Source organism: Limnohabitans sp. Rim28, assembly GCF_000293865.2.
Lineage (GTDB): Bacteria > Pseudomonadota > Gammaproteobacteria > Burkholderiales > Burkholderiaceae_C > Limnohabitans_A.
This window is the reverse complement of the sequence record NZ_ALKN02000003.1, coordinates 55,549-165,213: the sequence shown is the minus strand read 5'-3', so window position 1 is coordinate 165,213 and position 109,665 is coordinate 55,549. Positions and strand designations below refer to the sequence as shown.

Here is a 109,665-nt window from a genome sequence, read left to right as displayed (position 1 = left end):
ACCGCGCCCACCAAGGCCGCAGTGAAGAAAGCCACCGGCATCGCCACAAACAGGTAGGCGTCAAACACGCCCGGCCAATGCTCGCGAAACAGCGCCTGCACCACATAGGTGGCATAGGCGCCGATCATCATCAACTCGCCATGCGCCATGTTGATGACGCCCATCAGGCCATAGGTGATGGCCAGGCCCAGCGCCACCAACAACAAGATCGAGCCCAAGCTCAGCCCAGTAAACATGGCCCCCAAGCGCTCGCCCCAGCGCAGGCTGTCCTGCACTTGGGTCAAAGCCGACTGGATTTGTTTTTTGACCGCAGGGTCTTGCTCTTGGGTCAGTTGTTGGTTCAGCAGCAGCAGGGTCTCGGGTTGTTTGCTGCCCGCCAACTCGCGGGCGGCCAGCAATCGGTCATTCGCAGCCTCGCCGCTCAGCAGGGCCGCTGCGCGGGCTTGGCGCACCAAGTTTTGCACTGTGGGGTCTTTCTCAACCGCCAACGCTTTCTCAAGCAAGGGGGCGCGGCTGGCATCGGGTTCTTTGAGCAGGGCCAAGGCCGCTTGCCTGCGCAGCTTCACATCGGGGCTGAACAACTTCAGGGCCGCCAGGGCCGTGTCGATCTCGCCACGCAGGCGGTTGTTCAGCATCACATCTTCGGCATCTGCCGGTAGAGGAACGGCTTGTCCAGTGACGGGGTCCAGACCTTGCCCGTCGCGCACCACGATCACTTGATCGCCGGCGATCTTGACCACGTCATCGGCCAAGGCTTGCAAATAGGCGGCGGTTTTTTCGCTGCCTTGGGCCACCGCTTGGGCGATGGCCGCCACGCGGGCATCGCTGTCGCCCACGGCCATCCGTTTGGCGTCGTCCATCGTCAGGGCTTGCGCGGCCGACAGACCCCACAAGGCGCTGGCGATCAACGCCGCTTTCAACATCCATCTTTTCATCGTGCTCTTCTCTGAGTCTGACCCAGCTTGGCTGTCAGATTCAACGCCCACAAACGCGTCAGTCGGGGAAAAGCCACCGACCTCCCTGAAATTCATGTTTGTCGGCGCTTCAGCGCCGACAAACATTCACGCGGTCAAACCATCACTTCTTGGCAGGCTCGTCAGGCTTCTTGTCGTTGCCCGGGATGTAAGGGCTCCAAGGCTTGGCTTTGACGGGGCCGGGTGTCTTCCACACCACATTGAACTGGCCGTCTGCCTTGATCTCGCCGATGAACACCGACTTGTGCAGGTGGTGGTTTTTCTCGTCCATCTTGCTCACGATGCCGCTGGGCGCCTTGAAGGTTTGGCCTGCCATCGCGGCGATCACTTTGTCGGTGTCGGTCGACTTGGCTTTTTCCACCGCTTGCTTCCACATGTTGATGCCGATGTAAGTGGCTTCCATCGGATCGTTGGTGAGGGGCTTGTCTTTGTGGCCGGCAATGTTTTTGGCCTTGGCATAAGCCGCCCACTTTTTGGTGAACTCGTCGTTGGCCGGGTTCTTGATGCTCATGAAGTAGTTCCATGCCGCCAAGTGACCGACCAGGGGCTTGGTGTCCACGCCGCGCAGCTCTTCTTCACCCACCGAGAAAGCCACCACAGGCACGTCTTTGGCCTTCAGGCCCGCGTTGCCCAGTTCTTTGTAGAAAGGCACGTTCGAGTCGCCGTTGATGGTGGACACCACAGCGGTCTTGCCACCGGCACTGAACTTCTTGATGTCGGCCACGATGGTTTGGTAATCGCTGTGACCAAACGGGGTGTATTTTTCGTCGATGTCGCTGTCTTTCACGCCCTTGCTTTTCAGGTAAGCGCGCAAGATTTTGTTGGTGGTGCGGGGGTACACATAGTCGGTGCCCAGCAAGACCCAGCGCTTGGCGCCGCCACCGTCTTTGCTCATCAAATAATCCACCGCAGGAATCGCTTGCTGGTTGGGCGCAGCGCCGGTGTAAAACACGTTTTTGGACAGCTCTTCACCTTCGTACTGCACGGGGTAGAACAGCAAGCCGTTCATTTCTTCGACCACCGGCAACACCGATTTGCGCGACACCGAAGTCCAGCAACCGAAGATGACCGAGACTTTGTCTTGACCGAGCAGTTGCTTGGTTTTTTCAGCGAACAAAGGCCAGTTGGAGGCCGGGTCCACGATCACGGGCTCGAGCTTTTTGCCCAGCACACCGCCCTTGGCGTTGATCTCGTCGATGGCCATGAGCACCGTGTCTTTGAGCACCGTCTCGGAAATCGCCATGGTGCCCGACAAGCTGTGCAGCACGCCGACTTTGATGGTGTTGCCGGCTTGGGCCTGGACATGTTGTGCAAAGGTCAGGCTGCCCGCTGCGATAGCGGCTGCAGTTGCAAGGGCTTTGAGGTTGCCACGTCGATTCATCATGAGATCACTCCAATCAGGAAAGAAGGTTGTTCAAACACGCACCGAAAAACAGCGCTCTCCTCCCTCTGCAATCACCGTGCCAACCCTAGGGAGAACCCTGAAAACCACATTTCTCCAAGGGAATTTTTCAAAGCCCCTATAAAAGGCACGTAATTTGCTTGATCCAAGCCATTCAATGCACCAAGACGTTCACCACGCACCAATATGGAACTGACCCCTCGCGAAAAAGACAAGCTCCTGATCTTCACTGCCGCCCTGCTGGCCGAGCGGCGCAAGGCCAGAGGACTGAAGCTCAACTACCCCGAAGCCATCGCCCTGATCAGCGCTGCCGTGATGGAAGGCGCACGCGACGGCAAAACCGTGGCCCAGCTGATGAGCGAGGGCCGCACGGTGTTGACCCGTGCCGATGTGATGGACGGCATCGCCGAGATGATCCCCGACATCCAGATCGAAGCCACCTTTCCCGATGGCACCAAATTGGTGACCGTGCACCAACCCATTGTTTGAACCGAGAGAGCCAGAACATGAAAACCTTTGCATCCTCTGTCAGCACCGCACTGGCGCTCACCTGCCTGCACACCCCCGTTTGGGCGCACGAAGGGCACGGCCTGTGGGGCAGCCATTGGCACGCCACGGACGTTCTCGGTTTTGTGGTCGTCCTGGCTTTGGCACTGGGCGCCTGGGTCATCGGCCGCCGCAAGTGAGGACGCCCCATGATCCCCGGTGAATTTCTGATCGACCCCGGCCAACACGCCCTGAACGTGGGCCGCCGCACCTGCACCCTGGTGGTGCAAAACGCCAGCGACCGCCCGATACAGGTGGGTTCGCATTACCACTTTGCCGAGACCAACGCGGGTTTGCGCTTTGACCGCAGCGCCGCACAAGGCATGCGCCTGAACATCGCTTCGGGCATGGCCGTGCGCTTTGAGCCGGGCCAACAACGCACGGTGGAGCTGGTGGACTTTGCCGGAGAACGCCTGATTTACGGGTTTCGGGGTCTGACCCAAGGCGCACTCGACGCGCACAAAACACAAGGCAACTGACATGGCCCACATTGACAAACGTGCTTATGCCGAAACATTTGGCCCCACCGTAGGCGACCGCGTGCGCCTGGCCGACACGGCCCTGGTGATCGAGGTGGAGAAAGACCTCACGCTGCAAGCGGGCGGCTATGGTGAAGAGGTCAAATTTGGTGGCGGCAAAACCATCCGGGATGGCATGGCGCAATCGCAGCGCACCAACATCGCTGGCGGCTCAGGCCCGCAAGCGCCCGGCGCCATGGATTGCGTGCTCACCAACGCCCTCATCATCGAGCACTGGGGCATCGTCAAAGCCGATATCGGCTTGCGCGGCAACCGCATCGCGGCCATCGGCAAGGCGGGCAACCCCGACACACAGCCTGGTGTCGACATCATCATCGGCCCCGGCACCGAGATCATCAGCTGCGAAGGCCTGATCGTGACCGCTGGCGGCATCGACTGCCACATCCACTTCATCTGCCCCCAGCAAATCGACGAGGCGCTGGCCAGCGGCGTGACCACCATGTTGGGCGGCGGCACGGGGCCTGCTACCGGCACCTTTGCGACCACCTGCACACCTGGCCCCTTCAACATCGAGCGCATGCTGCAAGCGGCCGATGCCTTTCCGATGAACCTGGGGTTCTTTGGCAAGGGCAACGCCAGCTTGCCTGCCGCCTTGCACGAGCAAATCAACGCGGGTGTGATGGGCATGAAGCTGCACGAAGACTGGGGCAGCACCCCGTCGGCCATCAGCAATTGTCTGGATGTGGCTGACGAGACCGACATCCAGGTCGCGCTGCATTCGGACACGCTCAATGAATCGGGTTATGTCGAAAACACCATCGAAGCGGCCCGAGGCCGGGGCCTGTGCGCCTTTCACACCGAAGGCGCAGGCGGCGGTCATGCGCCCGACATCTTGAAGGTGGTGGGTCAGGCCAACTTTTTGCCCAGCTCAACCAACCCGACCATGCCCTTCACACACAACACGCTCGATGAGCATGTGGACATGCTGATGGTCTGCCACCACCTGGATGCCAGCATCGCCGAAGACCTGGCCTTTGCCGAAAGCCGCATCCGCAAAGAAACCATTGCGGCCGAAGACATCCTGCACGACCTGGGCGCCATCAGCATGATGAGCAGCGACAGCCAGGCCATGGGCCGTGTGGGCGAAGTCATCATCCGCACCTGGCAGACCGCGCACAAAATGAAGCAGCAGCGCGGCAGCCTGCCCGGCGACACCGACCGCCACGACAATGCCCGCGTCAAGCGCTACATCGCCAAGTACACGATCAACCCCGCGATTGCGCACGGCATCAGCCACGATGTGGGCAGCATCGAAGTGGGAAAATGGGCCGACTTGGTGATCTGGAAACCAGCCTTCTTTGGTATCAAACCATCTCTGGTGCTCAAGGGCGGTTTCATTGCGCTGGCAGCCATGGGTGACCCCAATGCGTCCATCCCCACGCCCCAACCGGTGCACTACCGCCCCATGTTTGGCAGCTTTGGTGGCGCGCTCACGCGCAATGCGCTGACCTTTGTGTCGCAGGCAGGCTGGCAAGCCGGCATTGACCAGCGTTTTGGCCTGCAAAAACCACTGTCTGTGGCGCACAACATTCGGGGCGTGCGCAAGCAAGACATGGTCCACAATGCCTACCTGCCCCACATGGAGGTGGATCCCCAAACCTATGCGGTGCGTGCCGACGGGCAGCTGCTGGTGTGCGAGCCCGCCACCAGCCTGCCCATGACCCAACGCTACTTTTTGTTCTGAAAACCATCCTTGTAGGAGCCCACCCCGTGGGCGATGGGCGTGGCACACGCCCTTCAAACCATCGCCCACAGGGGTGGGCTCCTACAAAACCTAAGACACATGACCTCGCTTTTACATTGCTCCAAACTCATGCCACAAGGCCGCGGCCTGGCCCGCGTGCTGGTCCAACGCGCCAGCAGCATCACGCTCGATTGGGATACTCGGCAAAAAAGCCGCTTTGACGTCACCGACAGCCAAGGCCGCCAACTCGGCGTGTTTTTGCCCCGGGGCGCCGTGGTGCGCGGTGGCGATGTGCTGGTGGCCGAAGACGGCTCTCTGGTGCGCGTGCAAGCCGCGCCGCAAGCCGTGCTGCGCATCACCGCGTGTGCTGAGCACGGCTCGCCGTTTGACCTGACCCGCGCCGCCTACCACCTGGGCAACCGCCATGTGCCCATTGAGTTGCAACCCGATCACTTGAAGATCGAGCCCGACCATGTGCTGGCCGACATGCTGCGCGCCATGCACATGACGGTGGTGGCGGTGTCTGAACCTTTCGAGCCCGAAAACGGGGCTTATGGCGACCACGGCGCGTCCTCTCATGGGCATGGGCATGGGCATGCACATGAGCATGGGCACAGTCACGAACAGGGTCATGGGGGTCATGCGCACGCTGTCCACGCCGAGCCCCATGTGCATGGGCCCAATTGCCAGCACGAACATGCGGCCCCGGCGGCCATACCGTCAGCTGTCAAACGCATCGCCATCCCAGTTCGTGCGGCCTCTGCTGAACCGCATGTGCACGGCCCCGGCTGCCAGCATGACCACTGAGACCGCGCCCTCGGCCCTGCTGCAACTGATCTGGCTCGCATCGCCTGCGCTGCCGATTGGCGGCTTCTCGTATTCCGAAGGGCTCGAAGCGGCCATTGAACAAGGCCTGGTGCACAACGAACAAAGCGCCACCGATTGGGTGGTGGACCAGCTGCAACTGACGCAGTCGCGCGGCGACATGGCCGTCATGGCACAAGCCATACCCGCTTGGCAGTGCATGAACACTCAGCGCCTTCAAGCCCTGAACGATTGGGTGATGAGTACCCGCGAAACCGCCGAAATGCGTTTGCAAGCCGAGCAAATGGGCCGGTCCTTGCTCGACTGGCTGCGCAACCTGCATCAAGCCAGCGACGCGCAGATCCAATGCTGCGCCCAACTGCCACCCACCTACCCGCTGGCCATGGCGCTGGCTTTGTCTTTGGCACAAGCCCCGCTGGACCAGGCCCTGCAAGCAGGTGCCTTTGGCTGGGCAGAAAACATGACCCAAGCCGCGCTCAAGGCCGTGCCCTTGGGCCAAAGCGCTGGCCAGCGCATGCTGGCGCGGCTGGCCCGCGAGATTCCACTGGCGGTGCAAACCGCCTTGCACCTGAACGATGAAGACCGCCAGGCCTTCAGCCCCATGCTGGCCATTTTGTCGTCTCGCCACGAAACCCAATACTCACGCATCTTCCGATCATGAACACTTCGTCTACACTGCACCACATCCCGAACCGCACCCAAAAGCTGCCGCCACTGCGCGTGGGCATCGGCGGGCCAGTGGGCTCCGGCAAAACCACCTTGCTCGAGATGCTGTGCAAAAACATGCGCGAACGCTGGGACCTGATCGCCATCACCAACGACATCTACACCAAGGAAGACCAGCGCTTGCTGACGGTGAGCGGTGCGCTGCCTGCCGAGCGCATCATGGGCGTGGAAACCGGCGGCTGCCCGCACACCGCCATCCGCGAAGACGCGTCGATCAACCTCGAAGCCATTGACCGCATGTTGGAAAAATTTCCGAATGCCGACGTGGTCTTCATCGAAAGCGGCGGCGACAACCTGGCCGCCACCTTCAGCCCCGAATTGAGTGACCTGACCATTTATGTGATCGACGTGGCCGCAGGCGAAAAGATCCCGCGCAAGGGCGGCCCCGGCATCACCAAAAGCGATTTGTTCGTGATCAACAAGACCGACTTGGCCCCGCATGTGGGCGCGGATCTTCAAGTTATGCGCGACGACACCGACCGCATGCGCCCCAACCGCGAAACCCGGCCTTGGGTGATGACCAACCTGAAAACACTGGATGGGCTGGCCGAGGTGGTGGCCTTCATCGAAAAACGGGGCATGCTGGGCAGCGCCTGAGCTGCTTTTGACGCGACCAGCGCTTGCCCCCCCGAATCAAGGGGTTTAAATCGCTACAATCACACCCCAAGGAAGCGTGGCAGAGTGGTCGATTGCACCGGTCTTGAAAACCGGCGACTCGAAAGGGTCCGTGAGTTCGAATCTCACCGCTTCCGCCAGTTAAGAACCCTAAGTAGTTGATTTACTTAGGGTTTTTTCTTTTCCATCCCACGAAAGATACACTGAAAGATACACTTTTTTCAGTGCTCATTTGCTTAAAAAATAGGCAAATTCGACAACAATAGCACGTCTAAAGAGCTTAGACAAGAATACTTTTGGGCTGTATCAATAGTCTTCTTGATGCGATTATTTGGTCAGTGCAGCTAAGACCTACGAGGAGCCCCTTTGAGCGACTTTTTGTGGGGCTTAGCAGTCAGTCTGCGTGGAGTGCTTCTGATCGTTCTGTGTTGGATCTGACAAACTGTGGGGACTGCGCTAGCAGTCAATCTCAGCGTTTATTGCTAGCGCTGACGCCACTAGTTGCTTTCATCAAGTTCTGCTGAGCCTTCGCCATCTGCTGACGCGCTTTCAGTGTTTTCTCTTGTTGCTTGTAGTCCTCTGCCTTATCAGCAAGCGCCTTCACTTGAAGTTCTTGGGGACTGAGCTTCTTGGTACCCTCAGTCACCTCATCATCTTCAGACATCACTTGGTTAATGTTCAAGACATTGCCATCTCCGTAGATGCGTGTGAGCATTAGCTTGGCTTGCTGAACTGTGTCTGCTCTGATTGTGGTTCGTGCTGTGACGTTTGAATCACGCAATACGACACGAACTGTCGCTACGTAGGTTTGAGGGATGTTGGTGACTTCGTTAATCTTCATGTTCGTATTTATCAACACGAAGACCTGACTTCACTGCTCACTTTGGAAAAATTACTTCTATAAATTACCTTGAAATGGCATACTTGGTGAATGAGTAAAGCAAACACAAATGACAAGTACTTTGAAGCATTCGACAAGATCTTCGAGAGCCTCGTTGATGGTCAGTTTTTATGGGTCGAGGACGTACTAAATGATGTGAGAACACCGCACGTTTCGGGCTCTACAAAAAGAAACAAACTTAAAGAATATATAAACACGAAGCCATCAACCATTGAAAAAGTTCGTGGCATCTATCCAAGTGCCTCTACTCTTGTTGCTCTTGTTGAACAAAAGATCAACACGCAAGTCACAGAAGCCAACCTAGAGTTATCCAACAAGGTCGCAAGTGATATTGTAGGAAGCATCTCAGAGCCGTTATTTAAAAAATTCCTTGCTGACAATCTAGGTGAGCATTACAAAGGTGATCGAGTTGACATACCTACAACAAAACTCGTTGAATTTCTGATGAACGAGCTTTCAGACTTCTATGCGAAGTCAGGAAACGCACTCGTATCAATTGCGGGAACACTAAACGAGCAACTACTTGAACAAGCAATGATCAATCAAGGCATGACAGACCTTGAGTACAAACGAACAGGAAAGAACTCGGAAGGCGATTTCGTCATCTACTCATCTGTAGGCAACAGGACTCAAATCGGAGTTGAAGTTAAGAGTTACCACGCTAGGGAACGTCTTCTAAGAGGTCTTCAAGACATCACTACAGAAAACAAAGTTGGTTTTGGATACTTCATTGATCCATCAGAATTCAACAAGCACAGAACAGTTACTTTGCTTCAATCAAACGCTGCTGCAATCTACATGCCTAGATCTACTCTTGAAAAAGTTGAGGCAGAAGCACAAAACATGACATCAAACAAACAGGTCTCATTTCAGCACAGATTTTACAGACCCATTGAGGTGTTTGTCTCTGATATGAAGCACTTTTGCCGAAGTGGTCGTTTGCCACCCTACTGATTTTATGGCGTTATTTTTTAGGCGCTGACTTCTTTTTTGCTTTAAGTTTTTTAGCAACAAGTTTGGCAACAGCTTGGAACACAGGAACAGCGACTGAATTACCAAATTGTTTGTAGGCGCGAGTGTCAGAAACTGGTATTTTGTATGTGTCAGGAAATCCCATTAACCGCGCGCACTCACGTGGCGTGAGTCGTCGAGGATTTTTCTTTGCGCCTTGCTCGACAAGAATTTCAGAGCCATCTTTGTAGTACCGAGCAGACAACGTCCTCGCAACACTAGTCTTGCCAACGAGTCCAAAGCCAAAGCCGTTTCCCTTCTCACGATGCTTGGCTGCGTAGTTTTGAAGATATTGCCAAAGTTTGTCTGAGAGAGTGTATTTTCCATGAACGGTGTTGCTCTTGTGATCAAAGTATTTGCCTTCATCCCAAGCCAAAACTGGTTCGCTTCCATCAGTTTTATGGAGTATTTCACCAAGTAGACGTTCGCCCTTTTCAGGCAATTCAAGATCATCGAAAGAGAAGCCAACATCGTTCTTGAATCCAACAATAACTATGCGCTCTCTGTGCTGAGGAACGAAATGCGCCGCGTCAATGATGCGATAGTCAATCGTGTAGCCTAAGCCTTGCGTTAGTGTTTGCTTGATCACATCGAATGTTCGCCCCCTATCGTGCGATGCCAAATTTTTGACGTTTTCAAGTAAGAACGCTTGTGGCTTCTTTTCAGCAATGATCCTTACAATGTCAAAGAACAGTGTCCCTTGTGTCTCATCTAAAAAACCATGCGCTCTTCCAAGAGCATTCTTCTTAGACACACCCGCAATCGAGAACGGTTGACACGGAAAACCTGCTAAGAGAATGTCGTGATCAGGAACAGTCGAGGCATCAACTTTTGTAATGTCGCCACTAATCCCATGATCATCACCATAGTTAACACCGTATGTACGTTGAGCGTAGTCATCCCATTCACTAGTAAAAACGCACTGCCCACCTACGTCTTCAAACGCAAGGCGAATACCACCAATGCCCGCAAAAAGATCAATGAATTTGAATGAAGGTGATGGCATTTTGCGTTTCTCGGATTCAGCGATCTTTTGAAGAGCGTCAGTGATGTAGTTCATTGGCTGTGTCTCTGATGCCTCCCATCTTCTGATAGTTCTCTCAGAGACACCCAACTCTTCAGCCACACGAGACCTAGATGTTCGAGAGATCGCCAAGCGAAGCAAATCAATAGTTGATGCAGTCATACAGCAAGCAGATTCCTAGGGAATAATTTTGACATTTTGTCAAAATTTCCCCCTAATTGAATTGTACAGTACTGATCTTATGTACAGCACATTGTCTGATGTAAATATAGATATTTTTGCTTGCTCACTTCGCAAATCTAGCCTTCACAGACTCAGCAGCTACTTCGATCTGACCATCAAGTGCCCCTTCGACTACTGCCTCCTGAAGTTTCAGTAGCACTGCGATCAGTTCATCGCCATTCGACACCTCGACAGCGTTCTTGCCCTTCGCCAAGTCGATGACCTTGTTCCCATAGAACAACTGCACAGCCACACGCTTCGTGTCATTGTTCGTGAACCACCAAGTCTTCGTACGCTTCGCTACCTCGATCAGTGAAGCCTGACCACTGACCTCATCAGTGACCTTCTTCATGCGCTTGACTGTGAACGAATCGCCTCGACTCAAAGCCTTAGCCATCTCGATCTGAATTTTCAGCTTCTCATTTAGCTTGGACCTACGGAATTGGATCGGATCGACAGTTTTCTGTCGCTTCGCATTGACCAACTTCAGACTTGCAAGTGCTTGACTCATGTGATTTCTCCTATGTGTTGATAAGTGAATTCGAGCCTATTGCCTAGCCCATTTCGTTCCTAGCCTCACACATTGCATTCAGTTCGGAATTCATGACATTTCAGCCAAGAAGTTATGAAATCCCGTTCGGTCCGCTGACGACACAAAGGAACTGAATTCAATTCGAGATCAATGGGGTGGGATCTTGTTCAATATGGAACAAGTGCTCTATGACACATCTGTTTCTATTAGCGTGTGACTTTTTTATTTTTGAGGGTGTTTTCTAGATAAATAGATGTGTGACTTTTATAGGAGACATCACATGCTAAAAATTACAGTCAACCCCATCGTCCTGCAGACGCTACAAGCCCACTTCCCAAAGAAGAATTCAGCTCAACGAGCCCTTGATAAATACGTGTCAATGCTCGAACAGCAGTTCACTCTGTCAGTGATGCATGGACGCAGTGCTTGGATGAACACGAACGATCTTTATTCGATCTCGCTTCACAAGCAGCGCAATCGAGGTGGTCAGATTGGACCGAACAAGATACGTCTTCAGAATTGGCTCGAAGACAACGATCTCGAATTGGTCGAAGTCAGCTTGCTTGGATCAAACATGACAAAGCGACTCAGTGTCGTTCGACTAACTCATCTTGCCCATCTGTCCCAAGCAGTGACTGTGTTCAAGACGCAAGCAGAAGAGGAAACAGAAGAGTTGAGACAACTACTAGACGACCAATCCATCACCAATCAACAGTTCTTTGAGAAACGATATCCCGAAATCGCATCGATGACTGAAGCTGAGATACGAGACATGTTCGACATCGTGCCTATCGACATGAAGTCACTACGCAACTACATGCATTGGGTTCAGCATGACGCAACAATGATCGAGGGCAAGAAGAAGTTTCAGATCATGACCCAAGCAGACGAGATCATGCGTGTGGCGCAGCATACTGATGGTTTCTATTTTCAGCGCAAGAAAGAAAGTGCATTTGGTCGTCATTACTACAGTGGCACGAGCGTACAGAACGTCAACAAAGAACTACGTCGAGCAATGCTTGGGCATTGTTGGGAGTACGACATTCGGAGTTCAGTGTTTGCATGGCAGATGGGTCATGCACGTGAGTGCTACGAGACGCTAAAGACCACTGAGACTTTTCAGCAAGTCTTCTCGCAAACCCTACTGTTCCTCGAAGACAAGAAAGACTTCATGGCATCAGTGCGTTACTACACGTTCAAAGAAAACTCGAACGTGCCACGTGACTTGCAAGACAAGCTACTCAAGCAAGCAGTTACAGCGATCAGCTTTGGTGCTCGACGTGGAACGAAGGGATGGCGTGTGTCAGCGACAGAGTGGTCGAATCCCGCACTCGTTGAAATCTTCAGAAACAACGAAGAGCGTGAACGCTTCATGAACTGTCCAATTATGAAGAAGTTCATCAGTGAGCAGAACACACTCGACAAGTTCATCTATCAAACGTATCGTGAAGCGAATCCACCATTCATGTCACTGCCTGAAGTCAGAACTCAGTGCGGTGTCTTGTCGAAAGCGAAGGTCATTGCGTATCTGTATCAGCACTTCGAGACTCAAGTCATGGATGTAGTCGCTGAAGAGATGGAAAAGCGTGGTCGAAAAGTCTTGGCACGAATCCACGATGCGATCATCATCGACAAGCGACTAGGCGTGGACAACAAGTACGAGATCGAATTAGCGATGCAGAGTGCCACGTCGAATCCATATTGGCATCTGACACCAAAGGAACTTCAGCCCTTCGAGCGTCCTTACAGCCTAGATCGAGAAGAAATCGAGGCTCATCGAGAGCGAATGGCTAAAGCAGATCGTGAAGCGATGGACAAAAAGTCGAAGGGAATGCTGAGATCGATCTTTGAGTGGGTTGGCTGATATTAGACAGGCGACTCAATTACGTTGCCGTTTGCATCATTGAACGACATCCAATTTTGAGGTGATCGTAAATTTGATTTTTCAACTGCTGCAGCCACAAACCCTAGAACATGACCTGCCTCCAAAATGAGCATCGCATCAGCTTCAACAGGAATGCTTACCCCAATGACATTGTCTTTTTCACTAATGAATACTTCTACATCATCTGCCCCACCCCACAAAGCAGTGTCATGCAGAAGGGTTTGCCATTCAGAAATGATTTTTGGTTCAAGATTTTCGGAAATTCGGAAAGTCATCCGTGCGAAGACCTGACTCATAGCATTCCTTTCAGTAGCCATCAATATATCAGTACTCACTCGTTAGCATAATTGCCCAATGCTCGCCATCGAATCCACAGTACAGTTTGATCTGATCGAGTGGGAAGTCTGTGTATTCGATGTTCTGACGTGCGAAGACGTTTCCACTCCCATCATCGAGCGTCAAGACAGCAGACGTGCCATCGATAGTGAGATTGGCAACGGCGAAGTGGTCATGAAATTGCTTGGGAAGATGTGAGGCGATAGCGTCCATAAGCCAAAAACACTGTGCTTCTTCAGCAAGATACTTTGAGCCATCAGTCAATAAATGACGTGGTGAGATGCGATAGTAATTTTCAGTTCCAATGAATTGACTGAGATTCAAGAGAATTTCGTTTGTGTTCATGTACTGAAGTTTGCTCCCATGTCCAATTCATTCCTAGCCTTGATCGCTATCTCCGTTGTTTCAGGCAGACGGTAGACTAGGGATAAAGGAGTTAGTGTGGAAAAGTTGCTGCCATTTTTCAGACGGTACGGACTATTGCTGTTCCCATTGATCGTGATGGGTCTTGCGATTGATGCTCAGATTTACATCTACACGCATTTCGGTACAGTTGCAGATTTAGACTCGTGGGTATTGCATCTTCTGTACTTGTCATTTGGACCGTTCATATTCTTTCATCAGTCTGAAAAAATGCGATTTAGACATCCATTCAATGCTTGGAAGCGAGTGTTTTGGGCGTTATACATTGGGTTAGCTACGTTTTACGCCATTGCATTCATCGGTGCAGCACTGCTCTGAGAAGGCTATTGGCTCTGCACAACAGCACTGATTGGCTATAGAGTCTTACTGATGAACACGAGCACACAAAAATTTCTAAAAGGTCAAGTCGTCAAGATTCGCCCTGAATTTCAGGATAAGGGGGATGACGAGTACACATGGGTCGTCTTGAACGATGAGGAAAAAGGGCGAGTTGACATCAGTGCCATAGACAGTCTGTTGAAGATCAAGCCTATTCACACCGTTAAAGTCGAGTGGCTTGATCGCAGCTGAACACCGTCACCAAAGTCTGCTATCAGTGTAGGAATGCAATCGCTTGTAACAAGCACATAAGCGTTTTGCTCATAGCGACTTGACAGGCTGTCAGCCTCAGACTCAGTCATCCCTAGAACAAGAAGGCTCTGCTCAGTCCACGCAGTTACTGAGTCTTGACCGATCCCGATGCCGTCAATGACTTGATAGCCCATTGCCTTGATTTCTTGTTCCATTTGGAACAATCGAGCAACGTTTTCCTCGTCAGACAGTTTTTCACTTAGTGGGTTGAAAGCAGTGATGAAAACAGCAGAGTTGACAAGGCTCTTCTCAAGAATCCTCTTTATTTCAAGACAACGTTTCCCAACACACATCGAAAACGGCTCATCAGCGAGGACCCTGTACTCTGTTGATTGGTAAGCTCGAAAGAGTTCGGAAAAACGTCCATCTTCGTTGATCAACATAGTCATTTCCTTTGTGACTCAGCTATTGCGCTCTCATAGAGTGGAATCAAGGCTTGATCTGCGACACAGATCCGAATCCATTTGATGCATGAACTCGTCCATTCATCACGAGTCAGAACCTGAGCAGTGATGCGTGCACCAAGTAGAGGGGGCATCTTGAACATGCCAAGACCGATTGCAGGCATTGCTATCGACTCCACATTGTTCTCAATGGCTACCTTCAGCATCGACTCGACAGCCTGAGCGAGTACCTCTTCGGCGTTGTCAGTTGTGACGTAGTTGGCTGCTCTTGTGTGAATCACGAATTGATTGGGCAGCTTGAACGCAGGTGTGATGATTGCTGCGCCAAGTGCCAATGGAGCGAACTGCTCACAGTAGTCCTCAAGTTCATCACCTGCTGCCCCGTGAATCGCACCTGCTACGCCTGATCCGAATCTCAGGTTGGCATTTGCTGAATTTACGATTGCCTGAGCATCAGGCTGCTTGATGATGTTTCCGTAAATAACTTCGATATTCATAAAAAAATTAGTCACCTACGTGATGCCATTGCTCTTCTGTCAGATCCCTGAGATATCGGTCAATCTCCTCAATGGCACCATGAGAGTTAGCCCATTCAATGTGCTCTCTGAATCTTGCAATTTTTAGCATCGCTGGTGTGTCGTGCCATGCACCAAGAATCAGCGGCAGAGCAGGATTCCATCCAACGCCTTTTTGCTGCTTGTCAGGTAGTTTCTTCCAAAGAAGATTCCACTCTTGAGGCTGTGGGCACACACGCTTATTCATTGAACAGTAACGCATGAGTTCTTCAAGTATCTGTGTAGACATCATTTTCCTTTGGGGTAATTGCCTGATCTGATCGCATCATGAGGCGAAGGTGCACCGCACATATCGAATCGAGCAACTTTACCGCCCTTGACCTCAGCAACAACAAGTGAAATCAAGTTGTCTTGCTGATCTTGTGCAAGCACTACGCATGGACCAGGAATCTCCCGTTCAAGTTCTGCCATCTCTGCCCAAACTCTCTTTCCTGATGCTTTCACTGCCTCAAGTTTGGGTCTGATGTAATCAAGAAACTCCTGCTTAGACTTGATTTCTGAAAAAACCCATTGTGATGCGTAGTGAAAGTCGTCAGAGAGGATGCTCTCGATGTGGCTCGCATCGAGAGTGTTCATCATTGAGGCATACGCCTTGAGTGCCACCTCTTTTGTGAGTTCATTTGATTTCATTGCCAATAGTCCTTGCTCTCAGAGAGCCAACGAATAGACGTTCCCACTTGTGAAATGGAGCTTCGATTGCTACGCACAGATTTGATTTGATCGCATGCAAGAGAAGTTCGTCTGTGTCGCAGAGATGAACCTGCTTCTGACATTGATTACAGAATCTGATTCGCTTCTCTTTTGTCTCATCAAGATCATCCCATTCAGCCTCGCATTTGAAGGCTATCTCGCAGTTTCTTATCTGAAATTTCATCTCATCGTCAGTCATACTTGTTTTCCTCTCAGTCATCCCATGCAAAGCTGAAATCGCCTCGTTGAAGATACTCAGCGAATTCAGGAATTAAGTCTAGGTAGTAGCGATTCATGCGTTCGACCTCCTCTCGATTCATGCTATCGCTGATGAATGTTGTGCCACTTTTCTTGGGTGCCTGAATATCCCCTTGATGTACTCGATTCAAACCATTCGTGAGTGCCTCAGCAAGTTGCCTTGCATCTTCACCATCAAAGTACTTTGTCAAAGCCATGTCTTTTGGCTCATAGTCTGAAGTGAAGTGCTTCATGTACTCAGGGTTACTAGTCTGCTCAGGATCAGGCTTGGTTCCTTGAGCAGACCACCCATTTTTTTTTGCGAAATCAAGAAGAGTACGCCACGTCCACACATCAAGCATGTACTCTTCAAGAGAGCCATCCTGATAGCTCCCTCGATACATTTCTACTCTGAATGTCATGATCAGAACTCACATTTACTTGGGTCACTCATTTCAAGTCTGCGCATTTCACAACGCTCCTCGTACTCCATGATCATGAATGTTCCACAGTTCATACGCTGAGTTGGGTTCTCTTTGAGCCGTTCATAGTGGGTTGAACTTTTTAATGGCTGTAACTGATTTTCAGGCACAGGTCCAAAATTTTCCATGAAGTGCCTCCCCCACATATTCCACTTCAATTTCTCTGCTGAGTGGACAATCCATACCGTTCCTTGATGTCGAATTCTTAAACGTTCACGCATCGTCTGTTTTCTAAGTACCTTCACTATTTTCCCTATGTTCTCAGGGTTGTATGCGTCAATGATGATTGCCATGTCGCCTTCAAAACACTTCATGCTGCCACCTCTAACAACGACTTGCGTTCGACATGCTTGCTCCACAATGGGATCATCCAAGAGTCAGGGTGCTCAATCTTTTCCCTGAATGGTCGAACATCAGTTTCGATGTAGCCATCATTAAAAACATGCCAAGTCTCGTCATACTCAGGCTCAATCAGCCAACAGATGCCTTGATTTTTATCTGAGCGCGGTGACCCAAGTACCCTCACGATTCGACCTACGTTATCTTCACAGCCTCTTTCATCGAAGATGATGACCGCTAGATCACCCTCTCGACACTTTAGAGACTGCATGTCATCAATCTCTTCATTCACAGCCAACTCCCTTTGTAATCGTTGCGACAAGGGATAGCAAGTCAGCCTTGCTGCAGGTCACTTGAAATTGAGTCTGCTCAGCATCGGGGTTCTTTGCACTACCCCACTGACTTGAAATCTTCAAGCTATAACTGTCTTCAACTAGATCGACCTTCGTGATTTCTGCGAAGTACTTGAAATCGCTGCTCTGAAAAAATGCTGTTTTCATTTCCACCTCTCATCCTGCATCACTTAGGATGCGTCTTGCAGCGTGCAGGGGAGTCGCAGCATGACGCTTTAGCAGTACTTGATTAATCGCTCTGCAAGTTGCCCTTAAATCAGCGATCCCCACATTAAAGAGCGTGGGGGGCTCTGTCTTCAATCTTTTTTTGTTTCTTCTTCATCCAAACCTAGCGCAGCTCGTCGCTCATCAAGCCATGAATCTATGCGTTCATGAATAAGTTCCCCGAACTCTGCGTAGAAACTTGAACTCGCATCCACAATAAAGTCATGAACTTCTTCTCGTGGATAGTTTTCATACTCAAAATTCGCATCGAGACATGCAATCAAGTCCCACGCACCAATGAAGAAGTCAGTCAGCTGCTTTAGCGTAAGTGGCTTGCTAGATGTGCGACATGGGTTGTTCAACGTGTCCCCACCGTATTCATCAACCACTCTGTAATAGATGCGATTTTTTCCACGCTTCGCATAGACACATGTCACGTCTTGTGTCGTAGATGCGATAGTGATTCTTGCAATCTCCACCTCCTCACCGAGACGATCAGGGAGATATTCACCTCCCATGAATCGAGGGTGAATGCGTCCAATTGACTCTCTGTCATTTCTTGAAAGTGTTGGCTCTTGGATCAGGGTACTTGCAAGTTCAGTCTCGTCTGCCTCAACGAGCCTTTCGTACAGAGCCTTGCGCTCTGCGCCCTTTATGTCTGACGACAGTGTGATTTTTTTGTCATGCGCCCAAAAGTACGTTTCAGGGCGATATGCGAGGTCAATCGCAGACGAACGAGTAGTTGGCATTGCCATCTCCTTTTTAGCGACTTTGACAATGCGTCGGGGGTCGCAATAGGGAACAAATCCCCCCAACCGTTTAGGACGGTCAAGCCATAAAAAAACCCGTCTCAAGGACGGGTTAGCACTTGTGTTGTTGTCTGTTCAGACCACATCGCCTTCTAGGCGACCACCTTGCTCAAGAAAGCAGGTTGGTGCGAGTGCTACTCGTCTCTTGATGTGCTTCCACTGTATCACAATGGAAATGTGACGGTCAAGCGATAGCAAATTTGTTACGATCCTGCCCTTCGATCCACTTAGGTGCTTTGCCACGACCTGTCCATGTAGCACCACTGATGGGGTCTTTGAACTTGGGTGCAACTGAGCCACTAGCCTTGCGTCCACGCTTTGCAGAAGCACCAAACACATCTTCTTTGGTCAAGCTGTACTCAGCAATGATCGCTTTCACTTGAGCTATGCCTTCAGCTACATGTGCTTTCTGTGCAGCCTCAATCTGAGCTTCAAGGGCAGCTTTCTGAGCGAGAAGTTGGGCAACCGTGGTCATGTGTGATTCCATCCAAAAGTAGTTGTGATTAATTGGAATAGTACGTCACAAACTGCAGAGATCCAAGCACAAGCTCATTTTTCATCCGTATACGGACCATATACGGAAGATGGTAATTGCGCTTGCCGTGTTGGATCTGACGAAGAGGTAGAACTTTCCTTTTGCCTCTGCACAGTTTGGGTTCTACGGTAGCTAGCGCAGAGGCATGTCTGCGAGTATTTGAGAATACACACAGACGCATCAGATCCACGCACAAGCGATTTTTTCGTGGTCAGTGACTCAGTGTCAGTCATGGACACTCATGCACTCAAATCGAGTTTTTTGGAGAAAATGTTGACTAATCCATATTAATCAACATTCCTCACTTAACTTATTGATTTCCAAAGAATTTGCCAATCTTTTTCTAAAGGCTTGTCCTACCTAATGTTTGGGAATATCGTATAGCTCATAAATCTCAACATTTGGGCTACTAAGATGAGTCAAGCAAAAATTCTCACTGAAAAAGAATATCGTCGTGTCTTACTTCTTCTTGCGAAGAAGAAGCATCAGTCACGTAACAAGTGTCTTCTTGCAATTTCTCATCTTGCAGGTTTGCGAGTAGGCGAAATTTCAAGTTTGACACTCAAGCACGTATTGAATGAGGATGGTTCGATCAAAGACGAGGTTTTTCTGTCAGCAGACGAAACGAAAGGCAATCGTGGTCGCACCGTTCTGTTTCCTCAGAAACTGCGTGAAGCAATCACAGACTATCTGTCTGTACGATTCAAGCTCAAAGAGAAAGACTTGAAGGTCTTGAATCAAACAGACACATCACGTGCATTGTTCTACTCGCAGAAATCGCACATTGAGGGTTTCGATCCCAACACTCTTTCGCAGTGGTTCAGTCGCATCTATCGTGAGAGTGGACTGAGTGGCTGCTCAAGTCACAGTGGCAGACGCAGATTTGCCACTGTATTGAGCGAAAACTCAATCAATCCAAAGATCATTCAGAAATTACTTGGACATCGTCAAATTCAAACCACTTTTCTCTACGTGGAAGTTTCGCCCAAGAGCATGAGAACTGCTGTTGAATTGTTGTCTTAATCTTTTTTAGTGGCACGCTTTACAAGTTTGTCACTGAGCTTGCAGTTTGGATTCCGTCTCAAATGACCAAAATATGCGGTAGCTCCTACTGCCTCAGTATGTGGTCGAACGGGTTTACCGCATTCAACGCATTTGAATTTTAAAGGCGAGTCTTTGACGACTGAATCGTTATAGTCTCGAATTTTTAATGCTTGAGCCACACTCAGTTTAACCATGCAAAATTTTGCTCTAGCCATTTCTCTCTCCAAAAAACTCAATAAAAATTTATTGAAAATGTGAATGATTTATTAGGGAAAAATTCCCTTTGCAACTCGTTCAAGAATTACATTCCCTTTTATTAAATATTCACGCACAGCATTTATCGACTGTGTGGCAACTTTGGGATCGCTGTGGTCGCTGACAACAATCTTTGTTGGGTCAGTTTCGTGACCACCATCGCCATGTTGCAAACGAACAGGCATTTGATCACCTTTCAGCTTGTAACGTTCAGCCTTCTTAATGTAGTAGAGACGCAGCGCAGCAAGTACCTCAACCATCTTTACATCTTTTTCCGTTTTGCCATCAGTAATTGCTTGCTGAGTAAGTTTGGCATGGCAATCGAGCGCATGTAGGTAGATACGCATGGACTCAAGCTTAGGTGCAGCGTCCTCTGTCAGTCTCCACTTCGCATTCAGCTTGTGTTGCCCATGCTCAGCCTTGAGCCTCTTCATCAACTTCTCAGCTTCATCACGTGTCTGTCGTGGAGATAGATGCTTGGGGATGGCAAACAAGTAGTAGTTGTCATCAGTAGCTGTGGCTTCAGTCGCAAGGTCAACGCCATTCGAGACGATGGTGAACATCTTGCTCCCATGAGATGTCCACCACCTATCAAAACCAATGCTCGTGTCACCCCACTCAGCATAGTCCTTAGACACGACCATACCTCGCAACTTCGCACGTTTCAAGAACTCATACCACTGTCTGTATGGCTCTTTGTTGAGAGGGCTTGCTTTAGGGAGTCGTCGTGTAGTCATGAAGTTGTTCAATTTGGAACAGTTCATGGATCTTATGTGGAAATTTTGGTCAAAGCAATATGCAAATTCAAGATGCTTGGACCATGATTATTTGATTAATTTCAATTCGCACATATGGATAATAAAAGTCGAATTAAATGAACTGACAACTCAGCCCAATAATTCAAGATGCTTGGTCCAAGTTTATTAAGTTAACGAAAAATCAATATTTTGAGATACTAGAGTCTGAATTAGGCGAGGTGCTTAATTTATTTTAAATTGAATAGGAGATTATTATGGAATATTATGATAGCGGCACTTGCCTATCTGAGTTTTATGCAAATGAGGAGAAATTTTACGCCAAGGAGCAAATTAATATTGTGGAAATTTTTAACATTAAAGAGAAACGTAAATGGATGGAGTTTTTCATGAAAAATTATAGTGGCGGTAAGATTGAATTGAATGAAAAAATGTTTGGTGTTAATTGTAGGTTTTTTGTTGCGAAAAAAAATGATAGTAGTCTTGGATACATCAGAATTACAGATAAAACAAAGGCATATGAAAAATATTGCAAACAAGAGGTGTGGTGCGCATCAGATGCATTTGTTAAGAAAACATATAGAAATCAAGGTATTTTATATGAATTGATTAATTATGTGATTAAGAACTGCAAAGTTAAAGTATTGAGAGCTGAAACTGAGCGTCTGGACCGCTACTCTTATTATTATCAATCACTGGGATTTACCGATTCATTTCAAATAATTAATAGTAGTTTATCAATTGCCGTGCAAGCAGACTTCGCGGAGATAAGCAACAAGCGAAATTCCGACTTTAGTTGATTATTTCAAGATGCTTGGACCAAGATTATTGAATTATCAAAAAATCATTAATCTGAGATACTACAGTCTGAATTGAGCAATTTGTTTAATTCTTTTTTAAATAGGAGTTTGTGATGGCTAAGTTTGCAATGGTTATTTCTAAAAATATAGACTTGAAATCCGTCAAGTTATTTCAGAAAAAATATACTGAAAAAAATCTTAAGAAAAACTTTAAATGTAACAGCGTAACTTTGTTCGATAGAAATGTGAATTCATGGGATGTCTTCGAAAAAAAATTCAAAATTAAAGAAGAGACATTCGAGAAATTGTCATGGCTTCTTCTTTCTGCAGATAAAGATACATTGATTGAGTATGAGCATGTTAATTTCTCAACTCGCAAGTTCTTCATCTTTAGCAATGATGCAATGCAACCAATTTTAAGCTTTGATTGCTTGTCTGATGATGTTTATATTGCATCGTTTGAGTTAAATCAAGACTCTGCTGAGGAATTTATAGAGAAGTTGGATGGTGTTAGTGATATTGAATATCGAATTGGACAACTAAATGAAGCACAAGAATTATTCGACTCATTAGAAAACATTGCTGACGAGTGTAATCTGAACATTTTTTATAGAAGTGCTAAGGACGATATTGATGAAGCATTGCATGATGCAGAAACAAATTTTGAAAATCTGAAATCAGAGATTCAAAGCATTGTCAATTCGTCTTGGACTTCTGCAGTAATTATTTGAGCGATGAAAAATCAAATTTAAGAAGTGTGGTCCACACTTTTTGAATTATCAAAAAATAGTGTTTCTGAGATACTAGAGTCTGAGTTAAGCAAGGTGCTTCACTCATCACCAATGAGTAAATCGTAGCCTGATTTACTTGTAAATTTTATTTTAATCTAATGAGGAATTATATGAAGAAAATTGATATTAATGTTATTTTGACTTTCTGTAGCTATAAAGAGTATGGTTCTCAGGAAATTTTTGATGTCAGCTTGAGCTATGGAAAGAAAGATAAAAGCGCAAGAAAGCTGCTAGATCAAAGTGGTTTCTTTGACACGCTAGTGCAAATATGTCGCGAGCGTGGACGTCTCCCCACTGAATTAGTAAAAATTAGTACGGCTGCTGATTGGACTAAAAATGGATTTGAATTTGATATAGAAAATGGCAAATGGAGTTTTGGAAGTTGGCGTGGACAAAATATCTCGTGGTCAGATAATCTTGTGAAACTTTATAGTTTTGGAATGGACGATGACACTGCTGACTGCGATTTGAATTTGCATGCAATGCTTGGAATTATGGCTGCTAAAAATGCAGCTAAAGCACTTAAAAAGATAATGAGCAATTAGTTGATGGAACAAAGAAACGTCTTTCATGAGACTTTTAAATTCAAGAAGTGTGGACCACACTTTTTGAATTATCAAAAAATAGCTTATCTGAGATACTGTAGTCTGAATCGATAGTGATTCGAATAACCAAAGAGGCATTTATGAATAATATGTTTTTCAGCGAAGAAATTATCGATATTGAATTTTATTTTGGAATTTACATGGAAAGCAAGGAGATGGTATTTTACTGATGGCAAATTGAGTTGGTTGGTTGATTTGTAAATTATTTTATTTAAGGATTTATTTTATGTTTAAGGCAACGAATGTTCAAATTGGAACATATAAGCAGTTGGGTAAGGACGTTGGGGTTGTTGCTGCAGTAAACAGTGACTCAAATATGAATGTCTCTGTTTATTTGTCTGAGCGTGACAAGTACAAGACTGAGTTCAACTCGTGGTCGAAGAAGACTGCTCAATCGACGCTTGAGATGTGTCGAGTGGTCTTCGATGCGAAGAAGGAGCTTGGCAGTCAAGACTTCTTGAAGTTCTGCAACGAGATTGGTCGCAAGGGCGAAGATGCGACTGTTCGCAAATACCTGAAGATTGGCGAGAAATACGACAAGTTCTATCAGTACGCAGAACTGTTGCCCAACTCTTGGACAAGCATCTACGAAATCACTCAATTGCCCTCTGAAACATTCGAGGCACTTGTGGCAACTGAGAACAGCTTGGCGAACATAACGGGCGATCAACTGAAGCAGTTGATGGGCAAGAAGACTGAAGATAAGTCGAAGACATCTGCTGCGAGTGCTGTTGCCCCCAAGACTACTGCCCCGACGACTCCTGTGCTCACGACTATTACGCCCGCGAATGCAGTGCCTCAGACTGCTCAGACTACTCAGGAAGCGCATGAAGACATCAACGCTGCATCGAGCAAGACTGAACTGTCTTCGACAGCTACAGCGTCTTCTGATGCTATTCAGAACGATTCGAGCGAATCGGTCAAAGAATCCACTGACGAAGTGAATGAAGTCAAATCAAGTCAGTCCACTCACGAGTTCGCAAAGCAAGCGACGAGCACGATGCTTGAGCGTGTTGCTGCGACTGCAATGACAACTGTTGAGTTCGAAGCTGAAGAAGTCTTTGAGCCCTATGAAATCACGATTCGCTTCAACAAGATGCCATCTGATGAAGCCAAATTTGAACTCGCTGAATACGTCTACAAAGTTAAAAACAAGTACCGTCTCGATATTGAAATCGTGAACAACTACGTCGAAGTTTGACGATATCGAGAGAACAGCGGAGTCCGCTGCACTCTCATCTATGAAAGTACCTTATGTTTATCAATACAGCTAAAAAATATTCGCCTCAGTCATTGAGTGACTTCATATTCCCCAACGCAGAGGCGAAGGACACAGTTGACGCATATGTTCTTGGTGGTGAAGAACGACCACTGATTTTTCATGGGACGAATGGGACAGGAAAAAGTCTGCTTCAGAGACTAATCCCCAATGCCATCGAACAACGTGTAGCAAGCCTTCAAGTCGTAAAGTGTGCTGATCTGAAATCTGCTGACGACATCCATGATTTGTATGGACGTAACAAATATTTCAACCGAACGTTCACGATTGATGGTCAGCGATTCAATTACATCATCATCGAAGAGTTCTTCATGACCAACAAGAAGATGATTGACGCATTGAAGATCGAGCTCGATCAGACTCTTGGCACTGACTTGACGATCTTGAGCACAAATCGTTTCGAGAAAATCGATTACGGCATTGTGAGTCGATCAATTGATCTCGAACTGATCCCATGCGAGCCAAACACCTTTTTTCCACATGCCAAGAAGATGTTCATTTCAGAGGGCATTGTCTACGACGATCAAAAGTTGCTCAAGACACTTGAAGTGACCTACACCTTGCGCCGAGACAATCGCAAGTACTACCAAGCAATCGATAGCTTGTTTCGAACAATTTAATTTTTACTTTATTGGAGCTACAAATATGAGCAAACTACTGCGTGTCAGCGATATCGTGCGCAACAAGAAAAAAGGAACTGTGGGTTACTTGCCCATCTCGAAGTCTGCTTGGTGGAGTGGAGTTGCTGAAGGCAAGTACCCTCAGCCCATTAAACTTGGACCAAAGACAACGTGTTGGCGAGAGTCAGATATCTTGGCTCTCATTGAGCGAGGTCTTTAACGGACATGTGAGTGAATGAATCTCTTGGTTCATTCACTCTTTTTTATGCCGAAGCAATAGTCTGCCCACGCTTGCATGAGTTCTTTGCGCTTCTCAAAGTAGTCACCACGCTGATACGCTGCTTCGGTCTGATCTGCCAACGAATGTGCCAATGCTTGTTCGCAGACTTCACGTGGGAAGTTGCCTTTCTCTGCAGCCCAATCTCGGAATGACGATCTGAATCCATGCACAGTGAACTTCTCGCAGCCTTTTTTGCGCTGCAAATATTTCAGCATCGTCATATTTGAGATTGGCTTTGTTTTTCTTGTGGCACCATGAAAGACATAGGTGCTTTCTTTCTGATCCATTGGCTGCAGGATCGCTGTCAATTGCGTTGACAATGGTACTCGATGCTCAATCCCACGCTTCATGCGTGACTTGGGCACGATCCAAATATTCTTGTTGAGATCTATCTCTTTCCATTCAGCGTCTGTTGTCTCTGTCGTGCGTGTCGCAGTCAGAATGCAGAACACAAGAGCACGTGCAGACGTTGATGGGTCATATTTGATTGACGCAAAGAAGTTGGGTACATCGTCGTAGGGCATTGCAGCATGATGTTCAATTCGCTTGCGCTTGTTGATCGTGGGCAGTAGTGGCTGCAAGTTATCTTTGTAGGCAGCGGCGTTCGAAGCTGCTCTGTAACCTTTAGCGATAGCCCACCCAAGCACTTTCTCAATACGCCCACGCAAGCGTGTTGCTGTTTCATGCTTCTCTGTCCAAATAGGCTTCAAGATAGAGAGCACCTGATCTTTTGTCACCTCAGCACATGCCACTTTGCCAATCTTTGGATATGCGTAAGTGTCTAGCGTGTTCTCCCACTGCTGAGCATGTTTCTCATTCTTCCATGATGCTCGATTCGTTTTGATGAATTCCTTCGCTGCCTTCTCAAACGTGATCGAATGTGCCTTCGCTGCTTTCTGCTCAACCTTGACCTTGTCACGTTCGTCACGTGGGTTCAGTCCGTTTGCGACTAACTTCTTGCATTCAAGTGTCTTTGCACGAGCATCAGCGAGTGACACATCTATAAGTGAGCCAAGCCCCATCGAGTTCTTGCCTTGAGCGCCCCATCGAAAAATCCAACTCTTATTGAGCGTGTTAGTCTTCTTCGACAGTTGAATTTTCAAGTGCAAACCATTGCCATCAGAGTGCATGCCAACCTTAGTCAATGACTTGATTTTGAGTGCGTTCAGCTTGCTCATTTTGGTGTCAAAATAGTTCTAAAAAGATACACTCTAAGATACACTATTTGCTCTGACTAGTCAAATTCTCTTTGGACAAATTTGGACAAATATTTACGTAACTAGTTGATTTATATAGAAATAATTGGACAATTTGGACGATAAAAAACATGTTCAAGCATACAGTCCTAAAGACACCGCTTCCGCCAAGACACCACGAAAAACGCCCCTCTCAAGGGGCGTTTTGCATGAAGCACGCCATTCAGCCTTTGCCCGCCAGCATCGCCTCCACCAGTTCCTGCACCGCCAACGCTTCTTCGGCCGTGGCCAATTTGTGCGGCTGACCGCGCAGCCACAGGTCCACTTCGCTCAGTTGACGCTGCAAGGCGCTTTTGCGCGGGTCTTCGGTGGACCAGTCCAATGCCTCGACCCAAGGGCCGCCATCGGAGCGCCAGAGTTGGAAAAATTCGCGGAACTGGTGGTTCATGCGGCTGCCGCGCACCGTGACTTCTTGCCGATCTGGCTGTTGGCCCCCCGTGGTCGCCATCACGGTCACCGGTTTGCCGTCCGCTGTGGTCAAACGGGCCAGCATATCGAGCTCGCACAAGGTGGGGTCTTGTGGGTAACGGGGGCTGGCCTGCTGCAAAGTCAAAGGGCCTAAAAAACGGCCAGCCAAGAACAGGAAGTGCGAAATGACCTCGCGGGTGTAGCCACCCTCTTCGCGCAGGCGCAGCCAATCGGCGTCTTTTTGCCAGGCGCGGGGCCACGCGGGGTAGTTCACCAGGATGTCGATGCCTAAAATTTCACCCGCTTCGCCCGCAGCCATGGCGCGGTGCAGCTCTTCAAATCCGCGCGAAGCGGCTTGGGTGAAATTGACCACGCCCGGCAAACGCCCCTTGGCCAGTTGGGCTACCAGATCACGGCTTTGCGCGTTGTCAGTGCCCAAAGGCTTTTCCATGAAAACACCTTGACCGGCAGCGGTGGCCTGCAAGGCATAAGCTTTTCGGGGTCCCGGCGGGCAGGCCAGGTAAACGGCATCGGCACCCGCCATGGCGGCTTCGGCGCTGGACTGGATGGCCACGCCCGGTAAAACTTGCCGCGTTTTGGCGACCGATTCGGCGGAAGGATCCCAAACCCCCGAAACCTCAAATGCAGGGTGTTGCAAGACGTTGTCCAGCATGCGTCGCCCCATGATGCCCAGCCCAATGATGGCCAATCGATGTGTCATCTTTTTTCCTTTTGTCGCCAGCTTAACAATTCACAGGCCCCTAATGTCGAAAAAATCCACAGATCCGATAAAATCACGGCATGGATAAAACCAACCCTCCAAACAGCCCTTTGGTCTCTGCTTACCTGCGGTTTCTTCAATTGGCCAAAGTCATCCAAGCCTTGCCCGATGGACAAGAAATGGATGCCAACGAAAAAGCATTGTTGCAGGCGGTGGTCTTGCGTTGGTACGAAGACCAGCCCATGACCGTTCGCGAGGCCATCGGCTTGGCAGATCTCGGCTCACCCGCTACGCTGCACAAACGCATCACACGCTTGCGCGAAAAGGACATGCTGAGCAACCTGAACCTGGAAGGCGACCGCCGAGCCAAGTTCTTGATTCCCACCCAACGCACACTGGATTACTTCCAAAACCTGGGGCAATCCATGCAGCAGGCCCATCAAAACTCGGTGGCATGACCCGGAGCTTTCGTTATTTGCTAGAGCAAACAGCGCTGGCCATGTCCAGCGCTGTTTTGTTTGTGCTGTTCTTTCAACTCAACGGCTGGGCCTTTGCGCATTTTGCTTACAACGATGGCATCAGCTGGGTCTTTTTGCCTGCGGGCTTTCGGGTCATTTTGGTGCTGGTTTTGGGTTTTCCCGGGGCTTTGGGTCTGGTGCTGGGCAGCTGGTTCATCGACAGCGCGCTTTTTTCGGCGGAAACTTGGTTGTTGCCATTTTTAAATGGCCTGGTGTCCGGCTTGACGCCCTGGCTGGTGATGAAGTACCTGCAGCACAAAGGGTGGTTGGCGCCTCACATCATGTCCATGAGTGCCCAACGTTTGTTGCACATGACCTTGATCTTTTCTGCGGCCAGCGCCATCAGCCACCAGCTGCTCTGGTGGCTGTTCGAAAGGCCAGATGCCAACATCCTGGTGGACGTTTGGCCCATGTTCATTGGCAACGCCTTAGGGGCTTTGCTGATGCTCTACGGCTTCAAATTTGCCTTAGACCGCATTCGGGCAAGAGGTCAAACCTGACCGACTGAGCATGGGATGCTCAAACGCTCTCTGACAAAAAGAGCGCTTGCAGATCGCTCAAAAAGTCAAATCCTCGGTCTGTTGGCCAAACCCGGTTCAAGTCTCGGCCAATCAAGCCCTTCTTTTCAGCATCCAGCAAACCCTTTTGGATGCTGGTCATGGCCAAGCCCGTGCGGTCCGCAAAGTCAGCCAAAGCGAAGCCATCACGCAAGCGCAAGGCGTTGAGCATGAATTCAAAAGGCAAGTCCTGGCGTGACACTTCGGTGCTTTGCGTGACGGGCTCGCCCTTCATGGCTTGCTGCATGTAAAGCGCAGGCTCGCGGTAGCGCACCTGGCGCAGCACCCGGTGCGCAAAACTGAGCTTGCTGTGCGCCCCGGCACCAATGCCGAGGTAATCGCCAAACTGCCAATAGTTCAGGTTGTGGGCGCAACGGTGTTCAGGCTTGGCATAGGCCGAGACTTCGTAGCGCGCCAATCCCGCCAAAGCCGTGAGCTCGGTGATGCGGTCCATCATCTCGTAGGCCAGGTCGTCTTCGGGCAAGGTGGGCGGAAACTTGGCGAACACCGTGTTGGGTTCGATCGTGAGGTGGTAGATCGAGATGTGCGGCGGGGCAAAGGCCAGCGCGGTCTGGATGTCTTGCGTAAGACCTTCGAGCGTCTGGCCCGGCAAGGCGTACATCAGGTCTAAATTGAAAGTGTCAAACACCTGCGCCGCTTCGGTCACAGCGGCCAAGGCCTGATCGCGGTCGTGCACACGGCCCAAGGCTTTGAGGTGCGCGTTGTCAAAACTTTGCACGCCAATCGACAAGCGGGTGATGCCTGCTTGCCTGAAGGCCTTGAAGCGGTCTTTCTCAAAAGTGCCGGGGTTGGCTTCCATGGTGATTTCGGCGTCTGGCGCCAAACGCACACGGGCACGGATGCCACCCACCAAACGGTCTATCGCTTCGGGCGAAAACAAGCTGGGTGTACCGCCGCCCAAAAAAACGGTCTGGATGCTGCGACCCCAAATCAACGGCAAGCTGGCTTCAAGGTCGGCAAACAGCGCGTTGATGTAGGCGTCTTGCGTGGACACCGGATCAGCGCCTTCGCGCAATTCGTGCGAGTTGAAGTCGCAATAAGGGCATTTCTTGATGCACCAAGGCAGGTGCACATACAGCGACAGCGGCGGCAAGTTGTTCAGGTGCAGCACGCCTGGGCGCATGGCGTGCACCGGGTCCATCGTGGGGTTCATGGTGCGGCGCTGTCCAGCCAACGCTCGCGCATCAGCACCAACATGGCTTGCGCAGAGCGGCCTCGGTGGCTGTTGGCGTTTTTGACTTCGGGTGGCAGCTCGGCAAAGGTCTTGCCGAATTCAGGCAAAAACATCACCGGATCAAAACCAAAACCGTTGGTGCCCCTGCGCTCGGGCGTGATCTGCACCACCACACGGCCCACGGCAATCAGCGGCTCCGGGTCGTCTGCGCTGCGCACCGCCACCAGGGTGCTGACCATGGCGGCGCGGCGGTTCGTGATGCCCTGCATTTGTTCCAGCAAAGCGGTGACGTTGGTGTCGTCCCCCTTGGGGTAGCCAAACAGGGTGGCGTAATAAGCCGTGTCCACGCCGGGCTGCCCCCCAAAGGCGTCCACGCACAAACCGGCATCGTCTGCCAAGGCGGGCAAGCCGCTGAGCTGGGCTGCGTGGCGCGCTTTGGCCAAGGCGTTTTCAACGAAGGTTTTAAACGGCTCTGCGGCCTCGGGAATGTTGAGTTCGGACTGGCGCACCAGCGTCATGCTCAAGGGCGCAAACAAGGTTTGCAACTCAGCGAGTTTGCCCGCGTTGTTAGAAGCCAGAACGATTTTCATGAACCGGATCGCCTGCGCTTCAAGCGCTGAAAGTCAAAGTTTGGGGCTGGTCGTGCGCTTGCTTTTGCAACTGCACCAACTGGGCAATGCCTTTTTCGGCCAGCGCCAGCATGCGGTCCATCTCGACGCGGGTGAAGGCCACGCCTTCGGCCGTGCCCTGCACTTCCACAAAGTTACCGGCGCCGGTCATGACCACGTTCATGTCGGTGTCACAGGCGGAATCTTCAGGGTAATCCAGGTCCATCAAAGCGGTGCCGTTTTTCAGGCCCACCGAGATGGCGGCCACGCGGTCGAGAATGGGGGATTCGGTCAGTTTGCCGGTCTTCATCAACCAATTCACGGCGTCTTGGGCCGCTACAAAAGCGCCCGTGATGCTGGCGGTGCGGGTGCCGCCGTCGGCTTGCAGCACGTCGCAATCGAGGTGAATGGTGCGCTCGCCCAGTTTTTTCAAGTCAAACACAGCCCGCAGCGAGCGGCCTATCAGTCGCTGGATTTCTTGGGTGCGGCCGCTTTGCTTGCCGCGTGCGGCTTCTCGGTCACCTCGGGTGTGGGTGGCGCGGGGCAGCATGCCGTATTCGGCCGTGACCCAGCCCTCACCGCTGCCTTTTTTGTGGCCCGGTACTTTTTCTTCGACCGAAGCGGTGCACAGCACGCGGGTTTGGCCAAACTCGATCAGCACCGAGCCTTCGGCGTGCACGGTGTAACCCCGGGTGATGCGAACTGCACGCAGGGCGTCGGCGGTGCGACCGGTTCGGACGTAGGAAGTGGTGTTCATGGTGGCTCTGAAATGGTGTTGGGTCTTGGGCCTGACAGTGCGCCCGGCTTTGAGCGGGCGGGTCGGACCCCAGAGTTTGAGATAATGCCTCGTTTCATGCTCAGTGCTTAGGCTGGGCATTTGCAGTGCACAAAGACCGGTTTGGTCAGGCACTGCCACAAGGAACTTGATCAATGCCAGTTTACAGTATGACCGGATACGCCAGCGTGCAGCACAGCCCGCTGGCCGCAGACGGAGAAACCCCTGCCAGCGCGGCCCCAACGGCCCGACTGGGGTTCGAAATCCGTTCGGTCAACAGCCGTTTTCTGGACCTGAGTTTTCGCCTGCCCGAGGAGTTGCGCCAGCTCGAGCCCAGCCTGCGCGAGCTGATCACACGCCAGATCAAACGCGGCAAAGTGGAAGTGCGTGCCAGCCAGGATGCGGGGGATGGCGCCACCTTGCAAGCCCCCAACCACCATGCCCTGCAAAAAATCGCAACGCTGCAAGAAAAAATTCAGGATTGGTTGCCCCAGGCCCGTGCCTTGAGCGTGGCCGACGTGCTGCGCATGACCGCAGGCAGCTCGGGCCCGGCTGCGGCCGATGAAGCCGCCTGGATGCAACTGGCCAGCCAAGCCGTGGATGCCCTGCGCGAAGCCCGCGCCCGTGAAGGCGCCCGCCTGACCGAGATGCTGCAAGGCCACATCGAGCAATTGCGGGGCTTGGCCGAGCAGGCTGTACCGCTGGTTCCGCAATTGGTCGAGCAACAGCGCCAACGCTTTTTGGAGCGATGGAAAGACGCTATGGCTTTGGCCGATGGCAGCCATCTGCCCGAAGCGGCGCAAGACCGGGCACTGACCGAAGCCACGGCGTTTGCCATCCGCATCGACGTGGCCGAAGAACTGACCCGCCTGCGCTCGCATCTGGATGAACTCAGCCGCCTGCTGATCAAAGGCGGCGACATTGGCAAACGTCTTGACTTCCTGATTCAAGAACTGCACCGCGAAGCCAACACCTTGGGCTCCAAATCGGCCGCGCTGGAGATGACGCGCATCTCGGTGGACATGAAAGTGCTGATCGAACAAATGCGTGAACAAGTCCAGAACATCGAATAAAGAGCCTGCACATGGATTACCCCGGAAACCTGTTTGTCGTGGCCGCCCCCAGCGGGGCGGGCAAATCCAGCTTGGTCAAGGCCTTGATGGAACTGGACTCGCGCGTTCAACCCACCGTGTCACACACCACCCGCGCGCCTCGTGGTCAAGAAAAACATGGCCGCGAATACTTTTTTGCCTCAGGGCAAGAATTTGATGCCATGGTGCTGGGCGATGCCTTTGTCGAGTGGGCCCATGTCCACGGCCAGCGCTATGGCACCTCCAAAAAGATGATCGAAGACCGCATGGCCCAAGGCGCGGACGTGATTCTGGAAATCGACTACCAAGGCGCCTTGCAGATCAAGAAGATGTACGCCAATGCGGTGCTCATTTTCATATTGCCCCCCAGTTGGGAAGAGCTGCGCTCGCGCCTGGAGCGTCGGGGGGAAGACACCGCCGACATCATTGAGTTGCGCTTACAAAACGCCGCTGTCGAAATGGCCCAAGCCTCAGAATTTGACTTCGTTATAATCAACGAAGTATTTGACCGTGCCTTGTTTGACCTGAAAGCGGTTGTTCACGCCCAGCGTCTCAAGTACCACGTTCAGCGCCGAGCACGGCCTGAAACCTTTCAAGCTCTCAAAATGGCTTGAACCCAGCACAGAAATTTTCAAGGAAAACATCATGGCCCGCATCACCGTTGAAGACTGCCTGGAACAAATCCCGAACCGCTTTCAGTTGGTTTTGGCCGCCACTTACCGCGCACGCATGCTGAGCCAAGGCCACACTGCCCGCATTGAGAGCAAAAACAAACCCGGCGTGACTGCACTGCGCGAAATCGCAGCGGGCAAAGTCGGTATCGAGATGCTCAAGCGCGTGTCCTGAAATAAGCCCCAAGGCCAAGACCGGTTGAAACCGGTTTTGCCCCCCAAAAAATAGCCCCATGTTGGGGCTTTTTTTTGGCTTTTTTCAAGTCTCCTATGGCTTACGTTACATTGATGCCATGAGTGCCGTGATGCCCAAACCCCCCAAAGCCAGTCTCAGCCGCGTCAAGCTGTTGGACCCGGCCGCTGCCAATGCCGCAGCCGCCAGCTTTGCTGTGCTCGAAGCACAACTGGGCTACCTGAACGAAACCGACACCGACATGGTGCGGCGCGCCTATAAGTTTGCCGATGAAGCCCACTTGGGCCAGATGCGCAAGAGCGGCGAACCCTACATCACCCACCCCATCGCGGTCGCCGGTTTGTGCACCGAATGGAAGCTGGACGCGCAAGCGCTGGCTGCCGCTTTGCTGCACGATGCCATGGAAGATTGCGGCATCACCAAAATTGAATTGATCGAGCGTTTTGGATCGCCCGTGGCCGAATTGGTGGACGGCCTGACCAAACTGGAGAAGCTGGAGTTCAACACCCGAGAAGAGAACCAAGCCGAGTCGTTCCGCAAAATGCTGCTGGCCATGGCCCGCGACGTGCGCGTGATCCTGATCAAGCTGGCCGACCGCACGCACAACATGCGCACCATGTCCGACATGCCCCGCAGCAAGTGGGCCCGGATCGCCTCTGAGACGCTTGAAATCTATGCGCCGATTGCCCACCGCTTGGGCTTGAATCAGATTTACCGCGAACTGCAAGACTTGTCGTTCAAGCACCTGCTGCCATGGCGCTACGCTGTGCTGTCCAAAGCGGTATCGCGTGCACGCAACCGCCGCCGCGACCTGATCCAAAAAGTGCAGGCCGATGTGGAGGCGGTGTTTGCCCAATCCAAGATGGAAGTGCGCATCAGTGGCCGCGAGAAAACGCTTTACTCCATCTATAAAAAGATGGATGAAAAGCACCTGAGTTTTGCCCAAGTCACCGACATCTATGGCTTTCGGGTCATCGTTCCTTCGGTCACCGACTGCTACACCGCACTGGGCTGCCTGCACCAGATCTACAAGCCGGTACCCGGCAAGTTCAAGGACCACATCGCGATTGCCAAAGTCAACGGCTACCAGTCGCTGCACACCACCTTAGTGGGGCCTTCCGGTGTGAACGTCGAATTTCAAATGCGCACCGAAGCCATGCACTTGGTGGCCGAATCGGGTGTGGCCGCACACTGGCTCTACAAAGAGCACGAGTCGGCCAGCGCTCAATCGGAGCGATTGGGCACGCAGTGGCTGCAATCGCTGCTCGACATTCAAAAAGAAACCCGCGATGCCGCCGAGTTTTGGGACCATGTCAAGGTCGACCTGTTCCCCGATGCGGTGTATGTCTTCACCCCCAAAAGCCAGATCATGGCCTTGCCTCGCGGGGCCACGGTGGTCGATTTTGCGTACGCCATCCACAGCCGCGTGGGTGACCACGCCATGGCCGCCCGCATCAATGGCGACCAAGTGCCCCTGCGCACTGAACTCAAAAACGGCGATGTGGTGGAGGTGATCACCGCCCCGGTGTCCGCCCCCAATCCCGCTTGGCTGGGTTTTGTGCGCACGGGACGCGCGCGCTCCAAAATTCGCCATCACCTCAAGACCATGGCCCAAACCGAGTCGGTGGGCTTGGGCGAAAAACTCTTGTCACAAGCCCTGCGCGCAGAAGGCATTCACCAGTTGCCCGCACCCGACGATGCGCACCACGCGCTTTGGGAAAAACTGCTGCGCTTCACGGGTAACCGCAATCGCCAAGACCTGTTGATGGACATTGGCTTGGGCAAACGCATCGCCACCATCGTGGCCAAGCGTTTGACCGCCTTGTTGTCTGAAATAGGCCAAAAACCCGATCCTCTCTTGATGACGCGAGAGCGCTTCACGGCGCACGAGTCCATTTCTCAGGGTGCCATCATTTTGGACGGCAGCGAGAACGCCTCTGTGGTGTTTTCTCGTTGCTGTCGCCCTTTGCCGGGCGACGACATCGTGGGCTATTTGGGGCGTGGCGAAGGCTTGGCCGTGCACACACGCGATTGCGCCACGGCCCGCAAACTTGAGCACAAAGACAGCGAACGCTTCATTGGTGTGGAATGGTCAGATGAACTGAGCCGCAGCTTTGAAACCGCACTCACGGTCACCGTCGTCAACGGCCAAGGGGTTCTGGCGCGGGTGGCTGGCGCCATGGCCAGCGCCGAGACGGACATCGTCCATGTGGACATGGGGCAAGAGTCACCACAAGACACGGCCGAACTGAAGTTTGTGATCACTGTGCGCGACACCAGCCACCTCGAACAGGTATTGCGTCACCTCAAACGTACCCCCTCGGTCATCAAGGCCGAACGGCTCACCCACAAAGGCACCTCAAGCCATTGACCGCCGAGCTTCAAGTGGGACTGGGGTAAGAGACTTTCAGAACCTCGATCAGGAGCACGCCCGACGGGGTAAGCAGTTTGAGCTCGTCGCCCTCGCGTGATTTGAGCAAGGTGCGGGCAATCGGTGACACCCAACTGACCTCACCGTTGAGACTGTCTGCTTCATCGATGCCCAAGATGGTGACTTGGCGCTCCAAGCCCGACGCTTCGACATAGGTGACTGTGGCGCCGAAGAAAACTTGATCGCTGCCATGGTGCACCGCTGGATTGACCACTTCGGCCAGTTCCAAACGTCGGGTCAAAAACCGGATGCGGCGATCGATTTCGCGCAGTCTTTTTTTGCCGTACAGGTAGTCGCCGTTTTCGGACCGGTCGCCATTGCTGGCGGCCCAATGCACCACCTCCACCACCTTGGGACGCTCGTCGTCGATCAAGGCAAATAACTCGGCTCTCATGGCCGCATAGCCTTGGGGCGTCATGTAATTGCGCGTACCCGCGGGCAAGGCGGGCAAACCCAATTCTTCGTCGTCTGCTTCAGGGGTGTTGGCTTGGCTCATGGTCATTGACCCAAAGAAAAAGCCCACAACTTTCGTTGTGGGCTTTCTTGTTTTTGGTGCGGCTGGCAGGAATCGAACCCACGACCCCTTGGTTCGTAGCCAAGTACTCTATCCAGCTGAGCTACAGCCGCATCATGCCTCGAATTATAACAAGCTTTTGAGGCGCTCTGGATGGCGCCGCAATTAAATGGCCCCGCGACATACCCCTTGGAGGATACGTGCCTCAAACGCTATCCTCACACCACATGACACATGCTATCCATGACGGAGACACCTTGAACATGCCGAACACCAACATCCATGGATCCATCGTCGACGTGCCAGGCCTGCTGGTCGGTCACTTCACCTTGCGCGAAAGGCTCACGGGCTGCTCGGTGGTGCTGGCCCCCCATGGTGCCGTTGGCGCAGTGGATGTGCGCGGGGCTGCTCCGGGCACCCGAGAGACCGATTTATTGGACCCGGCCAACCTGGTCGACAAAGTGCACGCCGTGGTCTTGAGTGGCGGCAGCGCTTTTGGCCTGGACGCGGCCACAGGCGTGGTGCGCTGGCTGGAAGAGCGTCACATCGGCTTTGAAACCGGCTACGGCCACGTGCCCATCGTGCCCGCCGCCGTGCTGTTCGACTTGCCCGTTGTGCGAGAGGGCGACAAACCGACAGCCCGCCCGACCGCGGAGTCCGGTTACGCCGCCTGCGAAGCGGCCTCGACCGCACCGCCCGCAGCAGGCAACGTGGGCGCAGGTGCAGGCGCCTGTGTGGGCAAATTGTTTGGCTTGGACCGTTGCATGAAAGGCGGCATCGGCAACGCCAGTGTTCGCATAGGCCCCTGGGTGGTGGGCGCCTTGGTGGCCTGCAACGCCGTGGGCGATGTGATCGATCCGGCCACGGGCCAGGTACTGGCTGGTGCACGCACGGCCGATGGGCACAAGTTGCTGGACACCCAACGCGCTTTGTTGGCGGGCGAGCGCGGCAAGCGCCCCCTGGCAGGCACCAACACCACGATTGGCGTGGTCGCCACCAACGCCACCCTCACCAAGGCCCAAGCCAAGCGCCTGGCGATGAGTGCCCACGACGGCTTGGCACGCAGCATCCGCCCCGCGCACACCACGCTGGACGGCGACACCTTGTTTGCCTTGGCAACCGGCACCGAAACGGGCACGCCCGACCTGATGCTGCTGACGGTGATGGCGGCCGAAGCCACAGCACTGGCCACAGTGGATGCGATTCGGCAAGCGCTGGGCATCACCACACCATCGGGATTGATCCCTTCAGCCAACGGCAGAGCGGCTTAAGTCAAAAAACAAAAAAGCCCACCGGTTTTGCCAGTGGGCCCGTCCAATGATTGAAATGGTAGGGCGTGACAGACTTGAACTGTCGACCAAAGGATTATGAGCAATGCTGCCGAAACTAATTTGCTACTTAGAACAACATTTTTTAGCGTGACACGAAACTGGTGTAAGCGTTCTTGCCTTGCACAACACCCTGCAAAAGTTCGCAGCGTGTCAAAAAGTATTTTTGCTATGCCTGTCATTGATGTCACCATCATTTTTAATCATTGCCTTTGCCATCACAAAACCAGCGATTTCACGCCGTTTTGCAACATTTCAGCGTTGCACTACGCTGTCAAGCACAGCACCACGCAGCGTTAAAAGCGTTGCTGTTGTTGCTTGCGTTTGCGTTCTGTTTCACGCTGCTGTCGTTGTCGCTCGCGTTCTGCGTGTAGTTGTTCTCTACTACGCTCCACGCCTTGCTTGAGCGAGTTGATGCGGGCTTGTGCTGGTGTTGCTGGAGGCTTGGGCTTGATGGTGCTGTCAAGCAATGTGCTGTCATCTTCTGCTTCTGCTTCATCTACACGCACAGGACTTACAGCAATGCTGTTCATCCCATACTTGTATTGACACAGCAGTTTTGCGTGAATGGTGCTGTCAGCAAATACTGCTGTTTTCACCAACTGCCCACCTACACGCACGGTCACCAAATATTTGTTCATCAAGTATTTAGTGCCCACATATTGCTGCATCAACAGCCCCTGTTTATCGATAAGCACGGTTTTTCACCCTACCCAAGCAGCGTGGCAAAAACCGTGCTTTTCAATAAACCATACCCTCTACCCCCAATCCTTACCCCCCAAAGCCCTCACGCAGCTTGTTCGCCGCATTCTCAATCGCCGTGTCCAACTCGCCTGCCAACACAGCAGCCTTAATCACTGTCAACACGCCTACCAAATCTTTTTCAGCACCAACCTCTACAGCGTGTTTGCCCTTTGCCAGTTCCAGCACCTTCGTCCCATAACGCACGGACAACGACAGCTTGCCGTTGTCCGCAACAAACCACCAAGCCTTTACTCGCTTGTTGGTTTCCACTTGCTTGCGTAATCCTGTTTCGCTGTCAGTAATCGAGCGGAACTTGGTTGGTGTGTACTGCGTCCCTGCTTGCTGCGCCTTCGCAAGTTCCATCTGTTCCCACAAGCGTTTAGCCAACTTGTTGCGCCGCTGCTGCACTGGCAGCATTTGAGTGGGCTTCTGTGCAGCTGTCAGCTTTAAAGTGCTCATCGTTGTCATTGCATTTCCCTTTCGTTAGTAGCAATGAACAAACTTTAGTTTCGGTCTTCTGGTTTGGACAACCTCTTTTTACAAATCACTTTGGCAACCAAATAAAAAGCCAGTTTTTGTAGCCAGTTGTTTAGTCGATGCTAAATAAATGTATGAACGCATACAAGAACTACAAAGACGATGCACTGACAGCTGATTGGCTGCGTGACATTGGTTTTAACGACAAAACTTTCAACACCGCCAAACTCAACGTGGTTAGGGCACAAACGATGGCACACACATTGCTCACGCAACATCGTGCTCTGTTGTCCAATAGCCAACTGCACTCGCTCACAGCGTTTGAACAGGCTTGCAGCAACAAACGAGAAAGCCAACGCATTACGGATGCTTTCTGTCATTGCGTGATGAACATCAACACACGCATCAATCGCAAACTCTTTAAACAACACCGAAAACTAAACAAAACAATCATTACGGCAACCAACATCTAATCAACTTAGGCAACCACAGCAGATAAACAACTGCTTCACCAAAGTGTAAAAACCCAGTTTGTAATATGACGGCTAATGAGACTGGACTTGTCGCACTGCACTATGGAGCTGTGAGACGTAAAAGTGAATGCCGCAAAGTTTCACACCAAGCAAGTCAATGCTGAAATGTGTTGAGAGTTTTACTACGATCGTCTCTCATAAAACTTATCCATAGTCGTGTGCGATGGGCAATCCTTCAATCACTATGCGACGGTTTAATGTGACTTTTCCAAGTCGCATAGCCGTCGCATGCTCCAAGCAATCATCGAACTTCAATCATCAACTTACTTAAATATGTGCTGAACAAAACGCAGAGCGAGAGCGAAGATGTTTTGTGACAGCACAAGCGTACGCAGTACGCTCTTAAACGTTTATTACTGGTTCTACAAAATCACCAGCTGAGATATTTTCTGCATCACGCAAAAACTGCAGCGTAAAAATCTGTACGTACAAATGCCATTTCATGAATCAATGCACAGCAACGCACAAAAACGCCGTTTTAAGCTGTCGATTAGCTCGCATTGATCGTAGCGGTAGCGGTCGAGAAGATCGCAGCTTATAGGGCATTTTGTGCGTTCACGACATTTCGTTGCTCATTTGCCACGCATGAGTTAAATACAAGAGACCAAACAGAATACACAAACAGTGTTGAAGGCAACGCAACCTGTTGTTTTTAAACAGATCACTATTAACCCGCCAACGTATCGGGTCTCACTTGCTCATTCACTAGCAAAGAAAACATACTTACAACACAACATTATTTGGAGCACTACATGGCAGCAGCAAAATCACTCACACCAGCAGAACTGCAAACAGTTCTCACTTACACAGCAACGCAACCCTACGCACAACGCAACAGGGCAATGCTGATGATGACAGTTGCTGCAGGCTTGCGTGTATCTGAAGTGGCTGGACTGACACTGGGTGATGTTTTGGACAGCAAGGGTGCTGTGCGCAGTGAGGTTTTTCTTGCTGCTCATCGTGTAAAGCATCAACACGCTCGCACCATCTTCATCAACAGCCGCTTGCAGCAAGAATTGTCAGACTACATTGGCACACGCACTAACAAAGATCCAGCGTTGCCTTTGTTCCCAACACATCGTGGTCCACGCCGCTCGTTTTCACCCAACACACTTGCACAACACTTTTACTGGTTGTATCGCAAGGCTGGCGTTAGCAATGCCAGTAGCCACTCAGGTCGAAAGACATTTCTCACTTCGCTCGCCAGTCAAGGCGTATCAGTTTTCGTTCTTGCAAGTTTGGCGGGACACAAATCAATTTCTACTACACAACGGTATGTGACAGTAAACGACGATGTAAAGCGCCGTGCTGTTGAGTTAGTTTAATAAATTATTTTTTACACATCTATCGTCATAACGCAAAATTGGAAATTCAACACTACATACATTTGCTTGCTTCTTAAAATATCGGTAAGCAACCTTACAGGTACCATTAGTATCATAATCAATACTCACACATATTCCACTCATGATCGTACCTTTTTCGGTTTTATCATAACGACATGTAAATCTTTTAAACATCATGTCTGGATCACTTTCTTTTACCTCAACTACCTCACGACAGTCCGAGTATTTAACTGTACCCTCTCTTTCTGTGCAACCAACTAGGACGATAGAAAGCAAAAAAACAATTATATTTTTCGAAAACATTAGCAATCCTTATTTAAAATTAAATTTTCAATAGTTGATCAAGTAACACAAAGTTGCTTTTCATGCTGGCATTTACAGCAAGTTTTTTCTTTTCTAATTCCGCTCGAATAGTACTGACACCATTTCCCAATAGCATCAATTCTTTTATTAGTTTTTTGGTATCATTTTTAGCAGTTCGACACTCTTTAAAAATAGTCACTGTCGGACTTTCTCTGTGCCGTGTGTAAATCTTTTTTCCGTACGTGTCTACCAACCTAACCTTGATATCCTTCTCGCTTGCTTGTGCCCACAAGTAAAAAGAAGATGACACCAGGTTGTACAGCTCATCTGCAACCTGTGTTTCGCTCATCGTTGTTGGTGCAATCATCCGCAACTGATCTACAGCATCATCAACTTCTTCACCGTTCACGATCTGCCTTGCTTTTATCTTGTCCAACTCAAAAGCAATAGTGTCATTTTCGCTCGACCAGTCGCGAACACCAGCAAAGACTTCCTTGAACCTGATCACGTTATTTTTAGCAATATCTGCTATAGAAAAATATAGATGACTGGAGTCATGCTCGAACAGCTTGTACAACGCATTGGTCTCAAGCAATGCATCCAATTTCTGCTTGGTTGCGATGTCTGCATTGAGCAATGATTTATAGGTTGTGATAAGTTGCTTTGTCATACGCGAAGTTTTCGCCATCGTTTTTCCTATCTGAAAAGCAATACTGGTTTAGCAAAAAGCATGGTTTTTCACACAACCAAACTGTTTTGGCAAAAATCGTGCTTTTTAATAAACCATATCCTAAATGAGCTTAAGACCAATAAGACCAAGTCGACCAAACCACGCCAAGTCCCTATTTATAAGCCTTTCCAGTCTTTGCCCTTGTCTTAACCTTGCTACTGGCTAATGCTCTTTCGTGCTCTTCGGCCAACTCAAGTTGCTCAAGTTCATCAGGTGTCATGTTTTTGCGTATCTCTGCACGTATTGCATCCTCCATTGCCCACACCTCTTTATCGCGAGCATTCATCCGTGCCGCATCAACCTTTTCAAGATGCGCTCTTTTCAGTTCATTCTTTGCAGCCAAGTCAGCCTGATATGCTTCCTTGCCTTCATCCTTTTCTGAAAAGTACGCATCAAGATAAATCTTAGCGGCACGTAATTCAGCTTTATCTAGTCTCTCTTGATATGCTTCCAGTAGCAAGTCGTTGGCTTCATTCAGTGCACGCTCGTATGCCTCTATGTAAATTTCTCGCTTGGTCTTCCAGCCAAACGCTTGCTCTTCTTCTTTCGTTCGTGCTCGCTTGTTTTTTCGCAGTGCTTGCTGTTCTGCCCACGCCGCATCCATTGCTGCAATCTGCTCGTCACTCAACAATGCCTTGACATCTCGTATCGCAACTTCTTTTCCTGCCTTCAAGTCAGCAAGTCGTTGTCCAAGTCTTTCAGGCAAATGCGTTCCGTCAAGTTTTGGCATTTTTCTTCCTTCGAAAGCCAGCAACTGCCCATTTCACTAACCAATACATAGTAATCAAAAATACAAGAAAATAGAATGGTGCATTTATCATCGCCATCGTGAACATCCACACTACAACATTCACACTATCCTCTGATACAGTGTCCGCCGAATCAAGCCATTCAGGTAAACACTCATCAGGTTTTAAACTACATAGTATTTTATTTCTTTCATTAGCCCTCTCTACCGTCCAATAGTCGTATCCGATGTAAGTTGCGAGTTCTTTATAGTTATCTGCTACACCGTAGGAAAACCACAACAACCACAAAGCAAGATACAACCTAAATAATCCTCTACCCATCTTCTTCTCCATAAAAAAAGCGTGAGTTGTTAGCTCACGCTTCAAGTTGCTAAATCCGTTTTGTTAAGCTCTCAGCAATGTGCGTTGCGTAAAATTCCTGCATCTATTTCTTTCTTCGAAAACCAGCAATCACCCACTTTACCAACCAATAAAAAATTACCAAAAGAAGCAAGAAAAAAAACGGTGCTACAAACATAACCGTCCCGAAACCATTTATAGCGTTCTTTACTTGATCTTCACTAACAACATCTTTTAATGGAACCCAATCTTCTGGCGGGCAATTGGCACTCAATGGCTTTCCCTTACATTCCTTATTCCATCTTACCGTTTCTTTTTCTGCTGCTTTTTCAAACGTCCATTCATCAGACCCAAGATATGTTGCAAGTTCTCGATAATTAGCTAAAACACCATAACAAACCCATATTGCCCATAACGCTACATACAACCTTATCAACCCTCGTCCCATCTTCTTCTCCATAAAAAAAGCGTGAGTTGTTAGCCCACACTTTTTGTTCTACATCTAGTTAGAATTACTTGGCTTTGGTTGTTTTCTTTGCAGCTGTCTTCTTAGCAGCTGGCTTCTTAGCAGCTGGCTTCTTTTCAATAGCCGCTGCTGCTGGCTTTCGCTTGCCCTTTGTTGCCAAGCATCCACGTAGTTGTGTTGCTGTAAATCCATGCTGCTTGCACAACTTCTTCACAGTTTCCAAGTCAGCATCTTTGCTGGCTTCAAGCAACTTGGCTTTTTCAGCAGCAAGTGCTTGTTCTTGTTTTGCAATTTCTTCAAGTCGTTGTTGCGGTGTACTCATTTCAGTTGCTCCTTTTAATAAATGCGTTGTTCAAATCATATTTTTTTCAAAAACTTTTTCAAATGAGTGACATCATCACCAAATTTTTCATTGCAATTCTTTGCGTAATCAACTATTTTTCCGTCTTTAGTTATTGCTTTGCTTTCTGTCACGATGGCTCCAAACGCATTTGTCGCCCTGTAAGTTGTACAAAGAATTCCGTTTTTTAGATTTATAGCCTCAACCAAATCAAAACTTTGTGGATTCTTCATATCTTCTCTTAACGCTGATATACGCAAAACTATTAGTACATTTTTTGCATATTCTTCTTCTCGTTTTTTCTTTTCTTCTTGTGTTTCAACTGAAGATGATGAATCCACTGGTTTTGTTGATGGAGAATTAAATCCATCCATCACAGAACCTATTACAAAAAGAACGAATAATCCAATAAATAACTTTCTAAAAAATCCCATCTTTTCTGGCTTTGCTCCACACGAAGGGCAACTTTCTGCTTCATCGCTAATTTGCTTTCCGCACTCCTCACACTTCACTAATGCCATTTAGGATTCCTATATTTCATTTTGTTCGCAATCATACATATCTCAATTCAATAAACAAGCCCCTCTTCAAGCAAGCCTATCCGCCGCCATCGTTGCTGTGAGTTTGCTGTAGTGCCGCTCAATCATTGCCGCTGAGTTGCCCATCTGCTTGCTGAGCGTGTGTATGTCCGTGCCCCCACGCAACAATTCAAAGGTGGCATAGGTGTGCCGCAGGCTATACAGCGTTCTGTTCTGCCCATCCTCGTTCTTCAGCAAGCCCGTGTCACGCATAAGCCGCCTGAATGTGCCGTTGAGGCTTGGCGGTTGGTAGCCGTCGCTGAACCTGAACAACTTTTGGGGCACACGCTCTGCGAATGTCGTTTCAAACGACAAGTCACAGATGTCTCGTTGCCGTGCGTGTAAGCGTTTCAACACTTCAACTGCCCTGTGCTTGGCAATGAGCCACCTGCCGCCAGTCTTGCCATCAACCCAAATACGCAGGTAGCGAACGCCTTTGTCCGTGTGCCATTCCAAGTGTCGCCAGCAAATGCCCATTGCTTCTGTGCCGTGCCGCATACCTGTGAGCAGCAACATTTCCACATAGTCACGTAGCAGGGGACGCATTTCACGTTCAACTGACTTAACGCCCTCGTGCTGCCAAGTCTCCATAAATGCCATCAGGTGCTTGATTTCGTCTTCACTGAAGCCAGGTCGTGCCTTGCCCTTCACGCCCTTTGCTGTGAGTTTGGGCACGGGCACACGCTCGCTGATAAAGCCTCGCTCCACAGCAGTGGCAATCACACGGTTCCAAGCCGTTGTGAAATTGTTCAGTGTTGATGTTTTGGGTTTGCGAGTCATCTGCCTGTCCCGCCACAGTTCAAACTCACGCACATCTGTGTGCGAGATTTCCTCCAGCACCTTCTCACCAAAGTAGGGCAAGAAGTATTTTTCAATACAGGTGGCGTAGGAATGAACCGCAGTTTTGCCAGTGCTCAAGTCAATTTGCTGACGCATTTCTGCCAGCGTGATGGCGGCTATCTGTGCAAAAGTGTGTGTTCTGTGTGCTAAGCCCAGCCGCTGACGGTATCTGGCTTCGTCATACATATCGCAGGCAGCGGCAATGGCGTTTTCTAAACTGGCTCGGCGTGTTGAGAATCTGTGCCACTTACCATCTGCCAACTTGAAGCGGCACTGGTAAAGCAGACTGCGTGTGCGGCGATACAAGACCAATTCACCGTCTCGCAATAACAAGACGCTGGGCGACGCTGCTATCAGTGCGTCAATGGTGCGTTGCTTGCTGGTTTTGACGGTGGCTGCTACTGCCGCCAGCGGTGTGTCAGCGTGGCGTAGAGTCATAGCGCACAGCCCCCCAGCGTGGAACTACTGGGCTGGCAGCGTGTGCCAACTTGAAACAGCCCAACAAAAAAGTCACTTTGCAGCGCCGTACAAAGTGACTTGAAGGATTGAAATGGTAGGGCGTGACAGACTTGAACTGTCGACCAAAGGATTATGAGTCCTCTGCTCTAACCAACTGAGCTAACGCCCCAACCGAAGCGTTGATTGTAGTGGGCCTCAACCGCTTATTTCGACTGGCTGAGCGCGTTGCTTACCAGGCGCGAGGTGATGTTGACGATCTGGATCATGCGGTCATAGGGCATGCGAGTAGGCCCGATCACGCCCAAGGTGCCGACAATCTGGCCGTCCACCTCATAAGGCGAGCTGACCACAGACAACTCTTGCATGGGCACAATCTGGCTTTCTCCGCCAATGTAGATGCGCACGCCTTCGGCCTGGCTGGACACGTCCAGCAAGCGCATGAGCTGGGTTTTCTGCTCAAACAGGTCAAACGCCCGGCGCAAATGGCCCATGTCACTGGAAAAGTCACTCACCGACAAAAGGTTGCGCTCGCCGGCAATGACCACTTCATTTTGGTCTTCAGCCAAGGCTTCTGTGCTGACCTGAACGGCCGCTTGCATGAGGGTGGCGATTTCGCTTTGCAGGCTGACCAACTCTTGCTGCACCCGGCTGCGTACCTGCTCGATGGCCATCCCCGCGTAATGGCTGTTCAAAAAGTTGGAGGTTTCGATCAGCTGGCTTTGCGAGTAATCGGTCTCGGTGAACAAGATGCGGTTTTGCACATCGCCTTCGGGCGAGACGATGATGACCAGCAAGCGCCGCTCAGACAAGCGCAAGAATTCGATGTGGCGAAATACCGAGGGCCGGCGTGGGGTCATGACCACGCCCACAAAATGCGACAGGCTGGACAGCAGGTTGGCCGCGCTGGCGATCACTTTTTGCGGCTGATCGGGAATCAGGGCCGGGGTTTCGAGGCCATCCCGCTGCACGGTCAACATGGTGTCCACAAACAAACGGTAGCCCCGGCTGGTGGGAATGCGGCCCGCTGAGGTGTGGGGGCTGGCGATCAGGCCCAGCTCTTCCAGGTCAGACATGACATTGCGGATGGTCGCGGGGGACAAGTCAAGGCCCGAGGCCTTAGAGAGCGTGCGAGAGCCCACAGGCTGGCCATCCGCGATATAGCGTTCTACCAGGGCTTTGAGCAATAACTTGGCACGATCATCTAGCATGCGGTCATTTTAATGATGTAATTTGCGAATGAGATCTAAGTTCCGTCACGTTGCACTTTTTGGCAAATACCACACCACGGCCCACGGTGGGGCGCTGGAGAGTTCGCGCCGCGCCTTAGACGACGTGGCCCAGTTTTTGACGCGACAAGGCTGCGAGGTGGTGCTGGACAAGGAAACGGCATCGCACACGGGCCTGAACCAATACCCGGTTCTGGAGATGCCCGAGATTGGCAAGCAGTGCGATCTGGGTTTGGTCATTGGGGGCGATGGCACCATGCTGGGGATTGGCCGCCAGATGGCGCGATTCAATTTGCCCCTGATGGGCATCAACCAAGGACGACTGGGTTTCATCACCGACATTCCCCTTCAGAGTTACCAAGATGTGTTGCTGCCCATGCTGCAGGGCCATTACCAGACCGAAGACCGCAGCCTGCTCCAAGCCCATGTCATGCGCGATCAGCGCAGCGTTTTCAATGCTTTGGCCATGAACGACGTGGTGGTCAACCGGGGCGGTACTTCAGGGATGGTGGAGCTTCGGGTAGAGGTCGATGGCCGTTTTGTGTCCAACCAACGCGCCGATGGTCTGATCATCGCCACCCCCACAGGCTCCACCGCGTATTCGTTGTCAGTGGGTGGCCCTTTGATGCACCCCGCGATTGGTGGCTGGGTCATGGCCCCGATTGCGCCGCACACGCTGTCTAACCGGCCCATTGTGTTGCCCGAGTCGTCTGAGATCAGCATCGAAATCGTGGCGGGGCGCTATGTCAGCGCCAACTTCGACATGCAATCTCTGGCTGACTTGATTTTGGGGGATCGGATTGTGGTCAAACGGTCCGAACACACGGTGCGTTTTTTGCACCCAGCGGGTTGGAACTACTTTGACACCCTGCGCAAAAAAATGCACTGGAATGAGGGCGCTTAAGCCGTGGCACTGACGCACATCACCTTGCGCGACTTTGTGATCGTGCAAACTTTAGAGCTTGACTTGGCGCAAGGATTCAGCGTCTTGACGGGTGAAACGGGCGCCGGAAAATCCATCTTGATTGATGCGCTGCAACTGGCTTTGGGCGCCCGAGCCGAGTCGAGTGTGGTGCGAGAAGGCGCCAGCCGCTGTGAAGTTTGTGCCGAGTTTGACGCAACCCCCGCCATTCAAACTTGGCTTGAAGAGGCAGGCTTTGAGGTCAACGCATCTTTGCTGCTGCGCCGTACCGTGGACATGGCTGGTAAAAGCCGCGCTTGGATCAACGGCAGCCCGGCCACTGCCACGCAACTGCGTGAGCTGGGCGAGCAGCTTTTGGACATCCACGGCCAACACGCCTGGCAAAGCCTGACACGGCCCGAAGCTGTGCGCGGCCTGTTGGACGCCTACGCCAGCATCGACACCCGCCCCCTCAAAGCATCTTGGCAAACCTGGCGACAAGCGCAGCAAGCCTTGGCTGACGCAGCGCAAGCGCAAAGCACACTGGCTAACGAACGCGAACGGCTGGCGTGGCAAATCAGCGAGCTGGACAAGCTCAACCCTCAAATGGACGAATGGCAAGAGCTGAGCACCCAGCACAGCCGCCTGGCCAATGCACAAGCCCTGATTGACGGAGCCACCCAAAGCACGCTGCTGCTCGAAGGCGGCGACAACGACAGCGAAACCGGCGCTTCGCGCCAGCTGTCCCGCACCATCCAGACCCTGCAGTCACTTGCTCAATTTGAACCAGAATTCAATGCACTGGCCGAAGTTTTGGTTTCTGCACAAGCCCAAGCCGAAGACGTGGCCCACAGCCTGCACGCGTATTTACGCAAAACCGACTTGGATCCGGCCCAATTGACGCAACTGGACGAGCGCATGGGCCTGTGGTTGTCACTGGCCCGCCGCTACAAAAAGAGCCCTGACGAATTACCGCAAGCCTTGCAGGCCTGGCGCAAAGACCTGGTCCAGCTTGACGCTGCAGCGGATTTGGCCGCTTTGCAAAAAGCCGCAGAAGCTGCGCAAACGGCTTGCACACAAGCCGCCAAAGCGGTTTCACGCCAACGCCAAAAGGCTGCCAAGCCCTTGGCCCAAGCCGTCAGCAGCGCCATGCAGCAACTGGGCATGCAAGGCGGCCGCTTTGAAGTGCAGCTTCAAACCTTGGATACGCCCGCGCAACACGGCCTGGAAGAAGTGAGCTTTCTGGTCGCGGGACACGAAGGCAGCACGCCCCGGCCCGTGGGCAAAGTGGCCTCGGGTGGCGAACTCTCGCGCATCGCACTGGCCATCGCGGTGACCACCAGCGAGCTGGGCGAAGCCGGCACCTTGATTTTTGACGAGGTGGACTCGGGCGTTGGCGGCGCCGTGGCCGAGACCGTGGGCCGCCTCATGAAACAACTGGGCCAACACCGCCAAGTGTTGGCGGTCACCCACCTGCCCCAAGTGGCGGCCTGCGCTGATCACCACTTGCTGGTGAGCAAAGCAGCGGACAAGGGCCAAGTCAGCAGCCAAGTGCGCGGCGTCAACGGCGAAGAGCGTGTGAGCGAGATCGCGCGCATGCTGGGCGGCGAAAAGTTGTCTGCCACCACCTTGGCCCACGCCCGCGAAATGCTGGGCGCCCCGACACACGTTTCTGGCCGCAAAGCCGCACAAAGCTGAGCATGGACATCATCCTCATCACTGGCATGTCAGGCTCTGGTAAATCGGTGGCACTGCACGCCCTTGAAGACGCGGGCTATTACTGCGTCGACAACCTTCCCCCCGAGTTGCTGATCCCCTTCGTCAAACTCGAAGAACAGCAAAAAGAAAAACGCTTGGCGATTGCGATCGATGTGCGCAGCGCCAACTCGCTGCACTTGATGCCCGAGCAAATGGCCTTGCTGCGCGACATGGGCATGACGGTGAAATCGGTTTTTCTGGATGCCAACTCGGACACACTGCAGCGCCGCTATTCAGAATCAAGGCGCAAACACCCTTTGTCAGGGGGTGACAAGCCGCAAAGCGATAAAGCGCTTGTTGAGACCATTCAATTCGAGCGCGCCTTGCTCGCCGATCTGAGAGACCGCGCCCACGTCATCGACACCAGTTTGCTGCGCTCGGCCCAACTGCAAACCTACATCAAGACCTTGGTCAGCGCGCCCCAGGCTCAACTGACCTTGGTGTTCGAGTCTTTTGGTTTCAAGCGCGGCATCCCCACCGATGCCGACTATGTGTTTGACGTGCGCATGCTGCCCAACCCGCACTACGAAAGCGCTTTGAAACCCCTGACTGGGCGTGACGAACCGGTGCAAGCCTACCTGCGCCAGTCCGAAGAATTCGTGCAGATGCAGCAGCAGATCGAAGGGTTTTTGAAGCAGTGGATTCCCGCCATCGAGCGCGACCACCGCAGCTACGTCACAGTGGCCATTGGCTGCACAGGTGGCCAACACCGCTCGGTGTTCATGGTGGAACAACTGGCACAAAGCTTTGGCGCACGCTGGCTCACACTCAAGCGACACCGGGAACTGGACGCGCTCTGACGCAACTCGCTTGTTGGGCCTGGATCAAGACATCAACAAGGTCCGGACAGGCGCTGGCAAGCCCATCGCAGGCCAAGCGTCTGCATCGACCCACTGCCCCTCGCAAGCGGGGGCTGACTGAGCGCAGCCGTGCAACCTCACCGGGTGCAAATGCAAATCGCGGTGCGTCAGCACATGCTTCCAGGGCGTGATGTATTGCGGCGCTGTGCCTTGCGGCCAAGCGGCCAGCACCTCCAACTCAGACTCAAACACCGGCAAGCTGAACAAGCCAGCCCAAATGCCTGATTCTGGCCTTTTTTGCAGCCACACTTGGCCCTGTGCGTTGACTGCCCACAGCAGCCACAGCGTGGCGCTGCTGCGTTTGAGTTTGCGGGTTTTGACGGGATAGGCCAGCGGCTCGCCCTGAGCCTGCGCCTGACACACAGTAATGACCGGACAAGCCTCGCACTGCGCTTTGCGCGGCAAACACACGGTGGCCCCCAAGTCCATCAAGGCCTGGGTGTAGCGCGGCATGTCGGCCGCTTGCGCGGGCAACAGGTCTTCGGCCAGCGCCCAAAGGGCTTTTTCGTTTTTAGAAACCGCCAGATCCGCGCCATAGCCCAGCACACGGGTCAACACACGCTTGACATTCCCGTCCAGAATTGCAGAACGCTCGCCAAAGCAAAAGGCTGCAACAGCGGCGGCGGTGGACCGGCCAATGCCCGGCAGGGTTTGCAATTCTTCGGCACGGCGCGGAAAGGCTCCGCCAAAACGCCCCATCACCTCTTGAGCGCACTTGTGCAGGTTGCGGGCACGGCTGTAATAGCCCAGGCCGCTCCACAGGGCCAGCACATCGTCTTGCGGCGCGGCCGCCAGAGCAGCCACATCAGGAAAGCGCCCCAAAAACCGAGGAAAGTAGTCCAGCACGGTGCTCACCTGCGTTTGCTGCAGCATGATCTCGGACAACCAGACGCGGTAAGGGTCCTGGGTGTTTTGCCAAGGCAGGCTTTGGCGGCCGTGCAAGCGCTGCCACGCCACCATGCGGCGGGCAAAACCTTCGGGCAAAGTCATCACGGTTTCTGGCATGAAGAGCAGTAAAAGGTGGTGCGCTGGCCTTGCAGCATGGACTGGATGGGGTTAGCGCATACGCGGCAGGGCTGGCCCGCACGTCCGTAAACCGCTGCCTCAAGCTGAAAGTAGCCGGTGCGCCCTTCGGCGTTCACAAAATCTTTCAGCGAACTGCCGCCCTGTTCGACAGCACGGGTCAACACCTGAACGATGGCCGCATGCAGCCTGGCCACCCGGGGCTTGGACAAACGCGACGCTTTGGTCGTGGGGCGTATGCCCGCCATGAACAAGGCTTCTGACGCGTAAATATTGCCCACACCCACCACCTCGTTGCCCGCCAGCAAAACCTGCTTGATGGCCGACTGGCGTTTTTTAAGGGCCACGGCAAAGGTGCCCACATCGAACTGAGCGCTCAAGGGCTCCACCCCCAAACGGCCCAACAACTTTTGCGCTTGGGGAGCGTCTTCACTTGGTGCCCAGACCACGGCGCCAAATCGTCGCGGGTCGTGCAATCGCAACACGCCCCGATCGGTCACCAGGTCCATGTGGTCGTGCGGCCCGGCTTCAGGCTGGGTAGGGGCAAAGTTCAAACTGCCCGACATGCCCAAATGCACCAAGAGCAGGCCTTGCTCCAGGTCCAGCAGCAGGTATTTGCCGCGCCGCCGAACACCCCAAATTTGCTGCCCCACCAAGCTGGCAGCGGCCACACCCAAGGGCCAGCGCAGGGGCTTGCCCATCTGGAGCGCCAAGATATGGGCCGATGCGATGCGGTCTGCAAAACTGCGGCGGGTGACTTCAACTTCGGGGAGTTCAGGCATGGGCTCTGGTGCAAAAAGGGACAAGGGCCGCGCAGCTTTTGGCGGCAGATGCGTGGATTATGATGAAGGCATGAAATCTTGGTTCCGACTTGCGTTGATGGTTCTTTGCGTGCAAAGCGCATGGGCTCAAGCCGTCACGCCATCTGCTGCCCCCCAAGACCGGCCTGCGGCTCAAAAATCCGGGCTGGATGCCATGCTTTTTTACCAACTCTTGTTGGGCGAAATGAACGTCAGAGGGGGCGCTCCCGGCAGTGGCTTCTCCATCATTTTGGACGCCGCACGCAAAACCCGAGACCCTTTGGTGTTCCAACGGGCCGTGGATGTTGCTCTTCAGTCGCGCTCGGGCGATGCTGCGCTTCAAGCCGCACAAGCTTGGAAAAGCGCTCTCCCCGAGTCTTCGGAAGCCAACCGTTACCTGTTGCAAATATTGTTGGCTTTGAACCGCTTGGATGAAGCCGGACAAGCTTTGACCGTATCGATACGTGAGTTGCCTGCCGATGAGAGAAATACAGCCATCGCGTCGATTCCGAGGGTTTTCTCACGCGTTCAAGACAAAAAACTGGCCGCTGATGCGGTCGAAAAAGCCCTCCAAACCGCCTTGAAACAAGCCCCCACAGCGGCCTCGGCATGGACCACGGTGGGCAGGATGAGGCGCGAGGCCGGCCAATTGGCTCTGGCCGTTGAAGCCACCCGCCAAGCCTTGCTGGCCGATGCCACGGCCTCCGGCCCCTTGATCTTGGCCCTGAGTTTGGTTGGCGCCGCACCGACTGAATTGACCCCCTTGATCACCCGCGCCATGCAAGGCCCGGTGCCACCCGAGCTTCGCCTTGGGTTTGCCCGCCTGCTCATTGGCCAACTCTCATACACCCAGGCGTTGGAGCAGCTTCAAAAAATCAACACCGAGCAGCCTGAATTTGCCGATGCGTGGTGGGTACACGGCCTGCTTTTGCTTGAAACAGGACAATGGGCATTGGCCGAGCAAAAACTGACGCAACATGTGGCGCTGGCCTCTGTTGCTCCCGACAAATCAGCCACTGCAGGACTCACCGAGTCTTTGATGGGATTGGCTCAAATTGCCCAACGCAAAGGTCAATGGACACAGGCCCAACAATGGTTGGCGCAAGTGCCTGCCGATGCCGACCCCATCAAACTGGCCAGCCGACAAGCAGATTTGCTGTCAAAACAGGGCCGACTGGACGAAGCCCGCCTGACTTTGGAGCGGATCAGAGCCAACACCCCAGAGCTGGCCATCAAAAAAGCCTTGGTGCAATCGCAATGGCTGCGCGAGAACAATCAAGCCGCCAACGCATACACCTTGGTCAAGCAAACCTTAGCCCAACACCCTCAAAACACAGAATTGATGTCCGAGTTGGCCATGGTCTGTGAAAAGCTCAAACGCTATGACGAGATGGAAAGTTTGCTGCGCGACATCATGAAGCGAAAACCCGATGATCCACATGCCTTCAACGCCTTGGGTTATTCACTCGCTGATCGAAACATTCGCCTGCCCGAAGCCCGCTTGCTGATCACGCAAGCGCTCCAACTGGCGCCCAACGATGCCTACATTCAGGACAGTTTGGGCTGGGTGGCGTTCCGGCAAGGCCAGCTGGCGGAAGCCCTGCAACTGCTTCAGATGGCCTACAAAGCCAAGCCCGACGCAGAAATAGCCGCCCATTTGGGTGAGGTGCTGTGGGTCATGGGCCAACGCGATGCGGCGGCGGTCATTTGGCGCGAAGGTTTGCTGCTCAAATCCGACAACGACACCTTGAACGAAACGCTCAAGCGCTTCCAGTTCAAACCATGAGTGACTTGATGACCCACACGGCTTTTGAGTGGCCCGCCGCATGACCTTACAGGTTTTACGCCGTTGGAGCCTTTGCGCATGGCTTGTGCTTTTGACGGCCTGTGCCACCCCACAACCCCAAGTTTCAACGCCTGGCGCTGATTGGTCTGGTCGCTTGGCCATTCAAGTGCTCAAAGAGCCACCTGAATCCTTGAGTGCCGGCTTTGAGCTGCAGGGCTCGGCCCAATCGGGGCAGATGGTTTTGCTCAGCCCGATTGGCACGACCTTGGCTCGCCTTCAATGGAGGCCCGAGTTTGCCCGCCTTGAACAAGGCGGGCAGCAGATCGACAGCACCAGCCTGCAACACCTGGCCAAAGGGCTCACTGGCACAGAACTGCCCATCACAGCCATGTTTGAATGGATGGCAGGCCGACCCGCCGATGCGGTCGGTTGGCAAGTTGACCTGTCGCAGCACGCCCAAGGCCGCATCACCGCAGAGCGGCGTTTGCCCGCGCCAGCCACGGTTTTGCGCATTGCATTGGACCGCTGATCGGTTCAAAACAGAGATCACCCGTTCTATGAAAACGCTGCACGATGTGCCGGCCCCGGCCAAACTGAATTTGTTTTTGCACATCACCGGGCGCAGACCCGATGGCTACCACCTTCTCCAGTCTGTTTTCATGCTCATCGACTGGTGCGACACGCTGCATTTCGAAAAGCGTGCAGGTGGCACCATCAGCCGAGAAGACCTCACCGTGGCTTTGCCTGCGCAAGACCTGATCACCCGAGCAGCCAGCTTGTTGCAGCAACGCACCGGCTGCGCCGATGGCGTGCACATCGCCGTCGACAAACAAATTCCAGCCCAAGCAGGCATGGGCGGCGGCTCGTCCGACGCAGCAAGCTGCTTGTTGGCACTCAATCGCCTCTGGAATCTGAATTTGAACCTGGCAACTTTAGAGAAATTGGGCCTGGAGCTGGGTGCCGATGTGCCTTTTTTCCTGCGTGGACGCAATGCTTGGGTCGAGGGTGTGGGTGAAAAAATCACCCCCATTGACCTCCCACCCGCTGATTTTTGGGTCATCAAACCGCCCGAAGGCATCAATACCGCTGAAATTTTTGCGCATCCTGGCCTGAAACGCGACACAAACGCTGCTACAATTTCGGTCTTTGCTGCAAACCCATATGACTTTGGTCAAAATGATTTGCAGCCTGTTGCTCAGGCTCTTTGCACAGGCGTTACACAGGCACTCCAAGTGCTCCATACCGCTGGTTTGAACGCTAGAATGACGGGCTCTGGCAGTGCTGTGTTTGCGCCTTGTGTCGCAAACACCCTCGAAATATCGGTACCCGATGGATTTCTGGCACGCTACTGCAGCAATATGGAGTCTCACCCTTTATTGGGGTGGGCATCCAGCGAAAGTTGATCGGTCGGCTGCCTTTGGCAGTCAACCCGTGTAGGGGAGTCGCCAAGTTGGTTAAGGCACCGGATTTTGATTCCGGCATTCGAAGGTTCGAGTCCTTCTTCCCCTGCCAAATACGTTCAAACGTACAGGCCCTTTTATCTGATCGCTGGAATGCACATGCAGCCTGCTTCACTCCCCCCCGAATTCATGCTGTTCACCGGCAATGCCAACCCGGTTTTGGCCGCCGAAATCGCCAAGCATCTGGGCACGCAGCTCGGCGCGGTCGATGTGGGCCGTTTCTCTGACGGTGAAGTCACCGTCGAACTCAAGCAAAACGTCCGTGCCCGTGAAGTGTTTGTGGTGCAGTCCACTTGCGCCCCGACCAACGAAAATCTGATGGAACTGCTGATCATGGTCGATGCGCTCAAACGCGCCTCGGCTGGCCGCATCAGCGCCGTCATCCCCTATTTTGGTTACGCCCGGCAGGACCGCCGTCCCCGTTCAACCCGCGTGCCCATTTCGGCCAAAGTCGTGGCCAACATGCTGCAGGCTGTGGGTGTGGATCGCGTGCTGACCATGGACTTGCACGCAGACCAAATTCAGGGTTTCTTCGACATTCCGGTTGACAACATTTACGCGTCGCCCGTTTTGTTGGGTGACCTGCGCCAGCAAAACTACGACGACTTGATCGTTGTGTCGCCCGATGTGGGTGGTGTGGTGCGTGCCCGTGCCCTGGCCAAACAGCTCGGCTGCGACCTGGCCATCATCGACAAACGCCGCCCCAAAGCCAACGTGTCTGAAGTTATGCACGTCATTGGCGAGATCGATGGGCGCAACTGCGTGATCATGGACGACATGATCGACACCGCTGGCACACTGGTCAAGGCCGCCGAAGTGCTCAAAGAGCGCGGCGCCAAAAAAGTTTACGCCTATTGCACACACCCGATTTTTTCGGGGCCAGCCATCGACCGCATCGCCAAGGGCGAGGCCCTCGATGAAGTCGTGGTCACCAACACCATCCCGCTGACGGCCGAAGCCGCAGCGTGTTCCAAGATTCGCCAACTCTCTGTGGCTCCGCTGATCGCAGAAACGATCCATCGGATTGCGCACGGTGAGTCGGTGATGAGCCTGTTCTCCGATCAAACCTGATCGGGAAGAGGCCAATAGCCGCCAGCCGTCCTTGAGGACTGGCTGGCTTTTTTGAGTCAGGGTCGCACTGGTCGCGGTGGACCCTAGAAGGAGAAATGTATGAAATTTGTCGCTTTTGAGCGCGCTAAGCAGGGTACGGGTGCGAGCCGCCGTCTCCGCAATTCTGGTCGCACACCTGGCATCGTTTACGGTTCCACTTCGGCCCCCCAACTGATCGAGCTGGACCACAACGCTTTGTGGCATGCCCTGAAAAAGGAAACCTTTCACGCTTCGATCCTGGACATGGAATTGAATGGTCAGTCCAGCAAAGTCTTGCTGCGTGACTACCAAATGCACCCCTACAAGCAGTTGGTGCAACACATCGACTTCCAGCGTGTCGATGCCAACACCACTTTGCACATGAAAGTGCCATTGCACTACAGTGGCCAAGACGAGTCCGAAGCCGTCAAGACCGACAAGTGCACGATCACCCACGTGGCCACTGAAATCGAAGTCGCTTGCCTGCCCGCCAACCTGCCCGAATTCATCGCGGTGGATTTGAAAGGCTTGACTCTGGGCAAATCCCTGCACCTGAACGACATCACTTTGCCTGCTGGCTGCAAAGCCATCACGCACGGCAAGAAGAACCCGGTCCTCGTGTCCGTGGTGGCGCCTGTCGAAGAAGTGGTCGCAGCCCCTGTGGCAGCCCCTGTGGACGCCAAAGGCAAGGGCAAAGGCAAGAAGTAATCTTCTCGCTGGGGGCCTTCAGGCCCTGCGCTTCCAAGGCCCGCGCAAGCGGGCCTTTTGCATGGTGCCCATGCTGCGCAAGGGCTCAGTCAGCACCACGGATAATCAAGCCCCATGATCAAACTGCTAGTCGGCCTGGGCAACCCGGGCAACGAATACGAAGACACCCGCCACAATGCCGGTTTTTGGTGGATAGACGCGGTGGCCCGAGAGCTCAAAGTGTCTCTGGTGCCCGAGCGCAGCTACCACGGCCTGGTGGCTCGCACCACCGTGAACGGCCAAAATTTGTGGCTGCTGGAACCCCAGACCTATATGAACCTGTCGGGCAAGTCGGTCAGCGCACTGGCCCGGTTCTTCAAAATTCAGCCCCAAGAGATTTTGGTGGCGCACGATGAGCTCGACATCGTGCCCGGCGAGGCCAAGCTCAAACTCGGCGGCAGCCATGCTGGGCACAACGGCCTGCGCGACATCCATGCCCAACTGGGAACGGCCGACTATTGGCGACTGCGCATTGGCGTAGGCCATCCCGGCGACAAAGCCGAGGTCGTCAGCTGGGTGCTGAAGAAGCCCATGCTGGAACACCGCAAAGCTATCGACGACAGCATTTTCCGGGCATTGACCGCTTTGCCTTTGCTCTTGGCGGGCGACATGGAAAAAGCCATGGTCAAAATCCACACCAGCAAACCCCCTAGGCCCAAACCGCCCAAGCCCCCCAAAGCGGCGCCGAGCCCCACGAGCGAACCCGACGCTCAGGGCTGAGCCTGGCGCCTCACTGCGCTTGCAGGCGGCGGTATTTGGCCCAAAGAGACTCTTGGTTTTCGATGTGCTGCGGATTGACAGGGATGCAAGCCACGGGGCAGACCTGCACGCACTGAGGTTCATCAAAATGACCCACGCACTCGGTGCATTTGGACGGGTTGATTTCGTAAATTTCTTCGCCCAAATAAATCGCTTCGTTGGGGCATTCGGGTTCACACACATCGCAGTTGATGCATTCGTCGGTGATCATCAATGCCATGGTTGGAGCTCCGCAAAATTCTGCAAGGGGGTCATGGGTGAATTATCGGCCACAGGCTTCAGCCTGAGCAATTGCAGGGCTGTTGGCCACCCTGTCAGGGGATCACAAGACCCCACAACCCGCTCCTGAACCAGCGCCTGCGCCTAAAATGAGCCCCATGATCAACGCCGACCTGCACTGCCATTCCGTCATGTCCGACGGCACCCTCACACCCGAGGCCTTGGCCGAACGTGCCAAAGCCAACGGCGTCGAACTCTGGGCTCTGACCGACCACGACGAAGTCGCCGGTCAAGAACGGGCCATGGCCGCAGCCAAAGCTCTGGGCTTGCCTTACCTGACGGGCACCGAGATCTCGGTCACCTTCGCCCACCAAACGGTGCACATTGTGGGCTTGGGGTTTGACGCCCACAACAGCGCCTTGGTGGCTGGCTTGCGTCGCACGCGGGGTGGACGCAGTGAACGGGCCCAGGAAATGTCAGATGGCTTGGCCAAAGTTGGCATCCTGAACGCCTACGAGGGCGCCTTGCAATATGTGGGCAACCCTGAGCTGATTTCTCGCACGCACTTTGCTCGGCACTTGGTAGAGACCGGGGTGTGCAGCGACACCTCAGAGGTGTTTCGCAAATTCCTCACCGAAGGCAAACCCGGTTACGTGCCGCACCGCTGGGCACGCTTGCAAGAAGCCGTGCAGTGGATCAGTGACGCCGGTGGTGTTGCGGTCATTGCCCATCCCGCCCGCTACGGCTTCACCCCCAATGAAGAATACGCTTTGTTCAGTGAATTCAAAGCCCACGGCGGGCGTGGTGTGGAGGTCATCACTGGCAGCCACTCCTCGCCAGAGGCGGTGCGCTATGCCGAGACCGCTCTGGAGTTCGAGTTGGCCGCCTCACGCGGCAGCGACTTTCACAGCCCCGACGAAAGCCGGATCGACTTGGGCACCCTGCCCTATTTGCCAGGCCAATTGACCCCTGTTTGGGAATTGCTCACCGACCGAATTCAGTGAGACTCCAGCTCACAGGCTTGAGCCCCAGCGTGCAATGATCTGAGTTCAGCAAGCCATGGCCCAATTTTTCTCAGTTCATCCGGACAATCCGCAAACCCGGCTGCTCAAGCAGGCGGTGCAGTTGCTCCAGCAGGGCCGGGTATTGGCGGTGCCTACCGATTCCAGTTATGCGCTGGTGTGCCACCTGGACGACAAAAGTGCAGCAGACCAACTGCGCCGCATTCGGGCCATCGACGACAAACACCACTTGACACTGCTGTGCCGCGACCTGAGTGAGCTGGCCAACTACGCGCGGGTGGACAACCAGCAGTTTCGTGCCATCAAGCAGGCCACACCCGGGCCCTTCACCTTCATTTTGGAAGCCACCAAGGAAGTGCCGCGTCGCCTGAGTCACCCTCAGCGAAAAACCATTGGCCTGCGCGTGCCTGAACACAAAGTGCTGCAAGAGTTGCTGAGCTTGCACGGCGCACCTATGCTGGCCACCACCTTGATCTTGCCCGGGGAGGACACGCCGCTGAATGACCCCGAAGACATTCGCGAGCGGCTGGAGCACCAGGTGGGCGCGGTCATCGATGCGGGTGCATGCTCACTCGAGCCCACCACCGTGATCGACATGAGTGGCAGCGAGCCCGAAGTGCTGCGCCGTGGTCGTGGCGACCCGGCGCTGCTGGGCCTCTAAAGCCCAAGGCCTTACTTCAAATCCCCTGCCAAGCTGGCCAAGGTGTCTGGAGACATGTCGATGTGAGAGGGGTAATGGGTGTGGTCACAACCCATCTTGACGCCAGCGCCAGCCTTCACAGCCGCACACATGGCGGGCTTGAGCTCGAAACGCACGAAATGCACCGCCGAGGTTTTCTCTTCGGTCTCGCGGTCCAGGTCTTCGTCGGCAATCGCGTAGACGCGGGCATGGCCTTCTACCTCGACAAACATGCGGTCTTCCACACCAATCAGCTTGGCCAGCTCGCGCTTGCGTTCGTTGATGTCGGTGTATTCGATCATCATGGTGGCTTTCCAGTTGCTGCCGTCCGGCACCAATGGGGCGTAGGCCTCGATCTCTTGCAGGATGCCTTCTTCTTCGAAGACCTTTTCAATGCGCAGCATCTCCTGAATTTGATAGCGGATCGTGGTTTCGCTCTCAAACTGCATGTTGATGTGTTCGCCCAGCTGCACGCTGCGCAGCTTGCGGTGAGCGATCACCTCGGGCTTATGGACCTTGCGCCACTTGGTGTAGGCCTCCAAAGACATCAGGGTCTCGGGCGTGATTTTTCCAGTCAGTTGCATGGCAGTGTTCCTTATTTGAGACCGTAGGCTTTGCGCACCAGGGTCAGAGGGTGGTTCAATTCTGGAGCGCCCAGACCGTTGACCTCAAAGCCCTGGGCAATGTGGTGGCCACCCAGCGGGCAGTCCGAACTAATGTAGTCAGGCTTGGAGCCATCCTTCATGGTGGCCATGGCTTTGAACACAGGTTTGCCAATCTTCATCGCCACCTCGTGTGAGCCTTTTTTGACGCCGTAGGTACCGGCGTGGCCCGAGCAACGCTCGATGGTGTTGATCTCGGTGTCCGGGATCATCTTGAGCATTTCTTCGGTCTTCTTGCCGATGTTTTGCACCCGGCCATGGCAAGGAATCTGGTAACTCACATTGCCCAGCTTTTGCGGGAACTCGGTCTTGAGCAAGCCATCGCGCTTGCGGGCCATGAAGTACTCAAACGGATCCCACATGGCGTCTTTGACCAACTGGGTGTCGGCGCAATCGGGGAACATCAGCGGAATCTCTTGCTTGAACATGAGCGCGCAACTGGGCACCGCCGCCATGATGGCGTAGCCGTCTTTGGCGTACTTGGCCAGCACCGGGATGTTGGCTTCCTTGGCGTCCTTGACCGAGTCCAAATCGCCCAGCTCCAGCTTGGGCATGCCGCAGCACTGTTCTTTCTCGACCAGCACATAAGGAATGGCGTTGTGGTCAAGGATCTTCAGCAGGTCGTGGCCAATACCGGGTTCGTTGTAGTTGATGTAGCAAGTCGAGTAGATCGCCACTTTGCCAGGGGTCTTCTCTCCGTCCACCACTTTCACCGACTGGGCATCCGGGGCGCTGGAGCGGAATTTTTTCGTCGCCAAGGAAGGCAACCAAGCGTTTTTGTCCACGCCCACCACGCTCTCCATGATGCTGCGTGCCGCTTCGGTCTTGTTGATGGCATTGACCGCCTGCACCACGATGGGGATGCCCGCGAAAGAACCGTGGGTGTCGGTGGAAGCCAAAAACTTTTCAGCCGCGCCCACTTCGCCTTTTTTGAACTTGATGGCCTTGGCCCGCAGCATGGTGTGCGGAAAGTCCAGGTTCCACTCGTGAGGTGGTGTGTAGGGGCACTTGGTCATGTAGCACAGGTCGCACATGAAGCACTGGTCCACCACTTTCCAGTAATCCTTCTTGTCCACGCCATCGACTTCCATGGTGCTGCTCTCGTCCACCAGGTCAAACAAGGTGGGAAAAGAGCCACACAAGCTCACGCAGCGTCTGCAGCCATGGCAGATGTCAAAAATGCGCTCCAACTCGTCAAAGCACTTTTCTTCGTTGTAGAAGTCAGGGGTTTCCCAAGCCAGCGCGTGACGGGTGGGGGCTTCGAGGTTGCCTTCTTTGGCCATGTTGTGCTCCTTCGGAATTCTTTATGAGGTTTTTCTGAAGACTCTGCAGCCAGAACCCTGAGAAAAACCCGCTGCACTTTTCAGCACAGCGGGCTGACGAAACAGGGGGGAATCAATCCACCAGTTCGTTCAAAGCTTTCTGGTAACGGTTGGCGTGTGAACGCTCAGCCTTGGCCAGGGTCTCGAACCAGTCAGCGACTTCGTCGAAACCTTCTTCGCGAGCGGTCTTGGCCATGCCAGGGTACATGTCGGTGTACTCGTGGGTTTCGCCAGCCACAGCAGATGCCAGGTTCTCGCGTGTCGAGCCAATGGGCATGCCTGTTGCTGGGTCGCCGGATTGCTCCAGAAACTCCAGGTGACCGTGGGCGTGACCGGTTTCACCTTCGGCGGTGGAACGGAACAGGGCTGCCACGTCGTTCTGACCTTCAACGTCAGCTTTGTTCGCGAAATACAAATAACGACGGTTGGCCTGTGATTCGCCTGCGAAGGCGTCTTTCAGGCATTGTTCCGTGCGCGAGCCTTTGAGTGCTGCCATGGATATCTCCTTGTGGATTTTGAGTGGATTGCCCTGGCAGGATCGCCAGAGAACCGGAAGATTAGCTTCAAACCTCTGAAGCGACCAATAAATTGATTTAATTCAATTGATTGATCCAGGCTATTAACCTGTGCTGACAACGCAGCACCATCGCCGAGGCCCTGAATGCCCCCACCCGGGACGGCTCGTTAAAATCGACAGGTCGGACGCACCCTGTCCCCTTCAGCACCTGCTGAGTTGCTGCTTTCATTTTTAAGAAGACCCCCGCCATGAGCAACGCCCCCGCCAGTCCGGTCCACCAGCCCGGCCTTGAGAGCCTGTCCAAATCGTTTGAACCCGCCACACTCGAAGCCCATTGGGGCCCCGAATGGGAAAAGCGCGGCTACGGTGTGGCCGGTTTCCGGGGGACGCAAGCGCCAAAGGAAGGCGCCCCGGCATTTGCCATCCAACTGCCACCGCCGAACGTGACGGGTACTTTGCACATGGGCCACGCCTTCAACCAGACCATCATGGACTCGTTGACCCGTTACCACCGCATGTTGGGGCACAACACGGCTTGGATACCGGGCACAGACCATGCGGGCATTGCCACGCAAATCGTGGTGGAGCGCCAGCTTCAGGCCCAAGGCATCAGCCGCCACGACATGGGTCCGACACCAGCCGAAGCCCGCAAGAACTTTGTGAGCAAGGTTTGGGCGTGGAAAGAAGAGTCCGGCAGCACCATCACCCGCCAAATGCGCCGCATGGGCGACAGCGTGGACTGGAGCCGCGAATACTTCACGATGGACCCCAAGTTGTCCCAAACCGTGACCGAAACTTTTGTGCAGCTCTACCAACAAGGCCTGATCTACCGTGGCAAACGCCTGGTCAACTGGGACCCGGTGCTCATGAGCGCGGTGTCCGATTTGGAAGTTGAAAGCGCCGAAGAAGAAGGCTCGATGTGGCACATCCGCTATGACTTGGCCGATGGCAGTGGTTCGTTGACCGTGGCCACCACCCGCCCTGAGACCCTGCTGGGCGACGTGGCCGTGATGGTGCACCCTGAAGACGAGCGCTACCAACACCTGATTGGCCAACAGGTCAACTTGCCCTTGTGCAACCGCACGATCCCCGTGATCGCCGACGACTACGTGGACAAAGACTTCGGCACAGGCGTGGTCAAGGTCACACCCGCGCACGACACCAACGACTACCAAGTCGGCCAGCGACACAAGCTGGAGATGATCTGCGTGCTGAACTTGGACGCCACGATCAACACCAACGCCCCCGAGAAATACCAAGGCCTCGACCGCTTCGTGGCCCGCAAAGCCGTGGTGGCAGACCTCGAAGCGGCAGGCGCTTTGGTCGAAGTGAAGAAGCACAAACTCATGGTGCCGCGCTGCGCCCGCACGGGCCAAGTGATTGAGCCCATGCTGACCGACCAATGGTTTGTCGCCATGAACCAAGTGGGTCAAGGCGATGCCACCGGCAAAAGCATTGCGCAAAAGGCCATTGACGCCGTTCAATCCGGCGAAGTCAAGTTTGTGCCCGAAAACTGGGTCAACACCTACAACCAGTGGATGAACAACATTCAGGACTGGTGCATCTCACGCCAACTGTGGTGGGGCCATCAGATTCCCGCTTGGTACGACGAAGACGGCAAGGTCTATGTGGCCCGCAACGAAGCCGAGGCGCAAGCCCAAGCTGACAAGTTATCGCCCGGCAAAACGCTCAAGCGCGATGAAGACGTGCTCGATACCTGGTACTCCTCAGCATTGGTGCCGTTCAGCACCATGGGTTGGAACAGCGACGCAGCAGGCGAGCGTGCCGGGACCGGACGCAGCGACATGGCGAGCGAAGCGAGTAGGAGCAAGACCGGTTCCGGCACGCTCGCCAGCGGAACCAACGACAACAACAGCCAAAGCGATTACGACCTCTACCTCCCCAGCAGCGTGCTGGTCACAGGCTACGACATCATCTTCTTCTGGGTCGCCCGGATGATCATGATGACCACACACTTCACCGGCAAAGTCCCCTTCAAACACGTCTACATCCACGGCCTGGTGCTCGACGCCCAAGGCAAGAAGATGAGCAAGTCCGAAGGCAACGTGCTCGACCCGGTGGACCTCATCGACGGCATCACTTTGGAGCCTCTGCTCGACAAGCGGACCCAAGGTTTGCGCAAACCCGAGACGGCCCCCAAGGTTCGCAAGCAAACCGAAAAAGAATTCCCCGAAGGCATTCCGGCCTATGGCGCGGACGCGCTGCGCTTCACCTTTGCAGCACTCGCCAGCCTGGGCCGCAGCATCAACTTTGACAGCAAGCGCTGCGAGGGTTACCGCAACTTTTGCAACAAGCTGTGGAACGCCACCCGCTTTGTGCTGATGAACTGCGAGGGCCAAGACTGCGGCCTGAAAGAACACACCAAAGCCGAATGCGAAGTGGGCGGTCCGGCGCATGGCTACTTGGCGTTCAGCCAGGCCGACCGCTGGATCAGCTCACAACTGCAGCGGGTCGAAGCCGACGTGGCCAAAGGCTTTGCCGAATACCGCCTGGACAACGTGGCCAACACGATTTATGACTTTGTGTGGAACGAGTTCTGCGACTGGTACCTCGAAATCGCCAAGGTGCAGATCAACACCGGCAACGATGCCCAACAACGCGCCACCCGCCGCACCCTGATCCGCACCTTAGAGACCATCATGCGCTTGGCGCACCCCATCATCCCGTTCATCACCGAAGAACTCTGGCAAAAAGTGTCGGTGGTCGCGGGCCGTGCGGGCGAATCGGTCAGCATCGCGGCCTACCCCGTGAGCCAGCCCGAACGCATCGACGCAGCCGCTGAAGCCCATGTGGCCAAGCTCAAAACCTTGGTGGACGCCTGCCGCAACCTGCGCGGCGAAATGAACGTCTCACCCGCCACCCGCATGCCCCTGTATGTGCTGGGCGACACCGCCTTCATGCAGAGCGTGGCGCCTGTGCTGCAGTCGCTGGCCAAGCTCAGCGAAGTCAAGGTCTTTGAGGCCGAAGCCGAATGGATCGCTGCCGCACAAGCCGCGCCTGTGGCCGTGGTAGGCGAGGCTCGCCTTTGCCTGTTCATCGAAGTGGATGCAGCCGCAGAAAAAATTCGCCTGACCAAAGAAGCCGCTCGCTTGGAAGGCGAAATCACCAAGGCGAACGCCAAGCTCGGCAACGAGGCCTTTGTGGCCAAAGCACCGCCAGCGGTGCTCGACGAAACCAGAAAGCGCGTGGCCGACTTCGGTGCCACGCTCGACAAAATCCGCCAGCAACTGCAACGTCTGGGCTGAAGCCCTGGGTGAACAAGGAATCGACCATGAGCCACAACGTCATCCGCAAAGCCGTGTTCCCCGTCGCGGGCCTGGGCACCCGCTTTTTGCCTGCCACCAAAGCCGCGCCCAAAGAGATGCTGCCGGTGGTGGACAAACCGCTGATTCAATATGCGGTGGAAGAAGCCTATGCGGCCGGTGTGCGCCACATGATCTTTGTCACGGGCCGCAGCAAGCGTGCCATCGAAGACCACTTTGACACCGCCTACGAACTCGAAAACGAACTCGAAGCCGCGCACAAAGACGAGTTGTTGGCCTTGGTTCGATCTGTGCAGCCCGATGACATGGTCTGCGCCTATGTGCGCCAAAACCGCATGCTGGGGCTGGGCCACGCGGTGCTGTGCGCCGAGCCGCTGGTCGGCAATGAGCCTTTTGCCGTGCTGTTGGCCGATGACCTCATGGTCAACCAGGGGCCATCCATCTTGTCCCAAATGGTTGACGCCTATACCAAGCAAGGCCGTTCTGTGTTGGCGGTGCAAGAAGTGCCTCTCGACCAGGTCAAGCGTTACGGCATCGTCGCTGGCGAATCGGCAGACAAACAGCTCATCCGTGTTGAGCAAATTGTGGAAAAACCCAGCCCCGACAAAGCGCCCTCACGCATGGGTGTGGCCGGCCGCTACATTTTGACGCCAGGCATTTTTGACGAGATCCGCAACCAGCCCACCGGCGTGGGGGGCGAGATCCAATTGACAGATGCGATTGCCCGCCTGTTGCAACGTGAGGCGGTTTACGCCTTTCAGTACCAAGGTAAGCGCTACGACTGCGGCAGCAAGGAAGGTTTTCTGGAAGCCACAGTGGAGCTGGCTTTGCAGCACCCGCAAGTGGGGGCGTCGTTCCGCGAATACCTCAAGGGCCTGAGTCTGTAACAGCGCAGCGCAGTTTTGTCATCGGCGTTTGAGGGCAAACACAAACGCCGTGTCGGTCTTTTCCTGCAGCAGCAAATCATTGCCGGTTTGCCGCGCAAACGCCTCGAAATCTCGCCAGGCTCCAGGGTCGGTCGCCGTCACTTTGAGCACCTGACCGCTGCTCATCTCGTTCAAGGCCTTCTTGGCTTTCAAAATGGGCAAGGGGCAGTTCAGGCCACTGGTATCAATTTCTTTGTCGATGTGCATCATGTGTCCTGATTCGCTTCCTGGCTCTGCGCGGCTCGCTCTTCCCATGTCATGAACTTGGGCTCGATGCCGATGGTGCGCAACCAGTCGCCCAAGGCGTAGCCAGTGCCTGCAGGCCAGCAAATCAAATCCTGAAAATCGAACATCTTGTACTCGGCCAATTCGGGCGACAAACGCACCTCGCCTTCGGCCACCGCATGGTAGGCAATGATCACTTGGTTCATGCGCTGGAAGTCGTACACGCCGATCAGCTTCAGGGCAGACACCTTGAGATTGGTTTCTTCGGCAATTTCTCGCTGGATGCCGTCCTCAGGGGTCTCGCCGGCCTCCATGAAGCCCGTGATCAATGCAAAGCGCCGACCTGGCCAAGCGGCATTGCGGGCCAACAAAATTTGGTCACCCACTTGCACGATGCCCGCCAACACAGGCGTCGGATTGTTCCAGTGGGTGAAGTCACAAGCGGTGCAACGCAGGCGCATGGTCTCGCCACTGTCCTCCATCTGCGAGAGCCAGGCCAAAGGACTGGCACACATCGGACAAAAACGGTATTCAGCCATGAAATCAAGCCTTCAATACAAAAGAACCGGTCAAGCGGGAAAGACGCCCGTCGACAAATAACGGTCGCCGCGATCGCACACAATGAAAACGATGGTGGCGTTTTGCGCCGTCTTGGCCACTTGCTGGGCCACCCAGCACGCCCCTGCAGCTGAAATGCCCGCAAAAATACCCTCGGTCCGCGCCATCTGACGGCAAGTTTCCTCGGCATCGCTTTGACTGACATACATCAGCTCGTCCACATGGCTCGGGTCGTAGATTTTGGGCAGGTATTCCTGCGGCCACTTGCGGATACCCGGAATACGCGATCCTTCACTGGGCTGGGCACCGATGATGCGAATCGCTGGGTTCTTTTCTTTCAAAAACCGCGACACACCTGTGATGGTTCCGGTCGTGCCCATGGCGCTGACAAAGTGGGTGACTTTGCCGCCGGTTTGCGCCCAGATCTCGGGCCCAGTGGTTTCGTAATGGATGCGCGGGTTATCGGCATTGGCAAATTGGTCAAGGATGCGCCCCTTGCCTTGCGCGGCCATGTTATCGGCCAAATCGCGGGCATATTCCATACCACCGCTCTTGGGCGTCAAGATCAGCTCCGCACCAAACGCCTTCATGGTCTGAGCGCGTTCAATCGACAAATCCTCGGGCATGATCAAAATCATGCGGTAACCCTTGATGGCCGCAGCCATGGCCAGCGCAATGCCAGTGTTGCCCGATGTGGCCTCAATCAAGGTGTCACCCGGCTTGATCTCGCCACGCTCTTCGGCCCGACGAATCATCGACAAAGCGGGCCTGTCCTTCACGGAACCAGCCGGGTTGTTGCCCTCCAGCTTGCCCAAAATCACATTAGAACGCGCAGCGCAGTCTGCGGCCCCCAAACGCTGCAAAGCCACCAAGGGGGTTTTGCCGATCGCATCTTCAATGGTTGGATAAATCATGGCCGTACTTTGCCATAAGTTGAACGCCCCTGATGGCAGTGAGCCCGTCTGAAACGACCGTAGAAACCCGACGCCTGATACCCCGACGGCAAATCACAAGGCCCGCCCACTGTGCCTCAACACACTGAAGCCATTGCGGCCTTCACACAGACTGAACAGTCGATCCGACGGCAACCAGCCGAGCTGCTGCGCCAAGGCGGGGGGCAGCTTGAAGCAGGGACCGAACCGACCAACCACCTCTGACTTTGCAGAGCATTGAGACAGGAGCCACCCATGCGCACTTTCACACTTTGCTCCCGCACCATCCCTTGGTGGCTGGCCCTGACGTTCAGTCTTCTCATGGCCGCATGCGGCGGCAGCAAAGACCCCATTTTGGGCTTGAGTCCCATCACATCGCAGCCCCCGAGCGTATCGGCCACAGCGCCTTTGGCGAGCAATCCGGCGGTCACAGGCGTGGCCACCAACACGCTCGTCACAGTCACCTTCAACAAACCCATGAACCCCGGCAGCCTGAACACCGACACGTTCACTCTGCAATGTCCAGCAGGCACGGCCACGAGCGGCAGCGTGGGTTACGACACCGCCAGCCGCGTCGCCACCTTGACCCCATCCACCATCTTGCCAACCGGCACCCGCTGTACCGCCACCGTGACCACCGGTGCACAAGACACCAACGGCGTGGCCCTGCCCGCCAACTTCACTTGGACCTTTGACACCGGCGCCAACAGTGACATCACGCCACCCACCGTGACGCAGCAAGTGCCCGCCCAAGGCGCCGTGGCAGCCTCTAACACACAGGTGAGCGTGACTTTCAGCGAAGAAATGACCCCATCCAGCCTGAACGCCAACAGCTTCGCGCTCAAAAGCAGCGCTGACAACACACCCGTACCAGGCACTTTGAGCTATGCCGTGGGCGCACGCACAGCCACCTTCACACCCACCAACCTCTTGGCCAACAACACCGCTTTCACCGCCACCATCAGCAGCGCGGCAACCGACTTGGCAGGCAACCCCTTGGTTGCACCCACTGTCTGGACCTTCAGCACCGCTGAGGCACTCGACACCACCGTCCCCACGGTCACGCTGGTCAATCCGGCTGAAGACAGTTTGGCCATTTGCACCAACAAAACTGTGAACGTCACCTTCAGCGAATCCATGGCGCCCTTGAGCTTGACCACCAGCACCTTGACTTTGGCGCCATCCAGCACCTTGGGGTCACCTGTCACCGCAGTGGTCACCTACGATGCACTGACCCGCATTGCATCGATCAAGCCCAGCACCAACCTGACCGCCTCCACGGCGTATACCGCCACGGTCTTGAGCGGCACCCAAGGCGCCAAAGACCTGGCGGGCAATGCCCTGCAGGCCGACAAGGTGTGGCGCTTTACGACGGGCGTGGGTGAATGCCAAAGCCCTGTGGCTTTGGGTTCGGCATCCAATTTCGCCATCTTGGCGTCTGCGGCCATCACCAACATTCCCACCTCAAGCATCACCGGCGATGTGGGCCTGACACCCGACACAGGGGCCAACATCACCGGTTTCAGCGCGCCTCTGACTTGCCCTGAAGTGGTGGGCCGCTTGTATGCGGTCGACAGCTCAGGCTCCGCCTGTGCGCTGGTAGATGCCGTGTTGCTGAGCAATGCCAAAACCGATGCCTTGGCAGCATTTGTCAACGCCACAGGGGCAGCACGCGGCACGCCAACCCCCATCAGCACCAACTTGGAAGGCCTCACCTTTTATCCCGGTCTGTACGAATCGCTGACCAGCATTGATCTGTCGGTCGGCGGCGTCCTGACATTGGACGCTCAAGGTGACCCCAACGCCGTGTTTGTGATCCGCAGCGCCACAACCATCAATGCCCTGTCGACCAGCCAAGTGGTGCTCAGCGGTGGGGCCAAAGCCCACAACGTCTTTTGGTCGGCCGGCAGCGCCATCACCTTGGGCGCCAACTCGGTCATGAAAGGCTCTTTGCTCGCCAGCACAGCCATCACGCTGCAAACCGGCGCGCAACTGGAAGGCCGCGCCCTCAACCAAGGTGCAGCCGCAGCGGCCATCACCTGCGATGCCTGCACGATCACCGTCCCCAGCCCTTGAGCCACCTGATCTTCAACCCCTGCACCACGCCCAATTGGAGAAAAAATGAACCCCTACGCCCGCCTCCCCACAACCTTGTTTTGGGCACTGGCCTTGTTGGCCAGCTCAGAACTTTCCGCGCAAGGCCTCACCCCCAACACAAGCATGTACATGGGTCTGGGCACGGGCGATTCCAAAGCCCGCATCGACGGCGGCCGCATTCAAAATGGCTTACGCAATGAAGGCCTGAGCACCAACGGCCTGACCGAAGACAAGGACGACATCGGCTACAAAGTTTATTTGGGTTTTCCCATCCACCCCAACTGGGCCGTGGAAACCGGCTACTTTGACTTGGGGCGTTTTGGCTTCAGTGCCGATACCACGCCTCTGGGCAGCCAGACGGGCTCAGCCCGCATCCGAGGCTTGAACCTGGACCTGGTCGGCACCTTACCCGTCACTGATCGCTGGTCAGTGATGGGTCGTGTGGGTGCAGCCTATGCGCAAACCCAAGATCATTTCAGCGGTACGGGCGCCGTGCTGGTGACCGACCCCTCGCCCAGCCGGCGAGAAATCAACTACAAATTTGGCTTTGGCACGCAATACGCTTTCACCCCCGCCCTGAGCATACGGCTAGAGGCCGAACGCTACCGCGTGAACGATGCGGTCGGCAGCCACGGCGATGTAGACCTCTACACCTTGGGTTTGGTGTACCGGTCTGTGGGGCCTTGAAAAAAATATGTCATAATCCAGCTCTTCACAAATACCGCCCGGGTGGTGAAATTGGTAGACTCAGGGGACTCAAAATCCCCCGCCGCAAGGCGTGCCGGTTCGAGTCCGGCCCCGGGCACCATCTCCGGAAACCCAGCATCCATGCGGGTTCCAAGCGAATCAAGGCCAACCTTCACGGGTTGGCCTTTTTTCTTGGCTTTAGATCAACCCATCATCCTTCGCAAGCTCTCAAAAAAGAGCTCGGACTGAAGCCGCTCACCATTGATCTGTTCCGCAACCCGCGCTGCCAGCGCCGTGTTCACGGGCGTCAACGGCACACCGGTCGAAGCCGCCAGCACCTGCGCTTGGCAGGCACGCTCCAGGTAGTACAAGTCGTCGTAAGCGTAGTCCACCCGTTCACCGCAGACGATGACACCGTGGTTGCCCAAAAACACCACATCCGCGCCTTGCATGGCATGGGCGATGCGCTCACCCTCGGTCATGTCCAGAGCCAGACCGTTGTAATGCGCGTCCACCGCCAAGCGGCCATGAAAGCGCATGGCGGTCTGCGACAGCGTGGTGTCCAATGCACGCGCCGCGGTCAAGGTCAGCGCCATGGCATGCGGCATGTGGGTGTGCAGCACGACAGACTTGCGTGCAATGCGATGCACCGCCGCATGAATGAACATGGCGGTGGGCTCTACGGGGTGACGGCCTGCCAGCTGCTCGCCAGCCGCGTTGCACATCACGATGTCGGCCGCTTGCACCTCGCTCCAATGCAGGCCACGCGGGTTGAGCAAAAACCAGTCGTCACGGCCAGGCACCGCCACGCTGAAGTGGTTGCACACGCCCTCGCTCAGGCCCTGATGGGCGGCCGCACGCAAGGCCAGCGCCAGATCTGTGCGCAGTGGCAAAAGGTCTTCAAAAGTTTCGTTGGCTTGCAAGGTGTACCTCCAGATTCAATCGGGTGGGTGGCTGCGCAGAACGCGTTGGGTGTGCTGACGCCAGCATGGGTTTCAGTCGATCCCCGCGCTCCAGCGGTTGTCCCAGGTTTTTTCAATCTGCCGCCGGTCACGTTTGGTGGGACGGCCTTGCTCGATGCTGAGCGCAGGCTCACGGGCCAGGCGGTTTTGCTCGGCGGCTTTTTGTCGGGCTTCTATGCTCTCTGGCGTTTCTGAGTACAGCAACTGCGCCACCGGGGCCGGGCCGCGCACGCCACTCAGGCCCTGCACCAATACGGTTCGCTGGACTGTGCCCTGACGCAGGCATACGGTATCGCCAACTTTGACCTCTTTGCTGGGTTTAGCGTCTTGCCCATTGACCTGCACGCGATTTTTGCCAATCTCTTCACTGGCCAAGCTGCGCGTTTTATAAAACCGGGCGGCCCACAGCCATTTGTCGATGCGCAATGCGTTCATCTGGCCTCCGCAAACAAGGCGCTTTGTGGACTCAGGCCATCGCGCACATGCGGGTAATGCAACTGCATGTTCAGTTCCCGTTTCATGCGGGTGTTGTCGATGCGCCGCGATTCGCTCATGAAGCTCAGCAGCATCAAGGGCAGTGCGGTGTTGGCGTCATGGCGTGAAATTCGGGGGGGCTTGGGCAAGCCAAACAGGCTGGCGGCCAGATCGAAGTAGTCGCCCATTTTCAAATCGGTGTCGTCGGTGACGTTGACCACGCGCTGGGGCTTGCCCCGCCACAGTGCGGCGGCGCAGGCTCGGGCCAGGTCGTTGGCATGGATGTGGTTGGTGTACACATCTTCTTTGGCCACCAAAACCGGCGTGCCGCGAAGCAAGCGTTCACGCGGGGTGCCCCCTTCGCGGTCGGGGGCATAAATGCCAGGGATGCGCAAAATGCTCACGCGCACGCCGCTGCGCCCCAAAAAGCGCATCAGGTTCTCGGCATCGACACGGCGCTGGGCTCGAGGGGTGTGCGGGTTCACGGGTCGCGTTTCGTCCACACGTTGGCCTCCGCAGTCCCCATAAACCCCGGTGGTCGAGCCATAGACCAAGGCTTGTGGGGCCGTGCGCAAACGCAAAGCACGCACCAAAGCCAAGCTGCGCGGGTCGCGATCGGATGCGCGTTGGCGATCGGTGGGGGGCGGTGCCAGATGGATGACCCGGTGCGCGATGCCACCCAAGCGTTTCAAACTGGCTGCATCGTCCAAATTGCCTTGCAAAGGGGTGATGCCACAGGCCCGCAGCAGCCGCACGCGCTCGGGCGAAGAAGTCAGCGCCATGAGACGCATGCCTTGGCTTTTTGGCGCTCCCAACTGCCCTGCGGTGCGCAAGCCCACGTCGCCACAGCCCACAATCAAGACACGCTGGCGGCGAAAACGGGCAGGCAGTGCGCCCAAGGGGGTTTGGTTTGAAGGCAAAATCAGGGTTTCCGGGTCACATTCACGCCCTCTAGGATACCCAAAAGATGAGCTTTCAAATTTCTGTGCAGCCCAGCGGCCGCAGCTTCACGGCCGATGGCACCGAAACCCTGCTGGCCGCTGGCATTCGCCAGGGCATTGGCCTGCCCTATGGTTGCAAGGACGGCGCTTGCGGTTCTTGCAAATGTAAAAAAATCTCGGGCATCGTGGTGCATGGCCCCCATCAGGCCAAAGCCCTGAGCGACGAGGAAGAAGCGCAAGGCTTGGTTTTGACCTGCTGCGCCACTGCGCAAAGCGATGTGGTGCTCGAATCCAAACAAGTGACCGCCGAAGGCGGCCTGCCCGTCAAGAAAATGCCGGTGCGCGTGGTCAGCCTGGACAAAAAATCACACGATGTGATCGTGCTGAAACTGCAACTGCCTGCCAACGACGTGATGAAGTTCCACGCTGGCCAGTACATCGAGTTTTTGTTGCGCGACGGCTCGCGCCGCAGTTACAGCATGGCCAATGCACCGCATACCCTGGAGGTGGCTCCGCCCACCGTGGAACTGCACATTCGCCACATGCCCGGTGGCAAGTTCACCGACCCGGTGTTCAGCACCATGAAAGAAAAAGACATCCTGCGCGCCGAAGGCCCCTACGGCAGCTTTTACCTGCGTGAAGACAGCAACAAGCCCATGGTGCTGCTGGCCTCAGGAACAGGCTTTGCGCCCATCAAGGCACTGATCGAGCACATGCAGCACCGCGGCATCACCCGCCCCGCCACGCTGTACTGGGGCGGCCGCCGCCCAGCCGATTTGTACATGGCCGACTGGATCGAAGCCCGCTTGGCCGAGATGCCCAACCTGCGCTATGTGCCCGTGATCTCGAACGCCGAAGCCGATGACCAGTGGACAGGCCGCACCGGCTTTGTGCACCAGGCGGTGTTGCAGGACTTCCCAGACCTGTCGGCTTACCAGGTCTATGCCTGCGGCGCACCCATCGTGGTGGACTCGGCCAAGCGCGACTATGTGGCGCAAGGCGGTTTGCCTGAGGAAGAGTTCTATGCAGACGCCTTCACCTCAGAGGCTGACAAAGCCCAGGCCTAATTCCCTTTTTCTGGAATCCCTCATGCCGTTGATCAATCGCCGCCAATTCACTGCCGCCTCACTCGCCCTTTCGGTCCCTGCATGGGCTCAAGGCAAAACGATCCGCATCATCGTCCCCTATGCCGCCGGCGGACCCATCGATGTCACGGCCCGGGCTTTGGCCGAACGGGTGAGAGACAGCTTGGGCACAGTGATCATTGAAAATCGACCTGGTGCCGGTGGCAATCTGGGCGCCGACTTGGTGGCCAAAGCCGCACCCGATGGCCTGACCATTGGCATTGCGGCCACGGCCACGCACGCCATCAACCCCTGGCTGTTTGCCAAGATGCCTTACGACGCCAGCCGCGACTTCGCGCCCATCACGCAAATGCTGCGCGTGCCCAATGTGCTGGTGATGAACGCTGAGACCGCGCAGCGCCTGAAGATCAACACCCTGGCCGATTTGGTGGCGTATGCCAAAGTCAACCCCGCCAAGCTCAACTTTGGCTCCGGCGGCAATGGCAGTGCAGGTCACTTGGCTGGCGAGATGTTCAAACGCGCAGCAGGCATTTTTGCGGTGCACATTCCTTACAACGGCGGCAACCCGGCTCAACTGGCCTTGCTGTCGGGGCAGGTCGACTTCAACTTCGACAACCTGGCCACGGCTGCCGCCAACATCAAGGCTGGCCGCCTGAAAGCATTGGCCGTGACCACCGCCCAACGCAGCAGCGCCCTGCCCGATATCCCGAGCATGAGCGAAACACTGAAAGATTTTGAAATCGACACCTGGTGGGGGCTGGTGGCCCCTGCGGCCACGCCCCGAGATGTGGTGGATCGCCTGAACAAGGCTTTTGTGACCGCGCTGCAAGCCCCCGAGACCAAAACACGCTTTGCCCAATTGATGGCCGAACCGGTGGGCAACACGCCTGAGCAATTTGGGGCGTTCATGAAGAAAGAACTGACACGCTACGAGAGCGTGGTCAAAGCCAGTGGGGCACGGGTGGATTGAGCTTGATCTGATCCTGGATGCAAAAAGCCCGGCTTGCCGGGCTTTTTGCTGGGCGGATGGTGGTGACTCATTCGCCCAAATAGGCTGCCCGCACCTTGGGGTCTTCCAGCATGTCCTTGCCCACGCCGGTCATGGTGATCAGACCCGAGTCCATCACGTAACCGCGATCGGCAATGGCCAGCGCGCGGCTGGCGTTTTGCTCCACCAGCAACACCGTGACGCCTTGGGCGTAGACATCGCGCACCACCTCGAAAATCTTGTCCACCATGATGGGCGACAAGCCCATGGAGGGCTCGTCGAGCAGCAAGACTTTGGGACGGCTCATGAGCGCGCGGCCCATGGCCAGCATTTGCTGCTCGCCACCCGACATGGTGCCCGCCAGCTGGTCCTTGCGCTCACGCAGGCGCGGGAAGATGGTGAACATCTTCTCGATGTCGTCCGCAATGCCTTTGGTGTCTGAGCGGATGTAAGCGCCCATTTGCAGGTTTTCGGTGATGGTCATGCGGGTAAAAACACCACGGCCTTCAGGCACCATCGCCAAGCCTTGCCTGACCAAGTCCCAGGGGCCTTGGCCCTGGATGCTTTTGCCCAAGTATTCAATGTCGCCCGCTTGCAGGGGCAAAGTGCCGGTGATGGCTTTCATGGTGGTGGTTTTGCCAGCACCGTTGGAGCCGATCAGGGACACCAGTTCGCCTTCGTGCACGTCCAGGCTCACGCCCTTGACCGCCTGGATGCCGCCGTAGCCCACCTGCAGGTCTTTGACTTTCAAAAGTACTTTGGCCATCTCAGTGCCCTCCCGTGCCCAGATAGGCTTCAATCACTTTTTCGTTTTTCTGCACTTCGGCAGGCGTGCCTTCGGCTATTTGCTTGCCATAGTCGAGCACTGTGACGCGGTCACACAAGCCCATGACCAACTTCACATCGTGCTCGATGAGCAAGATGGTGCGGTTGTCTTTGCGGATCTGATCGATCAACTCGCGCAACTGCACCTTCTCGGTCGCGTTCATGCCGGCTGCAGGCTCGTCCAGCGCGATCAATTGCGGGTCGGTGGCCAAAGCGCGGGCAATCTCCAAGCGGCGTTGGTCCCCATAAGAAAGCGTGCGGGCCTTGTAGTCGGCGTATTTGCCAATGCCCACATAGTCGAGCAGTTCTTGTGCCCTCTGAGCAATGGCCGCTTCCTCGGCTTTGAAGCTGGTTGTGCGGAAAATCGCCCCCAGCAAGCCCGAATGGGTGCGCACATGGCGACCCACCATCACGTTTTCAAGCGCCGTCATTTCGGCGAACAAACGGATGTTTTGGAAGGTGCGGGCAATGCCCGCCTTGGCCACTTCGTGCACCGCAGTGGGCTGGTAGGGTTTGCCCGCCAGCTCAAAGTTGCCGCTGTCGGGGGTGTAAAGGCCCGTGATCACATTGAAGAAGGTGGTTTTGCCTGCACCGTTGGGGCCGATCAGGCCATAGACCTGACCGCGCTGGATGGTGATGCCCACGTCAGACAGGGCCTGCAAACCGCCAAAGCGCTTTGAAATACCAGTGACATGGAGGACGGTGTCTTGGTGGACAGTTTGGCTCATGGTCGGCTCCGTCATTTCGTCTGGAGCGATTTGCCATGCTCAGGCGAAGGCCACAGCCCACGAGGCCGCATCAACATGATCACGATCATGGCCAGTGCCACGAGCAATTGGCGCAGGATGGAAGCATCCAAACGACCACCCGTCATCTCTTGCAAGGGGCCGGCCACGTAACGCAAAACTTCGGGCAAAGCCGACAGCAAAATGGCGCCCAAAATGACGCCGGGCAAATAACCCAAGCCGCCCAACACCACCATGGCGACGATCATCACCGACTCCATCAAACTGAAGGACTCGGGCGAGATGAAGCCCTGGAAACCAGCGAACATCGCACCCGACACGCCACCGAAAGTAGCGCCCATGCCAAAGGCCAAGAGCTTGAGGTTGCGGGTGTTCAGGCCCATGGCTTTGGCGGCGATTTCATCTTCACGAATCGCCATCCAAGCCCGGCCAATGCGCGACACTTCCAACCTGTGAGAGATCAAAATCGTCACCAGCACCAAACTCAGAAACAGGTAGTAGTACAACGTGACAGAGGCGATTTCAAAATCGCCCACCATCAGTTTTTTGCCCAAATTGACACCAAAAATAGAGATGGGGTCGATCTGGTCCAGCCCCTTGGGGCCGTTGGTGATGTTGACGGGGTGGTCCAAGTTGTTGAGGAACACACGGATGATTTCACCAAAGCCCAAAGTCACGATGGCCAGATAGTCGCCCCGCAACTTGAGCGTGGGCGCCCCGAGCAACATGCCGAACAAACCCGCCAAAGCGGCAGCCAAAGGCAAGATCAGCCAGATGGACATGTGCAAGCCACCGGGAAACGTGCTGGCCATGGTGGTGAACGTGTTGATCAGGTGCGGCGAAGACAGCAAGCCGTACATGTAAGCGCCCACCGCAAAAAAGGCCACATAGCCCAAGTCAAGCAAACCGGCGTAGCCCACCACGATGTTCAGACCAATCGCCAACAAGATGTAGAGCAGTGCCATGTCGGCAATGCGCACCCAGGCGTTGCCAAAACTTTGAAGAATGAGCGGCAAGACCAGCAAGCCCACGCCGATCAGGATGTATTGAACGGTTTTGTGGAGGTTCAAGTTCATGTTCATGTTCATCTCCATCAAGCGCGATCGGCCACACGCTCACCCATCAGCCCCGAAGGGCGCAGAGTCAGCACGATGATGAGCACGATGAACGCAAAAATATCGGTGTAGTGGCTGCCCAAAACGCCACCTGTCAGGTAGCCGATGTAGCCCGATCCGATGGCTTCGATCAGGCCCAGCAAGATACCGCCAATGACGGCGCCTGCCAGGTTGCCAATGCCGCCAAACACCGCTGCGGTGAAGGCTTTGAGGCCCGGCAAGAAGCCCATGGCATGCTGCGCCGTGCCGTAGTTGGAGGCGTACATCACACCCGCAATGGCCGCCAAAACCGCCCCAATCACAAAGGTGGCCGAGATCACCATGTCGGGCTTGACGCCCATCAAGGCGGCCACGCGCGGGTTTTCAGATGTGGCCCGCATGGCCCGGCCCAAACGGGTGTAGTTGACCAGCCACATCAAGATGGCCAGCGACACAGCCGTGACGCCCAAAATCATGATTTGGGTGGGCGTGATCACCACGCCACCCATGTTGATGGGCGTGCTGGACAGCAGCGTGGGGTAAGCCTTGTAGTTGGGCTTCCAGATGATCATGGCCAGTGTTTGCAACAAAATGCTCATGCCAATGGCCGTGATCAGGGGCGCCAACTTGGGGCTGTTGCGCAGGGGCCGGTAAGCGACTTTTTCAATGGTGAAGTTGAGCACCGCAGCCACGACACAGGCAATCAAGGTGGCCAAAATCAAAATGACCCAACCCGGCGAGCCGGGCATGGCGTCTTGCATCATGCCGATGGCAGACCAGCTGGTCAGAGCGCCCACCATCAGCACTTCGCCGTGCGCAAAGTTGATCAGGTTGATGATGCCGTACACCATGGTGTAACCCAAAGCCACCAAGGCGTACATGCTGCCCATGACCAGGCCATTGATGACCTGCTGCAAAAAGACGTCCATTGAATCTCTCCGTGTGTTGCGCTGCGCTTAGCAGCCCACTGCGTCGGTTGTTTTTTTTGATCAGACCTCGCCTTTTGGGTGAGCCCTGAGCACTAGCAAAAAACCCGCCAGATCTGTGATGCACCGGGCGGGGTGGCGGGATTGTAGTGAAAGAAATGAGTCCTTCCGAATTCAATCCGGTCAGGACTTACCCTGTGGCTGAATTTTTCTTTCGCAGTTCTTCCAGTTTGTCCGCAATTTTGATCTCTAGGCCCCGCCGAACGGGTCTGTAAAAGCCAGGCTCAGGCATGCCATCGGGCAAATAACGCTCGCCCGCCGCAAAGCCATCGTCCTCGTCATGGGCATAACGGTAACCTTTGCCGTAGTCCAGCTGCTTCATGAGCTGGGTCGGCGCATTGCGCAGGTGCATGGGCACTGGGCGGGTGCCATCTTTTTTCACCCACGCCTTGGCCTCTTTGAATGCTTTGTAGGCCGCATTGGACTTGGGCGCCATGGCCAGGTAAATCACGCACTGCGCCAGCGTCAGCTCACCTTCTGGGCTGCCCAATCGTTCATAGACATCGGCCGCATCCAGCGCCATGCGCAGTGCACGCGGGTCGGCCAGACCGATGTCTTCGCTGGCCATGCGGATCAGGCGACGGGCCATGTAGCGCGGGTCTGCACCGCCATCCAGCATGCGCACAAACCAATACAAGGCGGCATCGGGGTCGGAGCCGCGCACCGATTTGTGCAAGGCGCTGATGGTGTCGTAAAACTGCTCACCGCCTTTGTCGTAGCGCCGCATGCGCTCACCCAACACCCGCATCAACCAAGTGTCTGTGACCGGATCGATGGCCTCTTGCTTGGCGGCCATGGCCAAGGTCTCCAGCGTGTTGAGCAAGCGCCGGGCATCGCCATCGGCGTAGGCCAACAAGCGGGTCAGCGCTTCGGGCTCGATGGCGGGAATCGCCTGGATGGCTTGCGCCCGCACCACGATGTGGCCCAAGTCGTCTTCAGCCAAGGGCTGCAAGACATAAACCGCAGCCCGTGACAGCAAGGCCGAGTTCACCTCGAAGGACGGGTTTTCGGTGGTCGCGCCGATGAAGGTGAACAGGCCGCTTTCCACATGCGGCAAAAACGCGTCCTGCTGGCTTTTGTTGAAGCGGTGCACCTCGTCCACAAACATGATGGTGCGCTGGGGGTGCAAGCCGGTGCGGGCGGCTTCGGCTTTCTCAACCGCTTCTCGAATGTCCTTGATGCCCCCCAACACCGCGCTGATGCTCAAAAACTGTGCATCAAAAGCATCGGCCATCAAACGCGCGATGGTGGTTTTGCCCACACCAGGCGGCCCCCACAAAATGCAACTGTGCGGCTGACCCGACTCGAATGCCAGGCGCAAGGCCATGCCATCGCCGAGCAGGTGTTGCTGCCCGATCACCTCACCCAAGTGGCGCGGGCGCAGACGCTCGGCCAAGGGGGCATGTGGCGGAATGGGGGCGGCTTTCATGGACACCTGGACGGCATCAAGGGCGAATGATGTCGACGCCCGCTGGGGCTTTGAACACAAATTGGCTGGCGGGCAAAGCCGGGTTGAGCTGAAAACCCGCAAAGGTCAGCACCGAGCGCTGGCCCAAGCTGTCTTGCACATCGAGCACGGCCAACTCTGCGCCCGTGGGCGTGGCACGCAAACCCACCATGACCGCGCGGATTTGGCCGTCCTGCGCCACAGGCGTGGCACGCACCCACTCCAAACCATCACGGGCAGGCTCTGGGCTGAACTGAAAGTCCGTTTTGAGGGATTGCAAATCAGCAGCGGAAGTCAACAAGGCCACCGGCGTGGCGCCCAAAACCTGCTGCTGCTTGCGCGCCGTGACTTGGTTCAAGTCCACATCGTGCAGCCACAAGGTTTGACCATCCGCCAACAAGGTTTGCAAAAAGGGCTTGCGGTAATCGAACCGGAATTTACCGGGCCGTTGAAACTCAAAACTGCCGCTGGATGTTTTGCTGCGCGGCGCTTGGCCTGCGCGGCTTGGCGAAGTGACCACCTGGGTGAAATCTGCACGGCCACTGCGGGTTTGTTTGACGAACTGCGCCAACAAGTCAACGCCATCGGCGTAGACGGGCAATGCCAAAGACAAAACCCCCCACGCCATCCAACTCTGGAGACCCAAAACCCAAGCGCTGCGGCGCGTCATCGATTGACTTTTCATGCGAATCATTCAGCCCGGGCGGGCACCAAAATTTCACGCTGGCCGCTACCGCTCATGCTGCTGACCAGGCCCGCTTTTTCCATGTCTTCGACCAAACGGGCAGCGCGGTTGTAACCGATCTTGAGGTGGCGTTGCACCAGCGAGATGCTGGCCTTGCGGTTTTTCAAAACCACCTCAACCGCCTGGTCGTACATCGGGTCTTTTTCACTGTTGTCACCCTCGCCCAGAATGCCGCCGTCGTCGTCTGTGGTGCCGCCTTCAAGCACGCCTTCGATGTAGTCGGGCTCACCCTGGCTTTTCAGGTAGCTGACCACGCGGTGAACTTCTTCGTCACTGACAAAAGCGCCATGAACGCGAATCGGAAAGCCCGTGCCTGAAGGCATGTAAAGCATGTCACCCATGCCCAACAGGGCTTCGGCGCCCATCTGGTCCAAGATGGTGCGGCTGTCGATCTTGCTCGACACCTGAAACGCAATGCGCGTCGGAATATTGGCTTTGATCAAACCTGTGATCACGTCCACGCTGGGGCGCTGGGTGGCCAGTATCAAGTGAATACCCGCTGCGCGGGCCTTTTGGGCCAGACGCGCAATCAGCTCTTCGATTTTCTTGCCCACCACCATCATCAGGTCGGCCAGCTCATCGATCACCACCACGATGTGGGGCAAGCGCTTGAGTGGCTCGGGATCATCAGGCGTCAAGCTGAAGGGGTTGTAGATGAACTCTTCGCGGGCCGTGGCCTCGTCGATTTTCTGGTTGTAACCGGCCAGATTGCGCACGCCCATCTTGCTCATCAGCTTGTAGCGCTTTTCCATCTCGGCCACGCACCAGTTCAGGCCGTGCGCGGCTTGGCGCATGTCGGTCACCACCGGAGCCAGCAGGTGCGGAATGCCTTCATAGACCGACATCTCCAGCATCTTGGGGTCGATCATCAAGAGGCGCACATCACGCGCTTCGGCTTTGTAAAGCAGCGACAAAATCATGGCGTTGATGCCCACCGACTTGCCCGAGCCGGTGGTACCAGCCACCAAGACGTGCGGCATCTTGGCCAGATCGGCCACCACCGGGTTGCCGATGATGTCTTTGCCCAAGCCCATGGTCAACATCGACTTGGCCTCGTTGTACACCTGAGAGCCCAAAATTTCGCTCAGCTTGATGGATTGGCGCTTGGCGTTGGGCAACTCCAGCGCCATGTAGTTCTTGCCCGGAATGGTCTCGATCACCCGGATCGAGACCAAGCTGAGCGAACGCGCCAGGTCTCTGGCAAGGTTCACCACCTGCGCGCCTTTGACGCCCGTGGCGGGTTCGATTTCGTAACGCGTGATCACAGGGCCTGGTGCAGCAGCCACCACGCGCACCTCAACACCAAAATCCTTGAGTTTTTTCTCGATCAGGCGGCTGGTCATTTCCAGCGTTTCGGGTGACACCGTCTCTTGGCGGATGGACAAGCTGTCGAGCAAATCCACTTGGGGCAACTTGCTGTCCGGCAATTCGTTGAAAAGTGGTTTTTGACGCTCTTTGACCACGCGTTCGCTGCGCGGCACTTCGATGACACCGGGCTCAATGACCATGGGGGCTGGGGACTGCGCCATCAAAGGGACGGGCTCCAGATCCAACTGTCCTTCGGGGGCGATGACCGGGTCCAAGTCCCACCGAGGCTCCACCGCCTGCACTGAGAGCGATTTTTCGCGCTCGCGCAAAGCCCGCTGCCCCAAAGCCAAGTCTTCCTGTATTTCGCGCTTGACGTGTCTGGATTGGATCAAGCCATCGATCCGGGCGCCCAGAGCTTCGGCCAGCTCGCCCCAAGAGAAACGAAAAACCCAAGACACACCCAAAACCACCAAGGAGAGACTCAAAACGGCAGCGCCTGTGAACCCCAACCATTGCTCGCTGATCGATCCCATCCAATAGCCCAACACACCACCGCTGTGGCCCGGCAGCAAGGGCTCAAGACGGTACAAACGTGCCCATTCCAAGCTGGCGCTGGCGGCCAGCAACACCAGCAGCCCGGCCCAAAACGTCCAGCGGCTTTGCCGCCAAGCTGAAGGCAAATGGGGGGATTCGTCCTGAGCCGGACCGCGCATCCAGCGGGCAAAACCGGAAAGCCAGACCTGTGCGCCAACCATCAGGCACCACCAAGCCGAAAACCCGAGGCCAAAAAACGCCAGGTCAGACACCCAAGCGCCCGCACGCCCCACCCAATTGCGCAGACCCTCACCATGGCCCGATGTGGACCAAGCGGCGTCGCCCGGGTGATACGTCAACAACGACAGCAGGGCCAAAACAAGCAACACACCACCCAGCAACAAGCCAATTTCTTGCGCAAACCGCGACCAGAACGACGCAGGCGCGTCGGGCTCTCGGCTTCGGGCCGTCGGGTTGATCAGGGTGTGGAGTGAATAGGTCATAAATTAGCCGCCAAGCTTACCCGATCAGGCCTGGATTTCGCCTGACTGGTCTGAGCTGTAAGCCCCCAGACCCACCTGACTTTGGTGGTTTCTTACAATCCAAGGTGCAGCAATAGTCTGTAGCTTGCTTTTTACCTCGAATTCACTCGCCGATTGCCCCATATGCCCGCCTCTCCCAAGCACGCCCAAGTTCTGATTCTCGGCTCTGGCCCTGCCGGTTACACCGCTGCCGTGTATGCCGCACGCGCCAACCTCAAGCCCCTGTTGATCACGGGCATGGCCCAAGGCGGTCAGCTGATGACCACCACCGAAGTGGACAACTGGCCAGCCGACGTGCACGGCGTGCAAGGCCCCGACCTGATGCAACGCTTTCAGGAGCATGCCGAGCGTTTCAACACCGAAATCATCTTTGACCACATTCACACCGTCCAACTTGAGCAGCGCCCTTTCACCCTGATCGGCGACAGCGGCACCTACACCTGCGACAGCTTGATCATTGCCACGGGTGCATCGGCCATGTATTTGGGCTTGCCATCAGAGACCGCCTTCATGGGCCGTGGCGTGAGCGGCTGCGCCACCTGCGATGGTTTTTTCTACCGCGATCAGGTTTGTTGTGTGGTGGGGGGTGGCAACACCGCCGTTGAAGAAGCCCTGTACCTGTCCAACATCGCCAGCAAGGTCTATTTGGTCCACCGCCGCGACAAGTTCAAAGCCGAACCCATCTTGGTGGACAAGCTGATGGACAAGGTGGCCGCAGGCAAGATTGAGCTGAAAACCTTCCAGACCCTGGAAGAAGTGCTGGGCGACGCCACGGGCGTGACCGGCGTTCGCCTGAAGAGCACCGTGGACGGCAGCTTGCACGATGTCGAGCTCAAGGGTTGCTTCATCGCCATTGGCCACGCCCCCAACACCGAAATTTTCCAGGGCCAACTGACGCTGGAAAACGGCTACATCGTGACCCAAAGCGGCTTGAAGGGCTTTGCCACCCAGACTTCGGTGCCCGGTGTGTTTGCCGCTGGCGACGTGCAAGACCACGTTTACCGCCAAGCCATCACCAGCGCTGGCACCGGTTGCATGGCCGCACTGGATGCACAACGGTTCTTGGAACAAAACCAAGCCTGATTTCTGGTTATAATCCAAGGCTTTGCTGCATCTGCTCTGCCCTGGGGTTGGAGATCACAGGCTCAGCGATCTGGGATACCGCCACCCATCTTGGCGAGGTGAGGCTGGAGCGCCAAGCCCCATGCAAATCTGCATGAGGCCCATCGGCACCGGCTGTTTTAAAAGTATCGGAGTGTCCACATGGCACGCGTTTGCGACGTAACGGGCAAAGGCCCAATGACGGGAAACAACGTTTCCCACGCCAACAACAAAACCAAGCGCCGGTTCCTGCCGAACCTGCAATACCGTCGTTTCTGGGTTGAAACAGAAAACCGTTGGGTGCGTCTGCGCGTTTCCAGCGCCGCTCTGCGCCTGATCGACAAAAACGGCATCGATGCCGTGCTCGCAGATCTGCGCGCACGCGGTCAAGCCTAAACCCAGAACATTAGGAGTCATACACCATGGCAAGCAAAGGCGGACGCGAAAAAATCAAGCTGGAATCCACAGCTGGTACTGGTCACTTCTACACGACCAGCAAGAACAAGAAAACAATGCCCGAGAAGATGTCGATCATGAAGTTCGACCCCAAAGCTCGCAAGCACGTTGAGTACAAAGAAATCAAGCTGAAGTAAGCCTTCAACCTGAACCTCTTCAAAAAACCCGCCTCTGGCGGGTTTTTTTGTGGCCTGTTGTCACCTTCAACGACCGTTTAGCCCCCATGCTCGAGGTCAGCGGGTATGGAGAGTCCATGAAAAAAGGGGCCCGAAGGCCCCTTGGTTTGGCATGGCGAGATGGCTCAGGCCGTCTGGCGCACCGCACGCAGCTTGACTGAGAAATCACGCAAAGCAGCGATACCGCTTTCCTCGGCACTGCGGCACCAAGCTTGCAGGTCAGCCGCCAATTGCTCGCGCGAATGCGAGGTGTTGAGCCAGATCTGGCTGAGCTCTTCACGCATCTGGACCATCTTGTCGAGCACGGGGCTGGCCGCACGGGCCAGTTGGAGTTGTGCCTGGGCAGAGGCGGGGACTTTGGCAGCGTCGCGGTGCAACCAGCGCTTGGCCGTTTGCAGCGCATCGGCGTCAAGCTTGAGCTTGCTGGCCTCTTCTTGCATCACAGCGCGAACATTGCGTGCGTAACCGGCCATGACTTCGTAGCGGTTGGCGATCAAGGCTTCAAGAGTTTTCTCGTCGGCCACAGGGCGAATGTCGCCATAAGCCAAACGTGGCGGTGTCTTTTTGACCGTGGCCAGACCCAAGGTTTCAAGGGTGCGGATGTACAACCAACCAATGTCGAACTCATAGGGCTTGACCGACAGCTTAGCCGAGGTGGGGTAAGTGTGGTGGTTGTTGTGCAACTCTTCGCCACCAATCAGGATGCCCCAAGGCGAGATATTGGTGCTGGCGTCGTGCGCCTCAAAGTTGCGATAACCCCAGTAGTGCGCTGCACCATTGATGATGCCGGCGGCTGTGATCGGAATCCAGGCCATTTGCACCGCCCAGACCGTCAAACCGATGAAGCCAAACAAACTGACGTTGATGATCAGCATCAGCGCCACACCTTGCCAAGAAAAGCGGGTGTACAAGTTGCGCTCAATCCAGTCGTCTGGCGTGCCGTGTCCAAAACGCTTGATGGTGTCGAGGTTTTTGGATTCTTTGCGGTACAACTCAGCGCCCGTGAAGAGCACGGTTTTGATGCCGTGCACATGGGGGCTGTGCGGGTCTTCGGCTTGCTCGCACTTGGCGTGGTGCTTGCGGTGAATGGCAGCCCACTCTTTGGTCACCTGACCCGTGGTCAACCACAGCCAAAACCGGAAAAAATGCGCAGGAATGGCGTTCAAGTCCAAGGCACGGTGGGCTTGGTGACGGTGCAAGTAAATCGTGACACTGGCGATGGTGATGTGGGTCAAAGCCAAGGTGATCAACACCATTTGCCACCAAGCCAGATCGAACAAGCCGTGGCCCATCCAATGAATCACTGCATCCAATAAAGCCCAGTCAGGCAACAACATGAGTTTGTCTTTCTAATCACGCCCTTTTCAGGGCAATCCAACGATTTTATGTTTTTCAGAGGAAAAAAGACAGCACTTTCAAACGGTCAAAGGCCTCAGAACGACCAAAGAGGTTACTTTCGTACCCATGAAGCCGCGAAAAAACCGTCCGTGGCATGGCGATGGGGCCACAACCTCAAAAACTGCCCGGCAGGCACGGTCTGCACTTCAGCTTCGCCGGACACATCGGTGGTGCAAAGATCAGCGGCATTGGGCACTTTGAGACGCTCCAACTCCTGGGCCACATTGAGTGGCACAAAGTCCGGGTTGGCCGCGCTGAAAGCCAGAGCGATCCTTTCGTTTTCTTCGGGCAAGACGCTGCAGGTGGCATAGACCAAGCGTCCGCCCGACTTGACCATGCGCGAGGCGCTTTGCAAGATGGCCAGCTGCTTTTCGGTCAACTCTTGCACAGCTTGGGGTTTTTGTCGCCACTTCAAGTCGGGGTTACGGCGCAGGGTGCCCAGACCCGAGCAAGGGGCATCGACCAAGACGCGGTCGATCTTGCCGGCCAGGCGTTTCACGCGGTCGTCGCGCTCGTGGGCAATGGCCGCTGGGTGCACGTTCGACAAGCCACTGCGCGCCATGCGCGGTTTGAGCGCGTCCAGGCGGTGGCCCGAGACATCAAAGGCATACAAACGACCCGTGCTGCGCATGGACGCTCCCAGCGCCAGCGTTTTACCGCCTGCGCCGGCGCAAAAGTCCACCACCATCTCGCCCCGGTGCGCGTCGACCAGCAAGGCCAGCAGCTGCGAGCCTTCGTCTTGGACCTCAATGGCCCCACGGGTGAAGGCGTCGGTCTTTTGCAAGGCAGGCTTGCCTTGCAGGCGCAGGCCCCAAGGCGAGTAAGGCGTGGGCTCTGAGGCGATGCCCGCTTGCGCCAGCTCTTTTTGAACCTCGATGCGCTTGGCATGGAGCATGTTCACACGCAGGTCCAGCGTGCCGGGCTGTTGCAAGTGTTCGGCCAAAGCCCAGAAATCCTCGCCCAATTGGGCTTGCAGGGCCTGCGCCATCCACTCGGGCAGGTTGTGGCGGTGCGGGGCCATCAAGGCGTCGGCTGGAATGGCATCGCAGGTGGCCAGCCATTTTTTTTCGGTGTCGTTGAGCGCTGAAGCTAAAAAATCGCGCGGGCCGAAAAAGCCCAAAATCGCCAGCTTGCGCTCTTTGGGGCCAGAGCCCGAACGGGCCAACTGCTCAAACAGCAGCTTTTTGCGCAATACCGCAAAAGCGGTTTCGGCCAGGGTAGCGCGTTCGCGGGGGCCCAGCGAGCGGTGTTCGCGAAAATAGCGCGATACCACGGCGTCGGCAGGATGTTCAAATTGGAGGACCAGCCTGACCAAATCGGCGCAGGCATCTAACAGGGCTTTTGGATGCATAGGGGTGCATTGTCCCATCTCCAACCCTTGAGACAGACACACATGAGGAAATCCATGTCCGAAAAATTACCACCTCTGATTGAAACGCCCAAAGGCCTGTACCGCCATTACAAAGGGGGCCAATACCGCGTGCTGGGCACCGTGCGCCACAGCGAAGATCTGCAAGCCATGACGCTGTACCAAGCTCTGTATGGCGAGCAAGGCTTGTGGGTGAGGCCTGCGGCCATGTTTGCCGACGTGGCCGAATTCAACGGGAAAGTTCAGCCGCGCTTTACCCGCATTGGAGACTGAGCCAACCAGGCTGCCACGGCTTGCGGATACATCTGGTGCTCTTGGCTGAGCACACGCGCCGCCAAAACGTCGGCGGTATCGTCCGCCAGAACTGGCACCACCGCTTGGGCCAAGATGGCGCCATGGTCCAAGTCGGCCGTGACCTGGTGCACCGTGGCCCCGGCAAAGCGGCAACCGGCATCGATGGCCCGCTGGTGCGTGTGAAGCCCCGGAAAAGCGGGCAACAAGGACGGATGGATATTGAGCAATCGCCCGGCGTAATGCGTCACAAAACCTGGCGTCAGGATGCGCATGAAGCCCGCCAAGACCACCAAAGCAGGGGCATGCCGGTCAATCTCGGCCATCAGGGCGGCATCAAAATCTTCGCGGCTGGCAAAGGCCTTGTGGTCCAGCACGGCGGTGGCCAAGCCGTGTTCTTGGGCCAAGGGCAGGCCCTGGGCATCGGCCCGGTTGCTCAGCACGGCGGCCACCCGGGCGTTCAGGCGCTCGGCCCAGCGGCCCTGTTCAGCGGCACGAACAATGGCCGCCATGTTCGAACCTGAGCCAGAAATCAAAATAACGATGTTTCTCATGAAGGGCTGAATTATCCCTGCAGACCTTGTGCATCTCGGCATTTGTCGCACCAAGGACAAGCCCAAACGGCTGGCGCATGATAAAAAGCACGACCGTTTGATTTTGAGAGAACACCCCATGGATTTGGCATTCACCCCCGACGAACTCGCGTTCCGCGACGAGATCCGCACCTGGGTCAAGGACAACTTGCCCGCCGATATTTCACAAAAAGTGCACAGCGCCATGCGCCTGACGCGTGAAGACATGCAGCGCTGGGCCAAAATTTTGGGCAAAAAAGGCTGGCTGGGCTGGGGTTGGCCCACGCAGTTTGGCGGCCCAGGCTGGACCGCTGTGCAAAAGCACTTGTTCGAAGAAGAATGCGCTTTGGCGGGCGCCCCCCGCGTTGTGCCCTTTGGCCCTGTGATGGTGGCCCCAGTCATCATGACCTTTGGCAATGCTGAGCAACAGCAGCGCTTTTTGCCCGGCATCGCCAGCGGCGAAGTCTGGTGGAGCCAGGGCTACAGCGAGCCGGGCTCCGGCTCGGACTTGGCGTCCCTCAAAACCCGCGCCGAGCGTGTGGGCGACAAATACATCGTCAATGGCCAAAAAACCTGGACCACCTTGGGCCAATACGGTGAGTGGATCTTCTGCCTGGTGCGCACCAGCAACGAAGGCAAGCCCCAAACCGGCATCTCCTTCCTCTTGATCGACATGAAGTCGCCCGGCATCACCGTGCGCCCCATCAAGCTGCTGGACGGCGAGTGCGAGGTCAACGAAGTCTGGTTTGACAACGTCGAAGTGCCCGCCGAGAACCTGGTGGGCGAAGAAAACAAAGGCTGGAACTACGCCAAGCACTTGCTGGCCCACGAGCGCACCAACATCGCCGACGTGAACCGCGCCAAACGCGAGTTGGAGCGCTTGAAGCGCATCGCCAAAGCCGAAGGCGTGTACGACGACATGCGCTTCCGTGACGAAATCGCCAAGCTCGAAGTCGACATCGTGGCCCTGGAAATGCTGGTGCTGCGTGTCCTGTCCGCCGAAAAGTCGGGCAAGAACTCACTCGACATTGCGGGCCTGCTCAAGATCAAGGGCAGCGAAATTCAGCAGCGCTACACCGAGCTGATGATGCAAGCCGCAGGCCCCTTTGCCCTGCCCTTCATCTTCGAAGCCATGGACGCAGGCTGGCAAGGCAACTACCCAGGCGGTGTGGTGGCCAATGCGCCACTGGCAGCCAATTACTTCAACATGCGCAAGACCACCATTTACGGCGGCAGCAACGAAGTGCAACGCAACATCGTCGCCCAGACAGTTTTGGGTTAAGGAGACACACATGGATTTCGATTTTTCTGACGACCAAGAACAACTGCGCGACGCAGTTCGCAAATGGGTGGACAAGGGTTACGACTTTGACCGCCGCCGCGCCATCGTCGCAGCCGGCGGCTTTGACCGCGCCGCTTATGGCGAAATGGCCGAGCTGGGCCTGACAGGCCTGTACGTGAGCGAAGACCACGGCGGCATGGGCATGGGCCCCACCGAGGCCATGGTCACAATGGAGGAACTCGGCCGCGGCATCGTGCTCGAACCCCTGACCCAAACCCTGATCTGCAGCGCCACGCTGCAAACCCACGCCCCTGCTGCTTTGCAAGCCGCATGGCTGCCCCGCATGGCCGCAGGCGAAGCCATCGTGGTGTTGGCGCAGCAAGAGCGCGGTGCCCGCTATCAGCTGAACCGTTGCGCCGCGCAGGCCAGCGAATCAAACGGTGCATGGACCGTGCGCGGCACCAAGAGTGTGGTGGCCATTGGCGATCAAGCCGACGCCTTCGTGGTGCCCGCCACCGTGAATGGCCAGATCGCTTTGTTTTTGGTGGAACGCAGCGCGAATGGCGTGAGCACCCAAGCCTATGGCACGCAAGACGGCTCACGCGCTGCCGAAGTAGTGATGAACAAAGCCCCCGCGCAGCTGATCACATTGAACGGCCTGAGTGCTTTGGAAGAAGCGGTTGACATCGGCATCGCTTGCACATGCGCCGAAGCCGTGGGCGTGATGGACAAGACCCTGGCGATCACCGTGGACTACATGAACACCCGCAAGCAATTCGGCGTGAACATCGCCAGTTTCCAGGCCCTGCGTCACCGCGTGGCCGACATGAAGATGCAGCTGGAGTTGGGCCGCTCGATGAGCTACTACGCCAGCCTGAAACTGCACGCCCCTGCCGACGAGCGCCGCGGCGCCTTGGCCCGCGCCAAGTACCAGTTGGGCGTGTCCATGCGCTTCATTGGCCAGCAGGCTGTGCAGCTGCATGGCGGCATTGCCGTCACAGACGAGTACATCGTGAGCCACTACTTCAAGAAATTGACGCAACTCGATATGAGCTTTGGCGACACCCTGCATCAGCTGGGTGAAGTGTCGGCGCGCATGCAAGACACGGCGGGCGTGTTTGCCTGAAGGGATCAACAGACCGGAGCGAGGCGGGAGGGCGGTGCGGCTCACTCCGCCTCGCGCACCCGCACAAAAGAGGCAAAGCGTGGTAAACCTGAAGGCGTGCGTTCGGGGTACCGATAAGTGACCCACGACCCGACAGGCGGCGGATCTCGGCGCAAGGCATCGCTCAGGCCCGATCCCAAGCTAAAGCGCTGGCCCGACGGTGTTTGCACCCACAAAGCCCCGGTTTGGCCCTTCAAACGTCCTTTGCCCGCTTGGTGCCCCACCACCAAGCCTTCTTCGTCCAACTCGGGCTTGAACTTGAACAGTGCATCGGTGCGGCCGTCCTGCCACAGCGCATCGATCCGGTGCAACATCAAGCCCTCTCCGCCTTGACGCACCGTTTCTTGCAACAGGGTTTGCAAAGCCCCTGCGTCTTTCACCTCATGTTGAGCCACGGGTTTTAACCACGGCACTTGGGCTGCGGCCAACACCGATTGAACAAGGCCCACACGCTCTGAGAAAGTCCCCGGATGCTTGGGCGCGTCGAAAATCCAGTACTGAACTTCACGCCAAGCATCATCGTTGGGCACCGATTGACGCACCACACCCGACAAACGGTCAAACGCCCCTCTGGCCATCCACAACTCGCCATCCAAGGCCAGTGAAGGCAAAGCTGCAACAAACCAAGACGGTGCCGCAATAGGACGGCCGCTGCGAAAACGCAAAGCCTGCCCATCCCACATGGCTCTGACCCCATCGAGTTTTTCACTGACCCCAAAACCCTGAGGTGAGCGCGTGGGTGGCCAAATGCGGGCCAATTGCACCGACATCACAGGCAACTCGGCAGCACTTGTCGCTTGGGCTTGGGCCCATGGGGTGCGCACCAGGCCCGAGCTTGTGACCAAGGCCACCAAAACATGGCGCCGCTTCAGCCCCGAAGCCTTGAACGATTGGACCCATGCGCGTAGGGACATGCTGAATCTCCTGGTGAGCATCAGGCCCCACAAAAGAGGCCCTTGGTTTTCAGGAAATGATGATGCGGCGATTTTCAGGCTCGCGCAAGGCCTGAAGGTCAGCGTCTGCCGTCAGGCCCTTGAATCACGCCAACATTCGAGATGTTTTGGGCACATGCGCCATCAAAAACTCCATCTGGTCACTCAAAATGCGGCGGTTGCGCAGGATGAAGTCTTCCCACAGGCTGGGCACATAGGGGGCGTACAGCAGGGGCATCTTGGCCTGCTCGGGGGTGCGGCTGCTTTTGCGGTGGTTGCAAGAACGGCAAGCGGTGACCACATTCATCCAGTGGTCTGGGCCTTTTTGACTGACGGGAACGATGTGCTCACGGGTCAGCACCGATTCGTGGAAATGCCCGCCGCAGTAAGCGCAGACATTCCGATCGCGCACGAACAACTTGGGGTTGGTCAAACCCGAGCGCATGTCAAACGGGTTGATGCGGGGCACGCCTTGGGTGCCGATGATGCTGTTCACGGTGATGACAGATTGCTGGCCGGTGAGCGCGTTGTGCCCCCCGTGGAACACGGCCACTTGCTGGCCTGCTTCCCAGCGCACCTCGTCGGCGGCGTAATGGGTGACCGCTTGCTCCAGGGTGATCCATGATTGCGGCAAGCCTTGGGCCGAGAGTTTCAAAACCTTCACAGACGCCTCCATCCAACAGTTTAAAAAACCACTGACACGAAAAGTTCCGTCTCGATCGGTCCACATGCCTGAGGTGACAGACTGCGGTGATCGGGCTCAGTCACAATATACCCTCTTACATTGACAAAACCGTGAATGCTGGCGAGTGGCCAGATGGGCGGTGGGACTCCACAAGCAACATGAAGGTTTTTCGCGGCTTCCATCACCCCGATCGGGCACCCGCCTGCGCGTTGACCATCGGCAATTTCGACGGCGTGCACCGGGGCCACCAAGCCATGCTGGCGCTGTTGCGCAGCGAAGCCGCTCACCGGGGCGTGCCCAGCTGCGTCATGACCTTCGAGCCGCACCCACGCGACTACTTTGCCAAAGCACTGAGTCAGCCCGATTTGGCCCCAGCGCGCATCGCCACGCTGCGCGACAAATTGCAAGAGCTTGAGCGCTGCGGCGTGGACCAAGTGGTGGTCCTGCCCTTTGACGCACGACTGGCCAGCCAGTCACCCCAAGACTTCATTCAGCAGGTGCTGGTGCGCGGCCTGGGCGTGCGCTATGTGCTGGTGGGCGATGATTTCCGTTTTGGCACCCAGCGCGCGGGCGACTACGCCATGCTCGATGCTGCCGGGCAAAACCTGGGCTTTGACGTGGCGCGCATGAACAGCTACGAGGTGCGTGGCCTGCGCGTGTCCAGCTCGGCCGTGCGCGAAGCGCTGAACCGGGGTGACATGGCCGCTGTGCAGGCCCTGCTGGGACGGCCCTACAGCATCAGCGGCCATGTGGTGCACGGGCGCAAACTGGGTCGCGAGTTGGCCGCCACAACGCAGGGCGCAGGCGACGGCTTTCGCACCCTGAATTTGCGCTTTTCGCACTGGAAGCCCGCGGCCAGCGGCATCTTTGTGGTTGAGGTGCATGGCTTGGCCGATCAGCCCTTGAAGGGCGTGGCCAATTTGGGCATCCGCCCTTCACTCGACCCGAACGATGTCAACGGCGGCCGCGTGCTTCTGGAAACCCATGCCTTCGACTGGCCCGCCCAGCTCGGGCCCGAGGGGGGCTACGGTAAAATCATTCGGGTGGACTTGCTGCATAAATTACACAACGAACTCAAATACGACGGTCTGGACGCCTTGACAAAGGGCATCGCCAAAGACTGCGACGACGCGCAAGCGTGGTTTGCCTCGCGCCACGGTGAAACCAGCCGCCAAACCACCCGCGACCGAATTTGACGCTCTGGCCCTCGTTTGCCGCCCTCGACAGGCTCAGGGCGAACGAAAAAACGGCCCACCCCTGTCCCTTTACTCTCCGAACGGCCCGCCGCTCGGGCTGAGCTTGTCGAAGCCCTCTCGACTTGACGCACCATGACCGACAAAAGCCAGAACCCCGACACCCGCATCAACATGATGGACACCCCTTTCCCGATGCGCGGCGACCTGCCCAAGCGCGAGCCGGGCTGGGTGAGCGCGTGGAACGACGGTGGTTTGTACAAAAAACTGCGTGCTGCCCGCCAAGGCGCACCGCTGTTTGTGCTGCACGACGGGCCGCCCTACGCCAACGGCAAGCTGCACATCGGCCACGCGCTCAACAAAGTGCTCAAGGACATGATCGTCAAGTCCAAGCAATTGGCGGGCTTTGATGCGCAATACATCCCCGGTTGGGATTGCCATGGCTTGCCGATCGAAAACGCCATCGAAAAACTGCACGGCCGCAAGCTCTCCAGAGACGACATGCAGGCCAAAAGCCGCGCCTTTGCCACAGAGCAAATTGGCCAACAGCGCGAAGACTTCAAACGCCTCGGGGTACTCGGCGACTGGGAACGCCCTTACCGGACCATGGACCCGGCCAACGAGGCCGGTGAAATCCGCGCCTTCAAACGCGTGATCGAGCGCGGCTTTGTGTACCGTGGCCTCAAGCCTGTTTACTGGTGCTTTGACTGCGGATCGTCGCTCGCCGAATTCGAGATCGAATACCAGGACAAACAAAGCGACACGCTGGACGTGGCCTTTGAAACCGACGACGCGGCCAAATTGGCTGCGGCCTTTGGCCTCCATGCACTTCCCGCTGGGCAAAGCGGCTTTGCCGTGATCTGGACCACCACCGCCTGGACCATCCCTGCCAACCAAGCCCTGAACGCCCACCCCGAGCTGACCTATGCGCTGGTGCAAACCGACAAAGGTTGCCTGGTGCTGGCCGAGTCGCTGGTCGACAAATGCCTGGAGCGCTTTGGCCTGCAAGGCGGCACCGTGCTGGCCACGGCCAAAGGTACGGCGCTGGGCGGCCTGAATTTCCGCCACCCGCTCCATGACGTGGATGCAGGCTACAAGCGCCTGTCACCCGTTTACTTGGCCGAATACGTCAGCGACAGCGACGGCACGGGCCTGGTGCACTCGTCGCCCGCTTACGGCGTGGACGACTTCAACTCCTGCATTGCCAATGGCCTGAAATACGACGACATCCTGAACCCGGTGCAAGGCAACGGCACCTATGCCGAAGACTTCCCGCTGTTTGGCGGGCTGCACATCTGGAAAGCCATTCCCGTGGTGCTGGACGCGCTGCGCCATGCGGGTCGCTTGCTGTCCACTGTGACCATCACCCACAGCTACCCACATTGCTGGCGCCACAAAACCCCCGTGATTTACCGCGCCGCTGCCCAATGGTTTGTGCGCATGGACGAGGGCGAAGGCGTGTTCACCCAAGACAAAGCGCCCAAGACCCTGCGCCAGCTGGCACTCGACGCGATCGAACAAACCCAGTTCTACCCCGAAAATGGCCAATCCCGTTTGCGCGACATGATCGCCAACCGTCCCGACTGGTGCATCTCGCGTCAGCGCAGCTGGGGCGTCCCGGTGCCCTTCTTCCTGCACAAGGACTCGGGTGAACTGCACCCCAACACCATGGCCATCCTGGACCAGGCCGCTGACATCGTGGAAAAAGGCGGCATCGAAGCCTGGAGCCGCGTGACGGTGGAAGAGATTTTGGGCGCAGCCGACGCCCCGCACTACACCAAGAGCACCGACATCCTGGAGGTCTGGTTCGACTCTGGCTCCACCTTCCAGCATGTGCTGCGCACCAGCCACAAAGACGCCTACGGCGTGGCGCCTTTCCATGCCCAAGGCCCTGAAGCCGACCTGTACCTGGAAGGCCACGACCAGCACCGCGGCTGGTTCCACAGCTCGCTGCTGCTGGGTTGTGCCCTTTACGACCGTGCCCCTTACCGGGGTCTTCTGACCCACGGCTTTGCCACCGACGGCCAGGGCCGCAAGATGAGCAAGTCGCTGGGCAACACCGTCGAGCCACAAACCATCACCTCCAAGATGGGCGCGGAAATCGTGCGCTTGTGGGTGGCCAGCACCGACTACTCGGGCGATCTGAACATCGACGACAAAATCCTGGCTCGCGTGGTGGACTCGTACCGCCGCATCCGCAACACGCTGCGCTTTTTGCTGGCCAACGTGAGCGACTTTGACCCGGCCACAGACACCGTGCCCGACGACCAGCTGCTGGAGATCGACCGCTTTGCGCTGGCGCGTGCCGCGCAACTGCAAGCCGACATCCGCGCCCACTTTGACGCTTACGAGTTTCACCCCGTGGTGTCCAAGCTGCAGATTTATTGCTCGGAAGACCTGGGCGCGTTTTATCTGGACGTGCTCAAGGACCGCCTGTACACCACCGCACCCAAGAGCCTGGCCCGCCGCAGTGCCCAAACGGCGCTGTACCGCATCACCCACGGCATGCTGCGCTGGATGGCGCCGTTCTTGTCCTTCACAGCCGAAGAAGCTTGGACAACATTTGGCAAGTCCGAATCCATCTTCTTGGAAACCTTCACCGACTTCGGCGCGGCCGATGCCACGCTGCTTGGCAAATGGGGCCGCATCCGCGAGATCCGCGACCTGGTGAACAAGGACATTGAAAACCTGCGCACCGCAGGTCAAGTGGGTGCTTCCTTGCAAGCGGAGATCACACTGACCGCACCCGCCGCTGACCACGCCCTGCTGGCCAGCTTGGGTGCAGACATCAAGTTCGTGTTCATCACCTCCAAAGTGACGTTGCAGGCAGGAGACCCACTGGCCGTGCAAGTGGTGGCCAGCCAAGCCACCAAATGCGAGCGCTGCTGGCATTACGCCGACGACGTGGGCCTTGATGCCGCACACCCCACGATTTGCGGGCGCTGCGTGAGCAACTTGCACGGCACTGGCGAAACACGCAGCGTGGCCTGACATTCACGCACAACCCAGACAAGGCAAACCCATGGCCAGCAGCAAAAAAATTGGCAAAAGCCACGCCAGCAAAAGCCAGGGCATGGTGCTCTGGCTGGGCATGGCCCTGTTGGTGCTGGTGCTCGACCAATTCACCAAGGTGCTGGTACTGGGCGCTTTCCAGCTGGGCGACAGCACCCCGATCACCTCGTTTTTCAACTTGGTGCGGGTGCACAACCACGGTGCGGCATTCTCGTTCTTGGCGGGTGCAGGCGGCTGGCAGCGCTGGTTTTTCACCGGCATTGGCGTGGCAGCGGCCATCTTCATGGTCTGGATGCTCTGGTCGCATCCCGGCCAAAAACTCTTCAGCTTGGCCATCTCGCTCATTTTGGGCGGGGCGATTGGCAATGTGGTGGACCGCCTGCTGCACGGCTATGTGGTCGACTTTCTGGACTTTTACTGGGGTGCTTGGCACTTCCCGGCCTTCAACGTGGCCGATGCCGGCATCAGCGTGGGCGCAGCCCTGCTGATCCTGGATGAAATCCTGCGCGTGCGGCGCGGTCGCTGAGACACACCCGCCAAAGGCTCATCACAACCCAACGGGGCGAACTCAGGTAAGCTCATCCCCCCTGATTGAAAAACACGGAGATCCCCATGCCCGGATTGTTGCCCCACATTGACCCCGATGGTCTGCTTGAGTTTTCGGTGGTCTACACCGACCGCGCCCTGAACCACATGTCCAAGCGCTTTGGCGGCGTGATGACCGACATCTCGCGCATGCTGAAAACCGTCTACGGTGCCCATTCGGTCGCTTTGGTTCCTGGCAGCGGCACCTTTGGCATGGAGTCTGTCGCCCGACAATTTGCCACCGACCAGCATGTCATGGTGATCCGCAATGGCTGGTTCAGCTTTCGCTGGACGCAAATTTTTGACATGGGCCGCATTCCCAAAAGCCACAGCGTGCTCAAGGCCCGCCGCGTCACGGACCACGCCCAATCCGCTTGGGTCCCGGCCCCGATCGCAGAAGTGACCGCCGCCATCGCCGCAGAAAAACCTGCTTTGGTGTTTGCCCCGCATGTGGAAACTTCGGCCGGCATGATCCTGCCCGACGACTACCTGAAAGCTGTGGCCGATGCGGTGCACGCGGTGGGTGGTTTGTTTGTGCTGGACTGCATCGCCTCGGGCGCCATGTGGGTGGACATGAAGGCCACCGGCGTAGACGTGTTGATCAGCGCACCGCAAAAAGGCTGGAGCAGCTCGCCTTGCTGCGCCATGGTCATGTTGAGCGAACGCGCCCGCCAAGCCATTGATGCCACCACCAGCACCACCTTTGCGATGGATCTCAAAAAGTGGCTGCAAGTGATGGAAACCTACGAAAGTGGGGCCCACATGTACCACACCACTTTGCCCACGGACGCGCTTCAGCGCTTGCAAGAAACCATGTTGGAAACCGAAGCCTATGGCTTTGCCAAAGTGCGTGACGAGCAGATGGCCTTGGGCCGCCAAGTGCGCTCATTGCTCTTGGAGCACGGTTTCCCCAGTGTGGCAGCGCCCGGCTTTGAAGCCCCAGGCGTGGTGGTGAGCTACACCACCGACCCGGACATCCAGAGCAGCAAGAAGTTCCTGGCGTTGGGCCTGCAAACCGCTGCAGGTGTGCCGCTGCAGTGCGATGAACCGGCCGACTTCCGCACCTTCCGCATGGGCTTGTTTGGTTTGGACAAATGGCACGATGTGCCGCGCACCTTGCAGCTGTTGCGCGGCGCGCTCGAAACGATTGCGCCCAAGGCCAAGCTGGCCGCTTGATCCTGCGTTTGAACCAAAAAAAACCGCTGACTCTTACAAGTCAGCGGTTTTTTTATGGGCCAGCCCAAGCGATCGGTACCAGAGCACCGATACCGCACATCACAAAGTGATGATGGTGCAACCCGTGGTTTTGCGGGCTTCCAGAGCGATGTGTGCGTCCTGAATTTTTGCCAAGGGAAAGGTCTGCTCGATGTGGATCTTGACCTTGCCACTGGTCACGGCTTCGAACAAATCATCGGCCATGGCCTGCGTGTTCTCGCGGGTGGTGATGTGGCTGAACAGGGTTTGGCGCGTCACATAGATCGAACCCTTGGGTCCGAGGATGCCCGGCGCAAACGGGGCCACAGGGCCTGAGGCATTGCCAAAACTGGCCATCAAACCAAAGGGGGCCAAGCAATCCAGTGATTTGTCCCAAGTGTCTTTGCCCACCGAGTCGTAAACCACTTTGACGCCTTTGCCACCGGTGATCTCTTTGACCTTGGCCTGGAAATCTTCGGTGGCATAGTTGATGCAAAACTCGGCACCATTGGCCAAAGCCAAAGCGCATTTGGTATCGCTGCCGGCAGTGCCAATCAAGCGCAGGCCCAGGGCCTTGGCCCACTGGCAAGCGATCAGGCCCACGCCACCCGCAGCAGCATGGAACAACACAAAGTCACCGGCTTTGAGGCCGCCTTGGGGCAGCGTGCGCTTGAGCAGGTATTGCGCGGTCAGGCCCTTGAGCATCATGGCCGCGCCGGTTTCGAAGGAAATCGCATCGGGCAACTTGCACACGCACTTGGCGGGCATCACGCGCACTTCACAGTAGCTGCCGGGTGGCTGGCTGGCATACGCTGCGCGATCGCCCACTTTCAGGTGCGTCACGCCCTCGCCCACAGCTTCGACCACGCCCGACCCTTCCATGCCTAATTTGAGGGGCATGGGCAGTGGGTACAAACCACCGCGCTGGTAGACGTCAATGAAGTTCAGGCCAATGGCCTTGTGGCGGATGCGGATCTCGCCGGGGCCGGGTTCACCGACCGTGACGTCGACCAACTTCATGACTTCGGGACCGCCGTTTTGGTCGATCTGGACTGCAAGGCTCATGGGAAATTCTCCTGTAGGGTTGATTACAAACTGTGCGTGACTTTGCCACGAATCTCATGCCGGAGTCCGGGGTGGGGACAGCTGGGCGACAGCGGGAAAACCCGAACATCGCTAAAGTGCCGCATGTCTCAAAAACTTTCTCCCGTCACCGCTTTGCTCCTGACGGTGCCCCCATTGCTCTGGGCGGGCAATGCCGTGGTCGGCCGCTTGGTCACCGACTTGGTGCCCCCGATCACCCTCAACTTTTTGCGCTGGGCCGTGGCCTTCGTGATCTTGCTGCCCTTGGCGGCTTGGGTGCTGCGGCGCAGCAGCGGCCTGTGGGCCCACTGGCGGCGTTTTGCCTTGCTCAGTTTGTTGGGCGTGGGCTGCTACAACGCGCTGCAATACCTGGCCCTGCAAACCTCCACGCCGCTGAACGTGACCCTGGTGGCCGCCAGTGGTCCGGTGTGGATGCTGGGCATTGGCGCCCTGTTTTTTCAGGCGCCGGTGCGGCGGGCCCAAGTCTATGGGGCGGTGTTGTCGATTGTGGGCGTGTTGGTGGTGCTCTCGCGGGGCGACTGGACACAGCTCATGGCCGTGCGTTTGGTGGTGGGTGATCTGTTCATCTTGCTGGCCACGGCCTGCTGGTCTTGGTACAGCTGGATGCTCACCCGCCGTGACGAGCCCGAGGCCATTCGCAAAGACTGGGCAGCGTTTTTGCTGGCGCAAGTGGTCTTTGGCTTGGCATGGTCCGGCCTGTTCGCGGGCATGGAATGGGGCCTGACCGATGCGCAGATCACCTGGGGCTGGCCACTGATCGCCGCGTTGGCTTTTGTGGCCGTGGGTCCGGCCGTGCTGGCCTACCGCTGTTGGGGGCTGGGCGTCCAGCAGGCAGGCCCGGCGGTGGCCGGCTTTTTTGCCAACCTCACCCCGCTCTTTGCGGCCATCTTCTCAGCCGCCTTTTTGGGCGAGTTGCCACAACTGTTTCACGCGCTGGCCTTTGCGTTGATCATTGGTGGGATCTGGGTGTCCTCAAGGCGCTGAATCGCCCAACCCCGCTTGCGCTTGCATCCACTGCACAAAGGCCAATGTGGCACCGCGTGCGCGGTCGGTTTGGCGCACGCTCATGAAATGCACCGGGCGCACCAAGGCGGGCCAGCCGTCTGCGCCCAACACCACCAACTCGCCACGCTCGATCTCGCGCGCGGCCAGTCGCGTACTCTCCAGCGCCACCCCCATGCCGTCGACCGCCGCTGCAATCGCCATGGCCGCACGGTCAAAAGACGGTCTTGGACGTACCGGCATCAACAGGTCGTGGAAGGCAAACCACTGCGGCCAGCCCACGGGGCTGAGCTGCGAATCGATCAAAGGCCAACGGGCCAGCAACTGCTCGGGCGACTCGTCGCGCTGCAGCAGGAGCGGGGCCACCAGAGGTGCGATGTGCTCATCACCCAAGGCGCAAACATCGAGCCCGGCGCTGTGGCGTGGCGGGCCATAGGAGATGGTGACATCGATCTCGCGCTGCGCCCCCAAATCCAGCGGCTCGGCCCCCGTGGTCAGCCGGATGTTGACCGTGGGGTTCAAGGCCATGAAACTGGGTAAGCGCGGGCCCAGCCACTTGAGCGCCAGACTGGGCGCGCAGTGCACCGCCAGCACCTGGTCCTGCGTGGGCAACTGCACCTCGGCGCAACTGGCTTCGAGGGCGCCAAACAAACGGTCCAGGCTCTCAAACAGACGCTGCCCCTCCCGCGTGGTCTGCACTTGGCGGTGATGGCGCTCGAAGAGCGCCCGCCCAAAGTACTTTTCCAAATCGCGGATCTGGTGGCTGATGGCCGAAGGCGTCAGGTGCAGCTCTTGCGCGGCCAAAGCAAAACTCTGCAGGCGCGCAGCCGCTTCGAAGGTGCGCAAGCGGGCTAAAGGTGGAAGATTTCTCATGCGAATGGTTTTCAGATGAATTGATCTCATGTTTCCATGAGCATTCACCGTTTGTCAAGGCACACCAATCGGGCGAATATCGGGTTTCAAGCCCTTTCGTTTTTCAGGACCACCCGTGAGCACCCACCATTTTTTGCCCTCAGAGCACCGCTTTGACCCCTTGACCGAGCCCAAGGTGTCGATTTACCAACCCGATCAAGCCGGTTTGCTGTTCCCGGGCATCCCCAGTTTTGACAACCATGCCCAGCACCGCCAGTACCTCAAAGAGCGCCTGGCCGGGGCTTGCCGGGCCTTTGCCCGCGCCGGGTTGGACTACGGCTTTGCCGGGCACCTGACCATCCGCGACCCTGAGCGCCCGCACCTGTACTGGACCAACCCCATGGCGGTGCACTTTGCGCAGGTCAAGGTGTCCAACCTGATCTTGGTGGACCACCAGGGTCAAGTGATCGAGGGCGACTATGCGGTCAACCGCGCCGGGTTTGTGCTGCACGCCGCCGTGCACGAGGCGCACCCCGACATCCTGGCCATGTGCCATGCGCACACGGTGTACGGCACGGCCTTCGCCTCGCTCGGCCAGCCGCTGCTGCCCATCTCGCAAGACGCGGCGGCTTTCTTTGAAGACCATGTGGTCATTGGCGACGAAGCCGGTCAAGTGGCGGTCGAGGTCAAGGCCGGCCTGAAGGTGGCCGATTGGTTCAAGGGCGTCAAAGCCGCCATCCACCAAAACCATGGCCTGTTCACCGCCAGCCGACACAGCATCGAGGCCGCAGCCTTTTGGTTCATCGCGCTGGAGCGCTGCTGCAAGCAACAACTGGCCGTGATGGCCACAGGCCAAACCCCACGCCTGGTGCCCCCAGACCGCGCCCGCTACAGCCGCGAACACGTCGGCAGCGAATACATCGGCTGGCTGCACTTCCAGACCATTTGGAACGATCTGGTGCGTACCGAAGCAGACTTGCTGGAGTGAGGGGCGAGAGCATCAACATGCGCGGCGAACCATCGCCAGTGGATGCGCCGCTAAAAACCAGTGCGTGTCTTCAATACGTCCCGGCGTAAGCCCCACCATCGGCCAACACGTTTTGGCCTGTCATGTAGGCCGCGTGCTGGCTGCACAAGAAGGCGCAGATGGCACCGAACTCTTGGGGGTTGCCGTAGCGGCCAGCGGGGATTTGGGCTTGCTGGATCACGCGCAACTCTTCGACCGTTTTGCCTTGCTTTTGCGCCATGGCGGGCAGCGTGGCGCGGATGCGGTCGGTGTCGAATTTGCCGGGCAACAAGTTGTTGATGGTCACGCCTTTGGCGGCAATGGCGCTGCGCGAAGCACCGGCCACAAAGCCCGTCAGGCCGCTGCGTGCGCCGTTGGACAGGCCCAGCACATCGATAGGGGCCTTCACGGCGCTGCTGGTGATGTTGATGATGCGGCCAAAGCCGCGTGCGGCCATGCGGTCCACGGTGGCCTTGATCAGTTCAATCGGGGTGAGCATGTTGCCGTCGATGGCTTTGAGCCAGGCCTCGCGGTTCCAGTCGCGGAAGTCGCCAGGCGGCGGGCCGCCTGCGTTGGTCACCACGATGTCGTAGTCTTTGCCGGGGCCACCCGCCACGTTCCAGATGGCTTCGCGCCCGGCTTCGGTGGTGATGTCCACGGCCACGCCAATCAACTGCACCTTGCCACCCGTCTCAGCACGCAAGTCGTCCACGGCTTTGTTCAGCACTTCCGCGCCGCGTGCCACCATGACCACGTTGACACCCTCCAGCGCCAAAGCCCGTGCGCAACCCCAGCCCAAGCCTTTGCTTGCGCCACCCACCAAAGCCCATTTGCCTGCAATGCCCAAGTCCATGTCAATCTCCTGAAGTTAAAGTTATACGGCTCAAAGGCCGCATTATGGTTGGCGGTCTGAAGGCCGCGTGACCCTAAACACACCGCCCAGGACCAACACGGTCCCAGCGATGATCCACATGTTGAAAGGTTCACCCAAAATCCACACGCCCATCATCAGCGTGGACATCGGGCCGATCATGCCGGTTTGCGCCGTGAGCCCGGGTCCAATGCGCTCAATGGCCATCATCACCAACAAGACCGGCAAAACGGTGCAAACCGTGGCATTCAAAAAAGACAGCCACAACACCGCCTCGGGCACCTGCACGGCCGTCATGGGCTGCAGGAATGCGAACTGCACGATGCAAAAAAAACACGCCACGCTGGTGGCCAGCCCTGCCAATCGCAAGGCGCCAAGGCGTTGAACCAACTGGCCGCTGTAGGTCAGGTACACCGCGTAGGTGACCGCACTCAAAAAGACCAGCAAAGCACCCCAAGCCGCGTGCGGCCCTGCCAGCCCGAGCTCGTGCCCAAACACCAGCAAAACGCCCGAATAGCTGATGGCCATGGCCACGCCTTGGCGTTGGGTGATGCGCTTTTTGAACAACATCCAACCCAGCAGCAATACGAGCGTGGGGTTGAGGTACAAAATCAGCCGCTCCAGCGAGGCAGTGATGAACTCGAGGCCCCAAAAATCCAGAAAGCTCGACAGGTAATAACCGCAAAACCCCAGACCCACCACGCCCAGCCAATCGGCCCGGGTCAGGGGCGCTTTGCCCCGCCCAGCCCACCAGGCCATGAGCAGAAAAAAAGGCAAGGCAAACAGCATCCGCAGCATGAGCAGCGTGACCGCATCGACGCCGTGGCGGTAAGCCAGCTTGACGATGATGGCCTTGCCGCTGAAAGCCATGGAGCCTGCTGCTGCCAGCATCAGACCCATGGTCAATTTGGAAGGCGCTTCAACCTGCATCACTCAGCGACCGATCCGGGCTTTCACCCAAGCGAGCAACTCATCTGCAGACACTTCGGGGGTATTGGCATGATTGGCACGCACCACCAAATAGCGGCTGTCAGCGTGCGCTGGCAACTTTTGATAAATCTCGGTCGAGCCCGAACCATGCAAAGGGTCCAAGGTGCCAATGGCCCAAAAAACCGGCACCGGCTTGCGGGAAGCCGCAGCGCTCAATCCCATATTTCCCCAGCCTTGGGGGTTGAAATAACTCCACAACGATGCGGCGGAGGTTTTGACCAAGCGGCGTTGACCTTGGTTGATGTCGGTCATCTCGACCTGGGTATCGCCTTTGCCAGATTTGACCCACTGGCGAGCAGCATCCACACTGCGGCGCACATCAGAAATTTGGTAAAAAACTTCGGGCACATGACCGGGTGCCAAAGGCAGTATGGCGTCCGCATCGCCCACTTGCGCCATGTAAGCCAAGGATGCATTGGCACCAAAACTCTGCCCCCCCACGGCCACCCACTGCACACCGGCTTTACGGAGTTCGGCCACAGCCTCGCGAATTTGTGTCAAAGCGTCGGCATAGGGCTGGTCATACAAGCGTTGGCGTGACCAAGGCATCTCCAGCAGCTTGACCTGACAATGGGGTTCGAGTTTTTGAACCACGGGTTTGAGGTAAGGCGACTGAGGCATCCCCCACTTGCCGTGCATGAGCACCACGCCGCATGACAGGGGCTGCGCGGCGGCTGCGGCACAGGCCATGGTGCCCATGCCCACCATGGCGAAGTGCAGCAGCCAACGGCGCATCAAAAGCCCACCGCCTGCCCATCACGGCGTGGATCGCTGGCCACCTGGTAACCCTGCACCGCCGGATCGCCCATGCGCCAGATGAACTGGCCCGCGCCAAAGTCTTGGTAAGAGTCGTTGATGATGTCCAGCTGGTGGCCGCGTGCGATCAGCTCTTGCACCGTTTGGGCGTTCATGGCGGCTTCGACGTTGATGTTCAAGCCCGTGTTGTAGCGCCAGCGCGGTGCATCGCACGCGGCTTGCGGGTTCTGGCCGTAATCCAGCATGCGCACCAGGGTTTGCATGTGGCCTTGGGGCTGCATGTTGCCGCCCATCACGCCATAGCTCATCACAGGTTGGCCGTCTTTGGTGACAAAGGCCGGAATGATGGTCTGGAAGGGGCGCTTGCCCGGCAGCACCAAATTGGCGGGGTTTTGGCCCTGCAAATCGGTGCTGAAACCGTGGCCCCGGTTTTGCATGCTGATGCCATAAGTGGGCTCGACCACGCCCGAACCAAAGCCCATGTAGTTGCTCTGGATGAAGCTGATCATCATGCCGTTTTCGTCGGCGGCGGTCAGGTAAATCGTGCCGCCCTTGACCGGATTGCCCGCTTTGAAGTTTTGCGCCTTTTTCATGTCGATCAGTTTGGCGCGGCTGGCGAGATAAGCCGGGTCCAGCATTTGCTCGGGTGGCAATTCCATGTAGCGCGGATCGGCCACGTAGCGGTACAGGTCGGCAAAGGCCAGTTTCATGGCTTCGATTTGCAGATGCTGCGAATCGGCACTGTCCACTTTGTGGCTCGCCAGGTCGAAGTTGGACAGGATGCCCAAGGCGATGAGTGCAGCGATGCCCTGCCCGTTGGGCGGGATCTCGTGCAGGGTGTAGCCCCGGTAGTCTTGCGCCATGGGCTTGACCCACTCGGGCTTGAAATCGGCCAGGTCTTTGGCGGTGATGCTGCCGCCGTTGTCCTTGGCAAACTTTTCAATCGCATGCGCGATCTCGCCGCCATACAAGGCCTGGCCTTTGGTGGCCGCGATGGCTTTGAGGCCCCGCGCCGCGTTTTTGAATTGGAACAGCTCGCCCACCTGAGGCGCTCGGCCCCAGGGCAAAAAGCTTTGTGCAAAGCCCGGTTGTGATTGCAACTCGGGCGTGGCGGCGGCCCACTTTTGCTGCACCACCACCGGAATCAGATAACCGCGCTCGGCCACCTCGATGGCGGGCTCCAGCAAATCTGCAAAGGGCAGTTTGCCAAAGCGGTCACTCAGCGCCACCCAACCTGCCACGGCACCCGGCACGGTGACCGAGTCAAAGCCGCGCTTGGGGGGTGTTTTGGTCTCAGCACCGTATTTGCGGTGAAAGTACTCGGGCGTCCAAGTCGCGGGGGCCGGGCCAGACGAATTGAGGCCGTGCAGCTCTTTGCCATCCCACAAAATGGCGAATGCATCCGAGCCCAAACCGCAGCTGACCGGCTCGGTCAGGGTGATGACGGCGGCGGCGGCAATGGCAGCATCCACCGCGTTGCCGCCCTTGAGCATCATGCGCAAACCGGCTTGCGCGGCCAAAGGGTGTGAGGTCGAGACCACATTGCGCGCAAACAGCGGCAAGCGGGTGCTGGTGTAGGGGAACTGGTAATCGAAATTCATGTCAATCCAAGGTGATCTTGCGTTCGGTGATGATCTTTTTCCACTTGGCCGATTCGCTGGCCAACATGGTGGTGAACTGGGCGGGTGTGCCGCCTATCGGCTCAATGCCAAAGCGCAACAATTTGTCCATCACTTCAGGGTCTTTGAGCACCTGGTTGGCCGCGGTGTTGATGCGGCTGACCACCTCGGCAGGCAGATTTTTGGGGCCAAAGAAGCCAAACCAGGTGTTGGACTCGTAGCCGGGCAAAACATCGGCGATGGCCGGGATGCCCGGTGCGAGCGCCGTGGGTTTGAGGGTGGTCACGCCCAGGGCACGCAAGCGGCCATCGCGCACATGCGGCATGCCGGTGGGCAAGCTGTCAAACAGCACGTCCACTTTGCCGGAAATCAGGTCGGGGATGGCCAGCGCCGTGCCCTTGTAGGGGATGTGCACCACGAACACATCGGCCTGTGCCTTGAAGAGCTCGGCCGACAACTGCACGATGGTGCCGTTGCCGCTCGAAGCGTAGTTCAGGCGGCCGGGGTTTTTCTTGGCGTAGTCAACCCACTCCTTCACGGTTTTGGCAGGCGAGTTGTTGGGCACCAGCATGATGCTGGGTGCGTTGCCCAAATGGGCAATGGGCGTGAAGTCGCGCACCGCGTCGTAAGGCATGCGCGGGTTCAGGTTGGGGCCAATCGAGTGCGTGCTGGAGGTGGACAAGAGCAGCGTGTAGCCATCGGGGCTGGCCTTGGCAGCCAGGTCGGCGCCCAAAGTGCCGCCGGCACCTGGGCGGTTTTCCACCACCAAAGTTTGGCCGAGTTTTTCGCTGATCTTTTGCGACAAAGTGCGGGCAAACAAGTCGGTGGCGCCGCCTGCTGGAAAAGGGACGATCAAGCGCACGGGCTTGGTGGGGTAGGTCTGAGCCTGGGCCAGTCCCAAGCTGGCCACAGCCAAAGTGGCGGCGCACAGGCCACGCAGGAGATGTCGTTTTTTCATGGTGATGTTCCGGTCGATGACTGACGCAGCCATATGGGAAATGATTTTCTCAGAGGCCATTTGCGCGCGCTGAACCCAAGTGACAAGACCATGGTCTGCACCTGCATGATGCGCACCAAAGACAACGGCCTCCGAAGAGGCCGTTGTAGCTTAAGTGCAAAGAAACATCAGTCTTCGACGAAAGCCTCTTCGCGCTTGGACTTGATCGATGGCAAGGTCACAATGATCAACAGCAGCAAGGCGACCGCCAACAAGCTGGCGGACAAAGGACGGGTCACAAAGACGCTCCAGTCACCCCGCGAGAGCAGCATGGCGCGGCGCAGGTTTTCTTCCATCATCGGGCCCAAGATGAAGCCCAGCAGCAAAGGTGCTGGCTCCATGCCCAGTTTGATGAAGACGTAACCAATCACGCCAAACATGGCCACCATCCAGATGTCCCAGGTGTTGTTGTTGGTCGAGTAAACGCCAATAGCACAGAACAACACAATGGCGGGGAACAACCAACGGTAAGGCACCGACAGCAACTTGATCCAAATGCCAATCAAGGGCAAGTTCAAGATGATGAGCATGGCATTGCCGAGCCACATCGACGCGATCAGGCCCCAGAACAACTCGGGGTTGCTGGTCATGACCTGAGGGCCAGGCTGGATGTTGTGAATGGTCATCGCACCCACCATCAAAGCCATCACCGCATTGGGCGGAATGCCCAGGGTCAGCAAAGGAATGAACGAGGTTTGCGAAGCGGCATTGTTGGCCGATTCAGGCGCTGCCACACCACGGATGTTGCCTTGACCAAAGGGCACTTCACCCTCTTTGATTTTGGTTTTCTTCTCGATGGTGTAAGCCGCAAAAGCCGCCAGCAAGGCACCGCCACCGGGCAAGATACCCAGCGCCGAGCCCAAAGCGGTACCGCGCAAAACGGCTGGCACCATGCGTTTGAAATCTTCTGCCGTGGGCATCAAGCCGGTAACCTTGGCGGTAAAGACTTCACGGTCTTCCGCGGGCTTGGACAAGTTGGAGATGATTTCGCCGTAGCCAAACACGCCCATGGCAATCACGATGAAGCCCACGCCGTCGGTCAACTCAGGGATGTCAAAGCTGTAGCGCGCCACACCGGAGTTCACATCGGTACCGATCAGGCCCATCAGCAGGCCCAAAACGATCATGCCGACCGCCTTGATCAAAGAGCCCGAAGCCAAAACAACGGCGCCGATCAAACCCAAGACCATCAGAGAGAAATACTCGGCAGGGCCGAACTTGAAAGCCACTTCAGTCAAGGGCGCAGCAAAAGCCGCCAAGATCAAGGTGCCCACTCAACCTGCAAAGAACGAACCCATGCCGGCAGCGGCCAGGGCTGGACCCGCACGGCCTTTGCGGG

At 55.8% G+C, this 109,665-nt stretch carries 121 protein-coding genes, 5 tRNA genes, 1 pseudogene and 1 riboswitch (2 of these 128 cut by a window edge); of the genes and pseudogenes, 58 read left to right on the top strand and 69 right to left on the bottom strand.

Translation table 11 applies throughout. The annotated features are described in order from the left end of the window. Together urtB and urtA are read right to left on the bottom strand one after the other, a co-directional pair. A protein-coding gene (urtB, locus tag B472_RS05215; RefSeq protein WP_116798594.1) for an urea ABC transporter permease subunit UrtB crosses the window boundary here: on the bottom strand, positions 1–935 show its 5' portion. Its footprint begins 649 nt before the window's first position; 935 of the gene's 1,584 nt are visible here — the first part of the coding sequence; the start codon lies at positions 933–935; the stop codon falls past the left edge of the window. A 142-nt stretch (positions 936–1,077) separates the two neighbouring features. Then, complete coding sequence (urtA, locus tag B472_RS05210; RefSeq protein WP_026039341.1) at positions 1,078–2,355, bottom strand: urea ABC transporter substrate-binding protein; 1,278 nt, start codon at positions 2,353–2,355, stop codon at positions 1,078–1,080. 207 nt (positions 2,356–2,562) lie between these two features. On the opposite strand from urtA, the gene B472_RS05205 reads away from it, so the two are divergent. The 8 genes from B472_RS05205 to B472_RS05170 all read left to right on the top strand — a co-directional run bounded on the left by B472_RS05205 (position 2,563) and on the right by B472_RS05170 (position 7,451). Further along, positions 2,563–2,865 carry an urease subunit gamma gene (locus B472_RS05205; protein WP_019425908.1) on the top strand — a complete coding sequence of 101 codons (303 nt, stop codon included), beginning with the start codon at positions 2,563–2,565 and terminating at the stop codon, positions 2,863–2,865. A gap of 17 nt (positions 2,866–2,882) precedes the next feature. Beyond that, positions 2,883–3,062 (top strand): hypothetical protein, encoded by a 180-nt coding sequence (locus B472_RS05200; protein WP_019425907.1) that lies wholly within the window; start codon positions 2,883–2,885, stop codon positions 3,060–3,062. Between the two features lie 9 nt (positions 3,063–3,071). After that, the gene (locus B472_RS05195; protein ID WP_019425906.1) at positions 3,072–3,401 is read left to right on the top strand and encodes an urease subunit beta; all 330 of its coding nucleotides are present in this window, start codon (positions 3,072–3,074) and stop codon (positions 3,399–3,401) included. Position 3,402: 1 nt separating this feature from the next. Then, positions 3,403–5,145 (top strand): urease subunit alpha, encoded by a 1,743-nt coding sequence (gene ureC / locus B472_RS05190; RefSeq protein ID WP_019425905.1) that lies wholly within the window; start codon positions 3,403–3,405, stop codon positions 5,143–5,145. A gap of 99 nt (positions 5,146–5,244) precedes the next feature. After that, the gene (ureE, locus tag B472_RS05185) at positions 5,245–5,952 is read left to right on the top strand and encodes an urease accessory protein UreE (RefSeq protein ID WP_081504923.1); all 708 of its coding nucleotides are present in this window, start codon (positions 5,245–5,247) and stop codon (positions 5,950–5,952) included. Beyond that, on the top strand, positions 5,942–6,631 hold the full coding sequence (locus B472_RS05180; protein ID WP_026039340.1) for an urease accessory protein UreF: 690 nt from the start codon (positions 5,942–5,944) through the stop codon (positions 6,629–6,631). The genes ureE and B472_RS05180 overlap by 11 nt, the downstream gene beginning before the upstream one ends. Beyond that, on the top strand, positions 6,628–7,293 hold the full coding sequence (ureG, locus tag B472_RS05175) for an urease accessory protein UreG (RefSeq protein WP_019425902.1): 666 nt from the start codon (positions 6,628–6,630) through the stop codon (positions 7,291–7,293). Before B472_RS05180 ends, ureG begins: the two co-directional genes overlap by 4 nt. A 70-nt stretch (positions 7,294–7,363) precedes the next feature. Further along, positions 7,364–7,451, top strand: a tRNA-Ser gene (locus B472_RS05170). A 329-nt stretch (positions 7,452–7,780) separates the two neighbouring features. Here the strand turns inward: B472_RS05170 and B472_RS05165 are convergent. Further along, positions 7,781–8,152 carry a PspA/IM30 family protein gene (locus tag B472_RS05165; RefSeq protein WP_026039339.1) on the bottom strand — a complete coding sequence of 124 codons (372 nt, stop codon included), beginning with the start codon at positions 8,150–8,152 and terminating at the stop codon, positions 7,781–7,783. 90 nt (positions 8,153–8,242) lie between these two features. On the opposite strand from B472_RS05165, the gene B472_RS05160 reads away from it, so the two are divergent. After that, positions 8,243–9,166: a hypothetical protein gene (locus B472_RS05160; RefSeq protein ID WP_019425900.1), complete on the top strand. Its 924-nt coding sequence runs from the start codon at positions 8,243–8,245 to the stop codon at positions 9,164–9,166. A gap of 10 nt (positions 9,167–9,176) precedes the next feature. On the opposite strand, the gene dcm is transcribed toward B472_RS05160, so the two are convergent. Both dcm and B472_RS05150 read right to left on the bottom strand, forming a co-directional pair. After that, complete coding sequence (dcm, locus tag B472_RS05155) at positions 9,177–10,409, bottom strand: DNA (cytosine-5-)-methyltransferase (RefSeq protein ID WP_019425899.1); 1,233 nt, start codon at positions 10,407–10,409, stop codon at positions 9,177–9,179. 124 nt (positions 10,410–10,533) lie between these two features. After that, positions 10,534–11,010 (bottom strand): DUF6641 family protein, encoded by a 477-nt coding sequence (locus B472_RS05150; RefSeq protein ID WP_369908181.1) that lies wholly within the window; start codon positions 11,008–11,010, stop codon positions 10,534–10,536. 271 nt (positions 11,011–11,281) lie between these two features. On the opposite strand from B472_RS05150, the gene B472_RS05145 reads away from it, so the two are divergent. Continuing rightward, positions 11,282–12,865, top strand: coding sequence for a hypothetical protein (locus B472_RS05145; protein WP_019425897.1), 1,584 nt, complete (start codon positions 11,282–11,284; stop codon positions 12,863–12,865). Between the two features lie 2 nt (positions 12,866–12,867). Here the strand turns inward: B472_RS05145 and B472_RS05140 are convergent, their stop codons facing one another. Beyond that, complete coding sequence (locus B472_RS05140; protein ID WP_026039337.1) at positions 12,868–13,182, bottom strand: hypothetical protein; 315 nt, start codon at positions 13,180–13,182, stop codon at positions 12,868–12,870. Between the two features lie 28 nt (positions 13,183–13,210). After that, positions 13,211–13,567, bottom strand: a complete 357-nt coding sequence (locus B472_RS05135; protein WP_026039336.1) for a DUF6876 family protein — start codon at positions 13,565–13,567, stop codon at positions 13,211–13,213. Positions 13,568–13,663: 96 nt separating this feature from the next. On the opposite strand from B472_RS05135, the gene B472_RS17315 reads away from it, so the two are divergent. After that, positions 13,664–13,963 (top strand): hypothetical protein, encoded by a 300-nt coding sequence (locus tag B472_RS17315; protein WP_116798588.1) that lies wholly within the window; start codon positions 13,664–13,666, stop codon positions 13,961–13,963. Between the two features lie 215 nt (positions 13,964–14,178). Here B472_RS17315 and B472_RS05125 read toward each other — a convergent pair whose 3' ends face one another. From B472_RS05125 to B472_RS05080, 10 genes are all read right to left on the bottom strand, one after another. Then, entirely contained in the window at positions 14,179–14,658 is a 480-nt protein-coding gene (locus B472_RS05125; protein WP_040505796.1) for a DUF3293 domain-containing protein, read from the bottom strand. 2 nt (positions 14,659–14,660) lie between these two features. Then, positions 14,661–15,176 carry a macro domain-containing protein gene (locus tag B472_RS05120; protein WP_019425891.1) on the bottom strand — a complete coding sequence of 172 codons (516 nt, stop codon included), beginning with the start codon at positions 15,174–15,176 and terminating at the stop codon, positions 14,661–14,663. A 7-nt stretch (positions 15,177–15,183) separates the two neighbouring features. Further along, on the bottom strand, positions 15,184–15,483 hold the full coding sequence (locus tag B472_RS05115; protein WP_157951959.1) for a hypothetical protein: 300 nt from the start codon (positions 15,481–15,483) through the stop codon (positions 15,184–15,186). After that, the gene (locus B472_RS05110) at positions 15,483–15,884 is read right to left on the bottom strand and encodes a hypothetical protein (protein ID WP_019425889.1); all 402 of its coding nucleotides are present in this window, start codon (positions 15,882–15,884) and stop codon (positions 15,483–15,485) included. The genes B472_RS05115 and B472_RS05110 overlap by 1 nt, the downstream gene beginning before the upstream one ends. Before the next feature lie 272 nt (positions 15,885–16,156). Then, on the bottom strand, positions 16,157–16,603 hold the full coding sequence (locus B472_RS05100; RefSeq protein WP_019425887.1) for a hypothetical protein: 447 nt from the start codon (positions 16,601–16,603) through the stop codon (positions 16,157–16,159). Positions 16,604–16,605: 2 nt separating this feature from the next. Continuing rightward, positions 16,606–16,956 carry a hypothetical protein gene (locus tag B472_RS05095; RefSeq protein WP_026039334.1) on the bottom strand — a complete coding sequence of 117 codons (351 nt, stop codon included), beginning with the start codon at positions 16,954–16,956 and terminating at the stop codon, positions 16,606–16,608. Between the two features lie 17 nt (positions 16,957–16,973). Continuing rightward, positions 16,974–17,294: a hypothetical protein gene (locus B472_RS05090; RefSeq protein WP_133176073.1), complete on the bottom strand. Its 321-nt coding sequence runs from the start codon at positions 17,292–17,294 to the stop codon at positions 16,974–16,976. Continuing rightward, entirely contained in the window at positions 17,287–17,502 is a 216-nt protein-coding gene (locus tag B472_RS16930) for a hypothetical protein (RefSeq protein ID WP_133176072.1), read from the bottom strand. The genes B472_RS05090 and B472_RS16930 overlap by 8 nt, the downstream gene beginning before the upstream one ends. A gap of 149 nt (positions 17,503–17,651) precedes the next feature. Then, positions 17,652–18,308, bottom strand: a complete 657-nt coding sequence (locus tag B472_RS05085; RefSeq protein WP_133176071.1) for a hypothetical protein — start codon at positions 18,306–18,308, stop codon at positions 17,652–17,654. A gap of 113 nt (positions 18,309–18,421) precedes the next feature. Continuing rightward, positions 18,422–18,525: riboswitch (SAM-I-IV-variant riboswitch) on the bottom strand. Between the two features lie 27 nt (positions 18,526–18,552). Further along, the gene (locus B472_RS05080) at positions 18,553–18,843 is read right to left on the bottom strand and encodes an H-NS family nucleoid-associated regulatory protein (protein WP_019425883.1); all 291 of its coding nucleotides are present in this window, start codon (positions 18,841–18,843) and stop codon (positions 18,553–18,555) included. A gap of 474 nt (positions 18,844–19,317) precedes the next feature. Here B472_RS05080 and B472_RS05075 point away from each other — a divergent pair, with 474 nt between their 5' ends. Beyond that, positions 19,318–19,926, top strand: coding sequence for a tyrosine-type recombinase/integrase (locus B472_RS05075; protein ID WP_019425882.1), 609 nt, complete (start codon positions 19,318–19,320; stop codon positions 19,924–19,926). A gap of 287 nt (positions 19,927–20,213) precedes the next feature. Here B472_RS05075 and B472_RS05070 read toward each other — a convergent pair whose 3' ends face one another. Beyond that, a complete protein-coding gene (locus tag B472_RS05070; protein WP_133176070.1) occupies positions 20,214–20,765 on the bottom strand; it encodes a hypothetical protein in 552 nt (183 codons plus the stop codon). A 449-nt stretch (positions 20,766–21,214) separates the two neighbouring features. Between B472_RS05070 and B472_RS05065 the strand changes: the two genes are divergently transcribed. The 6 genes from B472_RS05065 (at position 21,215) to B472_RS17415 (ending at position 25,272) form a co-directional block, all read left to right on the top strand. Beyond that, entirely contained in the window at positions 21,215–21,757 is a 543-nt protein-coding gene (locus tag B472_RS05065; protein WP_019425880.1) for a GNAT family N-acetyltransferase, read from the top strand. A gap of 113 nt (positions 21,758–21,870) precedes the next feature. After that, positions 21,871–22,488 carry a hypothetical protein gene (locus B472_RS05060; protein ID WP_019425879.1) on the top strand — a complete coding sequence of 206 codons (618 nt, stop codon included), beginning with the start codon at positions 21,871–21,873 and terminating at the stop codon, positions 22,486–22,488. Positions 22,489–22,658: 170 nt separating this feature from the next. Next, on the top strand, positions 22,659–23,093 hold the full coding sequence (locus B472_RS05055) for a hypothetical protein (protein WP_133176069.1): 435 nt from the start codon (positions 22,659–22,661) through the stop codon (positions 23,091–23,093). Positions 23,094–23,379: 286 nt separating this feature from the next. Further along, complete coding sequence (locus B472_RS05050; RefSeq protein WP_019425877.1) at positions 23,380–24,354, top strand: hypothetical protein; 975 nt, start codon at positions 23,380–23,382, stop codon at positions 24,352–24,354. 53 nt (positions 24,355–24,407) lie between these two features. Further along, positions 24,408–25,052, top strand: a complete 645-nt coding sequence (locus B472_RS05045; protein ID WP_026039332.1) for a hypothetical protein — start codon at positions 24,408–24,410, stop codon at positions 25,050–25,052. 25 nt (positions 25,053–25,077) lie between these two features. Further along, complete coding sequence (locus B472_RS17415) at positions 25,078–25,272, top strand: AlpA family transcriptional regulator (RefSeq protein ID WP_081504922.1); 195 nt, start codon at positions 25,078–25,080, stop codon at positions 25,270–25,272. A 29-nt stretch (positions 25,273–25,301) separates the two neighbouring features. Here the strand turns inward: B472_RS17415 and B472_RS05035 are convergent, their stop codons facing one another. Continuing rightward, positions 25,302–26,510 (bottom strand): site-specific integrase, encoded by a 1,209-nt coding sequence (locus B472_RS05035; protein ID WP_019425875.1) that lies wholly within the window; start codon positions 26,508–26,510, stop codon positions 25,302–25,304. A 241-nt stretch (positions 26,511–26,751) separates the two neighbouring features. Beyond that, the gene (locus tag B472_RS05030) at positions 26,752–27,717 is read right to left on the bottom strand and encodes a Gfo/Idh/MocA family protein (RefSeq protein ID WP_019425874.1); all 966 of its coding nucleotides are present in this window, start codon (positions 27,715–27,717) and stop codon (positions 26,752–26,754) included. Positions 27,718–27,797: 80 nt separating this feature from the next. Between B472_RS05030 and B472_RS05025 the strand changes: the two genes are divergently transcribed. Together B472_RS05025 and B472_RS05020 are read left to right on the top strand one after the other, a co-directional pair. Continuing rightward, positions 27,798–28,175 carry a hypothetical protein gene (locus tag B472_RS05025; RefSeq protein WP_019425873.1) on the top strand — a complete coding sequence of 126 codons (378 nt, stop codon included), beginning with the start codon at positions 27,798–27,800 and terminating at the stop codon, positions 28,173–28,175. After that, positions 28,172–28,735: a hypothetical protein gene (locus B472_RS05020; RefSeq protein ID WP_040505795.1), complete on the top strand. Its 564-nt coding sequence runs from the start codon at positions 28,172–28,174 to the stop codon at positions 28,733–28,735. The genes B472_RS05025 and B472_RS05020 overlap by 4 nt, the downstream gene beginning before the upstream one ends. 19 nt (positions 28,736–28,754) lie before the next feature. Here the strand turns inward: B472_RS05020 and hemW are convergent, their stop codons facing one another. Genes hemW through rph form a run of 3 tightly spaced genes read right to left on the bottom strand, consistent with a single transcriptional unit; the run spans position 28,755 to position 31,352 of the window. Next, the gene (gene hemW / locus B472_RS05015; protein ID WP_019425871.1) at positions 28,755–29,966 is read right to left on the bottom strand and encodes a radical SAM family heme chaperone HemW; all 1,212 of its coding nucleotides are present in this window, start codon (positions 29,964–29,966) and stop codon (positions 28,755–28,757) included. Beyond that, a complete protein-coding gene (gene rdgB / locus B472_RS05010) occupies positions 29,963–30,577 on the bottom strand; it encodes an RdgB/HAM1 family non-canonical purine NTP pyrophosphatase (RefSeq protein WP_019425870.1) in 615 nt (204 codons plus the stop codon). The genes hemW and rdgB overlap by 4 nt, the downstream gene beginning before the upstream one ends. Positions 30,578–30,596: 19 nt before the next feature. After that, a complete protein-coding gene (gene rph / locus B472_RS05005; protein ID WP_019425869.1) occupies positions 30,597–31,352 on the bottom strand; it encodes a ribonuclease PH in 756 nt (251 codons plus the stop codon). A gap of 188 nt (positions 31,353–31,540) precedes the next feature. Here rph and B472_RS05000 point away from each other — a divergent pair, with 188 nt between their 5' ends. From B472_RS05000 to B472_RS04985, 4 genes are all read left to right on the top strand, one after another. After that, on the top strand, positions 31,541–32,443 hold the full coding sequence (locus B472_RS05000) for a YicC/YloC family endoribonuclease (protein ID WP_019425868.1): 903 nt from the start codon (positions 31,541–31,543) through the stop codon (positions 32,441–32,443). A gap of 11 nt (positions 32,444–32,454) precedes the next feature. Further along, positions 32,455–33,075 (top strand): guanylate kinase, encoded by a 621-nt coding sequence (gene gmk / locus B472_RS04995; RefSeq protein ID WP_019425867.1) that lies wholly within the window; start codon positions 32,455–32,457, stop codon positions 33,073–33,075. A gap of 31 nt (positions 33,076–33,106) precedes the next feature. Beyond that, positions 33,107–33,307 carry a DNA-directed RNA polymerase subunit omega gene (gene rpoZ, locus B472_RS04990; protein WP_019425866.1) on the top strand — a complete coding sequence of 67 codons (201 nt, stop codon included), beginning with the start codon at positions 33,107–33,109 and terminating at the stop codon, positions 33,305–33,307. A 118-nt stretch (positions 33,308–33,425) separates the two neighbouring features. Further along, the gene (locus tag B472_RS04985; RefSeq protein ID WP_040505805.1) at positions 33,426–35,696 is read left to right on the top strand and encodes a bifunctional (p)ppGpp synthetase/guanosine-3',5'-bis(diphosphate) 3'-pyrophosphohydrolase; all 2,271 of its coding nucleotides are present in this window, start codon (positions 33,426–33,428) and stop codon (positions 35,694–35,696) included. Positions 35,697–35,706: 10 nt separating this feature from the next. Here the strand turns inward: B472_RS04985 and greB are convergent, their stop codons facing one another. Together greB and B472_RS04975 are read right to left on the bottom strand one after the other, a co-directional pair. Then, positions 35,707–36,252 carry a transcription elongation factor GreB gene (greB, locus tag B472_RS04980; RefSeq protein ID WP_026039330.1) on the bottom strand — a complete coding sequence of 182 codons (546 nt, stop codon included), beginning with the start codon at positions 36,250–36,252 and terminating at the stop codon, positions 35,707–35,709. Positions 36,253–36,306: 54 nt separating this feature from the next. Continuing rightward, a tRNA-Arg gene (locus B472_RS04975) sits at positions 36,307–36,383 on the bottom strand. A gap of 150 nt (positions 36,384–36,533) precedes the next feature. Between B472_RS04975 and B472_RS04970 the strand changes: the two genes are divergently transcribed. Further along, on the top strand, positions 36,534–37,541 hold the full coding sequence (locus B472_RS04970) for a P1 family peptidase (RefSeq protein ID WP_026039329.1): 1,008 nt from the start codon (positions 36,534–36,536) through the stop codon (positions 37,539–37,541). A gap of 353 nt (positions 37,542–37,894) precedes the next feature. Here B472_RS04970 and B472_RS04965 read toward each other — a convergent pair whose 3' ends face one another. Further along, positions 37,895–38,296 carry a hypothetical protein gene (locus B472_RS04965; protein WP_238147385.1) on the bottom strand — a complete coding sequence of 134 codons (402 nt, stop codon included), beginning with the start codon at positions 38,294–38,296 and terminating at the stop codon, positions 37,895–37,897. Between the two features lie 73 nt (positions 38,297–38,369). Then, positions 38,370–38,810 carry a DUF6641 family protein gene (locus tag B472_RS04960; protein ID WP_019425860.1) on the bottom strand — a complete coding sequence of 147 codons (441 nt, stop codon included), beginning with the start codon at positions 38,808–38,810 and terminating at the stop codon, positions 38,370–38,372. A gap of 143 nt (positions 38,811–38,953) precedes the next feature. On the opposite strand from B472_RS04960, the gene B472_RS04955 reads away from it, so the two are divergent. Together B472_RS04955 and B472_RS04950 are read left to right on the top strand one after the other, a co-directional pair. After that, positions 38,954–39,292 carry a hypothetical protein gene (locus B472_RS04955; RefSeq protein WP_019425859.1) on the top strand — a complete coding sequence of 113 codons (339 nt, stop codon included), beginning with the start codon at positions 38,954–38,956 and terminating at the stop codon, positions 39,290–39,292. Positions 39,293–40,104: 812 nt separating this feature from the next. Next, positions 40,105–40,677 (top strand): site-specific integrase, encoded by a 573-nt coding sequence (locus B472_RS04950; RefSeq protein ID WP_081504921.1) that lies wholly within the window; start codon positions 40,105–40,107, stop codon positions 40,675–40,677. Here B472_RS04950 and B472_RS17210 read toward each other — a convergent pair. From B472_RS17210 to hrcA, 10 genes are all read right to left on the bottom strand, one after another. Further along, positions 40,669–41,001, bottom strand: a complete 333-nt coding sequence (locus B472_RS17210) for a hypothetical protein (protein WP_238147384.1) — start codon at positions 40,999–41,001, stop codon at positions 40,669–40,671. The two genes, B472_RS04950 and B472_RS17210, sit on opposite strands and share 9 nt — an antisense overlap. A gap of 19 nt (positions 41,002–41,020) precedes the next feature. Beyond that, positions 41,021–41,689, bottom strand: coding sequence for a hypothetical protein (locus B472_RS04945; RefSeq protein ID WP_040505794.1), 669 nt, complete (start codon positions 41,687–41,689; stop codon positions 41,021–41,023). Positions 41,690–41,843: 154 nt separating this feature from the next. Then, entirely contained in the window at positions 41,844–42,461 is a 618-nt protein-coding gene (locus tag B472_RS04940; RefSeq protein WP_133176067.1) for a hypothetical protein, read from the bottom strand. After that, positions 42,448–42,846 carry a hypothetical protein gene (locus B472_RS16920; RefSeq protein ID WP_133176066.1) on the bottom strand — a complete coding sequence of 133 codons (399 nt, stop codon included), beginning with the start codon at positions 42,844–42,846 and terminating at the stop codon, positions 42,448–42,450. The genes B472_RS04940 and B472_RS16920 overlap by 14 nt, the downstream gene beginning before the upstream one ends. Before the next feature lie 58 nt (positions 42,847–42,904). Next, positions 42,905–43,279, bottom strand: coding sequence for a hypothetical protein (locus B472_RS16915; protein WP_238147383.1), 375 nt, complete (start codon positions 43,277–43,279; stop codon positions 42,905–42,907). A 52-nt stretch (positions 43,280–43,331) separates the two neighbouring features. Continuing rightward, positions 43,332–43,607, bottom strand: coding sequence for a hypothetical protein (locus tag B472_RS04935; protein ID WP_026039328.1), 276 nt, complete (start codon positions 43,605–43,607; stop codon positions 43,332–43,334). Between the two features lie 35 nt (positions 43,608–43,642). Next, entirely contained in the window at positions 43,643–44,146 is a 504-nt protein-coding gene (locus tag B472_RS04930; RefSeq protein WP_116798587.1) for a zinc ribbon domain-containing protein, read from the bottom strand. A 66-nt stretch (positions 44,147–44,212) separates the two neighbouring features. Next, a complete protein-coding gene (locus B472_RS04925; protein ID WP_019425852.1) occupies positions 44,213–45,481 on the bottom strand; it encodes a tyrosine-type recombinase/integrase in 1,269 nt (422 codons plus the stop codon). 113 nt (positions 45,482–45,594) lie between these two features. Then, positions 45,595–45,671: transfer RNA gene (locus B472_RS04920), tRNA-Ile, on the bottom strand. A gap of 34 nt (positions 45,672–45,705) precedes the next feature. After that, a complete protein-coding gene (gene hrcA, locus B472_RS04915; RefSeq protein ID WP_019425851.1) occupies positions 45,706–46,710 on the bottom strand; it encodes a heat-inducible transcriptional repressor HrcA in 1,005 nt (334 codons plus the stop codon). Between the two features lie 28 nt (positions 46,711–46,738). Here hrcA and B472_RS04910 point away from each other — a divergent pair, with 28 nt between their 5' ends. The 3 genes from B472_RS04910 to rapZ are packed head-to-tail and all read left to right on the top strand — an operon-like array spanning position 46,739 to position 50,187. Then, on the top strand, positions 46,739–47,632 hold the full coding sequence (locus B472_RS04910; RefSeq protein WP_019425850.1) for an NAD kinase: 894 nt from the start codon (positions 46,739–46,741) through the stop codon (positions 47,630–47,632). A 3-nt stretch (positions 47,633–47,635) separates the two neighbouring features. Continuing rightward, positions 47,636–49,327: a DNA repair protein RecN gene (gene recN / locus B472_RS04905; protein WP_019425849.1), complete on the top strand. Its 1,692-nt coding sequence runs from the start codon at positions 47,636–47,638 to the stop codon at positions 49,325–49,327. After that, positions 49,324–50,187, top strand: a complete 864-nt coding sequence (rapZ, locus tag B472_RS04900) for an RNase adapter RapZ (RefSeq protein WP_026039327.1) — start codon at positions 49,324–49,326, stop codon at positions 50,185–50,187. The genes recN and rapZ overlap by 4 nt, the downstream gene beginning before the upstream one ends. A gap of 24 nt (positions 50,188–50,211) precedes the next feature. Here rapZ and mutY read toward each other — a convergent pair whose 3' ends face one another. Then, positions 50,212–51,237, bottom strand: coding sequence for an A/G-specific adenine glycosylase (gene mutY, locus B472_RS04895; protein ID WP_026039326.1), 1,026 nt, complete (start codon positions 51,235–51,237; stop codon positions 50,212–50,214). After that, positions 51,237–52,052 carry a bifunctional DNA-formamidopyrimidine glycosylase/DNA-(apurinic or apyrimidinic site) lyase gene (gene mutM, locus B472_RS04890; protein WP_019425846.1) on the bottom strand — a complete coding sequence of 272 codons (816 nt, stop codon included), beginning with the start codon at positions 52,050–52,052 and terminating at the stop codon, positions 51,237–51,239. Before mutM ends, mutY begins: the two co-directional genes overlap by 1 nt. A gap of 70 nt (positions 52,053–52,122) precedes the next feature. On the opposite strand from mutM, the gene B472_RS04885 reads away from it, so the two are divergent. From B472_RS04885 to pth, 7 genes are all read left to right on the top strand, one after another. Next, positions 52,123–53,856: a tetratricopeptide repeat protein gene (locus B472_RS04885; protein WP_040505804.1), complete on the top strand. Its 1,734-nt coding sequence runs from the start codon at positions 52,123–52,125 to the stop codon at positions 53,854–53,856. A gap of 40 nt (positions 53,857–53,896) precedes the next feature. Continuing rightward, positions 53,897–54,385 carry a lipoprotein insertase outer membrane protein LolB gene (locus B472_RS04880; protein WP_081504920.1) on the top strand — a complete coding sequence of 163 codons (489 nt, stop codon included), beginning with the start codon at positions 53,897–53,899 and terminating at the stop codon, positions 54,383–54,385. A 28-nt stretch (positions 54,386–54,413) separates the two neighbouring features. Beyond that, entirely contained in the window at positions 54,414–55,259 is an 846-nt protein-coding gene (gene ispE, locus B472_RS04875; RefSeq protein WP_019425843.1) for a 4-(cytidine 5'-diphospho)-2-C-methyl-D-erythritol kinase, read from the top strand. A 32-nt stretch (positions 55,260–55,291) separates the two neighbouring features. Beyond that, positions 55,292–55,368: transfer RNA gene (locus B472_RS04870), tRNA-Gln, on the top strand. Between the two features lie 41 nt (positions 55,369–55,409). Then, positions 55,410–56,387, top strand: a complete 978-nt coding sequence (locus tag B472_RS04865; protein ID WP_019425842.1) for a ribose-phosphate diphosphokinase — start codon at positions 55,410–55,412, stop codon at positions 56,385–56,387. Between the two features lie 99 nt (positions 56,388–56,486). Continuing rightward, the gene (locus B472_RS04860) at positions 56,487–57,113 is read left to right on the top strand and encodes a 50S ribosomal protein L25/general stress protein Ctc (RefSeq protein WP_019425841.1); all 627 of its coding nucleotides are present in this window, start codon (positions 56,487–56,489) and stop codon (positions 57,111–57,113) included. A gap of 114 nt (positions 57,114–57,227) precedes the next feature. Further along, entirely contained in the window at positions 57,228–57,872 is a 645-nt protein-coding gene (pth, locus tag B472_RS04855; RefSeq protein WP_019425840.1) for an aminoacyl-tRNA hydrolase, read from the top strand. Positions 57,873–57,882: 10 nt separating this feature from the next. Here the strand turns inward: pth and B472_RS04850 are convergent, their stop codons facing one another. Beyond that, on the bottom strand, positions 57,883–58,131 hold the full coding sequence (locus B472_RS04850; protein ID WP_019425839.1) for a YfhL family 4Fe-4S dicluster ferredoxin: 249 nt from the start codon (positions 58,129–58,131) through the stop codon (positions 57,883–57,885). Positions 58,132–58,279: 148 nt separating this feature from the next. Between B472_RS04850 and B472_RS04845 the strand changes: the two genes are divergently transcribed. Together B472_RS04845 and B472_RS04840 are read left to right on the top strand one after the other, a co-directional pair. Beyond that, positions 58,280–59,134, top strand: a complete 855-nt coding sequence (locus B472_RS04845; protein ID WP_019425838.1) for a 3',5'-nucleoside bisphosphate phosphatase — start codon at positions 58,280–58,282, stop codon at positions 59,132–59,134. A gap of 55 nt (positions 59,135–59,189) precedes the next feature. Next, positions 59,190–59,813: an L-threonylcarbamoyladenylate synthase gene (locus B472_RS04840; RefSeq protein WP_019425837.1), complete on the top strand. Its 624-nt coding sequence runs from the start codon at positions 59,190–59,192 to the stop codon at positions 59,811–59,813. A gap of 11 nt (positions 59,814–59,824) precedes the next feature. Here the strand turns inward: B472_RS04840 and B472_RS04835 are convergent, their stop codons facing one another. The 3 genes from B472_RS04835 to B472_RS04825 form a co-directional block, all read right to left on the bottom strand. Continuing rightward, positions 59,825–60,415, bottom strand: a complete 591-nt coding sequence (locus tag B472_RS04835) for a DUF3501 family protein (RefSeq protein ID WP_019425836.1) — start codon at positions 60,413–60,415, stop codon at positions 59,825–59,827. Positions 60,416–60,426: 11 nt separating this feature from the next. Continuing rightward, positions 60,427–61,776 (bottom strand): (Fe-S)-binding protein, encoded by a 1,350-nt coding sequence (locus B472_RS04830; protein WP_019425835.1) that lies wholly within the window; start codon positions 61,774–61,776, stop codon positions 60,427–60,429. 112 nt (positions 61,777–61,888) lie between these two features. Beyond that, the gene (locus B472_RS04825; protein ID WP_019425834.1) at positions 61,889–62,311 is read right to left on the bottom strand and encodes a rubrerythrin family protein; all 423 of its coding nucleotides are present in this window, start codon (positions 62,309–62,311) and stop codon (positions 61,889–61,891) included. 269 nt (positions 62,312–62,580) lie between these two features. On the opposite strand from B472_RS04825, the gene B472_RS04820 reads away from it, so the two are divergent. Next, entirely contained in the window at positions 62,581–65,598 is a 3,018-nt protein-coding gene (locus tag B472_RS04820; RefSeq protein ID WP_019425832.1) for a valine--tRNA ligase, read from the top strand. Positions 65,599–65,624: 26 nt separating this feature from the next. Next, the gene (gene galU / locus B472_RS04815; protein WP_019425831.1) at positions 65,625–66,503 is read left to right on the top strand and encodes a UTP--glucose-1-phosphate uridylyltransferase GalU; all 879 of its coding nucleotides are present in this window, start codon (positions 65,625–65,627) and stop codon (positions 66,501–66,503) included. 18 nt (positions 66,504–66,521) lie between these two features. On the opposite strand, the gene B472_RS04810 is transcribed toward galU, so the two are convergent. From B472_RS04810 to cysM, 3 genes are read right to left on the bottom strand one after another with little or no spacing between them, the layout of a single operon-like run. Continuing rightward, positions 66,522–66,749 carry a sulfurtransferase TusA family protein gene (locus B472_RS04810; protein WP_026039323.1) on the bottom strand — a complete coding sequence of 76 codons (228 nt, stop codon included), beginning with the start codon at positions 66,747–66,749 and terminating at the stop codon, positions 66,522–66,524. Next, on the bottom strand, positions 66,749–67,306 hold the full coding sequence (locus B472_RS04805; RefSeq protein ID WP_026039322.1) for an NUDIX domain-containing protein: 558 nt from the start codon (positions 67,304–67,306) through the stop codon (positions 66,749–66,751). The genes B472_RS04810 and B472_RS04805 overlap by 1 nt, the downstream gene beginning before the upstream one ends. A gap of 30 nt (positions 67,307–67,336) precedes the next feature. Next, complete coding sequence (gene cysM / locus B472_RS04800; RefSeq protein WP_019425828.1) at positions 67,337–68,239, bottom strand: cysteine synthase CysM; 903 nt, start codon at positions 68,237–68,239, stop codon at positions 67,337–67,339. 273 nt (positions 68,240–68,512) lie between these two features. Here cysM and B472_RS04795 point away from each other — a divergent pair, with 273 nt between their 5' ends. The 3 genes from B472_RS04795 (at position 68,513) to B472_RS04785 (ending at position 71,162) form a co-directional block, all read left to right on the top strand. After that, the gene (locus B472_RS04795; protein WP_019425827.1) at positions 68,513–70,333 is read left to right on the top strand and encodes an Ig-like domain-containing protein; all 1,821 of its coding nucleotides are present in this window, start codon (positions 68,513–68,515) and stop codon (positions 70,331–70,333) included. Positions 70,334–70,378: 45 nt separating this feature from the next. Continuing rightward, on the top strand, positions 70,379–71,041 hold the full coding sequence (locus tag B472_RS04790; RefSeq protein ID WP_019425826.1) for an outer membrane beta-barrel protein: 663 nt from the start codon (positions 70,379–70,381) through the stop codon (positions 71,039–71,041). A gap of 36 nt (positions 71,042–71,077) precedes the next feature. After that, positions 71,078–71,162, top strand: a tRNA-Leu gene (locus B472_RS04785). Between the two features lie 82 nt (positions 71,163–71,244). On the opposite strand, the gene B472_RS04780 is transcribed toward B472_RS04785, so the two are convergent. The 3 genes from B472_RS04780 to B472_RS04770 all read right to left on the bottom strand — a co-directional run bounded on the left by B472_RS04780 (position 71,245) and on the right by B472_RS04770 (position 73,397). Beyond that, entirely contained in the window at positions 71,245–71,964 is a 720-nt protein-coding gene (locus B472_RS04780) for an aldolase (RefSeq protein WP_019425825.1), read from the bottom strand. Between the two features lie 72 nt (positions 71,965–72,036). Beyond that, a complete protein-coding gene (locus B472_RS04775; RefSeq protein WP_019425824.1) occupies positions 72,037–72,438 on the bottom strand; it encodes an RNA-binding S4 domain-containing protein in 402 nt (133 codons plus the stop codon). Continuing rightward, positions 72,435–73,397 (bottom strand): SDR family oxidoreductase, encoded by a 963-nt coding sequence (locus B472_RS04770; RefSeq protein ID WP_026039321.1) that lies wholly within the window; start codon positions 73,395–73,397, stop codon positions 72,435–72,437. The genes B472_RS04775 and B472_RS04770 overlap by 4 nt, the downstream gene beginning before the upstream one ends. A gap of 47 nt (positions 73,398–73,444) precedes the next feature. Between B472_RS04770 and B472_RS04765 the strand changes: the two genes are divergently transcribed. Then, positions 73,445–74,485 (top strand): CDP-6-deoxy-delta-3,4-glucoseen reductase, encoded by a 1,041-nt coding sequence (locus B472_RS04765; protein WP_019425822.1) that lies wholly within the window; start codon positions 73,445–73,447, stop codon positions 74,483–74,485. 22 nt (positions 74,486–74,507) lie between these two features. Further along, the gene (locus tag B472_RS04760; RefSeq protein ID WP_019425821.1) at positions 74,508–75,473 is read left to right on the top strand and encodes a tripartite tricarboxylate transporter substrate binding protein; all 966 of its coding nucleotides are present in this window, start codon (positions 74,508–74,510) and stop codon (positions 75,471–75,473) included. 67 nt (positions 75,474–75,540) lie between these two features. On the opposite strand, the gene B472_RS04755 is transcribed toward B472_RS04760, so the two are convergent. The 7 genes from B472_RS04755 to B472_RS04725 all read right to left on the bottom strand — a co-directional run bounded on the left by B472_RS04755 (position 75,541) and on the right by B472_RS04725 (position 83,679). Beyond that, positions 75,541–76,257, bottom strand: coding sequence for an ABC transporter ATP-binding protein (locus tag B472_RS04755; RefSeq protein ID WP_019425820.1), 717 nt, complete (start codon positions 76,255–76,257; stop codon positions 75,541–75,543). A gap of 1 nt (position 76,258) precedes the next feature. After that, on the bottom strand, positions 76,259–77,044 hold the full coding sequence (locus B472_RS04750; RefSeq protein ID WP_026039320.1) for an ABC transporter ATP-binding protein: 786 nt from the start codon (positions 77,042–77,044) through the stop codon (positions 76,259–76,261). An 11-nt stretch (positions 77,045–77,055) separates the two neighbouring features. Continuing rightward, complete coding sequence (locus tag B472_RS04745; RefSeq protein WP_040505801.1) at positions 77,056–78,138, bottom strand: ABC transporter ATP-binding protein; 1,083 nt, start codon at positions 78,136–78,138, stop codon at positions 77,056–77,058. 17 nt (positions 78,139–78,155) lie between these two features. Beyond that, a complete protein-coding gene (locus B472_RS04740) occupies positions 78,156–79,085 on the bottom strand; it encodes a branched-chain amino acid ABC transporter permease (protein ID WP_019425817.1) in 930 nt (309 codons plus the stop codon). A gap of 187 nt (positions 79,086–79,272) precedes the next feature. Then, the gene (locus B472_RS04735) at positions 79,273–80,571 is read right to left on the bottom strand and encodes a replication-associated recombination protein A (RefSeq protein ID WP_019425816.1); all 1,299 of its coding nucleotides are present in this window, start codon (positions 80,569–80,571) and stop codon (positions 79,273–79,275) included. A 16-nt stretch (positions 80,572–80,587) separates the two neighbouring features. Next, entirely contained in the window at positions 80,588–81,283 is a 696-nt protein-coding gene (gene lolA / locus B472_RS04730; protein WP_019425815.1) for an outer membrane lipoprotein chaperone LolA, read from the bottom strand. Then, positions 81,280–83,679 carry a DNA translocase FtsK gene (locus B472_RS04725; protein ID WP_019425814.1) on the bottom strand — a complete coding sequence of 800 codons (2,400 nt, stop codon included), beginning with the start codon at positions 83,677–83,679 and terminating at the stop codon, positions 81,280–81,282. Before B472_RS04725 ends, lolA begins: the two co-directional genes overlap by 4 nt. 162 nt (positions 83,680–83,841) lie before the next feature. On the opposite strand from B472_RS04725, the gene trxB reads away from it, so the two are divergent. From trxB to rpmG, 3 genes are all read left to right on the top strand, one after another. Then, positions 83,842–84,801 carry a thioredoxin-disulfide reductase gene (gene trxB / locus B472_RS04720; protein WP_019425812.1) on the top strand — a complete coding sequence of 320 codons (960 nt, stop codon included), beginning with the start codon at positions 83,842–83,844 and terminating at the stop codon, positions 84,799–84,801. A gap of 180 nt (positions 84,802–84,981) precedes the next feature. Further along, positions 84,982–85,215 carry a 50S ribosomal protein L28 gene (gene rpmB, locus B472_RS04715; RefSeq protein ID WP_026039317.1) on the top strand — a complete coding sequence of 78 codons (234 nt, stop codon included), beginning with the start codon at positions 84,982–84,984 and terminating at the stop codon, positions 85,213–85,215. A gap of 26 nt (positions 85,216–85,241) precedes the next feature. Continuing rightward, positions 85,242–85,412 (top strand): 50S ribosomal protein L33, encoded by a 171-nt coding sequence (gene rpmG / locus B472_RS04710; protein WP_019425810.1) that lies wholly within the window; start codon positions 85,242–85,244, stop codon positions 85,410–85,412. 164 nt (positions 85,413–85,576) lie between these two features. Here the strand turns inward: rpmG and B472_RS04705 are convergent, their stop codons facing one another. Together B472_RS04705 and B472_RS04700 are read right to left on the bottom strand one after the other, a co-directional pair. Continuing rightward, on the bottom strand, positions 85,577–86,788 hold the full coding sequence (locus tag B472_RS04705; RefSeq protein ID WP_019425809.1) for a fatty acid desaturase: 1,212 nt from the start codon (positions 86,786–86,788) through the stop codon (positions 85,577–85,579). A 113-nt stretch (positions 86,789–86,901) separates the two neighbouring features. Further along, positions 86,902–88,200 carry an RsmB/NOP family class I SAM-dependent RNA methyltransferase gene (locus B472_RS04700; RefSeq protein WP_019425808.1) on the bottom strand — a complete coding sequence of 433 codons (1,299 nt, stop codon included), beginning with the start codon at positions 88,198–88,200 and terminating at the stop codon, positions 86,902–86,904. A gap of 54 nt (positions 88,201–88,254) precedes the next feature. On the opposite strand from B472_RS04700, the gene B472_RS04695 reads away from it, so the two are divergent. Further along, complete coding sequence (locus tag B472_RS04695) at positions 88,255–88,491, top strand: DUF1653 domain-containing protein (RefSeq protein WP_019425807.1); 237 nt, start codon at positions 88,255–88,257, stop codon at positions 88,489–88,491. Here the strand turns inward: B472_RS04695 and purN are convergent. Beyond that, positions 88,461–89,063 (bottom strand): phosphoribosylglycinamide formyltransferase, encoded by a 603-nt coding sequence (gene purN / locus B472_RS04690; protein ID WP_026039316.1) that lies wholly within the window; start codon positions 89,061–89,063, stop codon positions 88,461–88,463. The genes B472_RS04695 and purN overlap by 31 nt on opposite strands. 118 nt (positions 89,064–89,181) lie before the next feature. Here purN and B472_RS04685 point away from each other — a divergent pair, with 118 nt between their 5' ends. Next, positions 89,182–90,363 carry an acyl-CoA dehydrogenase family protein gene (locus B472_RS04685; protein ID WP_026039315.1) on the top strand — a complete coding sequence of 394 codons (1,182 nt, stop codon included), beginning with the start codon at positions 89,182–89,184 and terminating at the stop codon, positions 90,361–90,363. A 10-nt stretch (positions 90,364–90,373) separates the two neighbouring features. Continuing rightward, positions 90,374–91,489 carry an acyl-CoA dehydrogenase family protein gene (locus B472_RS04680; RefSeq protein WP_019425804.1) on the top strand — a complete coding sequence of 372 codons (1,116 nt, stop codon included), beginning with the start codon at positions 90,374–90,376 and terminating at the stop codon, positions 91,487–91,489. A gap of 41 nt (positions 91,490–91,530) precedes the next feature. Here B472_RS04680 and B472_RS04675 read toward each other — a convergent pair whose 3' ends face one another. Next, positions 91,531–92,442, bottom strand: coding sequence for a DNA ligase (locus tag B472_RS04675; protein WP_019425803.1), 912 nt, complete (start codon positions 92,440–92,442; stop codon positions 91,531–91,533). 124 nt (positions 92,443–92,566) lie between these two features. Beyond that, on the bottom strand, positions 92,567–93,124 hold the full coding sequence (locus tag B472_RS04670; protein ID WP_026039313.1) for an HNH endonuclease: 558 nt from the start codon (positions 93,122–93,124) through the stop codon (positions 92,567–92,569). Between the two features lie 179 nt (positions 93,125–93,303). Here B472_RS04670 and B472_RS04665 point away from each other — a divergent pair, with 179 nt between their 5' ends. From B472_RS04665 to B472_RS04650, 4 genes are all read left to right on the top strand, one after another. After that, positions 93,304–94,341, top strand: coding sequence for a bifunctional riboflavin kinase/FAD synthetase (locus B472_RS04665; protein ID WP_019425801.1), 1,038 nt, complete (start codon positions 93,304–93,306; stop codon positions 94,339–94,341). A gap of 132 nt (positions 94,342–94,473) precedes the next feature. Then, complete coding sequence (gene ileS, locus B472_RS04660; RefSeq protein WP_019425800.1) at positions 94,474–97,329, top strand: isoleucine--tRNA ligase; 2,856 nt, start codon at positions 94,474–94,476, stop codon at positions 97,327–97,329. Positions 97,330–97,360: 31 nt separating this feature from the next. Next, positions 97,361–97,876 carry a signal peptidase II gene (gene lspA / locus B472_RS04655; protein WP_019425799.1) on the top strand — a complete coding sequence of 172 codons (516 nt, stop codon included), beginning with the start codon at positions 97,361–97,363 and terminating at the stop codon, positions 97,874–97,876. Positions 97,877–97,962: 86 nt separating this feature from the next. After that, positions 97,963–99,111 carry an aminotransferase class V-fold PLP-dependent enzyme gene (locus tag B472_RS04650; protein WP_019425798.1) on the top strand — a complete coding sequence of 383 codons (1,149 nt, stop codon included), beginning with the start codon at positions 97,963–97,965 and terminating at the stop codon, positions 99,109–99,111. Positions 99,112–99,210: 99 nt separating this feature from the next. Here the strand turns inward: B472_RS04650 and B472_RS04645 are convergent, their stop codons facing one another. Beyond that, positions 99,211–100,194 (bottom strand): quinone oxidoreductase, encoded by a 984-nt coding sequence (locus tag B472_RS04645; protein WP_019425797.1) that lies wholly within the window; start codon positions 100,192–100,194, stop codon positions 99,211–99,213. Positions 100,195–100,317: 123 nt separating this feature from the next. On the opposite strand from B472_RS04645, the gene B472_RS04640 reads away from it, so the two are divergent. Beyond that, on the top strand, positions 100,318–101,217 hold the full coding sequence (locus tag B472_RS04640) for a DMT family transporter (protein ID WP_026039312.1): 900 nt from the start codon (positions 100,318–100,320) through the stop codon (positions 101,215–101,217). On the opposite strand, the gene B472_RS04635 is transcribed toward B472_RS04640, so the two are convergent. Further along, positions 101,206–102,108 (bottom strand): LysR substrate-binding domain-containing protein, encoded by a 903-nt coding sequence (locus B472_RS04635; protein WP_040505792.1) that lies wholly within the window; start codon positions 102,106–102,108, stop codon positions 101,206–101,208. The two genes, B472_RS04640 and B472_RS04635, sit on opposite strands and share 12 nt — an antisense overlap. A gap of 115 nt (positions 102,109–102,223) precedes the next feature. On the opposite strand from B472_RS04635, the gene B472_RS04630 reads away from it, so the two are divergent. Next, on the top strand, positions 102,224–103,075 hold the full coding sequence (locus B472_RS04630; protein WP_019425794.1) for a class II aldolase/adducin family protein: 852 nt from the start codon (positions 102,224–102,226) through the stop codon (positions 103,073–103,075). A 70-nt stretch (positions 103,076–103,145) separates the two neighbouring features. Here the strand turns inward: B472_RS04630 and B472_RS04625 are convergent, their stop codons facing one another. From B472_RS04625 to B472_RS04600, 6 genes and pseudogenes are all read right to left on the bottom strand, one after another. Continuing rightward, positions 103,146–103,946 (bottom strand): SDR family oxidoreductase, encoded by an 801-nt coding sequence (locus tag B472_RS04625; protein WP_019425793.1) that lies wholly within the window; start codon positions 103,944–103,946, stop codon positions 103,146–103,148. Positions 103,947–103,988: 42 nt separating this feature from the next. Then, the gene (locus B472_RS04620; protein ID WP_369908179.1) at positions 103,989–104,864 is read right to left on the bottom strand and encodes a DMT family transporter; all 876 of its coding nucleotides are present in this window, start codon (positions 104,862–104,864) and stop codon (positions 103,989–103,991) included. A 33-nt stretch (positions 104,865–104,897) separates the two neighbouring features. Continuing rightward, the gene (locus tag B472_RS04615) at positions 104,898–105,689 is read right to left on the bottom strand and encodes a hypothetical protein (RefSeq protein WP_019425791.1); all 792 of its coding nucleotides are present in this window, start codon (positions 105,687–105,689) and stop codon (positions 104,898–104,900) included. Beyond that, positions 105,689–107,311 carry a gamma-glutamyltransferase family protein gene (locus B472_RS04610; protein ID WP_019425790.1) on the bottom strand — a complete coding sequence of 541 codons (1,623 nt, stop codon included), beginning with the start codon at positions 107,309–107,311 and terminating at the stop codon, positions 105,689–105,691. Before B472_RS04610 ends, B472_RS04615 begins: the two co-directional genes overlap by 1 nt. Before the next feature lies 1 nt (position 107,312). Beyond that, positions 107,313–108,287 (bottom strand): tripartite tricarboxylate transporter substrate binding protein, encoded by a 975-nt coding sequence (locus B472_RS04605; protein ID WP_026039309.1) that lies wholly within the window; start codon positions 108,285–108,287, stop codon positions 107,313–107,315. A 167-nt stretch (positions 108,288–108,454) separates the two neighbouring features. After that, positions 108,455–109,665: pseudogene (locus B472_RS04600) on the bottom strand (tripartite tricarboxylate transporter permease); it runs 301 nt beyond the window's last position.

What these genes read in the sequence shown, in the direction of transcription:
- B472_RS04835 (WP_019425836.1), bottom strand. Translation starts at nt 60,415, where the DNA reads ATGCAACTGACTGGAAAAATCACGCCCGAGACCCTGATGTCTTTGGAG.
- B472_RS05045 (WP_026039332.1), top strand. Translation starts at nt 24,408, where the DNA reads ATGTTTATCAATACAGCTAAAAAATATTCGCCTCAGTCATTGAGTGAC.
- B472_RS04620 (WP_369908179.1), bottom strand. Translation starts at nt 104,864, where the DNA reads ATGGGTCTGATGCTGGCAGCAGCAGGCTCCATGGCTTTCAGCGGCAAG.
- B472_RS04935 (WP_026039328.1), bottom strand. Translation starts at nt 43,607, where the DNA reads ATGAGTACACCGCAACAACGACTTGAAGAAATTGCAAAACAAGAACAA.
- B472_RS05075 (WP_019425882.1), top strand. Translation starts at nt 19,318, where the DNA reads ATGAGTCAAGCAAAAATTCTCACTGAAAAAGAATATCGTCGTGTCTTA.
- B472_RS04725 (WP_019425814.1), bottom strand. Translation starts at nt 83,679, where the DNA reads ATGACCTATTCACTCCACACCCTGATCAACCCGACGGCCCGAAGCCGA.
- B472_RS16930 (WP_133176072.1), bottom strand. Translation starts at nt 17,502, where the DNA reads ATGAAAACAGCATTTTTTCAGAGCAGCGATTTCAAGTACTTCGCAGAA.
- B472_RS05200 (WP_019425907.1), top strand. Translation starts at nt 2,883, where the DNA reads ATGAAAACCTTTGCATCCTCTGTCAGCACCGCACTGGCGCTCACCTGC.
- B472_RS16915 (WP_238147383.1), bottom strand. Translation starts at nt 43,279, where the DNA reads ATGGAGAAGAAGATGGGACGAGGGTTGATAAGGTTGTATGTAGCGTTA.
- B472_RS05030 (WP_019425874.1), bottom strand. Translation starts at nt 27,717, where the DNA reads ATGACACATCGATTGGCCATCATTGGGCTGGGCATCATGGGGCGACGC.
- B472_RS05180 (WP_026039340.1), top strand. Translation starts at nt 5,942, where the DNA reads ATGACCACTGAGACCGCGCCCTCGGCCCTGCTGCAACTGATCTGGCTC.
- B472_RS04745 (WP_040505801.1), bottom strand. Translation starts at nt 78,138, where the DNA reads ATGAACTTGAACCTCCACAAAACCGTTCAATACATCCTGATCGGCGTG.
- B472_RS05205 (WP_019425908.1), top strand. Translation starts at nt 2,563, where the DNA reads ATGGAACTGACCCCTCGCGAAAAAGACAAGCTCCTGATCTTCACTGCC.
- B472_RS05080 (WP_019425883.1), bottom strand. Translation starts at nt 18,843, where the DNA reads ATGACCACGGTTGCCCAACTTCTCGCTCAGAAAGCTGCCCTTGAAGCT.
- B472_RS05000 (WP_019425868.1), top strand. Translation starts at nt 31,541, where the DNA reads ATGACCGGATACGCCAGCGTGCAGCACAGCCCGCTGGCCGCAGACGGA.
- urtA (WP_026039341.1), bottom strand. Translation starts at nt 2,355, where the DNA reads ATGAATCGACGTGGCAACCTCAAAGCCCTTGCAACTGCAGCCGCTATC.
- B472_RS04635 (WP_040505792.1), bottom strand. Translation starts at nt 102,108, where the DNA reads ATGAGAAATCTTCCACCTTTAGCCCGCTTGCGCACCTTCGAAGCGGCT.
- B472_RS04950 (WP_081504921.1), top strand. Translation starts at nt 40,105, where the DNA reads ATGGCAGCAGCAAAATCACTCACACCAGCAGAACTGCAAACAGTTCTC.
- ileS (WP_019425800.1), top strand. Translation starts at nt 94,474, where the DNA reads ATGACCGACAAAAGCCAGAACCCCGACACCCGCATCAACATGATGGAC.
- B472_RS04970 (WP_026039329.1), top strand. Translation starts at nt 36,534, where the DNA reads ATGCCGAACACCAACATCCATGGATCCATCGTCGACGTGCCAGGCCTG.
- B472_RS04985 (WP_040505805.1), top strand. Translation starts at nt 33,426, where the DNA reads ATGAGTGCCGTGATGCCCAAACCCCCCAAAGCCAGTCTCAGCCGCGTC.
- B472_RS04755 (WP_019425820.1), bottom strand. Translation starts at nt 76,257, where the DNA reads ATGGCCAAAGTACTTTTGAAAGTCAAAGACCTGCAGGTGGGCTACGGC.
- B472_RS05165 (WP_026039339.1), bottom strand. Translation starts at nt 8,152, where the DNA reads ATGAAGATTAACGAAGTCACCAACATCCCTCAAACCTACGTAGCGACA.
- B472_RS05095 (WP_026039334.1), bottom strand. Translation starts at nt 16,956, where the DNA reads ATGGCAATCATCATTGACGCATACAACCCTGAGAACATAGGGAAAATA.
- B472_RS04810 (WP_026039323.1), bottom strand. Translation starts at nt 66,749, where the DNA reads ATGCACATCGACAAAGAAATTGATACCAGTGGCCTGAACTGCCCCTTG.
- B472_RS04615 (WP_019425791.1), bottom strand. Translation starts at nt 105,689, where the DNA reads ATGCGCCGTTGGCTGCTGCACTTCGCCATGGTGGGCATGGGCACCATG.
- purN (WP_026039316.1), bottom strand. Translation starts at nt 89,063, where the DNA reads ATGAGAAACATCGTTATTTTGATTTCTGGCTCAGGTTCGAACATGGCG.
- B472_RS04610 (WP_019425790.1), bottom strand. Translation starts at nt 107,311, where the DNA reads ATGAATTTCGATTACCAGTTCCCCTACACCAGCACCCGCTTGCCGCTG.
- B472_RS05055 (WP_133176069.1), top strand. Translation starts at nt 22,659, where the DNA reads ATGAAGAAAATTGATATTAATGTTATTTTGACTTTCTGTAGCTATAAA.
- B472_RS04845 (WP_019425838.1), top strand. Translation starts at nt 58,280, where the DNA reads ATGAGCCCCATGATCAACGCCGACCTGCACTGCCATTCCGTCATGTCC.
- B472_RS05100 (WP_019425887.1), bottom strand. Translation starts at nt 16,603, where the DNA reads ATGACATTCAGAGTAGAAATGTATCGAGGGAGCTATCAGGATGGCTCT.
- B472_RS05145 (WP_019425897.1), top strand. Translation starts at nt 11,282, where the DNA reads ATGCTAAAAATTACAGTCAACCCCATCGTCCTGCAGACGCTACAAGCC.
- B472_RS04820 (WP_019425832.1), top strand. Translation starts at nt 62,581, where the DNA reads ATGAGCAACGCCCCCGCCAGTCCGGTCCACCAGCCCGGCCTTGAGAGC.
- B472_RS05140 (WP_026039337.1), bottom strand. Translation starts at nt 13,182, where the DNA reads ATGAGTCAGGTCTTCGCACGGATGACTTTCCGAATTTCCGAAAATCTT.
- B472_RS04695 (WP_019425807.1), top strand. Translation starts at nt 88,255, where the DNA reads ATGTCCGAAAAATTACCACCTCTGATTGAAACGCCCAAAGGCCTGTAC.
- B472_RS05135 (WP_026039336.1), bottom strand. Translation starts at nt 13,567, where the DNA reads ATGAACACAAACGAAATTCTCTTGAATCTCAGTCAATTCATTGGAACT.
- B472_RS04775 (WP_019425824.1), bottom strand. Translation starts at nt 72,438, where the DNA reads ATGAACGCATTGCGCATCGACAAATGGCTGTGGGCCGCCCGGTTTTAT.
- B472_RS05050 (WP_019425877.1), top strand. Translation starts at nt 23,380, where the DNA reads ATGTTTAAGGCAACGAATGTTCAAATTGGAACATATAAGCAGTTGGGT.
- rph (WP_019425869.1), bottom strand. Translation starts at nt 31,352, where the DNA reads ATGAACACCACTTCCTACGTCCGAACCGGTCGCACCGCCGACGCCCTG.
- B472_RS05025 (WP_019425873.1), top strand. Translation starts at nt 27,798, where the DNA reads ATGGATAAAACCAACCCTCCAAACAGCCCTTTGGTCTCTGCTTACCTG.
- mutY (WP_026039326.1), bottom strand. Translation starts at nt 51,237, where the DNA reads ATGACTTTGCCCGAAGGTTTTGCCCGCCGCATGGTGGCGTGGCAGCGC.
- B472_RS04650 (WP_019425798.1), top strand. Translation starts at nt 97,963, where the DNA reads ATGCCCGGATTGTTGCCCCACATTGACCCCGATGGTCTGCTTGAGTTT.
- B472_RS04940 (WP_133176067.1), bottom strand. Translation starts at nt 42,461, where the DNA reads ATGCCAAAACTTGACGGAACGCATTTGCCTGAAAGACTTGGACAACGA.
- B472_RS04790 (WP_019425826.1), top strand. Translation starts at nt 70,379, where the DNA reads ATGAACCCCTACGCCCGCCTCCCCACAACCTTGTTTTGGGCACTGGCC.
- B472_RS04880 (WP_081504920.1), top strand. Translation starts at nt 53,897, where the DNA reads ATGACCTTACAGGTTTTACGCCGTTGGAGCCTTTGCGCATGGCTTGTG.
- B472_RS04885 (WP_040505804.1), top strand. Translation starts at nt 52,123, where the DNA reads ATGAAATCTTGGTTCCGACTTGCGTTGATGGTTCTTTGCGTGCAAAGC.
- B472_RS04910 (WP_019425850.1), top strand. Translation starts at nt 46,739, where the DNA reads ATGAGATCTAAGTTCCGTCACGTTGCACTTTTTGGCAAATACCACACC.
- rdgB (WP_019425870.1), bottom strand. Translation starts at nt 30,577, where the DNA reads ATGAAAATCGTTCTGGCTTCTAACAACGCGGGCAAACTCGCTGAGTTG.
- lspA (WP_019425799.1), top strand. Translation starts at nt 97,361, where the DNA reads ATGGCCAGCAGCAAAAAAATTGGCAAAAGCCACGCCAGCAAAAGCCAG.
- cysM (WP_019425828.1), bottom strand. Translation starts at nt 68,239, where the DNA reads ATGATTTATCCAACCATTGAAGATGCGATCGGCAAAACCCCCTTGGTG.
- B472_RS04930 (WP_116798587.1), bottom strand. Translation starts at nt 44,146, where the DNA reads ATGGCATTAGTGAAGTGTGAGGAGTGCGGAAAGCAAATTAGCGATGAA.
- mutM (WP_019425846.1), bottom strand. Translation starts at nt 52,052, where the DNA reads ATGCCTGAACTCCCCGAAGTTGAAGTCACCCGCCGCAGTTTTGCAGAC.
- B472_RS04735 (WP_019425816.1), bottom strand. Translation starts at nt 80,571, where the DNA reads ATGAAAGCCGCCCCCATTCCGCCACATGCCCCCTTGGCCGAGCGTCTG.
- B472_RS04860 (WP_019425841.1), top strand. Translation starts at nt 56,487, where the DNA reads ATGAAATTTGTCGCTTTTGAGCGCGCTAAGCAGGGTACGGGTGCGAGC.
- rpmG (WP_019425810.1), top strand. Translation starts at nt 85,242, where the DNA reads ATGGCAAGCAAAGGCGGACGCGAAAAAATCAAGCTGGAATCCACAGCT.
- B472_RS04865 (WP_019425842.1), top strand. Translation starts at nt 55,410, where the DNA reads ATGCACATGCAGCCTGCTTCACTCCCCCCCGAATTCATGCTGTTCACC.
- hrcA (WP_019425851.1), bottom strand. Translation starts at nt 46,710, where the DNA reads ATGCTAGATGATCGTGCCAAGTTATTGCTCAAAGCCCTGGTAGAACGC.
- B472_RS04840 (WP_019425837.1), top strand. Translation starts at nt 59,190, where the DNA reads ATGGCCCAATTTTTCTCAGTTCATCCGGACAATCCGCAAACCCGGCTG.
- B472_RS05110 (WP_019425889.1), bottom strand. Translation starts at nt 15,884, where the DNA reads ATGAAATCAAATGAACTCACAAAAGAGGTGGCACTCAAGGCGTATGCC.
- B472_RS04740 (WP_019425817.1), bottom strand. Translation starts at nt 79,085, where the DNA reads ATGGACGTCTTTTTGCAGCAGGTCATCAATGGCCTGGTCATGGGCAGC.
- B472_RS04645 (WP_019425797.1), bottom strand. Translation starts at nt 100,194, where the DNA reads ATGAGCCTTGCAGTCCAGATCGACCAAAACGGCGGTCCCGAAGTCATG.
- ureG (WP_019425902.1), top strand. Translation starts at nt 6,628, where the DNA reads ATGAACACTTCGTCTACACTGCACCACATCCCGAACCGCACCCAAAAG.
- B472_RS05195 (WP_019425906.1), top strand. Translation starts at nt 3,072, where the DNA reads ATGATCCCCGGTGAATTTCTGATCGACCCCGGCCAACACGCCCTGAAC.
- lolA (WP_019425815.1), bottom strand. Translation starts at nt 81,283, where the DNA reads ATGATTCGCATGAAAAGTCAATCGATGACGCGCCGCAGCGCTTGGGTT.
- trxB (WP_019425812.1), top strand. Translation starts at nt 83,842, where the DNA reads ATGCCCGCCTCTCCCAAGCACGCCCAAGTTCTGATTCTCGGCTCTGGC.
- rpmB (WP_026039317.1), top strand. Translation starts at nt 84,982, where the DNA reads ATGGCACGCGTTTGCGACGTAACGGGCAAAGGCCCAATGACGGGAAAC.
- B472_RS04680 (WP_019425804.1), top strand. Translation starts at nt 90,374, where the DNA reads ATGGATTTCGATTTTTCTGACGACCAAGAACAACTGCGCGACGCAGTT.
- B472_RS04640 (WP_026039312.1), top strand. Translation starts at nt 100,318, where the DNA reads ATGTCTCAAAAACTTTCTCCCGTCACCGCTTTGCTCCTGACGGTGCCC.
- ispE (WP_019425843.1), top strand. Translation starts at nt 54,414, where the DNA reads ATGAAAACGCTGCACGATGTGCCGGCCCCGGCCAAACTGAATTTGTTT.
- B472_RS04805 (WP_026039322.1), bottom strand. Translation starts at nt 67,306, where the DNA reads ATGGCTGAATACCGTTTTTGTCCGATGTGTGCCAGTCCTTTGGCCTGG.
- B472_RS04955 (WP_019425859.1), top strand. Translation starts at nt 38,954, where the DNA reads ATGAACGCATACAAGAACTACAAAGACGATGCACTGACAGCTGATTGG.
- B472_RS05065 (WP_019425880.1), top strand. Translation starts at nt 21,215, where the DNA reads ATGGAATATTATGATAGCGGCACTTGCCTATCTGAGTTTTATGCAAAT.
- hemW (WP_019425871.1), bottom strand. Translation starts at nt 29,966, where the DNA reads ATGAACCCCACGATGGACCCGGTGCACGCCATGCGCCCAGGCGTGCTG.
- B472_RS04750 (WP_026039320.1), bottom strand. Translation starts at nt 77,044, where the DNA reads ATGAGCCAAACTGTCCACCAAGACACCGTCCTCCATGTCACTGGTATT.
- B472_RS05035 (WP_019425875.1), bottom strand. Translation starts at nt 26,510, where the DNA reads ATGAGCAAGCTGAACGCACTCAAAATCAAGTCATTGACTAAGGTTGGC.
- greB (WP_026039330.1), bottom strand. Translation starts at nt 36,252, where the DNA reads ATGAGCCAAGCCAACACCCCTGAAGCAGACGACGAAGAATTGGGTTTG.
- B472_RS04925 (WP_019425852.1), bottom strand. Translation starts at nt 45,481, where the DNA reads ATGACTCTACGCCACGCTGACACACCGCTGGCGGCAGTAGCAGCCACC.
- ureC (WP_019425905.1), top strand. Translation starts at nt 3,403, where the DNA reads ATGGCCCACATTGACAAACGTGCTTATGCCGAAACATTTGGCCCCACC.
- B472_RS04850 (WP_019425839.1), bottom strand. Translation starts at nt 58,131, where the DNA reads ATGGCATTGATGATCACCGACGAATGCATCAACTGCGATGTGTGTGAA.
- B472_RS17210 (WP_238147384.1), bottom strand. Translation starts at nt 41,001, where the DNA reads ATGTTTTCGAAAAATATAATTGTTTTTTTGCTTTCTATCGTCCTAGTT.
- B472_RS04830 (WP_019425835.1), bottom strand. Translation starts at nt 61,776, where the DNA reads ATGGCCAAAGAAGGCAACCTCGAAGCCCCCACCCGTCACGCGCTGGCT.
- B472_RS04625 (WP_019425793.1), bottom strand. Translation starts at nt 103,946, where the DNA reads ATGGACTTGGGCATTGCAGGCAAATGGGCTTTGGTGGGTGGCGCAAGC.
- B472_RS05020 (WP_040505795.1), top strand. Translation starts at nt 28,172, where the DNA reads ATGACCCGGAGCTTTCGTTATTTGCTAGAGCAAACAGCGCTGGCCATG.
- B472_RS05115 (WP_157951959.1), bottom strand. Translation starts at nt 15,483, where the DNA reads ATGTCTACACAGATACTTGAAGAACTCATGCGTTACTGTTCAATGAAT.
- B472_RS04960 (WP_019425860.1), bottom strand. Translation starts at nt 38,810, where the DNA reads ATGACAACGATGAGCACTTTAAAGCTGACAGCTGCACAGAAGCCCACT.
- B472_RS04605 (WP_026039309.1), bottom strand. Translation starts at nt 108,287, where the DNA reads ATGAAAAAACGACATCTCCTGCGTGGCCTGTGCGCCGCCACTTTGGCT.
- ureE (WP_081504923.1), top strand. Translation starts at nt 5,245, where the DNA reads ATGACCTCGCTTTTACATTGCTCCAAACTCATGCCACAAGGCCGCGGC.
- B472_RS04795 (WP_019425827.1), top strand. Translation starts at nt 68,513, where the DNA reads ATGCGCACTTTCACACTTTGCTCCCGCACCATCCCTTGGTGGCTGGCC.
- rpoZ (WP_019425866.1), top strand. Translation starts at nt 33,107, where the DNA reads ATGGCCCGCATCACCGTTGAAGACTGCCTGGAACAAATCCCGAACCGC.
- B472_RS04700 (WP_019425808.1), bottom strand. Translation starts at nt 88,200, where the DNA reads ATGCATCCAAAAGCCCTGTTAGATGCCTGCGCCGATTTGGTCAGGCTG.
- B472_RS04675 (WP_019425803.1), bottom strand. Translation starts at nt 92,442, where the DNA reads ATGTCCCTACGCGCATGGGTCCAATCGTTCAAGGCTTCGGGGCTGAAG.
- gmk (WP_019425867.1), top strand. Translation starts at nt 32,455, where the DNA reads ATGGATTACCCCGGAAACCTGTTTGTCGTGGCCGCCCCCAGCGGGGCG.
- dcm (WP_019425899.1), bottom strand. Translation starts at nt 10,409, where the DNA reads ATGACTGCATCAACTATTGATTTGCTTCGCTTGGCGATCTCTCGAACA.
- B472_RS05160 (WP_019425900.1), top strand. Translation starts at nt 8,243, where the DNA reads ATGAGTAAAGCAAACACAAATGACAAGTACTTTGAAGCATTCGACAAG.
- B472_RS05060 (WP_019425879.1), top strand. Translation starts at nt 21,871, where the DNA reads ATGGCTAAGTTTGCAATGGTTATTTCTAAAAATATAGACTTGAAATCC.
- B472_RS04945 (WP_040505794.1), bottom strand. Translation starts at nt 41,689, where the DNA reads ATGGCGAAAACTTCGCGTATGACAAAGCAACTTATCACAACCTATAAA.
- B472_RS04765 (WP_019425822.1), top strand. Translation starts at nt 73,445, where the DNA reads ATGAGCTTTCAAATTTCTGTGCAGCCCAGCGGCCGCAGCTTCACGGCC.
- B472_RS04685 (WP_026039315.1), top strand. Translation starts at nt 89,182, where the DNA reads ATGGATTTGGCATTCACCCCCGACGAACTCGCGTTCCGCGACGAGATC.
- B472_RS04825 (WP_019425834.1), bottom strand. Translation starts at nt 62,311, where the DNA reads ATGGCAGCACTCAAAGGCTCGCGCACGGAACAATGCCTGAAAGACGCC.
- B472_RS04665 (WP_019425801.1), top strand. Translation starts at nt 93,304, where the DNA reads ATGAAGGTTTTTCGCGGCTTCCATCACCCCGATCGGGCACCCGCCTGC.
- galU (WP_019425831.1), top strand. Translation starts at nt 65,625, where the DNA reads ATGAGCCACAACGTCATCCGCAAAGCCGTGTTCCCCGTCGCGGGCCTG.
- B472_RS04705 (WP_019425809.1), bottom strand. Translation starts at nt 86,788, where the DNA reads ATGTTGTTGCCTGACTGGGCTTTATTGGATGCAGTGATTCATTGGATG.
- pth (WP_019425840.1), top strand. Translation starts at nt 57,228, where the DNA reads ATGATCAAACTGCTAGTCGGCCTGGGCAACCCGGGCAACGAATACGAA.
- B472_RS05125 (WP_040505796.1), bottom strand. Translation starts at nt 14,658, where the DNA reads ATGTTGATCAACGAAGATGGACGTTTTTCCGAACTCTTTCGAGCTTAC.
- B472_RS05120 (WP_019425891.1), bottom strand. Translation starts at nt 15,176, where the DNA reads ATGAATATCGAAGTTATTTACGGAAACATCATCAAGCAGCCTGATGCT.
- B472_RS04760 (WP_019425821.1), top strand. Translation starts at nt 74,508, where the DNA reads ATGCCGTTGATCAATCGCCGCCAATTCACTGCCGCCTCACTCGCCCTT.
- B472_RS05070 (WP_133176070.1), bottom strand. Translation starts at nt 20,765, where the DNA reads ATGTTCACCATCGTCTCGAATGGCGTTGACCTTGCGACTGAAGCCACA.
- B472_RS05085 (WP_133176071.1), bottom strand. Translation starts at nt 18,308, where the DNA reads ATGCCAACTACTCGTTCGTCTGCGATTGACCTCGCATATCGCCCTGAA.
- B472_RS17415 (WP_081504922.1), top strand. Translation starts at nt 25,078, where the DNA reads ATGAGCAAACTACTGCGTGTCAGCGATATCGTGCGCAACAAGAAAAAA.